Genomic DNA, 111,421 nt, shown 5'->3' with positions numbered 1-111,421 from the left:
GACGGCTTCGGGTTGAGGCTGCTCAGGCACCGACACTCCCCTCCGACAGGTCGCCGGCGAGAACGTGCGCGTGCACGTGGAAGACGGTCTGACCCGCGCCGGCGCCGGAGTTGAAGACGAGGCGGAAGTCACCGTCCGCGTGCTCCGCAGCCGCCTTGCCTGCCACCTCGACCATCTCGGCGAGCAGATCGGGCGCGTGCGCCGCCAGCGACACGACATCGCGGTACTCGGGGGTCTTCGGGATCACCAGGAGATGGACCGGAGCCTGGGGCGCGATGTCACGGATGACGAAGACGCGCTCGGTCTCGGCGAGGATCTCCGCGGGGATCTCGCCCTGCAGGATGCGGGTGAACACGGACGGCTCGCTCATTCCTCCAGTCTATGCGCGCGCGTTCACCACCGACCCAGGAGAGCCTCGATGGCGGCGAGGGCGGCGGGTCCTGCGGTGGAGGTGCGCAGGACCCCGTCGCCGAGCCGCACGGGGTGGGCGCCCGCTGCGGCGAACGACTCGAGTTCCGCAGCCTCGATCCCGCCTTCGGGTCCCACGACCAGCAGGATCTCGGGCGCGTCCCGCAGCTCCCGCATCCTGGTGCTGAGGGATTCGGACGCGCCCGGCTCCAGGACGAGCATCGGGGTGACCGCGGCGCGCTGCGCGACCTGCGCGCTGGTGCTCACCTCGCTCACCACCGGCACCCACGCGCGGTGGGCCTGCTTGGCGGCTTCGCGGACGATCTGCGTCCAGCGGGCGCGGCCCTTGACCGCCTTGGCGGCATCCCAGCGCGAGACGCTGCGGGCGGCCTGCCACGGCACGACCTCGGCGATGCCGAGCTCCGTCGCCGCCTGTACCGCCATCTCATCACGGTCGCCCTTGGCGAGAGCTTGCACGAGGACGAGCCGCGGCGCGGGTGGCGGGACGTCCTCGCGGTGACGGATCTCGACCGCCACTTCGCGCGGCGCGACGCTCGTGCACGTCCCCGTCGCCCAGACTCCTCGCCCGTCGCCGATCGTGACCGCCTCGCCGACGCGCACCCGCCGCACCGTCGCGGCATGGTGCGCCTCGGCTCCGGTCAGCACGACCGTGCGGCCGGGCTGGGCGTCGGAGGCGTCGTCGAGGAGAAAGTGCAGCGCCACCGGATCACCCGTTACGGAAGCGGTCGCGGAGCTTCGCGAACAGACCCTGCTGGAACTCGGACAGACGAGGTGCCGGCGCCTTGGTCTTCTTGGCGAACTCCTCGATGAGAGCCCGCTCCTTGTGGTCGAGGCGGGTCGGGGTGACCACGTGCACGCCGATCCTGAGGTCGCCGCGCTGGTTGCCGCGCAGCGGCGTGATACCGCGACCCTTGATCGTCAGCACGTCGCCGGCCTGGACCCCGGCGCGCAGCTCCAGGTCGACGGGGCCGTCCAGCGCCTCGATCCGCGTGGTGGTTCCGAGGATCGCATCGGGCATCGAGACGTCGAGGGTGGCGAGCAGGTCGTCGCCGTCGCGGCTGAACACCTCGTCCGCGGCCACTGTGATCTCTAGGTACAGGTCGCCGTGGGGACCGCCCGCGGGGCCCACCTCGCCGGAGCCGGGAAGCTGCAGCCGCAGGCCCGTCTCGACGCCCGCGGGGATGTCGACCGAGACCGTCCGCCGCGCGCGCACGCGCCCCTGGCCCTGGCAGGTCGCGCAGGGGTACGGGATCGTCGTGCCGTAGCCCTGGCACGTGGCGCACGGCTGGTTCGTGACGACGTTGCCGAGAAGGCTGCGGACCGTGCGCTGCACGTGTCCGCTGCCGTGACAGATGTCGCAGGTGACGGGCGACGTGCCCGGCTGGCAGCACCCGCCCTCGCACGTCTCGCACAGCACGGCGGTATCCACCTCGATGTCGCGATGAGCCCCGAAGATCACTTCCCGCAGCTCGAGCGTCACGCGCACGAGGGCGTCCTGGCCTCGCTCGGTGCGCGAGCGCGGACGCACGCGTCCAGCCCCGCTTCCCCCGCCGAAGAACGTGTCGAAGATGTCGCTGAACCCGCCGAAGCCCTGGGCACCACCGAATCCACCGCTGTCGCCGCCCATGTCGTACCGACGACGCTGCTCACTGTCGCTCAGCACGTCGTAGGCGTGCGTGACGAGCTTGAACCGCTCCGCCGCATCCTCGCCGGGGTTCACATCGGGATGCAGCTGACGCGCGAGCTTGCGGTACGCCTTCTTGATGTCGTCCTGCGATGCGTCGCGAGGCACCCCGAGTACTTCGTAGTGGTCTGCCACTTCAGCCTTCCCGTCCGCGTGACGCGGAATCGTCTCGCGCGCTCAGCGCGCGCGTTCGTCTTCTTCCAGCAGACGGCTCAGGTAGTGAGCCACGGCGCGGACGGCCGCGAGGTTGCTGGAGTAGTCCATCCGAGTGGGGCCGAGCACACCCACGCGCGCCTGCCCTCCGGTCGTGTCGTAATCGCTGGCCACCACGGACGCCTCGACGAGACCGAACGCCTCGTTCTCGCGCCCGATGGATGCGGCGAGCCCCTGCTCGTCGGCCACCATCTCGCCCATGAGACGCAGCAGGGTGACCTGCTCCTCGATCGCTTCCAACAGCGGGTAGATGCTGCCGCGGAAGTCGCCCTCCGCACGAGCGAGGTTGGCCGTTCCCGCCATCACGAGCCGATCCTGGCGGAACTCGTCGAGCTCCTCGCCGACCGTGCGAAGCAGCGCCCCGAGGGCGCGGTCGGCCCGGCTGTCGGTCAGCGTCTCTGCCAGTGCCTGCGCGACCCGTTGCGTGCCCTCGCGTACCGGTCGCCCGGTGACCAGCACCGACACCTGCGCGCGGAGCGTCGCCACATCCGTCTCCTCGAGCGGCTCGGGCGCTGCCATCAGACGCTGCGACACCCGACCGGTGTCGGTGACGAGCACGACGACCAGACGCGAACCGCCGAGGTGGACGAGTTCGACGTGCGTGATGCTCGCGCGCTCGAACGACGGGTACTGCACGAGCGCGACCTGGCCGGTGAGCTGGGTCAGCGCGCGCACCGTCCGTCCGAGCATGTCGTCCAAGTCCGCCGGAGCACCGAGGAACGCCGTGATCGCCGAGCGCTGGGCGCTGGTGAGCGGGCGCAGCTCGGCGAGGTGGTTCACGAAGACGCGGTAGCCCTTGTCGGTCGGCACTCGGCCGGACGAGGTGTGCGGTGCGGTGATCAGCTCCTCGTCCTCGAGCAGCGCCATGTCGTTGCGGATCGTCGCCGCGGACACGCCGAACGAATGACGTTCGACGATCGACTTGCTCCCGACGGGTTCACGCGTCTCGACGTAGTCCTGGACGATCGCTCGAAGCACGTCGAGTCCCCGATCGCTGACCATGCGCACTCCCTCCTGGCACTCGAGGTCTGGGAGTGCCAATTCTAGCGCGCTCGAGCCGCGAGTCTCCGGAAGGCACCCGTAGACTCGCGAGAGGAGGTCGTATGCCGCATCCCGTCGTCCGCACCGAGGCCGGAGCCGTCTCCGGGATCCGCTCCGAGGAGATCGAGCGCTACCTCGGCATCCCCTACGCCGAACCGCCGGTCGGGGCGCGGCGATTCGCCCTCCCCGAGCCCGCCGCAGCGTGGGAGGGTGTGCGCGAGGCCACCGCGTTCGGCCCCACGTCGCCTCAGTCGCCCTACCCGGGCGAGATCGGCAAGCTCCTCCCCTCGACGATCATCCCCGGGGAAGACATCCTGACCGTCAATGTGTGGCGCCCGGAGGATGCCGACGGCGCCGCGGTCATGCTCTGGTTCCACGGCGGAGCGCTGGAGCGAGGCACGGCGGCGATCAGCACGTACGACGGCACCCCGTTCGCCCGCGACGGCGTCGTCTTCGTCTCCGCGAACTACCGGCTGGGGTCCGAGGGGTTCTCCGTCCTGCCCGATGCTCCGCGCAACATCGGGCTCGCCGACGCCGCCGAGGCGCTGCGGTGGACGCATCGCAACATCGCCCGCTTCGGCGGCGACCCCTCTCGGATCACGATCTTCGGCGAGTCCGCCGGCGGAGCCGCGGTCGCTGCTCTCCTGGCGCGCGAAGACCTGCGCCCGCTCGTCGCCGGCGCGATCATCGAGTCGGGACCTCTGGACGCCGCCACGCCCAAGCGCGCCGCCCGGCCCGCGCGCGACATCGCTCGCCGACTCGGAGTCCCCGCCACCGCAGAGAGCTTCCGCGCCGTCTCGCCCCAGCGGCTCGTCGCGACCAGGGATGAACTGACCGCGAACTCGACCCTCATCAAGGCAGCCCCCGGCTTCAACGCGAGCGTCGATCCGACGACGTTGCCGGAGAACCCCCGCCGCGCACTCGTCGACGCCGACATCCCTCTCATCATCGGAACGAACACCGACGAGTACCGGCTGTGGGACACGCCCGCCGCGTTCGCGAAGCTCTCACGGGGCACCTATGCGCTTCTCGCGCTCGCCAAGCGTCTCCCGCGCGGCGTGTGGCGCGCGTATCGGGCGACGTTCCCCGACGCGTCGCCCGGCGAGATCATCGGACAGGTCCTGACCGATCTGGCCGTGCGACAACCGGCCATCGAGGTCGCGCGTGCGCGCCGCGCGCCCACGTTCGTGTACGAATTCGCCTGGGCGAGCCCGGTCCGCGACCTCCGCGCCGCGCATGCCCTCGAGCTCGGCTTCGTCTTCGACGCGCTCGGCGATGAGGGAGCCATCACGATGGCCGGGACGGGCGCTCCGCAGGAGTTGGCCACGCGCATGCACGCCGACTGGATCCGCTTCGCCGAGACCGGCGATCCCGGCTGGCCCACGTTCCGCGACGGCTCGCTCGTGCGCCGCTACGACACCGTGACAGAGGACGCCGCCCTGCCGCGTGCGGCAGTGCTCGTGGCGCTCGACCGCTGACTCAGTCGGTCAGCGCGCGCACGACCGCGTCGGCCAGCAGCCGGCCGCGTCGCGTGAGCACGATGCGACCCCGCAGCGCGGTCGCGCCCTCGACGAGCCCGTCGGCGATGAGCCCGGCCACAGCGCCGCGTCGGTCGGTCGGGACCACCTCGATCGGCAACCCCTCACGGATGCGGGACTCCAGCAGGATGCGCTCGAGCGTGCGAGCCTCCTGGTCGGGGACCTCCCTCGCCGCCGCCGGGGACGACCCCCGCGAGAGCCGCTGCGCGTAGGCGGCCGGGTGCTTCACGTTCCACCATCGGACGCCGGCGACGTGGCTGTGCGCGCCCGGGCCGAACCCCCACCAGTCGGTTCCGCGCCAGTAGGCGAGGTTGTGACGCGAGCGGTGGTCTGCGCCGCGCGCCCAGTTCGACACCTCGTACCAGTCGTAGCCCGCATCCGCCATCGCGTCGTCGACGAGCTCGTACATCTCCGCCTGCAGGTCGTCATCCGGCGCGGGCACTTCACCGGAGCGGATGCGGCGGGCGAGCTTCGTGCCGTCCTCGATGATGAGCGCGTAGGCGGAGAGATGATCCGGCTCCAGCGCCAGAGCCGCATCCACCGACGCACGCCAATCCGACAGAGACTCCCCCGGTGCGCCGTAGATCAGATCGACGCTCACATCGAGGCCCGCCGCGCGTGCTCCCGCGACGGCGGCGGCCACGTTGGCGGGATCATGCGTGCGGTCGAGTGCGGCGAGCACGTGCGGGACGCTCGATTGCATGCCGATCGAGACGCGCGTCACGCCCGCCTGGGCCAGTTCCGCGAGTGACGCGTGCGTGACAGAGTCGGGGTTGGCCTCGACCGTGATCTCGGCGCCCTCGGCGATGCCGAAGCCTTCGCGCACGGCCTGCAGCATCCCGCCCAGCGCCCTCGACGACAACAGCGTCGGGGTGCCGCCGCCGAAGAAGACGGTCTGCGCCGGTCGTGGCACGTCCGCCAGCACCCGGGTCGCCAGGGCGATCTCGCGGCCGAGATCGTCGGGGTAGTCGTCGCGTCGGTGGCCGCGCAGCTCATCGGCCGTGTACGTGTTGAAGTCGCAGTAGCCGCAGCGCACGCGGCAATAGGGCACGTGGACGTAGACGCCGAAATCGGTGCCGACATCCACCACCGTGCCCTCGGGAAGAACTCCGTCGGCGGGTGCGATGTCGCCGTCGGGAAGAACGGATGGGGCCATCAGGCGGGGGTCGTGTACATGGGCGAGATCGCGCGCAGGTACCGGCTGAAGAGCTCACGGCGGCGGCGGCGCACGAGCGCGGGGAGCAGACGGTAGAGCGGTGCCACCGGGCGGTCGAACGCACGAACGGTGAACCAGACCTCGTCGTCGCCGCGCCACTCGATCATGAACGACTCCTCGCCGCTCACCACCGAGTCGCGCACCGTGCCCAATGCGAAGCCGATACGACGCTTCTCCTCGACCACGAAGATCACGCGCAGCTCGGCATCGACGCGGTAGCCGCCGACGCGTCCGCGCACGTGCACCGACGAGCCGGCGGCCACGTACGGCGTTCCGTCGGCGTCGAAGCGCTGGTCGGCGTCCAGGCGGCTGGGCGCGATCGGCTGACCTTCGTCGTCGAAGGACACCCCCGAGTAGCTCGGGTCGGATGCGGGACGCACCTCGGCGATCGAGATGCCGCCGTCGCGCAGGGCTCGCCACGACAGCAGCGCGTCGCCCGCCGAGCGGAATCGCTCCTCACCGCTGCCGAGCTTCCACGACTCCTGCGCCGGAATGCTCTTCTCCGGCGGGTACTGGAGGAGGTCGGGAGCCTGCGTCGCCCCGACGGCGGCGTAGTCGACGGTCTCGTCCCGGAAGGTCCCACGGCGCATGGTCTCCAGCGTACCGAGCCGGCCTGGATGCACGATCCGAATGTGAATCCCCTACTTCTTCGTCTCGACGTCACCCGACAGCGCGGCGATGAACGCCTCCTGGGGCACCTCGACGCGTCCGACCATCTTCATGCGCTTCTTGCCCTCCTTCTGCTTCTCGAGGAGCTTGCGCTTGCGCGTGATGTCACCGCCGTAGCACTTGGCGAGCACGTCCTTGCGGATCGCGCGGATGTTCTCACGCGCGATGATCCGCGCACCGATGGCCGCCTGGATCGGAACCTCGAACTGCTGACGAGGGATGAGCTTGCGCAGCCGCTCGGTCATCATCGTGCCGTACGCGTATGCCTTCTCGCGGTGCACGATCGAGCTGAACGCGTCGACCTTCTCGCCCTGCAGCAGGATGTCGACCTTCACGAGGTCGGCGGTCTGCGAACCGGCGGGTTCGTAGTCCAGGCTCGCGTAGCCCTGCGTACGGCTCTTGAGGTGATCGAAGAAGTCGAAGACGATCTCGCCGAGCGGCATGTTGTAGCGCAGCTCCACGCGGTCTTCGCTGAGGTAGTCCATTCCCAGCAGCGTTCCGCGCCGCGACTGGCACAGCTCCATGACGGTACCGACGTAGTCCTTGGGCAGCAGGATGCCGACCTTGACGACGGGCTCGGAGACCTCGGCCACGCGGCCGTCCGGGTACTCGCTCGGGTTGGTGACCGTGACCGTCTCGCCCGTGTCCGTCATGACCTCGTACGTCACCGACGGCGCGGTCGTGATCAGGTCGAGGCCGAACTCGCGGGAGAGGCGCTCGGTGATGATCTCGAGGTGCAGGAGCCCCAGGAATCCGCAACGGAAACCGAAGCCGAGGGCGACGGAGGTCTCCGGCTCGTACTGCAACGACGCGTCGGACAGCTTGAGTTTGTCGAGCGCCTCGCGCAGCTCCGCGTAGTCGCTCCCATCGATCGGATAGATGCCGGAGAAGACCATCGGCTTCGGGTCGGTGTAGCCGGGCAGAGCGTCGGTGGCGGGCTTGCGATGGTTCGTGATCGTGTCGCCGACCTTCGACTGCCGGACGTCCTTCACACCCGTGATCAGGTATCCGACCTCGCCGACACCCAGGCCCTTGGTGGGAACGGGTTCGGGGCTGGAGACGCCGATCTCGAGCAGTTCGTGGGTGGCCTTCGTCGACATCATCTGGATCCGCTCGCGCGGCTCGAGCTTGCCGTCGACCATCCGGACGTACGTCACGACGCCGCGGTAGGCGTCGTAGACCGAGTCGAAGATCATCGCGCGTGCCGGGGCGGCGGGATCCCCCACGGGTGCGGGAATGCGCTCGACGATCCGATCCAGCAGCGCCTCGACACCCATGCCCGTCTTGCCGCTGACGCGCAGCACGTCCTCCGGGTCGCCGCCGATGAGTCCCGCGAGTTCGGCGGCGTACTTCTCGGGATCCGCCGCGGGCAGGTCGATCTTGTTGAGCACGGGGATGATCGTGAGGTCGTTCTCGAGCGCGAGATACAGATTGGCGAGGGTCTGTGCCTCGATGCCCTGCGCTGCGTCCACCAGGAGGATGGCGCCCTCGCACGCGGCGAGCGATCGGCTCACCTCGTAGGTGAAGTCCACGTGCCCCGGGGTGTCGATCATGTTGAGCGCGTACGTGCCGTTCGCATCCGACCACGGCATGCGCACGGCCTGGCTCTTGATCGTGATGCCGCGCTCGCGCTCGATGTCCATCCGGTCGAGGTACTGCGCACGCATGTCGCGGTCGGCGACGACGCCGGTGATCTGCAGCATCCGGTCGGCCAGCGTCGACTTACCGTGGTCGATGTGGGCGATGATGCAGAAGTTGCGGATCAGCTCGGGCGGAGTCGCGGACGGCTGCAGGGGCTTGAGGGCGCGCGGTGACATGTTCCGTCGATTCTACGGGGAGCAGCCGGCCGCCCGAGCCTAGGCTGGAGCGATGACGGTGCAGGTGGTCCTGGTGCACGGGATCCGTACGTCGGCGTCCATGTGGCGCGCCCAGCGGGAGAGCCTTGAGGCCGCGGGTATCGGTGTGAACGCCGTCGACCTCCCCGGTCACGGAACGCGCATGGCCGAGCCGTTCACCCTTGACGAGGCTTTCGCGACGATCGACCGAGCGGTGCGCGCCTGCGCCGAGCGCGGGCCCGTCCTCATGGTCGGCCATTCGATGGGCGGACTGCTGTGCATCGAATACGCGGGGCAGGTCGATGCCCCGCCGATCGCCGGGTTCATCGCGGCATCCTGCACCGCGGTGCCGCGCGGGCTGGGACTGCGCACCTACCGCGCTCTGGCCCGCGGCTTCGACGCGCTCCCCGATCGGGGGATGCGGCTGACCCAGTACGTGCTCTCCCGAACGCTCCCCGAGCACACCCGCGCCGACTTCGGAGCGGGCGGTTATGCCCTCGACGCCCAGGACGGGGCGCTCGCGCAGCTCGCGCAGCTCGACGTGCTGACGGCTCTCGCCCGCATCCAGGTGCCGCTGTGGTTCGTCAACGGGCAGTACGACCAGCTGCGCGTCAGCGAGCGTCTCTTCCAGCGCATCGCGCCCCACGCGGAGCTCATCGTCATCCCCCGCACAAGCCATCTCGTCTCGGCCATGCGCCCGGAGGTCTTCGACGCCGTCATCGCGCTGGCGATCGCCACGATCGAGGCGGGCGCGAAGGACCCGGTCTGGTAGACTCCTTGTTTGGCTTGCGCGTGAAGGGTTTTCCCGCTCTTCACGACCGCCGCGAAGCGCCCCTCTACCGCTGACCGGCAACTTCCGAGCAGACTCCGAAACGAAAGTTCACGACACGTGGCAAACATCAAGTCGCAGATCAAGCGCAACAAGACCAACGAGAAGGCGCACGAGCGCAACAAGGCCGTCAAGAGCGAGCTGAAGACCGCGGTGCGTCGCACCCGCGAGGCCGTCGCCGGTGGCGACAAGGCCGCCGCCGAGAAGGCGCTCGTCACGGCTACCAAGAAGCTCGACAAGGCCGTCAGCAAGGGCGTCATCCACAAGAACCAGGCCGCGAACCGCAAGTCCGCGATCGCGAAGCAGGTCTCCGCTCTCTGAGCCGCGTCTTCATCGAAGGCCCGTCGCTGGTGCGGCGGGCCTTCGTCGTTGTCGAGGACGGGACTCAGACCGCGTAGGGCGCGCGTGTGGCGATGACGGTGACGAGGCGTTCGAGCGCGAACACCGCGTCGCGAGACGCGCCCTTGACCTCCGCGTCGGCGCGGGCGGTCGCCTGGATCGCGAGGCCCAGCGACTCCTGCGTCCAGCCCGACAGGTCGCGCCGCGCGCGGTCGACCTGCCAATCCTTCATGCCCAGTCGCGTCGCGAGCTGTCGAGAGGGTTCGCGGGTGCCGGCAACGCGTGCCATCGTGCGCAGCTTCATCGCGATCGCCGCGACCATCGGAACCGGGTCGGCACCGGAGTCGAGTGCCTGACGGAGTGCCAGGAGCGCCTCGCCGTAGCGGCCGGCGATCGCCGTGTCGGCGACGGTGAAGGCCGAGGTCTCGACACGCCCGCCGTAATAGCGCTCGACGATCTGTTCGGTGACGTCGCCCTCGACGTCGTTCACCAGTTGCTGGCAGGCCGCGGCGAGCTCGGTCAGGTCGTCGGAGAACGCCCCGACCAGCGCGCGCAGCGCGGCGGGTGCGATGCGCCGACCGGCCTCGCGGAACTCACTCGCCGCGAAGTCGTACCGATCGGAATCGCGTTTGATCGCCGGACAGGCCACCTCGACTCCCCCGCCGGATCCGGCACGGATCGCTTCGAGGAGCTTCTTGCCGCGCACGCTCGCACCGGTGTGACGCAGCACGACCGTCGCTCCATCCTGCGGGTTCTCAAGGTAGGCCAGGGCTTCCGCGAGGAAGGCATCGGAGCACTTCTCGACGCTGCGGATGCGCACAAGTCGCGGCTCCCCGAACAGCGAAGGCGCACTGACGGCCAGGAGAGTTCCGGCGGTGTAGTCCGACGCGTCGATGTCGGAGATCTCCAAGCTCGGATCCTCTGCGCGCAGGTAGTCACGGAGCCGCGCGGTCGCCCGCTCCGCGCAGACCTCCTCGGGTCCCGAGATCAACACGATCGGCGCCGGCTCCGGGGTCCGCCACGACTGCTGCGGGATCGCGCTGCGCGTCGGGGTGGGCTTTCGGGTCGCCATCCCCCCAGCCTACCGAGGGCGGCCGACGCCGCATCCGCCCGCTCGCGCCAGAGCGTCGTACGCCCGTCGCTCAACCCCACCAGGATGAGCCCGTCCCGATCCGTGCGCGCCACGGTCGCGCCCTGAGCCGTCAGGATGTCGAGGATCTCCGCTCGTGGGTGCCCGTAGTCGTTGTCAGCCCCCACGCCGATCAGTGCGAGCGCCGGGGCGGCCTGACGCTGCAGCCCCGCATCCTGATCGGCCGAACCGTGATGCGCGACCTTGAGGACCTCGTACGGCCCGCGCAGCTCTCCTCTCGCGCGCAGCGCCCGCTGCGCATCGGCGCCGAGATCCCCGAGCAGGAGCGTGCGCGGCACGTCGCCGCCCCCGACCTCCACGACGATGCTCGCGTCGTTGCCCGGTGTCACGGCATCCGCCGGCGGCCACACGACCCGCCATCGCGCAGCCCCCAGCGCGCCGCCCATCCCCGCCGTTGCGGCGACGACATCCTGCGCACCGGCGGAGAGGACGCGGGCGGTGTCACGCTCGTCGGCCGGACCGTGCAGCAGGAGACCGACGTCGGCGGGCATGCCGTCGAGCCCGCCGACGTGATCGGCGTCGAAGTGGGTCAGCACCAGCAGGTCGATCCGTCCGATCCCCAGCCTCTCGAGACAGGACGCGAGCGCCTCAGGCTCCGGGCCGGTGTCGACGAGCATGACCGCGCCCGCCGAACGGACGACGGCAGCGTCTCCCTGACCCACGTCGCACATCGCGATGCTCCAGTCCTGCGGCGTCGTCATCGGAACGACGACGGACTCGACCACGAGGATCCCCGCCATTGCCGCGGCAACGGCTGCAGTCATGAGGGCCGAGAGTGCGCGGCCGAGGCGAGCGACGCGTGTTCGTCCCGGCGGGAGCAGGAGGATTGTGCCGGCGGCCGTCACCACGACCAGGCCGACGAGCCCGGGCAAGCCCTCCGCCCACGGGAGGGTCCGTGCGGGCAGCGCGTCTACAGCACCCGCGATCCCGGCGATCCACGCCGCAGGCAGCCACGTGAGTGCGGTCAGCCCTGCTTGCAACACGGGCACGGGACCCGCGAGGCACGCGGCCAACCCGAGTACGGTGGCGACCGGCGCGGCGGGTGCGGCGAGGAGGTTCGCCGGCACCCCATAGACGGCGACACCGGGGCTGACGAGCACGATGAGAGGGCTGCACACGCGCTGCGCCGACAGCGGCACAGCCAGCGCGAGAGCGAGCGATGCGGGCAGGAACCTGCCCAGCCCTCGCGCGAGCGGCGGCGCCAGCACGAGGAGTGCACCCGTCGCCGCGACCGACAGCGCGAACCCCAGCGACAGAGCCAGCCACGGATCGGCGGCCAACAGCACGCACACAGCGAGGGCGAGCAGAGCGAGCCCACTCCCCCGCCGCCCGAGCAGCAACGCGAGCATCGCGACCGCGGACATCGTCGCCGCGCGGACGACGCTGGGCTCGGGCGTCACCAGCACGACGAACCCCGCGAGCGTCAAGAGTCCGGCGGCCACGCGGCCCGCCCGACCAAGACCGCACCGAGCCGCGAGGAGGAAGGCGAGCCCGACGACGATGGCACAGTTCGCCCCCGAGACGGCGGTCAGGTGGGTGAGGGATGCGGCACGCATCTGCTGCTCCAGCGCAGCGTCGACGCCGCCGGTGTCTCCGACCGCGAGGCCGGGAATGAGGCCCGCGGCGGGCGCAGGCAGTCCTTCCGTCGATGCCGCGAGACGTAGCCGCAGCCACGCGGATGCGGCCGCGATCCCGCTGGGCGCTCGAACCAGCACGACGCTCTCCGCGCGCACGACGAGCACGGCGCGTTCCCCGGGATCGGCAGCGAACGCCGCGCCCTCGATCCGCACGACGGCGCCGATCTCGGCCCCGTCGGGATGCTCGGACATCAGAATCGTCACCGGCACTCCGCCGGGGAGGGGCTCTCGTCCGGCAGACACCGAAACCGCCACCGAATCCGTTCGGAAGCCGAGTGAGGTCGTCTCGACCTTGCCCACGATCGCGAACTCGCCGTTCATCCGATGGCCGTCGCCGATCTCGATCGCCACCTGGCGGGGCGGCTCCTGTACCGCCACCGACACCGCCGGAATCGCCGCGAGGAGCAGGGCGAGCGTCGCCAGCGTCCACGTCCGAGTCGGGTTCTGCCGCGTGACGAGCGCAGCTATGGCTGCGGTCGCCACAGCGGCTCCGCCGCACAGCATCGCCAGACCGGACGCCATCGCCGGTTGAGTGATCGCCGCGACCGCGACGATCCAGCAGAGGGCCGCAGCGGGAACGAGCCGCCAGGCGCGCGCGTCCATCACACCCTCACGAGGTCGCGCAGGCTCGCGAGCATCTTCTCGCCGATGCCGGGCACGCCCAGCAGATCGTCCACACTCGTGAACCGGCCGTTCTGCTCCCGCCAGTCCACGATTCGCTGCGCGATGGCAGGTCCGACGCGTGGCAGCTCGTCGAGTTGGTCCACCCCGGCGGTGTTCAGATTGATCGGGCCGCCATCCAAGCCTTCGGCCCCGGTCGCGCCTGCCGGAGGTGCCTGCCCGACCTCGAGCACGACGAGCTGCTCCCCGTCGCTCAACGGCCGGGCAAGGTTCACCGCGGCGGTGTCCGCGTTCTCACCGAAACCGCCCGCCGCCGAGATCGCATCGGCGACCCGTGATCCTGCTGCCAGGACATAGAGCCCAGGCTCTGTCACCGCGCCGGAGACGTGAACGTAGACCTCGGCGACCTCGACTGCCGCCGTGGGCGTCGCCACCGGTGCCGGCGGCGGGACCGCCGCACTCCGGAACACCCCCACCACGACCGTCACGGCCAACACGAGCAATGCCAGCACGATGACGGCGCCGACCCCCAGACGCACACGTCCTGAGGCATCGGATGCGGGCTTCACACGCCCACGCTAGGAACCCGCACCCTTCGCCCGAACGAGGGAACCCCCGCGGTGTGCATGCACCGCGGGGGTTCGTCCGATGGGGAGAGCAGCTCGCTCAGCGCGTGCTGAAGCTCACGACCTTCGGCGGCCGCACGATCGCCCGCACGATCTCACGCTCACCGAGCGCGCGCTGGACGCGCACGTCCTCGCGCGCCAGGCGCTCGAGCTCCTCGCCGCCGATCTTGGCCGACACCTCCAGCGTCGCGCGCACCTTGCCGTCGATCTGGACGACGGCGGTGATGGTGTCCTCGACCAGCAGCGTTCCGTCGGGCTGACGCCAGGACGCGAGACCGACCGAGGGCTCATAGCCCAGCTGGGACCACATCTCCTCCGCCGTGTGCGGCGCGAACAGGTCGAGGATCATCGCCGTGGCCTCGGCGGCCTCGCGCACCGCGGGGTCCGCCGCGCCCGCGCCGGAGTCGATCGTCTTGCGCGTGGCGTTGACGAGCTCCATGAGGCGTGCGACGACGACGTTGAACTTCGTCTGCTCGATGAGGGAGGGCGCATCGGCCCACAGCCGGTGCGTGACGCGGCGCAGCGCCACATCACCCTCGGCCCAGACCGCATCCGTCGGGCTGGAGACCTCGCCCGCGATGCGCAGCGCACGCGCGAGGAACTTCGTCGCGCCGGTCGTCGAGACGTCCTTCCAGTCCTTGTCGTCTTCGACCGGGCCGGCGAAGGCGAGTCCGACGCGCAGCGCATCGGCACCGTGGGCGTCGAGCTCGTCCTGGAACAACACGAGGTTGCCCTTGCTCTTGGACATCTTCGCGCCGTCGAGGATGACCATGCCCTGGTTGATCAGACTGGAGAAGGGCTCGGTGAAGTCGACGTAGCCCATGTCGTAGAGCGCCTTGACGATGAACCGGGCGTACAGCAGGTGCAGGATCGCGTGCTCGACGCCGCCGATGTAGAAGTCCACCGGCGCCCACTTCGAGGCCTCACGACCCGAGAAGGCGGCGTCGGGGTCACCCGGCGACAGGAAGCGCAGGTAGTACCAGGAGCTGTCGACGAAGGTGTCCATCGTGTCGGGGTCGCGACGCATGGGCTCGCCGGTCTCCGGGTCGCTCGCCTGGACCCACTCGGTGGCACCGCCCAGCGGCGAGGTGCCCTGCGGCAGCAGATTGAGCCCCTCGGGGTCGGGAAGACGCACCGGCAGCTGGTCGTCGGGCACCGGAACGATGCGGCCGTCTTCGCCGTGCAGCATCGGGATGGGGGTGCCCCAGAACCGCTGGCGGGAGATCAGCCAGTCGCGCAGGCGATAGGTCTTGGCCGCGCGGCCCGTCCCTGCCGCCGTCAGCTCCTCGATCGCGCGTGCGATCGCGTTGCGCTTGCTGAGGCCGTTGAGGCTGCCCGAGTTGATGAGGCGGCCGTCTCCGCTGAGCGCGACACCGGTGCGTACCGGGTCGATGTCGTCGAGGGTGTCGGCGCCCTCGAACGGGTCGATCGGGTTGCCGTCGGCGTCGAGCTCGATGACCGGCACGGCGCCGGTGATCGGCGCCGTCGTGTCGACGACGATCTTCACGGGCAGATCGAACGCACGCGCGAAGTCGAGGTCGCGCTGATCGTGCGCGGGCACGGCCATGACCGCACCGTGACCGTAGTCGGCCAGGACGTAGTCGGCCGCCCAGATCGGCAGGCGCTCCCCGTTGATGGGGTTGATCGCGTAGCGGTCGAGGAACACGCCGGTCTTCGGCCGGTCTGCATTCTGACGCTCGACATCCGTTGTCTGCTGCACCTGCGACAGATAGGTCTGGAAGCGCTCGCGCGCCTCCGGGCCGGCGCCGGCGGCGAGCTCGGCTGCCAGGTCGGAGTCGGGCGCGACGACCATGAAGGTGGCACCGTGCAGCGTGTCGGGACGCGTGGAGAACACCGTGACCTTCTCGGCGCGCCCCTCGATCTCGAAGTCGATGTCGGCGCCGACGGAGCGGCCGATCCAGTTGCGCTGCATCTGGATGACCTTGTGCGGCCAGAAGCCCTCGAGCTGGTTCAAGTCATCGAGCAGCCGGTCGGCGTAGTCGGTGATGCGGAAGTACCACTGGGTCAGCTTCTTCTTGACGACCAGGGCGCCGCAGCGCTCGCAGTGCCCGTCGATGACCTGCTCGTTGGCCAGCACCGTCTGATCGTGCGTACACCAGTTGACCGGGCTCTCCTTGCGGTACGCCAGGCCCCGCTCGTAGAGCTTCTGGAACAGCCACTGGTTCCAGCGGTAGTACTCCGGGTCGCTGGTGTGCAGGACGCGACTCCAGTCGAAGGAGACGCCGTAGGCCTTGAGGCTCTCCTTCTGCTGGGCGATGTTGTCGTACGTCCAGGTGACCGGGTTCGCGCCGCGCTTGATGGCGGCGTTCTCGGCGGGAAGCCCGAAGGAGTCCCATCCGATCGGATGCAGCACGTTGTAGCCGCGGTGACGCCAGAATCGGGCGACGATGTCCGAGTAGAGGTAGTTCTCGGCGTGGCCCATGTGCAGGTCGCCAGAGGGGTACGGGAACATCGCGAGCACGTACTTGCGCGGGCGGGTGTCGTTCTCACCGCCGGCGCGGAAGGGGTCGCTTTCCGCCCAGCGCTGCTGCCACTTGTCCTGGATGGCGTGGGCGTCGAAGCCGCCGTCGGCGGACGCGCCTGCGGTGTCGGTCGAGGTCGTAGACACAGAGGGACCAATCGTGGAGTGTCGGGAAGGTGCGCAAGGCGCAAATTTCAGGATACCCGACCCCTAACCACCCCAGTCGGCCGGGAGCCTCGCGCCCGCCGCCCGCAGGGGCGCCGTGGCCTTCAGCGCCACCTCCGCGACCTCGGCGTCGACGTTCGAGGACCAGGTGATCCCGCCTCCCGCACCTACGTACGCGCCGCCGGGGTGCACGACGAGCGTGCGGATCGTCATGGCCAGATCGAACGCGCCGTCATCACCCACCCAACCGGCGCATCCGGAGAAGGCGCCCCGGGGCGCACCCTCGATGTCGTGCAGCAGCGTCATCGCCGACAGCTTGGGCGCCCCGGTCATGCTGCCCGCGGGAAAGACCGCCGCGAGCATCTCCCCCAGGGTCACGCCCGGATGCGGCACGCCGCTGACCGAGCTCACGAGTTGGTGCACGCGCGGATACGTCTCGACCTCCAGCAGGCGGTCGACACTCACCGTGGCCGGATCGCACACCCTCGCCAGATCGTTGCGCATGAGGTCGACGATCATGACGTTCTCGGCGCGCTCCTTCGGGTCGGCCGCGAGGTCGGCGGCAAGGCGGGCGTCCGCCTCGGGGGTGGAGCCGCGCGGGCGCGTCCCCTTGATCGGATGCGTGCTCACGCGGCCGTCGCGACCGACCAGGAACCGCTCCGGGCTCGCCCCGGCCAGCGCGATCCCGCCGCTTCGCAGCAGGAGTCCGTGGTGCGAAGGCGTGTCGGCACGCAGCGCCGCGTAGGCGTCGAGCGCATCGACCTCGCCGGCAACGTCGAAGCGCGTCGTCAGGCACAGGAGGTAGGCGTCCCCGCGACCGATGGCCGCGATGGCCTTTCGGATGTCGTCGGCGTACCGGAGCGCGTCGACCCTCGCGATCGCCGCGCCCCGCTCGGGCACCACGACCGGAGCGACCGGAGGCCCCGACACGATGCGTTCCGCCCAGGCCTCGGCGTCCTCGCCGCTGACCCAGGTCGCGCCGGCGGCGTGATCGACGGTCACGAGCGTGCGTACCCTCATCCAGCTCTCGCGCGGCATCTCGTCGGATGCCACCGGCGCGCCCGCCGCATCCGCTCCGCTCTCGTACGACAGCCATCCCACCCAGCCGCTCCGGAACGGGCCGGCGGGATGCGGTGCGGCCGTGCGCGCGGGGACCTGCAACGCACGGACATCGTCGCCGTCGACGGGGATGCCGTATCCGATCCAGCTGTAGCCGGTGTCGGCACCGGGCCCTGCATCCAGCCAGAACGTATGGTCGTGCTCGGCGAAGAGTGCATGGACGGCGGCGGGATCGTTCGCGCCGTGCACGCGGATGGGAGCAGCGGGCACGCTCCCAGGCTAGCGACACTGCGAGCCTCTAGGCTCGACGCCGTGAACGATCTGCTCACCGCGATCCTCGATGCCGTGCGCGAGGTCGATCCGGTACTGCGCGTCGTTCTCGCCGGCGTCGCGATCATGCTGGAGACCAGCGTCCTGGTCGGACTGATCGTTCCGGGTGACACGATCGTGATCGTCGCGGGAACCGCCGTCGCCACACCCGTGCAGGGCGTCGTCCTGGGCGCAGCCGTCGTCATCGGTTCACTGGCGGGCGAGACACTCGGCTACATCCTCGGTCGTTATCTGGGGCCGTGGTTGCGCCGGTCGCGTCTCGGGCGCCGCATCGGCGAGGAGAACTGGGCCAGGTCGGAACGCTATCTCGAGCGTCGCGGCGGGCCCGCCATCTTCCTGTCGCGCTTCCTGCCCGTGCTGCACTCGCTCGTGCCGTTGACGGTCGGCATGGCGCGCTTCCCCTATCGGCGGTTCCTCGCCTGGACGGCGCCGGCGTGCATCATCTGGGCGAGCCTCTACATCGGTGTCGCGGCCGCCGCTGCGGGTACGTACCGCGAACTGTCGGAGCGCATCCATTACGCGGGCTACATCTTCGTGGCCATCATCGTGGTTTTCGTCGTTCTCGTGTTCGCGGGCAAGAAGATCATCGAGCGGGTCGAGCGTCGGCACATGACCGATCCCGAGTCCACCCCGGAGCCCCGGGCGACGGACGTGGAAGACTGAGGGCGTGGCCGAATCCCGTCGTCCGACCCGTTCCGACAAGATCCTCTGGATCGCCCGACTCGAGCGCCGATTTCACGCGTGGCGTGAACGGGGCGCCCGTCGTCGTGGGCGCACGCCGTCGGTGGCGGCCTTTCCCGGCTACGGTTCGCAGCGCTGGGTGCGGGTGCTCGCGCGCGTGGTGATCCCCCCGGTCGGACGGGACAAGGGCGAGTACGCGGGCATCCGCGGGTGGCGCAGCTTCGCCGCGATCCCGGTCGCGTACGGCCAGGTGCGGGTCATGGTGGGCGGCGAGCCGCACGACGTCGTCGCCGACCGCGGCGGTGTGGTGGACGTGGTGCTGCCGGTGAGTCTGGAGCCCGGGTGGCAGACGCTCACGGCGCAGGTCGAGGGCGGTCAGACCACCACGCTGCGGGTGTTCATCGTCTCCGACGGTGCCAGGTTCGGTGTCGTGAGCGACATCGACGACACCGTCATGGTGACCGCCATCCCGCGTCCGATGCTCGCCGCCTGGAACTCCTTCGTCCTCAACGAGCACGCCAGACAGCCCGTGCCCGGGATGTCCGTGCTGCTCGAGCGCGTGACGCGCGAGAATCCCGGCGCTCCCCTCGTCTACCTCTCGACGGGCTCGTGGAACGTCGCCCCGACGCTGACCCGGTTCCTTCGCCGGCATCTCTTCCCCTCCGGCGCCATGCTGCTGACCGACTGGGGCCCGACGCATGACCGGTGGTTCCGGAGCGGCCCCGCCCACAAATCGACCAACCTCAATCGACTGGCGCAGGAGTTCCCCGACATCCGCTGGCTGCTCATCGGAGATGACGGACAGGCCGACGACGCCATCTACACGGAGTTCGCGGGGATGCATCCCGCCAACGTCGCTGCGGTCGCGATCCGCCGACTGACGTCGGCCGAGGCGGTCCTCGCCGGCGGCCGGACGGCCGTCAATGATCACTCGGCCGCAGGCGTGCCGTGGGTCAGCGGCGAGGACGGAGCCGAACTGCTCGACCGCCTCGAAGAGGCCGGTGTCGTGCGCCCCGGCGTAGGCTGACCGGCATGTGTGGTCGATTCGTCGTCGCCAACGTCGCGTCGGAGCTCGTCGGAGTGCTTCGCGTCGACACGATCAACCCCTCGCTTCCCGGGCCGTCCTACAACGTCGCGCCGATGAGCACGGCGGCGATCGTGCTGGACTCCGCCAAGACCGAGCCGCCCACGCGGCGGCTCGAGCCCGCGAGATGGGGGCTGGTGCCGGCGTGGGCGAAAGACCCGAAGATCGGTGCCCGCGCCTTCAACGCCCGCGCGGAAGAGCTCGAAGACAAGCCCATGTTCCGCGGCGCGCTCATCAAGCGCCGCGCGGTCGTCCCGACGACCGGCTACTACGAGTGGAAGCAGCTCGCCGACGGCAAGGAGCCGCACTTCATCCATCCGGCCGACGATTCGCCGCTGTTCCTCGCGGGGCTGTACGAGTGGTGGAAGGACCCGAGCAAGGCCGATGACGACCCCGATCGCTGGCTGCTGAGCTTCACCATCCTCACGCGTGACGCAATCGGAGCGCTCGGTTCGATCCACGATCGGATGCCCCTGTTCCTCGACGCCGACTTCGCCGATGCGTGGCTCGACACCGACACCGAGAACGTCGGCGACATCCTGGATGCCGCGATCGACGCGGCTCCCGACCTCGCCGAGACCCTCGAGACGCGGGTGGTCTCCTCCGCCGTCGGCAACGTGCGCAACGACTCCCCCGCGCTGATCGACCCCGCGTGAGCACCGCGTCACCCCTGCTCGCACCGCAGACCGTTCTCGGCCCCGACGACTGGCGTGCCCGCGAGAGTGCTCACGCCGCGCGGGCCGATGCGCTCACGGCCGGACGTCGCGCCCGGGCCGCTCGGGGCGAGACCCATCCCGTCGAGGATTTCCTCTTCACCTACTACGGCTATAAGCCGGCGCTGCTGCGCCGGTGGCATCCGGGCGCGACCTACGCCCTGGCGGACGCGGCACAGGAGGCTCGCGCCGAGTGGCGCTGGTACATCCGCGACGAGAACGACTCCCTCACGGTCGATGTTCGCGCCTTCGCCGCTGAGAAGCGCCTGCTGCTGACCGGCGTCGCCGCGATCCTCGAGGGCGCCCGCGGACGGAGCGCGCAGTACGGATGCTTCGGCATGCACGAGTGGGCGATGCTCTACCGCGCCCCCGCGGCACGCCACGCCGTGCCGCTGCGACTGGGATCGGCGGGTACCGATGACGTCGTCGAGTCCCACGAGTTGCGCTGCACCCACTTCGACGCCTTCCGCTTCTTCACCGCGGATGCGGCACCTCGCAACCGTGCACCGCTCGAACGCGCCACCCAGGCCGCGAACGAACAGCCGGGCTGCCTGCACGCGGGCATGGATCTCTACAAATGGGCGGTCAAGCTCGGTCCGCTGGTGCCGGGCGAGACACTGTTGGACGCCTTCGAGCTCGCGCGCGATATCCGGGCGCTCGACATGCGCGCCTCGCCGTACGACCTGCGCGGCTGGGGCTACGAGCCCGTGGCCGTGGAGACGACGGAAGGCAAGGCCGTCTACGTCGCCGAACAACGGGCGTTCACGCGGAGAGCGCAGCCGCTGCGCGAGCAGCTGCTGGCGCGCGTGCGCTGCGCCCTCGCGGCCGGTTGAGGCCTGTCAGCGCCGACGCTGCTTCGGATCGGTCAGCGCCGGCACGTCCGTGAGGTAGTCGGCGGGGAGGGTCTCGGTTCCCGGCGCCGCAATCGCATCGATGGCGTCGAGCACGTCGTCGGAGAGGACGTGCTCGGTGGCCGCGATCAGATCCGCCAGCTGTTGCGGTGTCCGAGGGCCGACGATGACGGCGGTGACCGCCGGATGCGCACGGACGAAGGCCGTTGCGAGGTGCGGCAACGTGAGGCCGGCCTGCGAGGCCACGTCCTGCAGTTGCTCGACGATCCGCCACCGCCGAGCGTTCTCCGGCTCATTCCGGTCGAACATGGCCGGGCTGAGTCGGGCGCGACTGTTCTCAGAGAGGGCGCGACCGCTGAGCCAGCCGTTCGCGAGCGGGCTGAAGGTGACGACGCCCATGTCGTACCGGCGAGCCGTGGGAAGCACCGCGGCCTCGACCCGTCTGTTCAGGATCGAGTAGCGGGCCTGCTCCGTGACGAAGCGGGAATGGCCTCGCTGCTGGGCGACCCACTGCCCCTCGACGATCTTCTCGGCCGGGAACATGGAGTGCCCGAATGCTCGAATGAGTCCCTCGCGACGCAGATCGGAGAGCGCCCCGAGCGTCTCGTCGAGATCTGTGTTCCAGTCGTAGCGATGCAGCTGATACAGGTCGATGTAGTCCGTGCCGAGTCTTCGGAGACTCGCTTGGACCGCCCTTCGGATCCATCGCGGGGACGCACCTCGACGGTTCGGGTCTTCGACATCGGGCAGGCCGAACTTCGTCGCCAGGACGACCTCATCACGGCGGTCCGCGATCGCGGCGCCGACGAGGCGTTCGGACTCCCCGTCGCCGTAGCGATCCGCCGTGTCGATGAGGGTGACCCCGGCGTCGATGGCGGTATGGATCATCCGCGTCACTTCGCCGCGGTCCGTGTTGCCGAAACCGCCGAAGTTCATCGTCCCGAGGGCGGTTTCGGACACCGAGATCCCCGTCGCCCCCAAGTACCTGCGTTGCATGTCGTCGTCCTCTGACTCTGTATCGCGTCGAGCTCCTCGCGCGTACGGACATCATCGATCCGCTGATCGGGGCGTACAAAAGGCACCTTGAAGTGCCTGCGGACTCAGCCGGCGGCGACGTCGCGGGGAAGCAGCACACGGAGCGAGAACCACTCGGTGCCGCCGTCGACCGACACCGACCCGCCGTAGGTCTCCGCCGCCACCTCGATATTGCGCAACCCGTATCCGTGCCCGTCGCCGAGTTTGCGGGTGATGATGCGACCGTCGCGCCGACGCAGATGCCCGTCGAAGGTGTTCTCCACCCGGAGCATCACGAAGTCGTCGTGCGCGAAGAGCGAGAACTTCACCATCCGCTGCGACTCCGGAAGCCGCGCCGTCGCCTCGAACGCGTTGTCGAGCGCATTGCCCGCGATCGCCGTGATGTCCAGGGGCCGCAGGCCAGCCAGCAACCGCCCGTCGGCGACGGTCGCGACGTGGATGCTCTGCTCGCGGGCGTACATGAGCTTGGCCGTCAGGACGGCGTCGAGCACGTCGTTGCCGGTGCGCACCTGCGTCGCGTAGTCGCGGATCGACGTCTCGAGGTCGTCGAGGATGCGCAGGCGGGACTGCGGGTCCTGCTCGGCGCGGATCGCGTCCAGGTGGTGCTTCATGTCGTGGTACTTGCGATTGACCTCGTCGATCGTGCGCCGGGACATCTCGTACTGCTGGTGCTGGCTGGTCAGCAGCCTCGCCATGGCGTCGGCTTCACGGCGAGCCTGGAAGCCGCGGCGCACCTCGTGCTGCACGTAAAGGGCGATGTATCCGCAGAGATCGACGAGCGTCCTGATGTACAGGATCTCGTGCCCGATGCGGCCGCTGAACGGTGTGGCGGTCGTCACGAAGCTGAGGTTGGAGATGATGAACGTGGCGGTCGCGATCGAGAACGCCGCGACGAGATCGGCGTAGCCCACCTCGAAGGCCTCTCCTCGCACCAGATGGCGCCGCTCGGCGAGCCAGGCGAGCCCCAGCATCCCGCCGTAGATCACGACCGTCATCGCCGTCTTCACCCCGGCCGGTACCTCGAGGTAGAAGCGGTCGAGCTGCCAGTTGATGGATGCGGTGAGCTCCGCGAGCACGAACGCGCGTGCCGTGAGGTAGCCCGCCGTCACCGGGGAGACGCGCAGCGTCGCGTACAGCATCGCGAACATCACCAGGACGGCGGCCAGCATCCCCGGGATCCACAACGCGAGCGAGAGGCGCCCGGCCGCCTCCTGAACGGCGAGCAACGCGAGCAACCCCGCAGCCGATGCGGCGGCCGAGACCCACCAGCTCGACCGTCGCGCGACGATCAGCACGAAGACGAAGCAGGCACCCCATTCCGCGATGGCGGTGAAGCTGCGGGGGATGTCGGCGACGTACAGCTCGTTCATGCCGTGATCCCGCGTGTGCCGATGTACGCGGCCAGGGCGGCGAGGAAGTCCTTCTTACGGGGCCGGCTGATCTGCAGCCGCACGCCGCCGCGGATACGGCAGTCGTTGCCCTCCACGCCGGTCACATGGCGGAGGTTCACGAGGTAGCCGCTGTTGCAACGGAAGAAGTCCTCGCCCTCCAGCTCCCCCTCCATCGCCTTCAAGGACGTCGCCACCGTGTAGTCGCTGTCGAGCGTGTGGATCAGGACGTTGTGCTTGGCGCTTTCGAGGTAGAGGACGTCGGCGATGTCGAGGCGATGCCGATCGCCGTCGGCCGCGGTGAAGAGCATGTGGCGGCGTTCGCGTCGGCGCAGACGCACGAGACAGCGTCCGAGCTCCTGTGCGAACACCGGGTAGGAGACGGGCTTGAGCAGGTAGCTCAGCGCATCGACCTCGTAACCGCTCACCGCGTACTGCGGCGACGCGGTCACGAAGACGATGAGCACTTCGCTGTCGACCTCTCGGATGCGTCGCGCGGCTGTCATACCGTCCACCCGCGCCATCTGGATGTCCAGCAGCAGGATGTCCCAATCGGGGCGGTAGTCCTCGATGATGTCGCGTCCGTCGCGGAACGCCCCGATGTGGAAGCGTTCGCCGTGCTCACGCTGGAACCGGTCCAGGTGCGACAGCAGGCGGTCGATGCTGGCCGGATCGTCTTCGACGACGCCGATGCGGATCATGCTCTGTCTCCTTCCTGGTCTGTTCTCAACTGAAGCCGACGTAGCGACGGGCGAGGTGATAGGCGGCCCGGGTGACGCGCCGCCCCGCGTAGCCCGGCAGGTTGCTTCCTGCGCCGACAAGGCTCCGCCTGAGACGCCCGTGGACGCGGGGGCTGTCGCGCTTGACCTCCCGCCAGAAGGCCCGGCGCACCGCCAGGTGCTGGGCGGTGCCGCCCAGCGCGAGCGTCGCGCTCACGGTGGCGCAGAGCGCACGGATGTAGTGCAGCTGCGCGTCGTAGAGCCGCGAGGGAACACGGCCGGCGCGCACCTCCTCGATGCTCGGCAGAGTCTCCAGCGCGAGCCGGTTCACGCGCAGCTGCTGATCGACGCGGGCCAGCATGACCTCCGGCGCGACCGACTGGCCCTCCCGACCGATGTAGTAGTGGTAGAGCGGAACGGGCAGGTAGTACATTCGGCGCACGCACGCGAGCGGGCGCAGGACGTACAGACTGTCGACGTAGAACGTGTGGCGCGGCAGATCCAGACCCACCTCGCGCAGCAGCGCCGTGCGGTAGATGACCGCGTGCATCATGAGGTACTGCCGGCGCCCGAAGCGCTGCGTCTGCTCCCACCCGAAGACACGATCGGCCGGGAAGACCGTGTCGAAACGCGTCGCGCGTGCCGGCTTGCCCACACGGTCGTGCACGAAGTCCGTGAACACCGCGTCGACTCCCCCGGCCTCCTCCAGCCGTTCGAGGGTCTCGAGCACCCGCGCAAGGGCCGGAGACGACAGCCAATCGTCGGCGTCGAGCACCTTGAGGTAGCTGCCGCGAGCGTGCGCGATACCGGCGTCGATCGCGGCTCCGTGGCCACCATTCGTCTGGTGCACGACGCGGATGCGGTCGGGGTAGGTATGCGCATACGACTCTGCGAGCATGCCGGTCGCGTCGGTCGAGCCGTCATCGACGACGACGACCTCGACACGGGCGTCGGCGGCGCAGAGGGCGGCGAGGGCTCGGCCGAGGAACTCTGCACAGTTGTAGGCGGGCACGGCCACCGTCAGCAGGGGCGATGACACCTGAGCACCCTCCGTCCGGCGCCGCGCGCAGAGACAGGAAGCCTCGCGTACGGCGATGATGACGAGCCGGCCGCGGGTTCGGCCGGTCTCCCCATCGATCGTAGACGGGACGTCGTTCACGTGAGGAAGCCGGGGCTCGTCTCAGCTGAACCCGACGACGCGACGAGCCCAGTCGTAGGCCAGGCTCGTCGCGCGGCGACCCGCCTGACCCGGGAGGTTGCTCACCGCCCCGAGGAGGCTGCGACGCATGCGCGTATACAGCCAGGGGTTCTCCGCACGCACTTCTCGCCAGAACCGGTCGCGCTCGACGAGGTGACCCGCGGTCCCGGCACGGGCCAACGTCGCGCTGGTGACAGCACACACCCCCTCCACATGGTGCAGCAGCGCACGGTACAGCTGCGCCGGTACCTCACCGCGGGTGCCCGCATGCGGAGAGGGAAGCGCGGCGAGAGCCAGTCGGTTCACCCTCAGCTGCTGCTCCACCCGTCGCACCATGACCTCCGGCGCCACGGACTGGCCAGGGCGGCCCACGTGATAGCGGTAGAGCGGGATGGGCAGGTACCGCATCCGACGCACCAGCGCCAACGGGGTCATCACGTAGAGGTTGTCGACGTAGAAGGTGTGCTCGGGCAGGAGCAGTCCGCTCGCGCGCACGAGCTCCGTGCGATACACGATCGCGTGCATCATGAGCACCTGACGGCGCCCGAATCGTTCCGTGTCGGCCCACTCGAACACGCCGTCCGAGGGGAACACCGAGTCGAAACGCGCCGGACGCGCCGACTTTCCGACGCGCTCGTGCACGAAGTCCGTGAACACCGCGTCGACGTCCACGGCCTGCAGCGCAACGAGCTCACGCACCAGACGGGCGAGCGAGGCGATGTCGAGCCAATCGTCCGCATCCAGGATCTTCACGAACGTGCCGCGGGCGGCGGCGAGTCCCGCGTTGATGGCGCCACCGTGCCCGCGGTTGCGCTGGTGGATCACCCGCCGGGAAGCGGGGCGCCGCGCGGCCCAGTCGTCCGCGAGCGCCCCGGTGGCATCCGTCGAGCCATCATCGACGACGATCACCTCGACACCGGCGACCGCGTCTAGTTCCGATAGCGCACGTCCGAGGTACTCGTCGGCGTTGAACGCCGGCACGACGATCGACAGAGCCGGTGCGCCGGGCGTGCGGTTCGTCATCGCTCGACCTTGTCGCCCGGCTCCGCCACCACCTCGACCTCGGTCGGCACTTGACGGAAGATCACCTTGAAGATCGGGTAGAACACCCAGAAGGAGATCGCCGCGTTGATGATCATCGTCAGGACATCGGCCACGACGGATCCGCTCGAGCCCCATCCCAGCGTCACCATGAAGAAGTCGTAGATCGGCGCCTTGTAGAAGCCTTGAGCGGCGGCGGCGATGAAGGTGATCGCCACGTAGGCGACCGTGTACCAGCCGGCTGCGACCCACACCGAGGTGTTCGACTTGAACGTGATGTTGCGCTGCAGGAAGAAGTTGATGACCTGGGCGATGAGCAGCGTGATCTGCACGGCCAGGAAGTACGCCAGCCCGCCGCCGCCGGCGGGAAGCGCCCCGGCGGCGTAGTCGAACATGTAGTACTGGCTGCCGTCGACGTTCGAGCCGACGGGCAGCACCTGGAACCCGACGTCCGTGAGTCCCGTGAAGCTCGCGAAGCCCCAGCGGAAGATCGGCATGAGCGCCAGCTGCAGCACGGTGACGCCGTTGGACAGCAGCAGAAACATGATGAACTTCGACAGTTCCGGACGTGAGGTCTGGAAGCGACCCCACCACTTCGAGATGGCGGTGATCATCGTGTGCTCCTGTTCCCTGCAGCGGCGTCGAACGCCTTCTTCGTCGCCTTCTCATCGCGTCGGCCGCCGACGTAGGCGGCGATCACGCGTCCGAGGCCCCGCAGCGTCTGCCCGTTCACGAGCGTCAGCACGGCACCGGTGAGCCGGCGGGTGGCGAGCCCGCCGCTCATCTTCGAGATGACCCGGAACGGCCCGTTCAGCAGGAACAGCACGTTCAGGTCGGGAGTGCCCGCCGCATCCGCCTTGCGGCGCCTTGCGTCGAGGATGCGGAAGCCGAGCCGCCCGAGCGGACTGCGCGCCTCGGCGAGCCGATCCATCGGGTCGTTCTCACCGAGCGGCCCTGCGGGCCAGCGCGGATCGGGCACCTTGCGGCCGAGGAGTGTCGCGAACTCGGCATCGGTCGGCGAAGCGCCCGTCCGCGCGGTCGGCGCCGGTGCGACGCCGTCGCGTTCTACGGTCGTCGACAGCTCGAGCGCTTCCACGTGTGCGCCGACGAAGATCTCGTAGGCGCCCCGCTCGACGACCCAGGCATTCGCGGCGGCGTCGAAGACCCGGAAGGTGCGCTCACCGAACGGCAGCGAGACGCGGCGCGATTCGCCCGCGTCGAGGCGCACCTTCGCGTACCCCTTCAACTCGCGACGCGGACGTGCCAGCGCACTCTCACCGGCTCGTCCGACGTACATCTGGACCACGTCGCTCCCGGCCCGAGAGCCGGTGTTCGTGACCGTGACGTGAGCGCCGTCGGCATCCACGTCGAGATCCGAGTAGGCGAATCGCGTGTAGCTCAGGCCGTAGCCGAACGGGAAGGCGACGGGGACACCGGCCGTGTCGTAGTGCCGATAGCCGACGAACGGCCCCTCGCGGTACTCGGCGGTGCGGGCGGCGCTCGGGAAGGTCTCCGCAGTGGGAGTGTCGGCGAGAGTGCGCGGCATCGTCTCGGCCAGTCGTCCGCCCGGGTCGACCGTGCCGGTGAGCACATCCACGATGGCCTCGGCGCCGGCCTGGCCGCCGAGGTAGGCGTGCAGCAGCGCAGCCGCATCCGTGGCCCACGGCGTCGACACCACGCCTCCGGCGCTGATCAGCACGATGGTGCGGGGGTTCACGCGGTGCACATCACGGAGCAGCCGCACCTGCTCTTCAGGCAGGTCGAGGGTCGCGCGGTCCATGCCCTCCGACTCGGCGATCTCGGGAAGCCCGAGACTCAGCACCACGACGTCGGCGCGTTCCGCGAGCGTCAGAGCCTCGGCGCGCAGCACCTCGTCCGCACGGCCGTCGCGGCGGAATCCCTCCGCGACGCCCACGACGTCGAGGGTGGAGTTCGGCAGCACGTCGGCGAGGGTCGGAAGGGTCGTGGGGTTCACGAGCGAGGATCCGGCGCCCTGGTAGCGGGGCGCGGTGGCGAAGGCGCCGATCAGTGCGACCCGGGTCCCCGCCGCGAGCGGCAGCAGGTCGCCCTCGTTGCGCAGCAGCACGGCCGACTCGGCAGCGGCGCGGCGGGCGAGCGCGTGATGCGCGGGAAGGTCGACGATCGCGGCGGCGCGCTCGGTCACGCGGCGCACCAGATCGATGAGCTCGGTGACGCGGGCGTCCAGATCTGCGATGGCGAGCCGGCCGGACTCGACGGCGGCGACGATCTCGCGGGCCGAGTCGAAGCCGGGCGAGGGCATCTCGAGCGCGGCACCGGCGGCCACGGCGGCGACGGCGTCGTTGGACCCGCCCCAGTCGGAGATCACTGCGCCGTCGAAGCCCCACTCGTCGCGCAGGATCTCGGTCAGCAGGTGGGCGTTCTCGTGGGCGTAGACGCCGTTGACGAGGTTGTACGAGGACATGATCGCCCAGGGTGCGGCCTCGCGGACGACGATCTCGAAAGCGGTGAGGTAGATCTCGCGCAGCGTGCGCTCGTCGACGACCGAGTCGCTGACCATGCGACGCAGCTCCTGGCTGTTGACCGCGAAGTGCTTAGGAGTCGCTGCGACGCCTTCGGACTGGATGCCGCGGACGTAGGCGGCGGCCAGTCTGCCTGCGAGCTCCGGGTCCTCAGAGAAGTACTCGAAACTGCGGCCGCCGAGGGGGCTGCGCTTGATATTGAGGCCGGGTCCGAGCAGGACGCCCACGCCTTGCGAGGATGCCTCGCGGCCGAGCGCCGCACCGATCTGCTCGGCCAGCTCGTCGTCCCAGCTGCCGGCGATCGTGGCGGCGGTCGGGAAGCAGGTGGCGGGTTCTGAGCCGTTGATGCCGAGGTGGTCGGCCGATCCCACCTGCTTGCGCACACCGTGAGGACCGTCTGCCAGCCACACGGGCGGGAGCGCGATGCGTTCGATCGCTCGCGTCTGCCACGTGTTGGCGCCGCTGAGCAGGGCCGCTTTCTCGAGCAGCGAGAGACTCGCTACGAGCGAGGGGGTGTCTTTCACAATGGGTCTTTCTTGGTCGTTCGCATCGCGCGTCGAGCGCGGGAGGACAATCGCCGTTCGGGGCCGGGCGCGGCGGCCCGGCCCCGAACGTGCCGTGTCAGGACGAAGCGAGCTCGTCGTCGACCGTCACCGGGCGATTGCGGTGACGGCGGACGCGGACGATGATCCACACCACTCCCGCGGCCACCAGCAGTGCCAGCACGACGGTGCCGACCGTGATCCAGATCTCCCACGCTGCGGGCTGGTACGTCAGCGTCGCTCCCGGAGCCATCCCGTTCACCGCGTTGGAGTTCGCAACGGTGTACAGCAGGTTGTGGGCGGCGTAGCGGATGTTGGACTGTGCGAAGGCGCTCTCGGTGTCTTCGACCGTCTTCATCCCCGCGAAGGTCAGCATGTGGTCGGTGCCGCGAGCGGCCCACGCCTCATCGACATACATGTAGGGATAGAGGTTGAAGTCGGTGATCACGAAGCCCGTGAAGCCCCACTCGCCGCGCAGCACGTCGTGCATGAGCGCCGCGGAGCCACCGGCCCACGTGCCGCCGATGCGGTTGAACGAGCTCATCATGGCGGTGGCACCGATCTCGGCGGTCTGCTTCGTGCCGTCGGCGTCGTAGTACGACAGCTCGCCGCTGGCGTTCTTGACGATCATCTCGAAAGGCTTCAGATAGATCTCACGGATCGTCTGCTCGGTCGCCCACGTCGCGATGCCGTTGCCGTTGACGCGGTTCGTCTCCTGGTCGTTCATCGCGAAGTGCTTCGTGAACGAGTAGACGCCCTTCGTGAGCGCGCCGTCCACAGCAGCCGTGGCCAGAGCCCCGGACAGCACCGGGTCCTCGGAGTAGTACTCGAAGTTGCGGCCGGCGAACGGAGAGCGATGCAGGTTCGCGGCAGGTGCGTACCAGCCGTTGGCCCCCATCGTGAGCGCTTCGTTGCCGATCGCGAGACCCATCGCGTTGGCGAGTTCGACGTTCCACGTCTGTCCGAGCAGGTACTCGGACGGGAAGGCCGTTCCGGTCCACAGATCGGGGTTGATGAACGAGCTGAACCCGGCAGGACCGTCGAGGTCGTTGGTTCGGATCTTGCCGATGTCCGGGATACCGGCCGTGTTGTACGCACCCGAGGTGAGCATGTCGACGACCTCGTCCAGCGTGAGCTGGTCAAGCAGGGCGTCCCACTTCGGGTCGTCGTACGCGAGTCCGCGCATGTCGACGAGTGAGACGTTGCCGTCTGCACCCCAGACGGGCGTCTCGGAGTCCGTGTCTGCCGCAGCGGCCGCGGCGGCATCGTACGGAGCGAAGTCGGCGATCGTCGCCTCACTCGCCTCGAAGTCGGCTCCTTCAGGCGCCTTCGGGAACGTCCCGGCGAAGTCCGCACGGGACAGCGCAGTCACCTTGCCCTCGGAGAAGGCCGCGGTGACATCCTCGAAGTGGTTGGTCGCCGCCGTCTCGTCGCTCGCGCGCCCCTCGGTGTAGGTGACCTTCTCGTCGACCGTGTACGTGATCGGAGCAGTGCCCGCGGCGATCGTGTGCGAGTCGTTCTGGACCTTGATCTCGTAGACGCCGGCGTCGAGCACGTATGCCCCGTCGCCGGTGCTGTCGTAGGACGCCATCTCCTCGACGGGAATGGTGAGGGTCACCGTCTCCGACGCGCCGGGCTCGAGCAGGCTCGTCTTCGCGAACGCTCCGAGCACGACGGAGGACTTCTCGACCCCGCCCGGCGTGTAGGGCGCCGTGTAGTAGAGCTGCACGACATCCTTGCCTGCGACCGCGCCGGTGTTCGTGACGCTCACGTCGACGGAGATGTCGCCGTCCACATCGCCGAGGCGCTGTCCGGTGATCGCCTTGTCGAAGCTCGTGTAGCTGAGCCCGTAGCCGAACGGATAGACGACGGCCTGGTCGTATTCGATGAAGCCTTCGACAGCCGCGGTCTCGTAATAGCGGTAGCCGACGTAGATGCCCTCTTCGTAGTCGACGAAGTAGGCGTCGTCGACGTTCGTGTAGGCGAAGTCGCCGAAGTTGACGAAGGTCGGATCAGCGGTGAAGTCGCGCGAGAACACGTCGACCGTGCGCCCCGAGGGGTTGATGTCGCCGCTCAGGATCGGTCCCAGCGCGTTGAATCCGTTGACGCCGGGAGAGCCTGCCAGGATGATGCCGTCGATCCCCTCGTCGTCCTGGAGAGAACCGAGCTCCATGGACGTCGATGCGTTCACGACCACGATGACGTTCTCGAACTGGCTCTTGGCGAGTTCGAGCAGGTCCTTCTCATCGGCGTTGAGCTCGAGCTGGTGCTGACCGGGCTCTGCGCGCTCGTCCCACTTCTCCATGTTGGTGGCGAGATCTCCGCCTTCGCCGCCGGCACGGCCGATGACGACGATCGCGGCGTCCGGGAACTCCGCGAAGCTGTCGCGCGAGGCCTGCGAGTAGTCGGCGACCGGCATCTCACCGATGTTGTAGTTCGACTCCTCGGGCTTGTCCATGACGATGTTCGTCCGGCCGCCCTCCGCCGCCGGGTTCGCCTCGGCGAACGCCGCGAGCTGGTCGTAGACCGTCCCGTTGACGGTGAAGCCGCCGTTCTCGATGCCGGCCTTGATGTTCACAGCGGTGCGGGTGTCCGCCGTTCCGGAACCGGAGCCGCCGTAGACGGGGTCGGCCGCGCCGCGGCCCAGCAGCGTGACGGCGCCGGCCGCCAACGGCAGGGTCCCGTTGTTCTTGACGAGGGTCATGCCCTCGCCCGCGATCTCCTCCACGAGTTCGGACGACGCGCTCTTGGCCTCTTCGTTCGTCGCGTAGTCGGCCGTGTAGTACTCGGTGTCGAGCTTGTCGCCGTCCGCCGTGTTGCTGATCGCGTAGGTTCCCGCGCCCATGTACGACTCGATGGCTCCTCGATACATCCCGATCGCGATGTTCGCGCCGATGGCGATGATTGCCACCACGGCGACGATCGGGATCCAGATCGCGAGGAACCTCTTGTTCGACATCGGCTTCCGAGCCGTCGTTGAACTCACTGTGTTCTCCTCTGTGTGCAGACCTCCGTCATCGGAGGACGGCCCGGGCGTCAGCGCACCGGTGCCGAGTCCTATTTCACGCGCTCGGCACGGCCCGCATCGGGCTCACGCACAACCTGTCGCTTTCGGCGCACGAACTGTGCGTTCCCGGGCCGGGGGCCGTCGATCAGCGCCGGGAAACGAAGGAAGGCCCCCGCTTCGCGGAGGCCTTCGTTTCGTGAGGGTGGACCTGAGGGGACTCGAACCCCTGACCCCCTGCATGCCATGCAGGTGCGCTACCAGCTGCGCCACAGGCCCTCTGTCACCCGTCCGGGCAACTCATTCAGCTTACAACACGGATGAGTGGTGAGCGAAATCAGCCCGGTCACTCCGGGCGCGTCGGCACCGGCAGGTCGATGGGAACGATCGGGCAGTCCTTCCACAGGCGCTCGAGTCCATAGAAGACGCGCTCCTGCTCGTGGAAGACGTGCACGACGAGGTCGCCGAAATCCAGCAGGATCCAGCGCGACTCCTCGCGGCCCTCACGGCGCAGACGCTTGACGCCGTGCTCGAGCAGCTGCTCCTCGATCTCGTCGGCGATCGCGGCCACGTTGCGCTCGTTGCGCCCCGTCACGAGCAGGAAGATGTCGACGAGCGGCAACGGCTCGGAGACGTCGAGAGCCACGAGGTCCTCGCCGCCCTTCGCGTCGGCTGCGCGCGCGGCGATCTGCAGCACCTCGACGGATGCGTCGGTGAGGGTCATGAGAAGAGTCCTGTCGAAACGGCGAACACCAGCACACCGACCAGCGCGAGCGCAAGCGCACCGGCGGTGATGGCGAGCACGAGCATGAGTCGACTGCCCTTTTCGGGCGCCGGCGGACGGATGATCTCGTCCGCGCTCTTGATGGTGCTGATCGCGGCGCTGGCCGCGATGGGGGTGGGAGAGGATGCGGGCGGCAGCTCACCGTCCACGAGAACCGCGTCGGCTTCCTTGCCGTCGGTGGTGCCGGGCGCGTGGCCACGCGAGCCGAGGCCCTCGGGGAGCGCGAACGTGCCGGTGATGAGCACCTCGCCGGTCGCCGCGATGGGAGACGTGAACGCGTCCGCCGACGGCGTCTGCGAGAGGATCAGAGCGTTCGGCGTGGCGATGCTGCCTGTCGAGCTCTCCCGCGTCAGCAGGTGGTCGAAGGACGGCGGGAGCGCGACCTCCGGGACTCCGCTCTCGAGCAGTGCGGAGCCGAGTTGCGGAGACACCACGGGGGCGGGCTGGTCGGCCAGAGCCGCCTCGGCCGCGGCCAGCGGCGTCTCATCCGCCGGTCGCTCATCGGCGTCGGGGGTGAACAGCGCCGTCATCCCGCCGGTGTCCGGAGCCGATGAGTCCTCGTCGGAGGGCTTCACCGTCGACGCCTGCGCATCGGCGGCGCTGTCCGGCGTGATCACCGGCACCGACGCGGTGCGGATGCGTTCCTGCTCGCGCGCCTGGCGCCGGGTCAGCGGAGAGACACCCAGGTCGACGCTGGCATCCGCTCGCGGCGCGGGCGGGACGACGGCGGGCGCGGCGGCGCGCGGAAGCGGGGCGACCGGCTCGGGCTTCGGCTCGGGCGCGCTGGCGGGAGCGTCCTGCGGGGTCTGGATCGGGGTCGATCCGGTGTTGCGCAGGTCGCGCATCTGGCGCCGGGTCAGCGGCGGAGTGCTGGGCTGGTCAGGGTTGCTCATGCCTTACTCCGGTAGAGGTGGTGCTTCGCAATGTACTGGACGACTCCATCCGGAACGAGGTACCACACCGGTTGACCGTTGTGCACGCGGTTCCGACAGTCCGTCGAAGAGATGGCCAGGGCAGGGATCTCGAGCAGACTCACGTTCTTGCTCGGTAGTCCGGCCGCCGATAGCGGGTGCCCGGGCCGGGAGACCGCCACGAAATGGGCGAGGTCCCACAGTTCATCATGGTCCCTCCAGCTGAGAATCTGCGCCACGGCATCGGCTCCCGTGATGAAGAAGAGCTCGGCATCCGGACGCTGGGCTTGGAGATCGCGGAGGGTGTCGATCGTATACGTCGGCCCGGAGCGGTCGATGTCCACCCTGCTCACGCTGAAGTCGGGGTTCGAGGCGGTGGCGATCACCGTCATCAGGTAGCGATGCTCGCTCTCGGTGACCTGAGACTTCTGCCACGGCTCGCCTGTGGGCACGAAGATGACCTCGTCGAGGTCGAAGGATGCGGCGACTTCGCTCGCCGCGACGAGGTGTCCGTGATGAACCGGGTCGAAGGTGCCGCCCATCACCCCGATGCGCGGCGCTCGACCTGCGCTCATCTGCCCGAGAGTCAGTGGCCGTGTCCGCGCGGCTCGAGATCGGCCGCGTGCTTCTTGGCGTACGCCTCCGCCTTGTGCGCGTGACGGTTGGCGACGTTGCGGTACGAGAGGGTCACGAGCGCGAGGGCGGTGAAGACGATGAGCGCGATGATCCCGTATCCGACGGTCTCCGCGGCGACGTTACCGTGGTGCTCGGCCTCCTCGGCGACAAGGGTGAGGAAGGGGGCGAGGCTCATCGGTTCTCCGATCGATCGGTGGGGCGCACGGGCACTCCCAGCTTAGTCTGTCAGCCGCGTACCTGCCCGGAGCCACGGACGACCCACTTGGAGCTCGTGAGCTCACGCAGGCCCATGGGACCTCGGGCATGCAGCTTCTGGGTGGAGATGCCCACCTCGGCGCCGAAACCGAACTCGCCGCCGTCGGTGAAGCGTGTGGAGGCGTTCGCCATGACGACCGCGGAATCGACCTCGGCCAGGAAGCGCTCGGCGCTGCCCTCGTCGTCGGTGATGATCGACTCGGTGTGGTGCGTCGAGTAGCGCCGGATGTGATCGAGCGCCCCATCCAGATCGTCGACGACGCGCATCGCGATGTCGAGGCTCAGGTACTCCGTCTCCCAGTCCTGCTCGTCGGCGGGGACGATGCCGGACGCGAGCTGCGCCACCGTCTCGTCGCCGTGCACCGTCACACCCGCCTCCTGCAGGGCGGCCACCACGGGACCGACCACACGCGGCGCGGCCGCGCGATGCACGAGGACCGTCTCGGCCGCGTTGCAGACGCTGGGACGCTGCGCCTTCGCGTTCACCACGATCGCTTCGGCACGTTCGAGCGGTGCGCTCTCGTCGAGGTAGACGTGTACGACGCCCGCGCCGGTCTCGATCACCGGAACGGTGGATTCGGTCACCACGGTCTCGATCAGCTGCGCGCTGCCCCGGGGAACGAGCACGTCGACGATTCCGCGGGCGTGCATGAGTTCGCCGGCGCCCGACCGACCGAAGGCGTCGAGCGTCTGAATGGCCTCGGGGTCGACGCCCTCCTCCGCCAGCGCGGCGCGCATGGCGCCAACGAGAGCCGCATTGCTGAGCTCAGCGGCGGTCCCGCCGCGCAGCACGACGGCGTTGCCGGAGCGCAGGGCGAGCGCCGCGATGTCGACCGTCACGTTGGGGCGCGCCTCGTAGATCGAGCCGACCACGCCGAAGGGCACGGAGATCTTCTGGAGGTGCAACCCGTTCTCGAGGGTCTTCTCCTCGAGCAGTCGCCCGACCGGGTCCGGCAGCAGGGCGACTTCCCGCACGGCCTCAGCAAGAGCGTGCACGCGCGCGGCGTCGAGAGCCAAGCGGTCCAGCAGCGCGGCGGAGAGGCCCTGCTCGCGCCCGCGATCCAGGTCCTTGCCGTTGGCGGCGACGATCTCGTCCGTCGCATTCTCCAGCGCGTTGGCGATGCGATCGAGCAGCCTGCTCTTCTGAGGGTCCGAGAGCCGTGCGATCTCGCGCGAGGCGGTCTTGGCGAGCAGCATCCGCTCGCCTGCGGTGACGGTCGTCAGACTCATCCGCTCAGTTTAGCGACGCGTCAGGACCGGTCCGGTCAACGGATGCTCGACGGGATGCGGGTTGGGTGCGAACCAGGTGCCGACCTCACCGCCGCCGAGGGCGGAGTCGACCAGGTCGATGCTCGTCACCAGCACGGCGACACCGGCTGCCGCGGCGAGCCGTGCCGCCGAGACCTTCGTCGCCGCTCCCCCGGTGCCGACGCTGTTGACGACGACGGAGCCGAACTCGTAACCCGAAAGATCGTCTCCGTAGGGCACCTCGGCGATCGGTCGCGCCCCGGGCTCGTCCGGCGGCCGTGTGTAGAGGCAGGCGATGTCGCTGAGCAGCACGAGTGCGTCGGCGCTGATCAGCTGGGCGACGAGCGCCGCAAGCCGGTCGTTGTCGCCGAAGCGGATCTCGTGCGTGGCGACCGTGTCGTTCTCATTGACGATCGGCAGGATGCGCAGCCCGAGGAGACGCTCCATGGCCCGGCGGGCGTTCGAGCGGTGGGTCGGGTTCTCGAGATCGCCCGCGGTCAGCAGCACCTGTCCCGCGACCACCGCGAACGGGCGTAGCGCCTCCTGGTAGCGGTAGACGAGGATGTTCTGACCCACCGCTGCGGCCGCCTGCTGCGTCGCGAGGTCGGAGGGCCGAGCATCGAGCGCCAGGAAGGGCATACCGGTCGCGATCGCTCCCGACGACACCAGGACGACCTCGGTACCACGGCCGTGAGCGGCGGCGAGAGCCTCCACGAGGGGCTGGATGTTCGCCGCGTTGTCACCGCTGATCGAGGACGAGCCCACCTTGACGACGAGGCGCCTGGCCGCGGGCAGGTCGGCGCGTGAGCTCACGCTCACTCCTCGCCCTCGCGAATGCGCTCCGCCTCCAGCTCGGCGCGTGCGGCGGCCTTGGCGTCCATCCGCTCGTGATAGCGCTCGCGTCGCTGGTTGGTCGTTCGACGGCCGTCGAGGTTGAAGCGCGGGTCGGTGCCACGCGGCGCCGTCATGAGCTCCGCGGCGGAGGACAGCGACGGGTGCCAGTCGAACACGACGCTGTCGCCCTCGCCGATGACGACGGTCGCGCCCGGCGTCGCTCCGGCGCGGAACAGTTCGTCCTCGACGCCGAGCTTGTCGAGGCGGTCGGCGAGGAAGCCGACGGCCTCTTCGTTCTGGAAGTCGGTCTGCTGCACCCACCGCACCGGCTTCTCGCCGAGCACGCGGTAGACCGGACCGTACGTGCCGCCCTCCACTCGCACCGAGAACTCCTTCTCGGCACCCTTGGGTCGGATGATGATGCGTTCGGGCGCGGGCTCCGCGGCGACCTCGGCACGGTGCTTCTCGACGATCTCGCCGAGCGCGAAGGTGAGCTCTCGCAGACCCGCGCGGCTGACCGTCGAGATCTCGAACACGCGATAGCCGCGCGCCTCGAGATCGGGACGCACGAGGTCCGCGAGATCGCGCGCCTCGGGCACGTCGACCTTGTTCAGCGCGACGACCTGCGGGCGTTCCAGGAGCGGAACCTGCCCCTCCGGCACCTCGTAGGCGGCGAGCTCGGCGAGGATCACGTCGAGATCGGACAACGGATCGCGGCCGGGCTCGAGTGTGGCGCAGTCCAGCACGTGGACCAGCGCGGTGCACCGTTCGACGTGGCGCAGGAACTCCAGCCCGAGTCCGCGCCCGTCGCTGGCGCCCTCGATGAGCCCGGGCACATCGGCGACCGTGAAGCGCACGTCGCCGGCCTGTACGACACCGAGGTTCGGGTGCAGCGTGGTGAACGGGTAGTCGGCGATCTTGGGGCGCGCCGCCGAGACCGCGGCGATGAGGCTCGACTTGCCCGCGGAGGGGTAGCCCACCAGCGCGACGTCGGCGACCGTCTTCAGCTCGAGGCGGACATCGCCTTCCCAACCGGGGGTGCCCAGCAGCGCGAACCCGGGGGCCTTGCGCTTGGTCGTGGCAAGAGCCGCGTTGCCGAGTCCGCCACGTCCGCCGGGTGCGACGACGAAGCGGATGCCGGGCTCCACCATGTCGGCGAGCACCGTGCCGTCCTCGTCCTTCACGACCGTGCCGACCGGCACCGGCAGCTCGACGGGCTCACCCATCGCGCCGGAGCGGTTGTCGCCCATCCCGAAGCCGCCGTTCTCAGCGGTGCGGTGCGGCGAGTGGTGGTACGACAGGAGCGTGGTCACCTGGGGGTCGGCGACGAGGATGATGTCTCCCCCGTTGCCCCCGTTGCCGCCGTCGGGGCCTGCGAGCGGCTTGAACTTCTCACGGCGCACCGACACGCAGCCGTTGCCGCCTTTGCCCGCGCGCAGGTGAAGCGTCACTCGATCGACGAACGTGACCATGTGTGCGCCCTCCTGGATATGAAGCGAGGGGCGGGCCGAAGCCCGCCCCTCGCCGACGTCTGCGTGTGACGGCGGATTACTCCGCGGCGCCCACGATGTTGACGACCTTGCGGCCGCCCTTGGTGCCGAACTGCACGGCACCGGCCGACAGCGCGAACAGCGTGTCGTCGCCACCGCGGCCGACATTGGCGCCCGGGTGGAAGTGCGTGCCGCGCTGACGGACGATGATCTCGCCCGCGTTGACGACCTGGCCGCCGAAGCGCTTCACGCCGAGGCGCTGTGCGTTCGAGTCACGACCGTTACGAGTCGAGCTCGCGCCCTTTTTGTGTGCCATTTCTTCGCCTCTTCCTGGACTTACTTAATGCCGGTGACCTTGACGCGCGTGAGGTCCTGACGGTGCCCCTGGCGCTTCTTGTAACCGGTCTTGTTCTTGAACTTCTGGATCACGATCTTCGGGCCGCGCTCCTCACCGAGGACCTCGGCGGTGACCGTCACCTTGGCGAGCTTCGCCGCGTCGGTCGTGACCGCGTCGCCGTCGACGAGCAGGACGGCCGGCAGCTCGAGGGTCTCGCCGATCTTCGCCTGCTGGCGGTCGAGAACGACGATCGTGCCGACCTCGACCTTTTCCTGCCGGCCGCCGGCGCGCACAACTGCGTAAACCACTTCACACCTGTTTCGTCTTGGGAGCGCTCGGCTCCGATTGTCTGGAGGGACTCCGCCAGGGGCGGAGAAGTCCGGTGATGCATCGACTCGCACATCGTCAAGCCGGGTGCCCAGCGATAGGGCGACGCACCAAAGGAAGAGTTTACCCGATCGAGGGCCGAGGTGGCAAAAGGAGCCGGAGCGCGTGTCGCGCGCGCCCGGACGCCCTCGGCAGCGCCCTACGATCGTCGGATGGCGATCCTCATCGACGACCCGCGCTGGCCCGCCCACGGCCGTCTGTGGTCGCACCTCATCAGCGACAGCGACCTCGATGAACTCCACGCCTTCGCCGCCGCCAACGGAATCCCCCGGCGTGGCTTCGATCTCGATCATTACGACGTCCCCGATGAGGCGCACGAGCGCCTCGTGTCCGCCGGCGCGCACGCGGTCGACGGTCACACGCTCGTTCGAGCCTTGATCGGCTCAGGGCTGCGCGTCACCGCCCGCGAACGCCGCGGACGGTGACGCCGGGGTCACTCGCCGTCGGGAACGTGGACGACCGGAGTGCCGGTGAGCGCGGCGGTCGTCACGCGGCGACGCCCGCGCCCCTGTCCCGGAGCCTTCGGCTCGGGTAGCGCGTCCAGGACGGAGTCCAGCAGCAGCTCCTTCTCCGACTTGGGCTTGGCGTCGTGGCGCGGCTTCTTGCGCTTTGCGCGAGGACGCTCCTCCACCTGCTCGACGACCTCGACCGATGCGACCGAGACCTCGACGTCGGAGACCATCGCCTCCTCGGAACCCGGGTGGATCGTGGATGCGGCGATCTGAGCCAGAGCCGACTTCACCCCTGCGGTGATGACGTGCGCCTGACCCGCCGGGGCCGGCGGCGGCGTGTTCTGCCGCGAGCGACGGCCGTTGCCGTTGGTGTTGCCGCCGTTGCTGTTGCCGTTGCCGTTGCCGGCACCTCCGCGGTGCTTCACGACCGGGTCGTGGTGCACGATGACCCCACGCCCGGCGCAGACCTCGCAGGCCTCGCTGAAGGTCTCGAGCAGGCCGAGACCCAGCTTCTTGCGGGTCATCTGCACGAGACCGAGCGAGGTGACCTCGGCGACCTGGTGCTTCGTGCGGTCGCGGCTCAGGCATTCGATGAGCCGGCGCAGCACGAGGTCGCGGTTGGACTCGAGCACCATGTCGATGAAGTCGACGACGATGATGCCGCCGATGTCGCGCAGGCGCAGCTGCCGGACGATCTCCTCCGCGGCCTCGAGGTTGTTCTTGGTGACCGTCTCCTCGAGGTTTCCGCCGGATCCGACGAACTTCCCGGTGTTGACGTCGACAACCGTCATCGCCTCGGTGCGGTCGATGACGAGCGAACCGCCGGAGGGCAGCCAGACCTTCCGGTCGAGGGCCTTCTCGATCTGCTCGGTGACGCGGAAGTCGTCGAACGGGTCTCCCCCGCCCTCGTAACGCTCGACGCGCTCCAGCAGGTCGGGCGCCACGGCCTCGAGGTACCCCTCGATCGTGTGCTGCGCCTCCTCGCCCTGGATGAGCATCTTCGTGAAGTCCTCGTTGAACACGTCGCGCACGATCTTCACGAGCAGGTCCGGCTCGGAGTGCAGCAGGGCGGGCGCCTGGACGGACTCGTTCTGGCGGCTGATGTGCTCCCACTGCGCGGTGAGACGCTGCACGTCGCGCGTCAGCTGCTCCTCGGTCGCCCCCTCGGCCGCAGTGCGCACGATGACACCGGCGGACTCGGGGAGCACCTCCTTGAGGATGCGCTTGAGGCGTGCGCGCTCGGTGTCGGGGAGCTTGCGGGAGATGCCGTTCATCGCACCGCCGGGGACGTACACGAGGTACCGACCGGGCAGTGAGATCTGACTCGTCAGGCGCGCGCCCTTGTGCCCCACGGGGTCCTTGGTGACCTGCACCAGCACCTTGTCACCGCTCTTGAGCGCGAGCTCGATGCGTCGCGGCTGGTTGCCGGTCTCCACCGCATCCCAGTCGACCTCACCCGAATAGAGCACGGCGTTGCGGCCGCGGCCGATGTCGACGAAGGCCGCCTCCATGCTGGGCAGCACGTTCTGCACGCGACCGAGATAGACGTTGCCGATGAGAGAAGCGTCCTGATTGCGCGCCACGTAATGCTCGACGAGCACGTTGTCCTCGAGCACGGCGATCTGGATGCGGCCGTTCTTCGAGCGGACGACCATCACCCGGTCGACGGCCTCACGGCGCGCGAGGAACTCCGCCTCCGTCACGACAGGGCGGCGCCGTCCGGCGTCACGACCGTCGCGACGGCGCTGCTTCTTGGCCTCGAGTCGGGTCGAGCCCTTGATGCGCTGCGGCTCGGTGATGACCTCGACGGCCCGCTGACGCGGCGGGCGAGCGGGCTGTCCGCTGTCAGAGTCGTCGCGCTCCGAGCCGCGTCGCCGACCACGGCGGCGGCTCGACGACGACGGCGTGTCCTCATCCTCCGGCTCCGGGAGGGCCGGCAGGGGCACGACCTCGGGGGCGTAGAAGTGCAGCTGGGTGGACACGGCCGAGACGAAGACCTCGGGCAGCAGTCCCAGTGAGACCGCTGTGACGGGACCCGGCTTCTCCTCAGACGCCTCCGACGTCTCCTCGAGAACGGCGGCCGGCTCCTCGGTGGAGACAGCCTCCTCGGCGGATGCGGACGCCTCGGCAGCCGGTTCCTCCGCGGAATCGGCGACAGACTGAGCGTCCTCGGGCGCCAGGGGGCTTTCTTCGACCGACAGCGACTCATCTACGGGAGAGTCGGGCGTCTGGGAGGGCTCTGCGAGCGCGGGCTCCGCCGCGGCGTCACCCGCCATTGCACCCTCGGTCGCCTCTTCACCCTCGACGGAAGCAGCGGCTTCGCCGAGCAGGGACTCCTCGACCGCGGCAGCGGCCTCGTCCCCGGGGAACGTCAGCTGCGCTTCGCCCTGCTCGTTGCGATCATCGGACTGGTTTGCGTCATCGGCCTTCACCGGCGTACTCCTCACCGGGGCGACACCGCGCGTCGCCCGGCAAAATCTCGTGCGGCGCCGCACCAGCGGTGCCGTCGGCTCATTCGGTCTGCAGCCGGCACACGGCACGGGCTGCGCGGGCGGTCATTGCCCGAAGTCTGCGTCGATGCCCCGCGCAGCGCGGCCGCACAGGGCATCGACAGCCATTATCGCACTTCCGGCGCCGATCCGCGTCAGGCGCGAGGTCCGGCCCGTCGCGACCCTCAGCGCGCGCATGAGAAGGCGGTGTCATAATCCGAACATGTCCGACTCCCCGGCTCCCGCACGCCCGATCGCTCTGGCCGTCTGGCTCATGGTCGCCGGAGTCGTCGGCTGGATCGCGGCGTTCTCGCTCACGATCGAGCGCTTCCACCTTCTCGCCGACCCGAACGCCACCGCATCCTGCGATTTCAGCGTGCTCGTCCAGTGCACCGCCAACCTGCAGTCGTGGCAGGGCAGCGTGTTCGGATTCCCGAACCCGATCCTGGGCCTCACCGGCTGGGCCGCACCCGTCGTCGTCGGTGCGGCGCTCCTCGCGGGCGCTCGCTTCAATCGCTGGTTCTGGTTGACCTTCTGGGCGGGCATGGCCTTCGCCTTCGCCTTCGTGTGCTGGCTCATCGGGCAGAGCATCTTCGCGCTCGGCACCCTCTGCCCCTGGTGCATGGTCACGTGGTCGGTGACGATCCCCTCGTTCTTCGCCGTCACTCTGCACGTGCTGCGCAACGGTGCCGTGCCGGTCAGCGACCGGATCCGGCAGATCGCGGGCTCCCTCGCCGCCTGGGTACCGCTCATGGCGGTCGTCGCGTACGCGGTCATCGCGGTGCTGGCCGAGACGCGCCTCCACGTGCTCGCCACGCTTGTCTGATCGGGGCGCTGTCCACAAGGGTTCCCGACGAACTTCTCCCGCTCGCTATCGTGATGGCGAGTCAGGGGAGGGAACTCGATGTCACTGGAAGCAGACAGCCTGGCCGCGCTCGAAGCGGCACGGATGCGCGTCATCACACAGACCGAACGGGCGCGCACCGCGGCCCACGACGCGGCCCGTATGGCCGACGACGTCCGCGACGCGCGGGCCAGCATCAATTCGGTCGGCCGCGAGGTCACCGTCACAGCCCGCGCCGGCGGTGCGATCGAACAGATCGACATCGCGGCCGAAGCATTCGATCTGGATGCCAGAACGCTGTCGCGTCTCGTGACCGACACCGTTCGTGAGGCGCAGCGCGCCGCGGCGGAGGTCGCATTGAACCGCATGGCCGAGTCGCTCGGCGCCGACTCCCCCGTCGTCGCACAGACACGCGAGCAGGTGCAGGCCCAGTTCGGCGCCGGCACGGAACTGCGGTGACACGATGCTGGATCGACTGACCGTCACCCCTGTGCGCCTCGCAGACGCGGCCACCAACATCCGGACCGCGGCCCAGGCGATCGACGACATCCTCGAACGGCTCGATGAGGAGGCGAAGACGCTTCGCGCCGAATGGTCAGGCGAGGCGCAGATCGCATTCGACGCGTCGCGCCTGCGTTTCTCGGACGCGCTCGAAAGCCGAACCGAGGCGGTGCGCAAGATCTGCGCCGCACTCTCGGCCCTCGCAGACGGCTATTCGCAGATCGACCTCGAGAGCGCGCGGGCTCTGGGAGCGGCATCGTGAGCGGGGCGGCGAACCAGCGCATCGTCCTCGACGGCGAGATCCTCAAGTCGCAGGTGACCACCCTTCGCGAGGCATCGAGCACGTTCTCCACGGTGTCCGGCGCGGTCGACGCGCCGTTGTCCGGCGACGCATTCGGCCTGCTGAGTCAGGGCATCCTCGTGCCCGCCGTGCAAGCGCTCGCCGGCCGTTCCCGCGAGTTGCTGAACAGCGCTCGCGAACTCACCGACAAGATGGCCGACGGCGCTGAGACGGCACTCAAGGCCTTCTCGGCGCTCGAAGAGGACGCCGTCGACGCATTCAACAAGGGAGACGAGTCGTGAGCGGCGCCGCAGCGATCGCCGGAGAGATCCGCAGCGGCAGCTGGGCGGGCGGAGTTCCCGCATCCGGCCCCGGAGGCGACGCGTGCGCGCAGATCCCCGGCTTCGCGGGGCTCCTGCTGCAGTACGTCCAGCCGCTGAGGAGCTGTTCGACCAGCTCTTGGGTAATTCCGCCGAGGTGGCCGGCTTCGCCGCGACGTGGGAGGACTCCGCAAACGAGCTCGCGCAGCTCGCGCCGCAGTTCACGAGCGCGCGGAACGCGCTGGCCGAGTTGGACGGCCGGACCGTGCGTGCGCTCCGTGAGCGATACGAGGATCTCTCCGTCATCGCGACCGACGCGGCGGAATGGACCTCCGCCACTGCGGGCGCGCTGCGGCTCGCCGCCCGCATCGTCGATGCGACGCGCTCGTTCGTGTGCGACCTGCTGGTGCGCCTCTCGCGTTTCGCCGACGAGCTGTTCTCGTTCACGCTCAACCCGTTCGAGGCTGCCGACCGGATCAAGAACTTCGCAGAGTCGGCGTACGAACTGGTCCAGGCGGGATCCCGCCTGGTCAACGACCTGCTCGAGGCCCTCTTCGCGCTCGCGTCGCTCATCCAGCGTCTGATGCCGCTCGTCGCGGAAGCACTCGCCGAACTGCAGGAGATCATCGCGCAGATGCTGCCGGCCATCGGCGGCACGATCGGCTCCGTACTGGGCACGGCATTCGGCCCCCTCGGTCCGCTCACCGGAAACCTGGTCGGCTCCATCCTGGGCGGCGCCGGCGAGAACTTCCTGCAGAAGGACGCCGACGTGGAGGAGCTCGATCCGGCGAACATGACGGAGGAGCAGCGCAAGGCGTGGGAGGAGGCCCAGGGGGTCAGGAGTCTGGACTCCCTCTCCGACCTCGTGTCGGTCAATGGCACCACCGACCGCATGGGCGGCGAGGACGCGTCCGTCATCGACATCAAGCGCGTGGTCGGCCCGGACGGCAAGGAGCACTGGGTCGTCTCACTGCCCTCCACGCAGGACTGGCAGCTGATGGGAGACACGGGCGCGCTCAACGATCGCGACTCGAATGTCGCCCTGATGATGGACAATCCGGCGTTCAAGACCGTCTACGAGCGGGCGGTGCTGGAAGCGATGAAGGACGCGGGCATCTCCCCCGGAGACGACGTCGTGCTCACCGGATTCAGCCAGGGCGGGATCATGGCGGCCAACCTCGCCTCGGACCCGACCTTCCCGTACAACACGGTCGGCGTCGTGACCAACGGTTCTCCGATCGACACGTTCAACATTCCGCCGAACATCCCCGTCTATGCGTTCCAGCACGCCAACGACGCGGTGCCGATGCTCGACGGCAACGTCTCCGGCGCGACGGGGACGAATGTCAACCGCGTGATCCTGCCCCCGATGAGCAACCCGGTCGAGGCGCACAACAACGACAACTACACCAACTCCGTGGCCGCATGGGAGGCGCAGTACCGGGAGATCTACGGCACCACGCCTCCGGGACTCGACCTGCTCACGGGAGAGGTGGTCGAGCACAGCATGTTCACCGCTTCCGAGGGCCGATGATCCTGTTCACCATCGTCGACCGGTCGGACGGCACTGAGAGGGGGGCGCCATGCGCTCGAGGTTTCTGCGCCGCGTGACGGCGGCCATGGCCGCGGTCGTCGCTGTTCCGGCAGCTCTGTCGGGATGCTTCGCGGCACCGCCGCCCGATTCGTCGTACGAGGAGAAGATTCCGGCGGCACTGGAGTCCGCCGACCTCGGTCTCTCCGACGTGTGGGCGAGTCGGAGCACCGATGGCTTCGCGGTCGTGCTCAATGTCGGCGGGACGTCCTCGCGCGACGATGTGTCACCGGACGACCTCAGGGAGATGCTCCAGATCATCCGAGCCAACAACACGCTCGGCGGAGACAAGCTCGACTTCTCCTTGCGCAACGCGGACGACAGTGCCTTCGTGGACCTGGACGGCCCCGCGCAGTCCCTCGGAGCACCGGCGCGTGTGAGCGCGAGCGACGGACCCCTGGGAATCGTGCTGGACTGGGACAAGGTGAACAGCATCATCGGCTGAGTCCTTCCACGACGAAGCCCGCCACTCGCTCGAGGGGCGGGCTTCGTCGTGGAAGGGCGGGTCAGCCGAACCAGATGCCGAGCTCACGCGCGGCGGACTCGGGGCTGTCGCTGCCGTGCACCAGGTTCTGCTGCACCTTGAGCCCCCAGTCGCGACCGAAATCGCCGCGGATCGTACCGGGAGCCGCAGTGGTGGGGTCGGTGGTGCCGGCGAGGGAACGGAACCCCTCGATGACACGGTCTCCGGCGAGGCGGATCGCCACCGACGGGCCCGACATCATGAACTCGACGAGGGGCTCGTAGAAGGGCTTGCCTTCGTGTTCGGCGTAGTGCTGCTCGAGGCGCCCACGGTCGGGCTCGACCAGACGTAGGTCGACGAGCGCGTAGCCCTTCGCCTCGATACGGGCGAGGATGGCGCCGGTGAGCCCGCGGGCCACACCGTCCGGCTTGACGAGGACGAGGGTTTCTTCGATGGCCATGGTGGGTCAGTCTCCGTTCGCAGTCGCGGATGCGGCGGCCAGACGCGCGTTGCGGCGGTCCAGCGATGCTCCCTTGATCGTCGCATATGCCCACATGCCACCGAAAATGAACGCGACGAGCAGAATGGCGGGCTCGAGGATCGCCGAGGCGGCCAGGAGCACCTGCAGCGCCCATCCCAGCGCGATCCCCCATCGCCAGCGCACGACGCCGCTCGCGGCGATCATCACGACGGCGAAGACGGACCCCACCACGATCGCCCACCACGGTTCGACACCGTCGGGAGTGGACTTCAGGCCGTAGATCACGAGCCACGCGAGAAAGACGACGATCGTCTCGAAACCGAGCACGACCTGCGCGAGCGATTCCTGCGCGCCGCGCTGACGCCGCACCCGCGGCGGACGCTTCCCGCTCACGCCGACCACCCGTCCTTCCATGCCTCGGCCTCTGCGAGGGCGAGCGCCTCTCCCGCCAGCACGACGGATCCGGCGATGACCACGGCGCGTCGATCGGATGCGGCGGCCCACTCCCGAGCCGCCTCGGCCGCGTCTGCGAGGTCGGTGTGGACGGTCACGCGCAGGCCCTGCGCCTCGACGAGGTCCGCGATCGTGTCGGCGTCGTTGGCCCTCTCCGAATCGGGAGCGGTGGCGAACACGTGGGCGGCCACGGGTGCGAGCGCCGCGACGATCCCCTGCGCGTCCTTGTCACCGAGCACTCCGAGCACGATGCCCCACTCGTCGAAGTCGAACGCTCCGCGCAGTGCCTCCACGAGAGCCGTGGCTCCGTGCGGATTGTGCGCCGCATCGACGACGACCGTCGGATGCGCACCCACCAGCTGGAGGCGCCCCGGCGAGGTCGCCTGGCCGAGGCCGTCCGTGACGACATCGGGAGCGAGCGCCTGCGAGCCCGCGCCGATGAGCGACTCGACGGCCGCGATCGCCAGGGCGGCGTTGCGACCCTGGTGCTCTCCGTAGAGCGGCAGATACAGCTCCGCGTATTCACCGGCCAGCCCCTGCACGTCCAGGAGCTGTCCCCCGACGGCGAGTCGATAGGACCGCAGCGCGAAGTCGGTGCCCTCGACCGCGATCGTGGCTCCCCGAGCGGCTGCCGCCGCGCGCAGCACGCGATCGACCTCCGGCTCCTGCGCGGCGGAGACGACCGCGGCGTCCTGCTTGATGATGCCCGCCTTCACCCGGGCGATCTTCTCGATCGTGTCGCCGAGACGGTCGGCGTGATCCATGCCGACCGGGGCGATGACTGCGACGTCGCCGTCGGCGGTGTTCGTCGAGTCCCACTCGCCGCCCATGCCGACCTCGATGACGGCGACATCGACGGGAGCATCGGAGAATGCCACGAACGCCAGCACCGTGAGCACCTCGAAGAAGGTGAGCCGGGCGCCGCCCTCGGCGATCAGCTCCGCATCCACCAGCTCGACGAACGGGAGGATCTCCTCCCACGCCTCGACGACCGCGGCATCCGCGATCGGTTCGCCGTCGACCATGATGCGTTCGGTGAAACGCTCCAGATGCGGGCTCGTGAACAGGCCGGTGCGCAGCCCCATGGTGCGCAACAGGCTCTCGATCAGCCGGCTCGTGGACGTCTTCCCGTTCGTGCCCGTCACGTGAACGACGCGATAGGTGCGCTGCGGGTCGTCCAGCAGCTCGAGCACGCGCCGGGTGCGCTCGATACGCGGCTGCACCCACTGCTCGCCCTGCCGCTCGAGCAGCGCCGCGTACACCGCGTCCGCTCGGTTGCGCTCGTTCTCGGTTCCGCTCATCGTGCGACCTCCACTCGTGCGACGCCCACGGTGAACGCCCCCGCGTTCGCGTACGCTCCCGCGGCGAACTCCCCCGTGTACTCGACATCGTGGCCGTCGACGGCTCGTCGCACGCGCTCAGTTCCGTCGGTGCTCGTCACCAGCGCCTGGAGAGCCAGGGTCTCCCCCGCGACATCCGCCGCATCGAACGCCGACGCGACCGCGTCCGCGTCCGCGGCATCCGCGAACGTCAGAACGAGCCGGATGCGGTCGCTGACCTCGAAGCCCGCGGCCTTGCGGGTGTCCTGCACGGCGCGGATCACGTCGCGTGCCAGACCTTCGGCCTCGAGGGCGGGCGTCGTCGCGGTCGCCAGCAGCACGAAGCCGCCTCCGCCCAGGACTGCCAGCGCCTCGCCGTCCGGGCGCCCGCTGGTCTCGAAGACGAGGTCGTACTCCGCGGGCTCGAGGGCGATGCCGCCCGCCGTCACGACGCCGTCACGCTCGGACCAGTCGCCCTCCTTCGCGGCACGGATGACCTGCTGCACGAGCTTTCCGAGCCGTGGACCAGCGGCGCGCGCGTTGACCGTGAGGCGGTGCGTGATGCCGTACTCCGCCGCGGTGTGCTCGCCGAGATCGACCAGTTCGATCGCCTTCACGTTGAGCTCGTCGCGCAGGATATCGTCGAACTGCCCGAGAGCGCCCGCGTGGGGAACCACCACGGTCAGCAACGGCAGCGGCAGCCGCACGCGCTTGCCCTCGCGCTTGCGCAGCGCGTTGGCGACCGAAGAGACCTCGCGCACCGCATCCATCGCCTCGCGGATGTCGGCGGCGTCGGCGAAAGCGGATGCGTCGGGCCAGTCGGTCAGGTGCACGCTGCGACCGCCCGTCAGCCCCTGCCAGACGCGTTCGGCGACCAGCGGGATGAGCGGTGCCGCCACTCGGGTGAGCGTCTCCAGCACCGTGTAGAGCGTGTCGAAGGCCTCCTTTGAGCGGGCATCGTCTCCGACACCGACCCAGAAACGGTCGCGCGAGCGACGGATGTACCAGTTCGTCAGCACCTCGGCGAAGTCGCGCAGGCGTGCGGCCGCCGTCGTCGAGTCGAGCACCTCGAGATCGGCGGCCACGTCGCGCACGAGATCGCCCGTGAGGGCGAGGATGTAGCGGTCGAGGACATCGGTCGAGTCGGTTCGCCACGTTGCCTCATACCCGGACCCGTCGGGTCCGCCGGCGGCATTGGCGTAGGTGGAGAAGAAATACCACGTGTTCCACAGCGGCAGCAGGAACTCGCGGACGCCCGCGCGGATGCCCTCTTCGGTGACCACGAGGTTGCCGCCGCGCAGGACGGAGCTCGACATGAGGAACCATCGCATGGCGTCGGAGCCGTCGCGGTCGAAGACCTCGCTGACGTCCGGATAGTTGCGCAGCGACTTCGACATCTTCTGTCCGTCGCTTCCGAGAACGATGCCGTGGCAGGAGACACCGGTGAACGCCGGCCGGTCGAAGAGCGCGCCCGAGAGCACGTGCATGACGTAGAACCAGCCGCGCGTCTGCCCGATGTACTCGACGATGAAGTCGGCGGGTGCGTGGGTATCGAACCATTCGCGGTTCTCGAACGGGTAGTGCACCTGGGCGTAGGGCATCGAGCCCGAGTCGAACCACACATCGAAGACATCCTCGATGCGCCGCATGGTGGAGGCGCCCGTGGGGTCGTCCGGGTTGGGCCTGGTCAGCTCGTCGATGTAGGGACGATGCAGGTCGACGTTGCCCTCGGGGTCGCGTGGCAGGCGGCCGAAGTCGCGCTCGATCTCCTCGAACGAGCCGTACACGTCGATGCGCGGGTAGGCGGGGTCATCGCTCTTCCACACCGGGATGGGCGAACCCCAGTAGCGGTTGCGGCTGATCGACCAGTCGCGCGCTCCTTCGACCCACTTGCCGAACTGTCCGTGCTTGACGTTCTCGGGAGCCCAGGTGATCTGCTCGTTGAGCTCGACCAGGCGTTCCTTGATGTCGGTGACGCGCACGAACCAGCTCGACACGGCCTTGTAGATCAGGGGGTTCCGGCATCGCCAGCAGTGCGGGTAGGAGTGCTCGTAGCTGGCCTCGCGCAGCAGACGCCCCTCCTGACGCAGGAGTCGGATGAGGGGACGGTTGGCATCGAGCCACAGCTCACCGGCGACGTCGGCGACCTGCGGCAGGAATCGCCCTCCGTCGTCGAGGCTCACGATCGTCGGCAGGCCCGCCGCATCCGCGAGGCGCTTGTCGTCCTCGCCGTAGGCCGGTGCCTGGTGGACGATGCCGGTGCCGTCGGTGGTCGTGACGTAGTCGTCGACGAGGATGCGCCAGGCGTCCTCGGTGCCCCACGTCTCGGCGTCCGCGTAGTAGTCGAACAGGCGGTCGTACGACACGCCCGCCAGCTCCGCGCCGACGATCCGGCGCTCCACGGCGTCGCGCGCCGCATCCGCCGAGTCGTAGCCGAGATCCTTCGCGTGGGCACCCACGAGGTCCGCGGCGAGCAGATAGCGGTGCGCGCTGGTCTCGAGAGCGTCGTCGGGCGTTCCGTCGGGTGCCCGGTGGACATCGGCGGCGCCCGCGGGACCGGCGGGCAGCACGGCGTACTCGATGGCGGGTCCGACCGCGAGCGCGAGGTTGGTGGGAAGCGTCCACGGCGTCGTCGTCCACGCGAGTGCCCGCACCCCGGTGAGTCCCAGAGCCTCGGCCTTCGCGCCGATGAGCGGGAACGTGACGGTGACGGAGGGGTCCTGGCGCATCTTGTAGACGTCGTCGTCCATGCGCAGCTCGTGGCTCGACAGCGGCGTCTCATCGCGCCAGCAGTAGGGCAGCACACGGTAGCCCTCATAGGCGAGCCCCTTGTCCCACAGGCTCTTGAACGCCCAGAGGACGGACTCCATGTACCCGGTGTCGAGCGTCTTGTACCCGCGCTCGAAGTCCACCCATCGCGCCTGGCGGGTGACGTAGTCCTCCCACTCGTGCGTGTAGGCCAGGACGGACTCACGGGCCTTCGCGTTGAAGGTCGCGACTCCCATGCGCTCGATCTCGTCCTTCTCGGTGATGCCGAGCTGCTTCATCGCCTCGAGCTCGGCGGGGAGTCCGTGGGTGTCCCAGCCGAAGACGCGGTCGACCTTCTTGCCTCGCATGGTCTGGAAGCGCGGGAAGAGGTCCTTGGCGTACCCGGTGAGCAGGTGACCGTAGTGCGGGAGACCGTTGGCGAAGGGAGGCCCGTCGTAGAAGACCCACTCGTCGGCGCCCTCACGCTGAGCGATGGATGCGCGGAAGGTGTCGTCCGCGGACCAGAAGTCGAGCACCTCACGCTCGATCTCGGGAAAGCGCGGGCTCGGCGTGACGTCGGCAGCGGGCCCGAAGGCCGAGGAACGGGGGTAAGTCATCGTCATCTCGCAGGGGTCGAAGAACTCTTCCTGCCGGGACGACCGAGGCCGCGGTACCACCCTGCTTGCCGGAGAAAACCACCTCCGACCACTTTCACTGCGGCGATGACGGGCCTGCCCCGCTCGGTTCTACTGGGCGCGAACGCTGTTCTTCCGAGTGCTCCCCGGTGATGGCCGGATCTGTGCGTGTACCTGCGATTCTAGCGCGCTGAGAGGTGGATCCAGGTCGACGAAGATGGATGCATGCAGATCGCCACCGATCGCCTGACGCTGCGCCGGATGACGGACGAGGACCTTCCCGCACTGCGGGCGATCCTGGGCGATGAGATCACGATGACCGCTTATGAGGGCGCCTTCGACGAGGAAGAGATCCGTGCGTGGCTCGCCGGGCAGTTGCGGCGCTACGCCGAGGACGGTTTCGGCCTCTGGGCCGTCGTACACGCGGGCGACATGATCGGCCAGGCCGGCATCACCCTGCAGCGGATCGAAGCCGACGAGGTGCACGAGGTGGGCTACCTCCTCCGCCGCGACCAGTGGCATCGGGGCTTCGCCGTGGAGGCCGCATCCGCCTGCCGCGACTGGGCCTTCGACGAGCTCGGCGTCGATGCTGTCTGGGCGAAGGTGCGCAGCACGAACATCGCGTCCATGAACGTCGCCATCCGACTCGGGATGCGGGTGCGCCGCGCCTTCACGACGCACTACCGCGGCGCAGACATGCCGCACCTCGGCTTCGCGATCGATCGCGCCGAATGGACCGCGGCGCGCTAGGCGGAAGGTGAGGGCGAGCTGCGCAGAGAGCGCACCATGCTCGTCAGTGCGGCGAAAGCGGCGGACTGCTCGGTGCCACTGAGCCCTGAAAGCATCCGCGCCTCGACGGACCGCACCGCGGCGCTGGCCTCATCGAGGCGCCGCCGCCCCAACGGGGTCAGCCGCGTGGGAAGAGCCTTGCCGACGGCGGCATCGGCGGGGCGGACGACCTCGCCGTCGCGCTCGAGGGCCTGCAGCAACACGTTCATCGACTGACGCGTCACGAACGTGCCGCGCGCCAGCTCCGAGTTCGTCGAGCCGGGCCGCTGCGCGAGCAGTTCCAGGCAGGAGTAGTGCGTGATCGTCATGCCGAGCGGCCGGAGCACATCCTCCATCGCGACGCGCAGCGCGCTCGCCGCCTGCTTGACGAGGTAGCCCAGGGAGGTGTCCAGGTCGATCTGCGCACCGGCTTGACTCATGTCAGTATTCTGACATAGATTCTGTGTCAGTTATCTGACATAGAGCAAGGAGCTCCCATGCCCGTCACCGGCCCCGACTTCATCTCCCTCCAGGTGCGCGATCTCGACGCATCGCAGGCCTTCTACGAGACCCACCTCGGACTCGTGCGCTCCCCTGCCGGCCCACCGCACGCTGTGGTGTTCACGACCACACCGATCGCGTTCGCGCTGCGAGACCTCCTTCCCGACACGGACCTCGCCGGCGTCGATCAGCCAGGCATCGGCACAGCCCTCTGGATGCACGCCACCGACGTCCAGCACATCCACGACGGTCTGGTCGCCGCGGGACACACCATCGTCTCCGCGCCCACCGAAGGCCCGTTCGGACTCACCTTCACCTTCGCCGACCCGGACGGATACCGGATTACCCTCCACGATCGCGCCTGATCCACGACTCAGTGCTCCCAGCCGCGACGTGCCGCATCCCTCCTCGGATGCGGCACGTCGGCGTCCCGGTAGACTTGCCACACCCCACACTCAGGCACGCACACACGGTGCCGTACATATCGAGGAGACACCCATGGCCATTCCCGACAAGCCCGCACTCGAGGGCCTCGAAGCCAAGTGGGACCAGGCCTGGTCCGCCGAGGGCACCTATCTCTTCGATCGCGAGGCCGCGAAGACCTCCGGCCGCGGCGGCGTCTTCTCCGTCGACACGCCCCCGCCGACCGCATCCGGCTCGCTGCACATCGGCCACGTGTTCAGCTACACGCACACCGACGTGAAGGTGCGCTTCGAGCGGATGCGTGGCAAGACGGTCTTCTACCCCATGGGCTGGGACGACAACGGGCTGCCGACCGAGCGCCGCGTGCAGAACTACTACGGCGTGCGCTGCGACACCTCGCTGGCCTACGACCCCGACTTCACTCCCCCGTTCCGCGGCGACGCGAAGAGCCTGAAGCCGGCCGACCAGGTGCCGATCAGCCGCCGCAACTTCATCGACCTCTGCGAAGAGCTGACGCTCGAGGACGAGAAGGCGTTCGAGGCCGTCTTCCGCCAGCTCGGACTGTCGGTCGACTGGACCCAGACGTACCGCACGATCTCGAACGACACGATCCGCACGAGCCAGCTGGCGTTCCTGCGCAACCTGGAGCGCGGCGAGGCGTACCAGGCGCTCGCGCCGACACTGTGGGACATCGACTTCCGCTCCGCCATCGCTCAGGCCGAGCTGGAGGACCGCGAACAGCAGGCGTCCTACCATCGCCTCGCGTTCCACAAGACCGACGGCTCGGGCGACATCCACATCGAAACGACCCGCCCTGAACTGCTCGCGGCGTGCGTCGCCCTCGTCGCCAACCCGAACGACGAGCGATACCAGGCGTACTTCGGTCACACCGTGCGCACGCCCGTGTTCGGCGTGGAGGTGCCGGTGCTCGCGCACCCCCTCGCGCAGCAGGACAAGGGCTCGGGCATCGCGATGGTCTGCACCTTCGGCGACGTCACCGACATCATCTGGTGGCGTGAGCTGGATCTGCCGAACCGCACCATCCTCGGCAAGGACGGCCGCATCCTCCCCGACGCGCCTGCCGCACTCGAGACGGATGCGGCGAAGGCTGCGTACGCGGAGCTAGCGGGGCTCACCGTCTTCAGCGCGAAGAAGAAGATGGTCGAGCTGCTGGAAGCCTCCGGCGAACTCCTCGAGGTGTCCAAGCCCTTCAACCACCCGGTGAAGTTCTACGAGAAGGGTGATCGCGCCCTCGAGATCGTCTCGACGCGCCAGTGGTACCTGCGCAACGGCGCCCGCGACGAAGCCTTCCGTGAGAAGCTGCTCGCCCTCGGAGCAGGGATGCAGTGGCACCCCGACTTCATGCGCGTGCGCTACGAGAACTGGACCAACGGGCTCACCGGCGACTGGCTCATCAGCCGCCAGCGCTTCTTCGGTGTTCCGATCCCGGTCTGGTACCCCCTGGACGAGAACGGCGAGCGGGTCGAGGGCGGCGTCATCACCGCCGACGTCGCATCCCTCCCTGTCGACCCGACCACCGACACCGCCCCCGGCTACGACGAGTCGCGGCGCGGGGTCCCCGGGGGTTTCGAGGGCGAGAAGGACATCTTCGACACGTGGGCGACATCGTCTCTCACGCCGCAACTGGCCGGGGGCTGGCAGCGCGACGAGGAGCTGTGGAACCTCGTCGCACCGTTCGATGTGCGCCCGCAGGGCCAGGACATCATCCGCACCTGGCTGTTCTCCACGATGGTGCGCTCCGCCCTCGAGGACGACCGCGCACCGTGGACGGATGCGGCCATCAGTGGCTTCATCGTCGACCCCGACCGCAAGAAGATGTCGAAGTCCAAGGGCAATGTGGTCACGCCTGCCGACATCCTCGACCAGCACGGCACCGACGCGGTGCGCTACTGGGCGGCATCGAGTCGGCTCGGCGCCGACGCCGCGTTCGACCCGCAGAACCCCACTCAGGTCAAGATCGGCCGACGTCTGGCGATCAAGGTGCTCAACGCGGCGAAGTTCGTGCTGTCCTTCCCTGTGCCCGAAGGCGCCCAGGTCACCCATGCGCTGGATGCGGCGATGCTCGCCACGCTCGACCGCGTCGTGCGCGACGCGACGGCGGCCTTCGAGGCCTACGACCACGCGCGGGCGCTGGAGATCACCGAGTCGTTCTTCTGGACCTTCTGCGACGACTACCTCGAGCTCGTGAAGGAGCGCGCGTACGATCAGGGCGACGTGGGACAGGCGTCGGCCGCGCTGGCGCTGCGCACGGCGCTGTCGACGCTGCTGCGCCTGCTCGCCCCGGTGCTCGCCTTCGCGACGGAGGAGGCGTGGTCGTGGTTCGAGGACGGCTCCGTCCACACCGCCCCGTGGCCCGAACCGCTGAATCCGAACGACAGCGAAGCCGATGCCGGCGACCCCGCGGTCCTCACTGCGGCGAGTTCCGCGCTCATCGCGATCCGGCGGGCCAAGACCGAGGCGAAGGCCTCGCAGAAGACGCCGATCGCACGCCTGACCCTCGGAGCACCGGCGGCGATCGCCGCCTCCCTCGCGACTGCCGAGGGCGACCTCAAGGCCGTGGGCCGCATCGCCGATCTCGCTATCGTCGAGGCCGAGGCCGTCCAGGTCGTCGACATCGAGTTCGCCCCACAGGAGGTCTGACATGCAGCTCGGCACGCGTTGGAGCGCCCGGACGGAGCCGCCCGCCTCGGTTCCCGCCTCGCTCCGTGAGCAGATCGCCGCCGTCGAGTCGGCCATCACCGAGTCGCAGTGGACGTCGCAGCCGACGCCGCGATGGACGCTGACGTGGCTTGAGGGACGGCCCGTCGCGGAGCTCGACACGGGCGTCATCGTGTCGCTGGATGCCGACGGGAACGCGGTCGTCCGCCACGACGTCGACGACGAGTTCGCCTGAGTTCGCCTGTCGGCTCTCATCCGGAGCGCCGATAGTCTGAGCGGATGGCGTCCGTCAATCCGCTGCTCTCCCCGTCCGTCCTCCCGTACGCGCTTCCCGACTACGCCGCGATCGAGCCCGAGCACTACCTGCCCGCGTTCGACGAAGCGTTTCGTGAGCACCGTGCGGAGGTCGAGCGGATCGCGTCCCAGACGGCACCCCCGACGTTCGAGAACACGCTCGTCGCCCTCGAGCGCGCGGGCGAGAAGCTCGACCGGGTGAGCCGGACGTTCTTCACCGTCTCTTCGGCGGACGCCACTCCCGCCATCCAGGCGATCGAGGAGGAGCTCGCGCCCCTCCTCTCCGCTCACGGCGACGCCATCAGACTCGACGAGCGGCTCTACGCCCGGGTGAGCGTGCTCCACGACGTGCGCGACACGCTGGATCTGGATGCGGAGTCGCTACGACTGCTCACGCGCACCTACCGCGAACTGACCCTGGCAGGCGCCGGGCTCTCCCCCGACCACAAGCGGCGCCTCGTCGAGATCAACACGCGACTGTCGACACTGACCACGACGTTCGAGAAGCACCTGCTCGCCGACACGAATGACCTCGCCGTGCAGGTGAGCGACGAGCGGGAGCTGGAGGGGCTCGCCGCAGGCGAACGCTCCGCAGCAGCGAGAGCCGCCGAACAGCGCGGAGGGGACGGCTGGTTGATCACGCTGCCGCTGTTCACGGGGCACCCGTGGCTGGCGTCGCTCGCCGACCGCTCCGTGCGCGAGCGCATCATGACTGCGTCCCGTGCCCGGGGCGGGCGAGGCGGCGACAACGACAACAGAGCAACGGTGCGTGAGATCGTTCGCCTCCGGGCGGAGCGCGCGGCGCTTCTCGGCTTTCCCACGCACGCGGCCGCCGTCACGGCCGATCAGACCGCCGGCTCCCCCGAGGCCGTCGCTGAGTTGCTGCGACGCCTGGCGGTGCCGGCATCCCGCAATGCCGCCGCCGAGAAAGCGGAACGCGCCGAGGTCTCCGGCATCGCCGACCTCGCAGCGCACGATTGGGCCTTCGCGACCGAGCAGGTGCGCGCGACGCAGCTGGATATCGACACGGCCGGACTGCGCCCCTGGTTCGAGGCCGAACGCGTGCTGCGCGACGGCGTCTTCGCCGCCGCCACCGCGCTCTACGGCATCACCTTCACCGAGCGACACGACCTCGTGGCGTACCACCCCGGCGCGCGGGTCTTCGAGGTGTTCGAAGAGGACGGGACGGGTCTCGGGCTCTACATCCTCGATCTCTACACGCGCGACACGAAGCGCGGCGGCGCGTGGATGAACTCCATCGTGACCCCGTCCGAGCTGCGCCGGTCAGCGCCCGTCGTGGTGAACAACCTCAACGTGTCCGACCCGGGCCAGGGCCAGCCGACGCTGCTGACGCTGGACGAGGTGACCACTCTCTTCCACGAGTTCGGCCATGCGCTTCACGGCCTCTTCGCCCGCACGCGGTACCCCCACTTCGCGGGGACGGCAGTCTTCCGCGACTTCGTCGAGTTCCCGAGCCAGGTCAATGAGATGTGGATGCTCGCGCCCGGCGTCGTCGAGAACTATGCCCGCCACATCGAGACCGATGAGCCCCTGGCCGCAGAGGTGATCGAGCGGCTCTCCGCATCCGGGACGTTCGACCAGGGGTTCGCGACGAGCGAGTACCTCGCGGCTGCCTGGCTCGACCTGGCCTGGCACTCGCTGAGCGTCGAGGACGCGTCGGCAGAGATCGACGTCGCGGACTTCGAACGCCAGGCTCTGGAGGACATCGGCCTCACGGAGCCCGCCGTGCCCCCGCGCTACTCCACGACCTACTTCGCCCACGTCTTCTCCGGCGGCTACAGTGCCGGCTACTACTCATACATCTGGAGCGAGGTGCTCGACGCGGACACGGTGGAGTGGTTCGGGAACAACGGCGGCCTCGATCGGACTGCGGGCGAGCGGTTCCGCCGTCGACTGCTGGGCGTGGGCGGCGCCAAGGATCCACTCGAGGCGTATCGCGACTTCCGCGGACGCGACGCCGCGATCGAGCCGCTGCTGCGACGCCGCGGTCTGACCGGCTGAATCCTCAGCGCCAGCCGAGCAGGTCTCGCACAACCTTCTGGGATGCGGGCGAACCGTCGTTCTTGATGCCGCGCATCCGCTCGAATGACACCAGCTGCCCAGCCTCGGCGAAACGATGCTCGAGCGTGTGAAGCGCCTCGCGGACGAGCGGGCGGGAATCGGTACGATCCGATCCGCCTTTGATCGAGTCGTGAGGATAGATCACGAGTTCGGTACCCGCGTCAATCGGACGGGTGCAAGCCACGACAAGTGATGGCGTCACCCCTCGCCAGAACGGCTTGAAGAACTCCAACCCGGTGTCCTCCACAGCCCAAGCCAGAAGTCCCCGCTTCCACGACTTCTTGATATCGCCGATGCGGAGATCCTGCGCCAACCATTCAGACCCGGCCTCGGAGAGGATCCTCTGGAACGTGTCGTCGCCCTTGTCGAAGCCCGTCGCGTGGAGATGCTCCACCGCGACATTCAGCGCCGAGCGCGGATCGATCGTGAGGATGAATCGTCCGCCGCCGAATGAGAAGCCAGTCCAACGCGCCGGCGCGACGCGCATGTTCGCTCCGCGCCCGGTGCGGGTGATGTCCGGCCGAGAGGGCATCGCACGACCCTCGTCGTTCAGCATGTCACAGACTCCACGCGCGTCCGACGGCATCGTCGGCCTCGCGGTAGGCGGCCGATGCGCGCTCCGCCGCATCCGCAGCGGCATGCGCGACGCGCGCCAACGTCTGCATCTGCTCCAACCACCCATCCTGCGAGTGGCGATAGGCCTCCGCCGCGTCGCCCGTCCAGGCACCCAGCAGCACGCGCTGCGCACCCTGAAGAGTCGTGAGCTGAGCCTCGATGCCGGCAGCGCCAGCGTCCACGGAAGCGGCCAGCGCCTCCACCTGGTCCGGCTTGACGGAAAGATCAGACATCTTCCTCCTCCTCTCGGCGACGCGCCGCATCCAGTACGTCTTGGATCCGTGCGAACGCCTGCTCGAATCGCGCCTGCGAGTCGCGAAGCGTCTGCGCGAACAGCTCATCCGGAGTCGGAGGCGTCTCCTCGCCTTCGTCTTCGGCTTTCTCCTCTTCCCACGACGCTCGCAGCTCCTCCAGATTTCGGGTGGCCACCCGCCGAAGCCTCTCCGCCTCCGGAGAAGCGTCCTCACCGGAGAAGACCGCCTGAAGGCTCGTCTGCCCCAGATCGATGCGGCCTTGAACGACGCTCCAATCGGAGCCAAGATCACCGGAACGGGCCTGCTCAGCCCTCTGCTTGTCCCACTCCGCATTCGCCAGCGCGTTGGTCGCGTCCATCCGAGTCATCTGCTCGTCGGCCTCACGCAGAAGTTCGATGAACTGCTGCGCCATGTCGCGGAAGTCGCCGTGCAGCTCCGGCGCGTCGTCCCGCGCTGCCGCGGCCTGAATGAATCGCTCGTCGTCCATCAGACCCTCGCCATCACACCGCGCGCCAGACCCTCATAGAGGTTCGACATCCGCACGGCGTTGTCCACGACGTTGCCGATGTTGGTCACCATCCCGGAGACAAGGTCGTAGATCCGGTTGATCCACTTGTAAGCCCAACGGACGTCCTCGAGGATCTGGTAGACCGTCACACCGGCCTCGGCGGCGGCGACGATCCAGCCCGCAACCGGGACGGAACCGGCGGCCACGATCTTCAGCAGCTTGAGGGCCAGATCGTTCAACTTGCCGAGGATCTTGCCGACAGCCTCCTTGCAAAGCATGATCAGCACCTTGATCGCGGTCGCGATCGTTCCCGCCGGCCCCGCGGCGCCAGCGTGTGCCTGCGAGATGAGAGCTGCGGCGGCTCCGAACGCCTCGGAGCCCTTCCCCGTCCAGCTGGCCATCGGCGGCAGCAGAGCCATCGCGTTCTGACCGATCGCGCTCATCGCGTCGCCGGCATGCGTCCACGCAAACTGAGCCTCGCGCATCCGTTCCCAGTCGCCGGAGAAGGGCTTCGTGATCTCTTCGATGAGGGAGAAGCCCATGAGCTGTTCGAAGACCCAGTCGACGCCGCCGAAGATCGGGCCGGCCTTCCAACGGATGCTCTCGATGTCCGGGTCCTCGCCCTGCGGGACAGGAAGGTAGGAGCGCACATCGACGGCTTCGGTCACGGTACGCGAAGAGGAGAGACCATCCTGCACCCGGCCGGTGAGATCGCCGGCGGTCTCGGACGTCCACTCCGCCGCGGAGTAGCCGTCCCAGAAGGCTTGGTTGAAGACATTTCCATCAGCCTCGCCGTAGCGGGACGGCGCCGACGACTGCGCCGATCCGAGCGATGGCGTGGGCGTGGGCGCGTAGGGTGGCATGGATGCGCCGAGCGCGCTCGCCACTTGCGCGGCAGCCTCATATGCTGTCTTCTCGGCGTCACGGTACGTCGACACCGTCTCTGCCATCCGATCGGTGCCGGTTCCGAAGATCTGCGCTGACAGATCCGTGACCTTGATACCCGCGTCCACGATGCCGTCGCTGATGGGCTTGAAGAGTTGCAGGATCAGTCCGAGCTCCCCCGCGTTCAGCCGGGCGTATGTCTCGAGATGCTGGCCGATTGCTTCCGCATGGCTGCGTTGGCGCTCCAGCACTTGGCCCGCCAGTTCCAGCTGGCCGAAGTCGACGTCCATGCTCCCCCCTTCGTCGGTGTGTAAGCAGAAGCCTACAAACATCGGCAAATCGGAAACTGCAGCTTGCGTTCGGGTGTGGACAGAGGCAGGACGCTGACCCTCAGGCGGTCTTGCGCTTCTGGCGCAGCACCAAAGTGGGTGCCGCGCCGTCCTCGACCGCCGCGCGGGTGACGACGACCTTCGCGACGTCCTCGCTGGAGGGGATTTCGAACATGATCGGACCGAGCACATCTTCGAGGATCGCGCGGAGGCCGCGGGCGCCGGTCTTGCGAGAGACGGCCAGCTCGGCGATCGCCTCGAGGGCGTCACGTTCGAAGTCCAGCTCCACATCGTCGAGCTCGAACATGCGCTGGTACTGCTTCACGAGGGCATTCTTCGGCTCGGTCAGGATCTCCATGAGAGCCTCGCGGTCGAGCGGTGAGACTGCCGCGACGACGGGAAGTCGGCCGATGAACTCGGGAATCAGGCCGAACTTGTGCAGGTCTTCGGGCAGCACCTCACTGAAGAGGTCGGGTCCGTCGTCCTTGCGCTGCAGCGGCGCGCCGAAGCCGACACCGTGCTTGCCGACACGGGCCGAGATGATCTCCTCGAGCCCCGCGAAGGCACCGGCCACGATGAACAGCACATTCGTCGTGTCAATCTGGATGAACTCCTGATGCGGGTGCTTGCGCCCGCCCTGCGGCGGAACCGAGGCGACCGTGCCCTCGAGGATCTTCAGCAGCGCCTGCTGCACACCCTCGCCCGAGACATCACGGGTGATGGAGGGGTTCTCGGCCTTGCGGGCGATCTTGTCGACCTCGTCGATGTAGATGATCCCGGTCTCGGCACGTTTCGTGTCGAAGTCGGCGGCCTGCAGCAGCTTGAGAAGGATGTTCTCGACGTCTTCGCCCACGTAACCCGCTTCGGTCAGGGCTGTGGCATCGGCGACGGCGAAGGGCACGTTGAGACGCTTGGCGAGCGTCTGGGCGAGGTACGTCTTGCCGCATCCGGTCGGGCCGAGCATCAGGATGTTGCTCTTGGCGATCTCGACCTCATCGGCTCGCTGGTCGGCCGAGATGATCGTTCCCTGGGCGCGCACGCGCTTGTAGTGGTTGTAGACCGCGACGGACAGGGCGCGCTTGGCCTGCTCCTGCCCCACGACGTAATCCTCGAGGAACGAGAAGATCTCGCGCGGCTTCGGCAGATCGAACTCGGCCACCTCGTCGGAGGTCTGCTCGGCCATGCGCTCTTCGATGATCTCGTTGCACAGCTCGACGCACTCGTCGCAGATGTACACACCAGGGCCAGCGATGAGCTGCTGCACCTGCTTCTGGCTCTTGCCGCAGAAGGAGCACTTGAACAGGTCGGCGCTCTCACCGATTCGTGCCATGATGCCTCTCTTCCCCCGGATAGCTGCGCGGTACATCGAGCCTAACCGGAGTCGAGGACAACGGTCGTATTGCGCGTCAGGATGTGTGCAGACACGACGACGCCCCGATCCTCGTTCGGACCGGGGCGTCGCCTCTGACACGATGTCAGCTCGTGAGGGCCGCGGGCGTGCGCTTGCGCGTGGTCAGCACCTGGTCGACCAGGCCGTACTCGACGGCGGTCTCGGCGGAGAGGATCTTGTCGCGGTCGATGTCGCGGTTGACCTCCTCCTTGGTGCGGTGCGAGTGCTTCGCGAGGGTCTCCTCGAGCCAGGTGCGCATCCGGAGGATCTCCGCCGCCTGGATCTCGATGTCGGAGGCCTGGCCGTGGCCCGCCTCACCCATCGCGGGCTGGTGGATCAGGATGCGGGCGTTCGGCAGCGCCAGTCGCTTGCCGGGCGCGCCGGCGGCGAGCAGCACGGCCGCGGCCGAGGCGGCCTGACCGAGCACGACGGTCTGGATCTGCGGCGACACGTACTGCATCGTGTCGTAGATCGCCGTCATGGCCGTGAACGAGCCGCCGGGCGAGTTGATGTACATGATGATGTCGCGGTCGGGGTCCTGGGACTCGAGCACGAGCAGCTGGGCCATCACGTCATCCGCGGACGCGTCGTCGACCTGGACACCCAGGAAGATGACGCGGTCCTCGAACAGCTTGTTGTACGGATCCTGGCGCTTGTAGCCGTAGGCCGTGCGCTCTTCGAACTGGGGCAGCACGTAGCGGCTCGACGGCATCTGCAGTCCCTGCGGCGTGTGGGCCGCGGCGCCGAAAGTGGGGATGTTCATTCGGGTTCTCTCTTCTCGCCGTCGCTCGTCAGTTCGCCGTGCCGCCGCCGCCGACGACGTCGGTCGCGGACTCGCGGATGTGGTCGACGAAACCGTACTCGAGCGCTTCGTCGGCCGTGAACCAGCGGTCACGGTCGCCGTCCTCGTTGATCTGCTCGACGGACTTGCCCGTCTGCGCCGCCGTGATCTCCGCTAGGCGGTTCTTCATCGACACGATGAGCTGAGCCTGGGTCTGGATGTCGCTGGCGGTACCGCCGAATCCGCCGTGCGGCTGGTGGAGCAGCACGCGAGCGTTCGGCGTGATGTAGCGCTTGCCCTTGGTGCCGGCGGTCAGCAGCAGCTGACCCATCGAGGCCGCCATGCCGATGCCGACGGTGACGATGTCGTTGGGCACGAACTGCATGGTGTCGTAGATGGCCATGCCGGCCGTGATCGACCCACCGGGCGAGTTGATGTAGAGGTAGATGTCCTTCTGCGAGTCCTCGGCGGCGAGCAGCAGGATCTTCGCGCAGATCTCGTTGGCGTTCTCATCCCGCACCTCGGATCCGAGCCAGATGATGCGGTCCTTCAGCAGCCTGTCGAAGACGCTTGTCGCGACAAGGGGGTCGGCCATGTTCACTCCTGTTCGGTGATCGTGAGAACGAATCTACCGGCGCGCTTCGGACCCCTCGCCCGTGTTCGCCGTCGGCATACGCTCCGGCGCATGAACGAGTTCAGCGGCGTATCCGCGCACGGATCGCTGGTAACGCGGAAGGTGCGGAGCCAGCGCTTCGAGCACGATCGCGAGACCCTCGCGTTCCCGATGCGACGACGCCAGCGCGAGCGCGTAGAAGGCTGCGGCCGCATCCCTCATACCGCCCGCTTCGACCCTGCGGTACTCGTTCTCCAGCATGACGAGGCTCTCGTCGAGCTTGCCGAGGTTGCGGATGGTGCTCGCGAGCTGGATGACGGCCCGCGTGCGCCGTTCGGGGTCGAGCCCCGCAGCCAGCGCGGCGCGGTACAGCGGTTCGGCCTCGCTCTCGCGACCTGCGGAGTCGTAGGCGCCGGCGCGCTCGAACAGGGCGACGGCGTCTCCGGCGTCGCACTCGCTCGCCAGACGCTCGATCTCGTCGATGCGGGCCTCGTCGCTGAGCGACTCGTCGTCCCACACGGCGTCGACGCGTGTCTGCCAGTCGGTCATGATTCCTCTCCTCCGGGACGACGAAGGGCGGATGCTTCCGCATCCGCCCTTCGTACTGACGCGTCTTACTCGGCGTCGGCCTTCTTGGCCGGGGCCTTCTTCGCGGCGGGCTTCTTGGCGGCTGCCTTCTTCGCGGGCTTGGCCTCTTCCGCGGCAACCTCGTCCTCGGCGTCCGCGGCGGCGTCGGCGATCTCCTCTGCCTCCTCGACGACGTCGGCCTCAGCGGCCGGCTCGTCCTCGACGGCGATGAAGCCGGTGAGGTCGACGGGCTTGCCGTCGGTGTCGACGACGTTCACACGGCCGAGCGCGATCGCAAGGGCCTTGTTGCGGGCGACCTCGCCGATCAGGGCCGGCAGCTGGTTGCCCTGCTGCAGCGCGTTCACGAAGTCCTGCGGAGCCATGCCGTACTGCGCGGCCGACTGGATCAGGTACTGGGTCAGCTCGTCCTGCGAGACCTGCACGTTCGCCTCTTCGGCGATCTTGTCGAGCAGCACCTGCGTGCGGAACTGTTTCTCGCTCGCCTCGGTGACCTCGGCACGGTGCTCGTCGTCCTCGAGGCGACCCTCGCCCTCGAGGTGGGCGTGGACCTCGTCCTCGACGAGCTTCGGCGGCACGGGGATGTCGACCTTCTCGAGCAGGACCTCGACGAGCTTGTCGCGCGCGGCGGCGCCCTGCGTGAAGTTCGACTGCTGTGCGACACGCTCGGAGAGGCTCGCGCGCAGCTCGTCGATCGTGTCGAACTCGCTCGCCATCTGGGCGAAGTCGTCGTCGGCGTCGGGCAGCTCGCGCTCCTTGACGGCCTTGACGCTGACCGAGACCTCGGCCTCTTCGCCTGCGTGGTCGCCGCCGACCAGCTTCGAGCGGAAGGTGGTGTCCTCACCGGCGGTGAGAGACTCGATGGCCTCGTCGATGCCCTCGAGCAGCTCGCCCGAGCCGACCTCGTAGGAGACGCCCTCGGCGCGATCGATCTCGTTGCCGTCGATCGTGGCGACGAGGTCGAGCTCGACGAAGTCGCCCTTCGCGGCGGGACGCTCGACCGTGACGAGCGTGCCGAAGCGCGCGCGGAGGTTGTCGAGCTCGGCGTCGATGGCCGCTTCATCCGTGGCCACGGCGTCAACGGTGATCTCGAGGCCCTCGTAGGCGGGCAGCTCGAAGTCGGGGCGCACGTCGACCTCGACGGTGACCTTCAGGTCGCCGGAGAAGTCGCTGACCTCGGGGAGGGCGACGATGTCGGCCTCGGGACGGCCCACGACGCGCAGACCCTGCTCGGCGACCGCTTCGCGGTAGAACCCGTCGAGGCCCTCGTTGACGGCGTGCTCGAGCACGGCACCGCGCCCGATGCGCTGATCGATGATCGGTGCCGGGACCTTGCCCTTGCGGAAGCCGGGGATCTGGACGTCCTGAGCGATGTGCTCGTACGCGTGAGCGATCGAGGGCTTGAGCTCCTCGGGCGAGACCGAGATCTCGAGCTTCACCCGGGTCGGGGTGAGCTTCTCGACGGTGCTAGTGACCATGCCTGTTGTTCTCCTCTGTTCCGCGCCAACGCACGGTGGCTGAAGGTCTGGGGTCTTGGGGGCCGTGTCGGGGCGACAGGATTTGAACCTGCGGCCTCCCGCTCCCAAAGCGGGCGCTCTACCAAGCTGAGCTACGCCCCGGGCGGGCGGGCACGCGAACGTGCACCGGATTCGGCCCCGAGAAGTCTAGCCGACGCTGCCCGCGCGTCGAATCGACGTTGAGAACTCAGCTATGCTTGCTGAGGTTGCGGCCGATGCCGCTCCGGGGATGTAGCTCAATGGTAGAGCCTCAGTCTTCCAAACTGATTACGCGGGTTCGATTCCCGTCATCCCCTCCGATAAGCGCGAAGGCCCGGCTCGTCCGGGCCTTCACGCTTATGTCGTGTGGTGACGGGAATCGAAAGCAGGCGAAGCCTGCGTCTGGGCCCACGCCGCCAGAGGCTCCGCGCGCGGCGCAGCCGCGTGTGGAGAGGCGGTGGGGACAATCGGGCCCACGCCGCAGAGGCTCCGCGCGTCGCGCAGCGGCGTGTGGAGAGGCGGTGGGAACCGTCATCCCCTCCACATAGAAGTCTTGGTTAGGCCTTGTTTCTCGAAGGCTTCAGTCCTCTCCTCGCCGGAGCCTATCGGGCCGTGGCCAATCCGTGGGCAATCATCCACGGGGATGCCACCCTTTCTCAGCACTCGCTCTCCGGCGTACCACGGTCATGGAGAAGAGCCGGGACATGCCCAAACGGGCGCACGGACAAGGGTCAGTCATCGCTCGCGGAGACGGCTTTCGTCTCCGCTGGAGCACCCCCGACGGACAGCGCGGATCGAAGGTGGCCCGAGGAGTTAATAAAGAAGCAGGCGGAGTTGATGCTCCGCAGCATCCTCAGCGACCTCGAGAAGGGCGAGTACCACGACGAGCGAAAGGGCAACGTCCGCTTCGACGAGCTCTCCAAGCAGTGGCTGGAGTGGAAGGAGCCCCAGGTTACCGTCGGCACGTACCGCAACTACCCCAGCCTCCTCAAGACCACACTCCTGCCGACGTTCGGGTCCAAGAAGCTGAATCAGATCACGAAGCGCACCGTGGATATCTGGTGGGCGAAGCACAGCTCCAACCCGGTGAACAGACGGAACGCGTACTACCTGTTGCGGGGCATCCTGAAGCAGGCGGTGAAGTGGGATCTCCTCGCCGTCGTCCCGATCGACATCGAGAAGGCAGGCGCCGACGCGTCCACTATCCGGCCGGACTGGACCATGGCCGACTTCGACGCCGTGCTGGCCCACGTGGAGCCCTTCTACAGGCCAGCTCTGGAAGTGATGTTCGCGGGTCACTACCGGCTTGGTGAGCTGGTCGCGCTCAATGGTTCGGACGTGCGCCACGGAATGGTGTCCTCGACGCGGCAGCGCACGGCACAGGGCCTCACCACCAACACGAAGACGAAGCAACACAAAACGATCAAGTTGATGGAGCGCGGCCGGGTTGCTCTGGCCTCGACGCCAAAGGTAATCGGGGACGCTCCCCTGTACCCGGGTGAGCGATCTCACCAGATGCCGCGCGCCAGCCTTCAGCGGGCCTGGAACGCCGCGTGCGAGGCCGCACGTTACTCCAACTTCCATATCCACGACATCCGGCACATCAGCCTCTCGCTAGTGGCTGAGATCGGCGAGGACCGGAAGGTGATCCAGCAGCGCGCGGGGGCACGCGTCGGTGACCTCGACGGATCGCTATATTCACACGTCCAAGAAGCAGCATGCGGCTGCGGTGGATCGCCTCGACGCTTACGCCGCCCTACTCGGGCGCGCCTGAGCGCTTCCAAACCACTGTCAGTGCTCCGACAGCGGGTCACGGCGCCGACCGTACGTCGATCGCCGTGGGCCTGCGCTGCGGTTCTCCGGAGCCCGTGCCGCGGCTAATCGTGGTCGTAAACCTCGCCGAACTGGCGCTCGATCGCAAGGATATGGAACGTCGCGTTGCTCCGGACTCCGACCATTGGGAGCATGCCGCAGTAACGGAATACGTGGACCTTGGCCGTGTCTTCGAATGCGCTAGGCATGTTGAACTTCAACTTCTCGACAGGGAGAAGCTCGAACCCCTGTTTGTGCCGTCCCGACAGCTTCAGTTGTGACCACGAGAGGGCAGCCAGCTCCTGGAGGCGCTCGGCGAACGCGGACCGCTGATCCTTTGTGAGGTCGGGGTTCTTGACGTCGTGTGGTGTCCGAATGTGCTCCAGGCAGAAGATCGGCCGCAGCTTGTCAGAGGACGCGGGTTCATCTACCGGGAGCTCTTTCGCAGCGAACTGCGGCCTGCCCTTGGGTTTGCCCGCCATCAGACGGGAACGGCGCCGCTGTACAGGCCTCGGAAGTACGCGAACATGCTCTCCGTCGTTATCTCAGTTCCCCGCTCGTCTGGCGCGAACGCGTTGCGCCACGGCGCCTCACTGTGAGTCATCTCACGGAGCTTCCAAGCGGAGCGAGAGCCGAAGGTGATCCAGATCGAGGCGAGAAACTCGTTGAGTTGCTGCGGGACAGCGTCAAAGTCGAAATCGGTGTCAGCCGGGATCGGCGAGGATCCGAAGCTCTTGTACTGGTGGTAGACGTCCGGAACTACGGGGCCGTGCTCCCACGCCTCCACGCGGTTCGTAAACAGCGGCGTTCCGTCCGTCTGCGCGAGGAAATGGCCCTGCGCGTAATACAGGAGCTTCTGGAGCTTCAGGTTCGACAGGACGCCCTCGTCATCAAGACCCGAGTACGCGACGAACCATCGCGCGACCTGTCGCGCGTCCATGCTGTCTTGCGTCATGCTTCCACCCCCTTCCGCGGCACGCTATCAGCTCCGGTTAGCTGGAACGCAGCATTAAGTATGGCGATTCCCTCCGACATCGGCCCCTCTGCGCACGCCGACGCGGCGCGGGCCGCCCGCCCCGGGTGAGGCCTTCGAGGTCGCGGCGGCGTTCCCGGCAGCGGTCAGCGATACATACGCTCCGGTCCTCAGCCGCTATACATGGACTGCGCGGGAGTGCTCCGCGGAGAGGATCGTTCATGACCGACGAGCTGACGGCTTTCTGGAGCGCGATCGCTCAGCTCATCCCCGTTCTTGCGATTCCGCTGGTCATCGAGGCCCGAACGCTAGCCCGACGGATCAGCTCCAACGCTGATGAGTTCAAGCGGCGATCGCTGCGGGTCCGGTGGGGACTCACGTACATCGTGCTCGGCGGGGCGATGGCATCAGTCGAGTTCACGGCTCTCGCCTGCCTTGCCTTCAGGGAGAGCCTGGAGTGGCAGGTGTACTACGCCCTGGTCGTGATGCTTCTCGCGTTCTACGTTGTCTTCTCGATCCCCGTGACAGCAATCGGCGAAGCTATGACGCGCGATGCCACATGGATCATGGCGATCCGCGCACCGTGGGGGAAAGTCAAACGAGGTCGCCGAAAAGCCCGCCGCCTGCTCGCCAAAGTGATCCGATCTCGCCAGACCGCAGAACGCCAGATGGACCAGTTCCGCCCCATGCTGGACACGATCTCCGGCCGCCCCGACGCCGATCAGGTACTGCGGGGGATACACGCCCAGAACGTCGCGAAGGCTCAGATGCGCACGAGCGAGGGGCGTCAGGCTCGTCGACTAATCGCCGACACCCAGCTTGTGTTCGGGCCTGACACCCCGCCGAGCGTGCAGGCGCTAAGGGAGTTCATCGAGGGAGCCATTACGGTCTACGACCAACACGAAAAGGAAGCCCGAGAGTTCATCGCGCGGTACGACGACATGATCCTCCGAGGCGCCCCAAAGGAGGCGGTCGAGGCGCTTAGGCTCCAGACATCAGCGCTTGGACAAGCCTTCCCCAGCTAGCGAGTCTCAGTCCTTCACCTTGAGGGCTCTGCGTGCGGCGTCACGAAATGCGACCTCGGCCTCGCCTAGCGCCTCATCGTCTTCAGCCTCGTATGCGGCCTGCATGTCCATGTAGGCGTTCGACACCTCAGCGGGTCCCAGAATGGCGATTGGCGCCAGACCCTCAGCCACGGTTGTGTACAGCTCGTCGGCTTGATCCAGGAGCGCCCGCACACGTGGGTCGTTCTCGTCCTTGCCCTCACGCTCGACTATCTTCATCACTTTCGAGCGGTTGAGATCGAATCCTTTGGTGATGGCGAAGGCCTTCGTGATCGCGTCGAATCGCCGCTCGCGCAACCAACGCGAGTGCTCGCGTCGCGACTGAATCCAGGCACCCAGGAGGCCCACGAGAGCGGTCACGATCACGCCGCCGAAGATCGATAGAAGAGCCAGCGCCGTCGGGTCGATGACGACTGCCTGCGCGGCGCCCGACGTGGGACTCGGGGACGCGAAGGGAGTGACGTCAGCGAGGCTCACGACGCCGATCCTATGGGCATGCTCGGAAGAGAGTTCGTGCGGCGAAGCACATTCGCATGAACTAGGTCCCGGCGAGAGCGTCGTTCTCGGGAGCGCGAGGAAGCGTTTTAGGTCGGGTTCTCGTCGTCATCGAGCCGGACCATGTCGAGGTCGCCGCCCCCGGGGAGGCGAACACCGACGACCTCGTAATCGCCGCGCTCGATCGCTGTCACGAGGGCGTCTTCCCAAGCACGTAGACCGGCCGAACTGTTCTCAACGGTGAGGATGCTCGGCGCGTTCACGCGGATCTGCCGGATCGGCTTGAAGTCGCTCATGGTCACACCTCGGGGTCAGAGTGTCGCGATCGACCGCTCTGCGGCGCAGAATCGGCGACCAGCCCAGAGTTTCAAGCTCTGGTTGAGGGTTCAGGCGGAGCTGAGTTCCGTTTCGATCTGCGAGAGGCGACGGTCGATGCCATCGCGCTCGGCGGTCAGGGTAGCGATGTTCGAGGAGATCGCCTGAGTGCGCAGGTGATCGCCATAGGTACTGGCGATCCCGCGCCAGTACTCCTGAGTCGACAACTCAGACTCGATCGTCTGACGCCTGGCGTTCAGCTCGTCTCGCTGGTTCTCCAGACCGTGGCGCTTCACGTCACGTTCGTGCTGCGCTTCGCGCCGCTCTTCAGGCGTGGCCCCGAGGAGCACATACACGGCACCCACGACAGCGAACACAATCCCAGCGATGAAAACGAGCCACGCAAACACGGGGGCTTCGAGCGCCGCAGGTACGGAGGCGAGGGCCGCGACAGCGAGGCCCGTTCCCACGAGCCAAAGTCCGATCGTCCGCCGCACGGGTGTCAGGTTATCGGCTCGTTCGCGCTAACCCTGGAGCGGACCGGACCATATGATCACGCCATGAACATGGGCGATGTAGTCGGGCTCATCGGAGGCGTGGCGGCGATCGCGGGCGCCGGGGTAGCGATCTGGCAGGCAATCGACGCTCGACGAGCCCGCGATGAGGCGAGGAAGTCCAGCGCCGACGCCGCTGCGCTCGCCGCAGACTCGAACGCCGCGTGGCAACGCATCGCCGCCGCCCAGGAGGTGGTGGCCCAGGCGCACCGACCGAAGGCCTGGGGAGTGCCGAAGCACGGTACGGGTGATCTGTGGACTATTCGGCACACCTCCGAACGTTCGATCTATGTCGAGCGGATCGACGTTAAGCCGGAGGGCGCGGCTCAGTCGCTCCTGGAGATTGACGGCGAGCTGCCGCGACTTCTCCGAGCTGGGGAGCTACTGGAGTTCATGGCGCGCGCGAGGTATTCGCTGTCGATTCGAACCATCACCATCGTGTGCAGGTTCAAGGGGGACGACAAGACGCATGACTCATCCCGCACTCTGAGCTGAGTCACCCACACGAGCGTGGCCAATCGCCTCTCCAGGATCTCTCTAGAGGGCGATCGGTCAGTCTTCCAAACTGATTACGCGGGTTCGATTCCCGTCATCCCCTCCGATGCAGAGAGCGGTCCGGTTTATTCGGGCCGCTCTCTGCATCTATCGGCTGAGCGAATCGAACCCTTGGGTGGGCCCACGCCGCCAGAGGCTCCACGCGCGGCGCAGCCGCGCGTGGAGGAGGCGGTGGGGACGATTCCCGTCATCCCCTCCAACGAAGAACGCGGTTCGGCTTGCCCGGACCGCGCTCTTCGTTTCTCGGTGCTGCGGGAATCGAAAGCAGGCGAAGCCTGCGTCTTCGATTGGGCCCACGCCGCCAGAGGCTCCGCGCGCGGCGCAGCCGCGGGTGGAGAGGCGGTGGGGACCGTCATCCCCACCACAGGACATACACGCTTCAGCCCAGCCCCGGCTCGCTCGCCGGCTGGAGGTGCGCCCGACTACATCCGGTGCCCGGCGCGACCAGCGTCGATCTGACGCTGGATGTCGGCGCGCGCGCGTGACAGCTCGGGATTTGCCTGGCTCGCGCCCCGGAGCCGACCGCGACGCAACATCATCAAGGTGGCGATCAGCGCAACCGCTAGCACGGCGAGTCCCGATCCGGACATGGCAGCGATCAATCCCGCGCTCATACTTTCCACCCTCGCAGAGTTGTTTCGTAGGCGCGACCCCCTCCCCGGCGATGTCTGAGGTCGGTGCCACACTGATGTCAGGTAGGAAACTCCCGGTGAGAAGCTCATTCACCGACTCTGTTTCCGAGGCGGAACAGGTCGCATGAGAGCGCACCTCGACGATATGCGGGCACATGCGAGACGATGGAATGATCGGCTTCAGCGACGCGGATGCGGCGGCGCTGGCCGAGGCCGTCGACACGGTGCGCAAGGCCGACGCCGACATCGCTGCGGCGCAGGCTCGCCGAATGAAGGCGCTCGCTGACGCCGAACATCTCGCGCGTCGATTGGCTTCCGGTTCGCGCGCGAACGTCCGCGTGCACGACATGGCCCAGCGCGCCGTCGCCTCCGAAATCAGCGCGGCGACCCGCCTCGCCGACAGAACCCTGCAGCGGCAGATGAGCGCGGCGGCCGAGCTCGTCGACGACTATCCGCTGACGCACGCGGCCCTCGCCGCGGGCCGCATCCAACTGAGCCACGCGCGCGTGATCGTCGACGCCGGAGCGAACCTCCCCCGCGACCGTCGAGCGGCATTCGAGCTGGGCGCGCTGACGATCTGCGAGACCGAGACGGTGGGTCGCGCGCGCTCGCGGGTGGAGATCCTCGCTGAGCGGCAGCATCCAACCACTCTCACCGAGCGCCACGTCACCGCGCGCGAGGATCGACGTGTGTTCACGACACCGCTCCCCCACGGAATGAGCGAGATCGTTTCGATCCAGCCTGCCGTCATCGCCGATGCGATCCACGACCGCCTCACCCGACAGGCCCAGACCCTGATCGATCTCCGCCGGCAGGCCGCTGACCGGGCCAACGCAGCGCGCCGCGCCGGAGACGAGCCGGATGGCGGCGACCTCCTGCTCGCGAGCGACACCCGCACGACAGATCAGATCCGCGCCGACCTTCTCGCAGACATGCTCCTCACGACGCAGCCGGGCGCCGACCCGACACGCGACGACGACGGCCCAGGCGCCCTCGGCGCGATCCGCGCACACGTACAGGTCGTCGTCCCGGTCGGCGCGCCCACGGGCCGCGACGCCCAAGTGGGCGAGCTCGTCGGCCACGGCCCGATCGACGCCGAAACCGCCCGCGCACTCGCCGGCGGCTCGTGCACCGGTTGGGACCGCATCCTCACCCACGCTGCATCCGGTCAGGTCGTGGCCGTCGACAGGCGGAGCGTGCCGCCCGCGCTGCGGCGCACCGTCCACGCCCGCGATCGGCACTGCCGATTCCCCGGATGCCGCGTTCCCGCCATCCGATGCGAGATCGACCACGTGCGCGACTGGGCACGCGGTGGACCGACGCACCTCGACAACCTGCAGTGTCTGTGCCAACGACATCACTCGATGAAGCAGTTCACGGCATGGCGCGTCCGACAGTTGCCCGGCGGTGTCATCGAGTGGACCTCGCCGCTGGGCGCCACCTACATCGACGACCCGCCGCCGCCCGTGCAGTTCATGGAGTCGCCCGAAGACCCAGGCGACGACGGAGCCGAGCAGGCGCCCTTCTAGCCCGGCGCGCGCCGCCGTCAGACCCGCACGCGATCGCAGTCCGCGAGCCGATAGCGTCGGCCGTCAGTGACTGCTGAGAACACGCCGCAGCGTCCACATACGCGCGCCACCCCTCCATGTCGCCGAGACACGACAACCCCGGAACACCTGACCGTCGGGCGCGCGAAGAAGCACCCGTTCCTCCACGCAGCCGCCGGATGCGGGCAACGGAGCGCCCGCCGCACTGCGGAGGAACGCGGCAAGCCACCCCCGTGGCCCAAACTCTTCTCCGCACACCTGGACATAGCGATGCTCGCGCCACTCGACCGGAACGAAGCCGGGCAGATCACTCACGGGGGCCTCGCTCGCGCCCACCCCCGAACTCGGCCCCGCTCCGTCCTGGCTCACTGCGGCGTCGTGGCGTACGAGCTGATCGAGGCGTCGATCATCCACCGCGCGTCCTCGGAACGCGACGCGTCGCCGTGGAAGCCCGAATCCGGGATGAGCAGGTAGCGGTTGGGGTCGGAGAAATCGTTCCACGTCGTGTCCACGGCCAGCCACGCACCGTCGATGTTGACCTTGTTCCATGCGTGCCCTCCGCCGGAGAAGACGTCTCCGACGACCGTGACGGAGTCCACATCCGCCGCGTGCATGAGCAGGTGATAGGCGTCGGCGTAGCTCGCGCACACGCCGGTCTGCTTCAGCAGCACACCGGCCGCCGTCCGGGCGTCCTCGTACCCGTCCGGGATGACCTCGGCCCCTGTCGCGTTCTTCGCGTCCAGCGCCGCGTGGTCGTAATCGGCGTGCGCGGTCAGCCAATCGTTGAGGGCGACCGCCTTGTCCCGAGCAGACATCCCCGGCGTCGTCGCCTCCGCGACGGCCGCGTCGACCGCCGCCTTGATCTGGGCCTGCTGCGCCTCGATCGCCGAGCGATCCTCGTCGTACGTGATGTACAGCGTCTTGTTGTCGTAGACGCCCGCGCCCTTCACGCCGAGCGCGTACGGATTCTGCGTCAGTGCTTCGTCGAGCGCGTCGTCCCCTGAGGAGCCCCCGGCGCGGAGGTGAGCGCGGAGATGTCCACAGCCTTCGACCCCGCGATCAAGTGCGCCGCGATGAACCGCGTCAGTTCCGTGCTGCCGAACACCGGATATGCGACGTCGGGGTAGGTGTTCACGGTCTCGATGTCGGGATCGACCGGGGCCGCCCCGAGTTGGAACGACGTCGCGCCCGTCGGCGGCGCAGCCGCCAATGCCGCAGCATTGAATGCATCGGCCTCTGCCGCCAGATCCGCCACCGCGGACTGGGGCACATAGGTCCACGTCCCGAGCTGCGTGCCGCGGGCGAACATCGGCACCATGAACCACTCGCGATAGGGACGAGCCTTCGAGGCATCCACATACGTGATGGCGGCGCGCGTCGCACCGTCCAGCGAGGTGAAGGGGATCGTCTTCGGAAGCGCCGCGATGCTCGGCACCGAGGTTCCGATCTCGCTGCGCAGCGTGGCGGTCGCGATCTGGTACGGGAGCGCCCCGACGCCCTGGCCGATTGTGTCGAAGCTCTGGTACGGCGAGAACCGCTTGCCGTCGGTGGCGATCACACCGAAGTCCCACTCCGAGGTGCCGTAGTTCGGCCCTGGCAGGTAGCCGGCGCCTTCTTCGTCCGCGCTCGAGCCCTCATACGCCTTCAATGCATCGTTCTGCCGCTCCGGCCACGGCTCGTTGTCCAGGCTGCTCTGAGTCACGACCGACTCGCTGGTCCACGAGGTGTCGGACGTCGAGCCCAGAAGCGTGTAGCTCCGCGGACCCGTGATCTGAGCTTCCGAGGCGACGACGAGATACTCGGTCGCGCCGTCGACGGCCTGCCAGTTCAAGGAGAGGCTTCCATCGCCGGTGGGCGTGCCGAGACTCGCGACCGGCGTAGCCAGTTCGCGCTTGACGGTGAACATCGTCACGATCGGTTTCGCGAGGGGATTGCCCTCCTTGTCGGCCCGCTGCACGAGGTAGTACTGGTCGTGCAGGGACCACTCCGGGATCGCCGAATCGGCGATGTCGCGCTGGTCGTCTGCCGTGCGCGCATAGGTCGAGTCGTTGGGCACGACGCGGACACGCCGATCATCCGACGGGTACGATTTCGAGCTGGCAGGCTGCACCACCGTGGCGCCGGCCTCGTGCGTCAACGCGGCGTCGTAGTAGACCTGGAACGCCCAGTCGGGCGCCGCACGACCCTCGTCGTACCCCGACTGTTCGGTCTTCGGGCTGTTCGCCGCGTTGACGTCCTCGAGGACATAGTCCACGTCGAAGTGGAACTCGTGATCACGGTCGAGATCCAGCATGGGGTCGGTGTAGTCGTACTGCTCGGACACGTCGGTGTGCAGCGCGGCAGGCACGCCCTCGATCGGACGGAGGAACGTGAACATTCCGACCACGAGCGTCACCACCGCGACGAGCGCAACACCGCCGGTCACACCGAGCCCGATGATGAGCCCCTTACGGCGCTTGCGCGCCGGACGCACGCCCGACTCCGGCGCGGATGCGGGCGCGGCCTGCGCCGGAGCGGATGCGGCCTGCTCGGGCGCGGCGGGCGCGGGCTGCATCGGGGCATCGGGACTCACGTGGGAGGTCCACGCGGTGCCGTCCCAGTAACGTCGCCCACCGCCGCCCGCGGGATCGGGGTACCAACCGGCCGGTGTCGCTTCTGCCATGACGCCCTGATTCTCGAGATGCTGCGGGGACCTCGCACACGTTAACCGAGCAGAGAAAACTCCGCCGTAACCCTTGCGCTTGCCCGGGGGTTCCACGCTAAAGAAGGCATCAGGACGAACTGTCTCGAGCGCCCGGAGTCGTGGAGAGCGAGTCAGCTGGCTGCGGCGTGACGTGCGCTGTGCGCCAGATAGGCCGCGGCGTTGCGTACCAGCCCGGCGCGCTCGTCATCCGTCAGCGCACGCCGCACCTTGCCGGGCACGCCGGCGACCAGGGAGCCGTCGGGGATCTCCGCCCCCTCCAGCACCACTGCTCCCCCGGCGATGAGGCAGCCGGCGCCGATCCGCGCGCCGTTGAGCACGACGGCCCCCATGCCGATCAGACTTCCGTCGCCGATCGTGCAGCCGTGCACGACGGCGTTGTGCCCGATCGACACGTCCTCGCCGATCATCACCGGGTGCCCGCCGTCGACATGAACGCTCACCGAGTCCTGCACGTTGCTGCGGGCGCCGACCGTGATCCTGTCGCCGTCGGCGCGCAGCACCGCGTTGTACCAGACGCTCGCGTTCTCCCCCAGCCGCACGGCGCCGATGAGGCGGGCTCCGGCGGCGACGAACGCGGATGCGGGCACCTCCGGCGCTGTGTCGGCGAGGGCGATCACGGATGCGGATTCCGAGACGGTCATGCCCCGACCCTAACCGGCGGCCCGGTCCAGCGCGGCGCGGATCGCCTCCGTGTACTGCGGCATGAGCGAGTCGACGAAGGTCACCGTGAGGTGGTCCTGGTCGCGGTAGACGTCCGCACCACCCACCACGGGGAAGCACGTCGAATCGTCGCAGTACACGTCGGTGAAGTCGAGCAGTGTGACCCCGTGTGCGCCGTCCGCGGCCTCGCGCAGTGGATCCTTCGCGACGAGCACGTCGGAGCGCGCACCGTCGCAGGCGGCCGCGTCGCGAGTGCGCAGGCACTTGTTGGGGTCCGTCTCCCACACCGGATTGTCGACGACCGTGATGACAGGCACGCCCGCATCCGTCATCTTCGACCACGCCGAGCGGTAGCCCGCCACTGCGGCGTCGTAGGAGGAGTCGTGCCCGGCCGACGCGTACGGCGTCGTCGCGAGGGCGGAGGTGAAAACGACGTCCGGCTTCGCGTCCACGAGCGCCTGATCGACCGCGGTGCGCCACGCCGAGCACGCTGCGCCGAAGGCTCCCGGCGTCGACAGCGGGGTGTCGTTCCACGGACAGGCACCCTTGAAGAAGGTCACCAGACGCCATCCGTTCGCCTCCGCCATGCGCTCGAACGTCGACAGCAGCTGGAACGCGTGGCTGTCGCCGATGAGCGCCACCGTGGGCGCATCCGGCTCATCGGAGCCGAAGGTGCAGCTCACGGGCCGCGCGTCGTTCAACTGGACGAAGCACTGTTCGTCGGCGGGCTTGTCGACGCCGGCGAACCCCGGCGCCGGGAGGATGGTGCCGGATGCGGGCGTGCCCTGGCACTCCGGATCGAGCACGGACTGCGCGCCGAAGCAGGAGGGCGGATCGGTGCGCAGCTGTTCGAGCTGCGCCACGCCGTCGCGGTAGGCGGGCGCGTTCAGCGCCCAGGCACCGCCGGCAGTTCCCGCGACCAGCACCATCGCCGCGAGCGACGCCCAGAGCGTCACACGCGGACGTCGGGAGGTGAGCACCCGCCATGATCGCGCCGGGTCTTCCACGAGCTTCTTGGTCAGCCACGCGAGCACGAAGCAGATCGCCAGCAGCGCGACCCGGTGGTAGATGCTCAGGCCCCAGAACGGCACGGAGGGCGCGATGATGATCAGCGGCCAGTGCCAGAGATAGAGCGAGTACGAGATGTCGCCGGTGAACCGCATCGGCGCGATCGACAGGATGCGGGTCGGGTACCACCATCGGGCAGAGTTGGAAGCCGCGATCACCGCGGCCGCTCCGAGCGCCGGCAGCAGCGCCGCGTAGCCGGGGAAGGGCGTCGAGGAGTCGAACCGGAAGGCTGTGTAGACGAGTGCTGCGATACCGGCCCAGCCGAGCACGAAGCTCGCCGCCGCGTTGCGCACGCGCAGCGCGGGCACGAGCGCCACCATGGCACCGAGTCCGAACTCCCACATCCGACCGAAGGTCACGAAATACGCCGGCGCAGGATCGTTGAGGGTCAGGACGATGCAGAACACGAGGGATGCGGCGCTCACCGCGCCCAGCGCGATCAGGATCGCGCGACGGCGACGTCCCGCGAAGAAGCGGACCCCGATCCATGCCGCAAGGAGCATGATGAGCGGCCAGAGCACATAGAACTGCTCTTCGAGCGACAGCGACCAGTAGTGCTGCACCATCGCCGGCTCGCCGGAATTGCCGAGATAGTCGGCGGACGTCAGTGCGAGATACCAGTTCTCCACATAGAAGGTCGACGCGATGATCTCGCTGACCTCCCGTTGCAGCCCCGAGATGGGCATGAGGTACGGGGATGCGGCGACGATCGCGCAGAAGAGCAGGACGAGAAGCGACGCCGGCAGCAGGCGGCGCGCCCGCCGGGCCCAGAACTGCGCCAAGCGCACAGTTCCGGTGGCCGTCAGCTCGCGCATCAGGTGTCCCGTGATCAGGAAGCCCGAGATCACGAAGAAGACGTCGACACCGACGTAGCCGCCGGGGATCCGACCCGGCCAGAAGTGGTAGAGCACGACCAGAAGCACGGCGATCGCACGCAGGCCCTGCACGTGAGGGATGAAGCGCGAGGGTTCCGCGTGCTCGGGCGACGCACCAGTCGGCTGGCGTCGGCGCAGGCGCGCGGGCTCGTCCAGGTTCTGCGGTGTCCGGGCGGGTTCTGAGGCTGACACCCTCCGACGTTAGCCGCAGGTTCCCCAGATTCCCGTCTGCGGCGCGATCTCCGATCGTGTGAGCCCAGCCTCATCTTGCTTGCGGAATTTCTCCGGCTGGCTAGCGTTTGATTCAGCAGATGCGACTGCCCCAACGGAAGGCTTTGTCATGACGAAGAACCAGACCATCCCCGCCAGCGCTGCCGACCCGACCGTCGCCGCCGGAGCCGCGCAGTTCCTCACCCCCGTCACCCTCGGCCTGCAGGCCCTCGCCGTCACCGGCAAGCAGGCGCACTGGAACGTGCGCGGCGCGAACTTCATCGCGATCCACGAGCTCCTGGACTCCGTCGTGGAGCACGCGCAGGGCTGGGCCGACGAGACCGCCGAGCGTATCGTCGCCCTGGGTCTGCCGGTGGATGCGCGCTTGTCCACGATCGCTGCGAAGGTGGCGCCCTCGTCGGTGCCTGCCGGCTTCACGCAGTGGGACGACATGATCCGTCACGTCGTGGCCGACATCGACACGATCATCGTCGACGTCCAGACGGCGATCGACGGCCTGGACGAGATCGACCTCACGAGCCAGGACATCGTCATCGGTATCCGTGCCGGCCTGGAGAAGGACCGCTGGTTCCTCTCGGCCCACCTCGCCGAGTAAGCGGACCACACGACAAGACCCCCGCCCTCCGAGGAGGCGGGGGTCTTGTCGTGAAAGGGGTCAGTCGATCCGCGAGTGGTCGCCGAGCCGGTGCCACGAGCGGTTGTGGTAGACCAGCGCGTCGCCGTGCTCACCGGGCTGCACGTCCCGGTTGATGCCCGACTGCAGGGCGTGGGCTGCGATGACGGTCGAGCCGCCCGCGTTCATGCGCTCGATGATGGCGCAGCGCACCCAGGCCCGGACCCCGTTGTAGACGGGCTCCCCGGTGACCAGGCGGCTCCAGCTCTCGGGATCGGCGAAGCGGTCGATGCCGCTCGTCGATGCGAGCTTCGCGACACCGAGGTCGTCGCTGTCGAGCAGGTGGACCACGACGGTATCGGCCGCGAGGATCGCGGGGGTGGCCGACGACAGAGCGGAGACGGAGAAGATCAGCAGCGGCGGCTCCGCGCTCACCGACGAGACCGAGGTGGCGGTCAGCGCGACGGGACCCTCCGGTCCTTCAGCAGTGATGACCGCAACGCCGCCGGGGTGACCGCGGAACAGTGCCTTGAACTCGTCCGGCGACAGCGAGGCGCCGGCGAAACGGTCGCGTTCGGCGCCGTGCTCGCCGAGCGGGTTCGACAGGGGTGCGGGAGTGGTCATACTTCGACGCTACGACTTTCGTGTTTCGGGTAGGGCACGTGGCGACACACAGCGCAACGCATCATCCGGCGATCGCCACCTCGGGCGCCTCCAGCACGCCGTCCGCCATCAGCTGGCGCACGGCGGAGCGCCCGGCCCGGTTGGCACCGACCGTGGACTGCGAGGGCCCGTAGCCGATGAGGAACAGCCGCGACTCGTCCAGCGCGCGCGAGTCCTCGACCCGGATACCGCCCGCCGGTGTCCGCAGCCGAAGCGGCGCGAGGTGGTCGAGAGCGGGGCGGAAGCCCGTCGCCCAGAGGATCACGTCGGCAGGTTCCAGGGTGCCGTCGGGCATCCGTACGCCGTCGGGCTCGATCGCGCGGAACATCGGATGCCGCACGAGCACACCTCGCCGCTCGGCTTCGCGCGCCCACGGGGTCCAGTGCATCCCGGTGACAGAGATGACGCTGCCCGCGGGAAGACCCTGACGCACCCGCTCCTCGACGCCGGCGATCGCTGCGACACGCGCAGGGATGTCGAACTCGTCATCGCGCCATTCCGGCTCGCGCCGGGTGACCCAGAACGTGTCCGCGACACGTGAGATCTCCTCGAGCAGTTGCACCCCCGACACGCCGGCGCCGACGATCACCACGCGCTTGCCCGCGAACTGCTCCGCGGAGACGTAGTCGTGCACATGCAGCTGCGTGCCGCGGAAGCTCTCACGCCCCGGCACCGCCGGCCAATGGGGACGCGTCCAGGTACCCGTCGCATTGATCACGTATCTCGCCGAGAAGCTCCCCGCATCCGTGTCGACCCGCAACCGTTCGCCGTCACGCGAGACCGCCCGTACGCGAACGGGGCGGCGCACCCGGAGGTCGAAGCGTTCCTCGTATGCGGCGAAGTACGGCGGGAGCACATCGCGGCTGGACGACGCGGGATCGGCCGGCGGAACCGGGAAGCCGGGGAGCTCGTGGATACCGTTCACGGTCGCCATCCGCAGCGACTCCCACCGGTGCTGCCACGCCCCGCCCGGCGCGGATTCGGCGTCGAGCACCACGAAGCTCCGCGAATCGCGGGCCGGTGCATCGATGGGGCGGAACCCCCGACGGTGCAGGTGGTAGGCGGCGGAGAGTCCCGCCTGACCGGCTCCGATGACGACGACATCCACGGGCACGCCGACGGCGGGATCGGATGCGGTCATGCTCCCGTCAACGCCCGCGGCGCGCGGCGCATTCCACGCTCAGACAGACAGCGCCTCGGCGATCGGCGTGTCGCCCGCTCCGAAGCGGATCGTGCGTCGAACGGTCACGGGATCGGCGAGGGTCGCGGCGATCACCGCGGCGACATCGGCACGGGAGACCTCTCCCCGCCCCGTCGGCTCGGTGGTGATGTGCCCCGTCGCCTCATCCGAGGTCAGGGTCCCGGGCCCGAGCACGGTCCACTCGAGAGAACTGCGTCGCAGGTGCTCGTCGGCCGCCAGCTTCGCGTCGGCGTAGGGGAAGAACGAGTCGGAGGGATCGATGCCGTGATCCGGCGAGGAGCCGATCCACGAGACCATCACGAAACGCGAGGCGGAGGCCGCCTCCGCCGCATCCATGGCGCGAATGGCGGCGTCACGATCGACGGCGTAGGTGCGGGCCGCGTCGCCTCCGCCGGCGCCCGCCGACCACACCACGGCGTCGAAACCCTCGAAGGCATCGGACAGCGTCTTCGTATCCGCGGCGGCGACGTCCAGAACCAGCGCGCTCGCCCCCGCCGCGCGCACGTCGTCGACGTGGTCGGGGTTGCGCACGACGGAGGTGACCTCGTCACCCCGCGCCACGAGCAGGGGGGCCAGCAGGAGAGCGATCTTGCCGTGTCCACCGATGATGAGGATGCGAGACATGTTCCGTCCTTTCGCGTCGTGGGGTGTCCCAGCCTACGTAGCGGGCTCCGGGAGCGGGCCGGGCGGATCGAGGACACCGTCGAGATACCACCATCGGGCGCTCTGCTTCACGAACCGACTGCGTTCGTGAAGCACACCCGATGAAGAACCCTCGCGCCACGCCGCACGAAACTCCACGGTGCCCTTGCGGTCGTCCAGTGAGCCGCCCGTCGCGTCGAGGATCGTCAGGCCGAGCCAGCGCATGTCACGCTCGAGGGTCAACTCCGACGGTCGCGTGCCCGGATGCCAGGTGTCGATGAGATAGTCCGCGTCCAGACGGACGAACGCGGTGTAGCGCGAACGCATGAGCGCCTCGGCGGTCGTCGGGGGCGTGCCCGCCAGTGCGGGACCGCAACACTCCCCGAAAGAGCGGCCACTCCCGCAGGGACACCGATGTATCTCCATCCGATGATCCTCACCCGCTCGCCGATCCGACGCAATATTCGCCGTCGCGTCGATGTTGGACTCTTCAGCAGCCGAAGAAATGAGCACCATGAACAGCGCACCCGCCCCACTATCCGGGGAACTCCTGCCCGATGACACGATGATGGATGCGGTGACCCTCCGCGTCGGCGATCTCGAGAAGATGACCGGCTTCTACGGGTCCGCGATCGCGCTGGAGCCCATCGAGGAACGCGCTCGCGGGCGCGAGGTCCATCGCGTCCTCGGACGCGGCGGAGTCCCCATGGTGCGCCTCGTGCACACACCCGACCTGCCCCTCGCCGCGCCCGGCTCGGCCGGGCTCTTCCACACCGCGTTCCTCTTCGACGACGCCGCGACCCTGGCCGCCACTGTCTACCGGACCGCCCAGGACGGCCGCGCCCGGTTCACCGGATCGAGCGATCATCTCGTCAGCGAGGCGTTCTACTTCACGGACCCCGAGGGCAACGGCATCGAGTTGTACACCGACCGGTCACGCGATCTCTGGCGTCACGTCGACGGCGAAGTGCAGATGGACACGTTGTTCCTGGATCCGAACGAGTACCTGCGCACGCACCTCACGCAAGACGGTCTCGATCGCGTGTCGGCCGAGCCAGGCCGGGTCGGACACGTCCATCTCCAGGTGGGCGACATCGCCCCCGCCCGTCGGTTCTACGTTGACGCGCTCGGCTTCACGCCCTCGTTCACCGCAATTCCGACCGCGCTGTTCGCGTCGGCCGGCGGGTACCACCATCATGTCGCGATGAACACCTGGAACAGCGCGGGCGCTGGTCCCCGGGCGGCGAGTCTCGGCCTGGGCGAGCTGGCACTGGCCGTGCCCGAGCGTGCCGCGCTGGACGCACTGACCGACCGGCTGCGCCGCGTGAACGTCGCGTTCGACGACGACGGTCGCGCGGTGACGGCGTACGACCCCTGGGGCACACGGGTCACGGTGACCATCGACGCCACGAGCACGGACGAGCTGCTGACACGGTGATGCGGCGCCGCGCCACGTACCCTGAACGGGTGGCCTCCGACACCGAAACCCTCCGCTTCGTCACTCCGCGCGGCCGCCTGCTCGTGATCGCGGCGCTGTGCGCCGTGATCACCGCGATGGGTGTGGTCATCGTCATCCTCAACATCGACAACACACCGAGTCTGCTGCTCGGCGTCGCCGTCGTCGGCATCTTCGGGCTGGGCGGCGGATTCTCGCTGGTCGGCCAGTTCCGAAACGCGACCGTGCTGCGAGCAGATGCCGAGGGCATCCGGGTCGCACGTATGGGTGCGGCACCGTGGGGCGACGTCGATCGGATCGCCACCACCGCCAAGGGAGAGCTCGGCATCCGGATGCGCCGCACCGAGGCCCTCCTCGCCGGCGCACACAACAGCCACACACGCGAGAGCCTGCGGGCGCAGCGGGAGCGCAGCGGCGGATACGACCTGACCTTCACCGCGCACGACCTCGGGTGCCCGCCCTCGGATGCCGCACGGTCGCTGCGCGCGCTCCAGCCCTGATGGCCCGCCTCTCGCTCCCGGTCACGGTGCGCGCGACCCAGCGCGCACCGCTGCTGCTGGTCGTCAAATCCGCCGTCGCGACCGTGGGGGCATGGCTCCTCTCGCAATGGCTGATCCCGGGTCCACCACCGGTCTTCGCGGCGATCGCCGCGGTCCTGGTGGTCCAACCGAGCCTGAACCAGTCGTTCACGCGCGCGATCGAACGCTCCGTCGGCGTCATCGCCGGCGTGCTGCTCGCCTCCGCGCTCGGGCTCGCGTTCGGCAACAGCACCTGGGTCGTGCTCCTCGCCGCGGGTGCGGGGCTGCTCGTCGCCTGGGCGCTGCGTCTGTCCCCCACCGCCTCCACGCAGATCGCGATCAGCGCCATCCTCGTGCTCTCGCTGGGGCCGGCCACCCCCGACTACGCGCTCGATCGGATCCTGGAGACCTTGCTGGGTGCGGCCATCGGCTTCGTCGTCAACATCGCCATCGTCCCTCCCGTGGCGATCGCCCCGGCCCGCGAGGCGACCGATCGGCTGTCGACGGAACTGGCCGCGTCCCTGGACCGACTCGCCGACGCACTCGAGACGCAGCGTTCTCCGGGCGAACTGGAGGCGCTGATGGTCGAGGCGCGGCTCCTGCGCCCGATGCGGGATGCGGCGGAGCGCGCGATCGGCGGCGGAGCGGAATCTCTCGCGCTCAATCCCCGCAGCCGGCGGCATCGCACGGAGCTCGCCGAACTCAGAGACCGCCTGGATCTCTACACGCCGATCGTGACGCAGGTCACCGGCATGACACGTGCCGTGTACGACCATTACGCGCCCGAGATCGTCACCGACCCCCAGGTCCGAGCCCTCGCGGAGCAGATGCGCCGCGCGGCGCACGACCTGGAGCGCACCCGCGGTTCGCAGGCGGCACCGATCGACGAGCCGCCCGCGCTCACCACGCCGCTGCAGATCGCTCGTCCGCCGTCCGCCCACTGGGTGCTCATCGGCTCTCTGCTGGAGGATCTGCACCGCATCCACCACAGCCTCGTGGAACGCGAGGACGCCTAGGAGCGCTCAGCGGCGCCCCTCGGCGCACGGCACGCACAGCGTCGCGGTCGGGCGCACGAGCAGTCGGCCCACCGGGATGTCACGTCCACACGACTCGCATACCCCGAAGGTGCCGTCGCCCAGTCTGCGCAGCGCATTGTCGACCTCTTCGATCTCGGCGGCTGCCGCACGACGCAGCCCCTCCAGCCGGGACCACTCGTCACTGAGCGTGGCGCCCTCGGGGTCGTGCTCGTCGTCGGCACCCGCAGGATCGTTGCGGGCGTCCTGCACGCTACGGATGGCCTCACCCCGCGCCGTCAGGCGCGCCGACGCGTCGCGGCGCAACGACGTCAGCAGCTCCGCGAACACGGCGGGGTCGATCTGGTCGTTCACACGCCCATCGTGCCCGGAATCACCGTGAATCCGAGAGGCTGGACGTCGACCGCATGATCGTTCACAGGCTCATCGTGCCGTGACGACCACCGTGAACTCGAGCGGCTGGATCCCGCCGTCCCTGTTCATCATCGTGACGCTCGTGGTCCCGGCCGACAGCGCGCGCACGCCCGGATTGAAGGTGGCACTCCCGTCGTTCTTGCCCGCGACGAACTCGGCGACGACCCCGTCGGCGACGGTGCCGGTGTAGCTGTCTACCGCGAGGTCGCCGGTGTCGATGTTCAGCGTCTGACCCACGACCAGATCGACGCTGGCTCCCTGGAGATCGCCCGCCGACACGGTCACGGGCGCGACGATGTCGCCACCGATCGGCGTCGCGTCCCCCGTCGGCGACGACGAGGACGCGGGCGAGCAGCCCGCCATGAGAAGGGACACGGTGACGACGGCGGCACCGAACGTGAGCCTGCTGAGCTTCATGTGGTCAGTATCGCCGCGCAGCGTCCCGCCGTCGGTCACGATCGCGCAACGGTCAGTCGACGGCGCCTCGAGCGTTGTACACGACGGAGTCGCTCGCCCCGTACGCCCGGTAGACCTCGACGGCCTCGTCGTGACGGATGCCGATCGTCACGCGGATGCCGCGGCGCTCGAACTGGGCGGCCCAGTCGTCCACGACGGGTCCTTCGTCGAAACCCGTGAGCTCCTCGAGGAGCGGGCCCTCGCCGGCGACGACGAGCGAACGCACGCCGCTCCACATCGTGGCCCCGTAGCACATGACGCACGGACGCCAGTTGACGACGAGTTCGAGCTCGGCACCGTCCGCGCCCAGGTCCCAGCGCCCGAGTGCGGTCTGCGCGAGGCTCAACGTCGTCACCTCCGCGTGCATGGAGGTGAGACCCGAGGCGAGCACGACGTTCACGCCCGCCGAGACGAGGCGCCCGGTGACCGAGTCGACCACGATCGCCGCGAACGGCCCGCCGCTTCCCTCGCGCCAGTTGCGGTCGGCGAGGGCGTTGACGAGATCCATCCGCTCCTCCGCGGTCGGAAGCACCTCGGGGAGCGAATCGAGCTCGTCGAGGAGCCAGGAGGGCAGGGATGCGGAGATCGAGGAAGCGAGAGGCATGAGGACATCCTGTCCGGGGCACATGTCGGCCCTGTTACACGGCGTCGCGCTCAGCGATCGCGTGCCAGCCAGCACCGGAGCCGATCCAGCGGCCACGTCGTGACGATCCGCTCCGCCGGCACACCTGCGCGCTCGGCCCGCGCAGCACCGTGGTCGAGGAGCGACAGCTGTCCCGGCGCGTGGGCGTCGCTGTCGATCGCGAACAGGCAACCCGCATCCAGCGCGATCGCGATCAGCTCGTCCGGCGGATCCTGCCGTTCGGGTCGGGAGTTGATCTCCACCGCGACGCCGCGCTCGGCGCAGGCCGCGAACACGCGCTCCGCATCGAAATCGGATGGCGGGCGCGTCCCGCGCGAGCCCTCGACGAGGCGTCCGGTGCAGTGACCGAGGACGTCCGTGTGCTCATCGCGCACGGCTCGCAGCATCCGTGCGGTCATCTCGGCACCCGCCATCCGGAGCTTCGAATGGACGCTTGCCACGACCACGTCCAGCCGCGCGAGCATCTCCGAGGTCTGATCGAGTGACCCGTCTTCGAGGATGTCGACCTCGATGCCGCTGAGCACCGTGAACCCGTCCCCGGAGTACTGCGGGAGTTCCTCGAGCTGCTGAGCGAGCCGTTCAGCCGTGAGGCCGTTGGCCACGCGCAGCCGCGGCGAGTGATCCGTGAGGGCGACGTACTCGCGGCCCATTGCACGCGCCGCGTCCGCCATCGCCGCGATGGGCGCCTGTCCGTCGGACCAGTTCGAGTGCGCGTGAAGATCGCCGCGAAGTCGAGCGAAGAGCGTGCTCGACTCCTCCGGCGCAACGCGGTCCCTCAGCTCCGCCAGGTAGTCGGGGACGACCCCCGACGCGGCCTGCAGGATCACCTCGAGCGAGCTCTTCCCGATCCCTTTCGTGCGCCGCAGGGTCTCAGGGTCCGACCGCGCCGCCTGCGGCAGCTCGGCCACTGCCTCTGCTGCCGCACGAAAAGCCTGGGACCGATAGCGCGACGCGCGCTCGCGTTCGAGCAGCGTCGCGATCTCGCGGAGCGCGTCGATGGGATCCATCGCCCCAGTGTGCCCGCGTCCGCCTCACGTGTCAGGGGCACTCACGAAAGCCGACGCGCGTGGCAGGATGAGCCCGTGTCCCGCCTCATGCTCCTCGACACCGCATCGCTGTACTTCCGCGCCTTCTACGGCGTCCCCGATTCGGTGAAGGCTCCGAACGGACAGCCGATCAACGCCGCCCGCGGGCTGCTCGACATCGTCGCCAAACTCGTCAGCACCTACGAGCCGACCCACCTCGTCGCGTGTTGGGACGACGACTGGCGCCCCGACTGGCGCGTGCAGCTCATCCCGAGCTACAAGACCCACCGCGTGGTCGCCGAGGTGGAGAGCGGCCCCGATGTCGAGGAGGTCCCCGACCCGCTGGAGGCGCAGATCCCGCTGATCCGCACGTCACTCGACCTGCTCGGCATCCCGGTCGTCGGGGCCGCTGCGCACGAGGCGGACGACGTCATCGGCACTCTGGCGACGGATGCGGGGATGCCCGTCGACATCGTCACCGGCGACCGCGACCTGTTCCAGCTCGTCGACGACGCCGCGGAGGTTCGTGTGGTCTACACGGCCCGCGGCATGAGCAATCTCGAGATCGTGACGGATGAGGTCGTGCGCACGAAGTACGGCGTCGCACCCCACCAGTACGCCGACTTTGCTGTGCTCCGCGGCGACGCATCCGATGGTCTTCCGGGAGTCGCGGGCATCGGCGAGAAGACCGCGGCCACGCTGCTCACCGCGCACGGAGACCTCGCGGGCGTCATCGCCGCGGCGACGGCCGGCGAGGGAATGAGCGCGGGGGTACGTGCGAAAGTCGCCGCCGGCGCCGACTACCTGGCCGTCGCCCCCACGGTCGTCCGCGTGGTGCGAGACCTCGAGCTGCCGGCATTCGACGCGACCCTTCGTGAGGTCTCCCCCGACGCTGCGGCGTTCGCCGATCACTGGGGTCTGGGAACCGCGTTCGCGCGGGCCACGAACGCCATCGCCGCGAGGATCGCGACCGCGTAACCGACCGCGACGGCCAGCATGAGAACCAGCGGCCCCTGCCATCCGCCGGTCGCCTCGTGCAGGGCACCCGCGATCGGGGCACCGAAGGCCCCGATGCCGTAGCCACCGCCCTGGACGAGGGCGGAGATGGTCGTGGCCTCCGCATCCGTGCGGGCCACGGTGACCACGGCGGAGAAGATCGCGACGAACCCGCCCGCGTGCGCAAGAGCGCCGAAGGACAGCCACACCCACCATGAGCTCGGGAGCGCACAGCATGCCCACGGTCAGCGTCAGCCAGCAGACGCTGATGGTCAGCGGCACGACGATGCGCGGGGTGTAGCGGGCGAGAACCGGCACGAGGAAGGACCCCGCGATGGCCACGCCCTGGAAGATGGAAGCGAGCGCGCCCGCACCGGATCGGTCGAGCCCCAGTTCGTCGGCTCCGATCGAGGGCAGCCACGTCGAGAGCGCGTAGTAGATGGTGACTTGGAGCGAGAAGGCGCCCAGCAGCAGCCAGACCACCGGCCGCCGGAAGACGCCGCCTTTCGCGGACACGACGGGCAGCGGCCCCGTCAGCGCTGCGACGTCGTCGACGGAACGCGCGCCGGCGGATGCGGCGGAGGGCGCGCCGGAGAAGCGTTCTCCCCACAGCGCACCTCGCCGACGCTCTCGCGCGAGATGCACGCTCCACACGGCGACCCCGGCGAAGGTCAACACGGACCAGCCCACCAGAGCGAGGTTCCAGCCGACGACCTCGGCGATCGGAGCGGTCAGCAGCGACGTCACCAGCGAACCCGCGTTGAGTGTCGCCGTGTAGGAGGCGGTGACGAACGCGACGCGGTCCGGCGGCACGTCGCGACGGATGACCACCGGGATCACGACGTTTCCGATCGTGATCGCCGCACCGATGACGATCATCCCCGTCAGCAGCGCGGGATAGCCGGGAAGGGCGCGGATCGCGGTGCCGAGGAGGACGCCGGTCAAGGTCACCAGCAGGGCCAGCTCGGCGCCCGCGCGACGGATCACGAGAGCCGCGATCGGCGTGAGCAGCGCGAACATGAGCACCGGCGCGGTGGTCAGCAGTCCCGCGGATGCCGCCCCGATCCCCAGATCGTCCTCGATCTGGCGGATCACCGGCGTTGGAGCGACGATCGGGCCACGCAGGCTCAGCGCGGCGACGAGCAGCCCGATGACGACGAGGAACGGAAATGCCCGCCCCGCACCCCCAGCATGGGGCGGGGCGGGCGGGCTCATCCGTCCAGTCTATGAATGCGGGTCGGATCGGGCGTCACGCCGACCCGCGACCGGATCAGGCGCCGGAGACGTTCGAGCGACGAACGACGACCGGAACCGCGGCGAGCCGGTAGATGGCCGAGCCGAACAGGATCGACAGCACGCCGATTCCCATTGCGAACGCGGCGACGCCGAAGGAGACGACCGAGGTGAACAGCGAGGCCCGCAGGAACGAGGCGTTCATCATCGTGGCGCGCACCGGGTCGTCCTGGTCGAGTTCGGCGTACGTCGCTCCGCCCGATGCCTTGAGCGCGTGGTGCTGGATGATGTCGGCCTGCACGTATGCGGTGAAGGGGCCGTCGACGACCTGCCCCTGGAAGGCCATCGCGTCGTCGGGGACGACGATGTTCTCCGCGCGCAGCTGGGACGACACCGTCGCCCAGACGATGATGCCCACGACGATGAGGGCGACGCCGCCCAGGATTCCCAGGACTGCGGCGATCTTGACGAAGCCGACCTTCTTGGCGGGTGCCTCGATGGTGTCGGCGGTGGCGGGGGTGGACATCTCTGCTCCTCGGTGGGTTCGAACGGTGGTGATTCGAACCTACGGGTCCGCTGTGAGCGGCCGAAAGGGAGGGCGCCGTGAATATCGACCCGGGCGCTCAGTCGGCAGCGAGCTCCTGCGTCGTCGCCGCCCAGGTGGCGAGCGTGCGCTCGGCCGCACCGCTGTCGATCGCCGCCGCCGCCTCGTCCTTCGCCTCCGCGAGGCGCTCGAGGATCGGGCGCTGCACCTCGGCCGCATCCTGCGACAGCCGGTACGAGACCAGACCGGCCGCCGTGTTGAGCAGCACGATGTCGCGCACCGGACCGGCCTCGCCGGCGAGCACTCGTCTCACGACATCGGCGTTGTGCGCGGGCGAGCCGCCGATGAGCTCGGAGATGTCGGCGAGCGGGATGCCGAGATCCCGCGGATCCAGGTCGTGCTCGTGCACGTCTCCGCGTGAGATCTCCCAGATCCGGCTGTGGCCGGTCGTGGTCAGCTCGTCCAGCCCGTCGTCGCCGCGGAAGACGAGGGCCGTCGCACCGCGGGTGCGGAAGACTCCCGTGATCAGCGGCACGCGGTCGAGGTGCGCGACGCCCACGGCGTTGGCCTCCGCGCGCGCCGGGTTGCACAGCGGCCCCAGGAAGTTGAAGACCGTCGGAACGCCGAGTTCGGCCCGCGTCGGACCGGCATGGCGGAATCCCGGATGGAACGCCGCCGCGAACGCGAAGGTGATGCCGGCGCGCTCGAGCGTCGTCGCGACCGCATCCGGACTGAGGGTCAGATCGATACCGAGCTCGCGCAGCACGTCGGAGGAGCCCGACGAGGAGCTCGCCGCCTTGTTGCCGTGCTTGACGACCGGCACCCCGGTGGATGCGGCGACGATCGCCGCCGTCGAGGAGATGTTCACGGTGCCGAACCGGTCGCCGCCCGTGCCCACGATGTCGAGCACTTCTGCGGGCACGGGCAGCGGAAGAGCCGCCGCGAGGATGGCGTCGCGGAAACCCACGATCTCATCGACGGTCTCGCCCTTCGCGCGCAGCGCGATGAGGAAACCGGCCAACTGCGAGGGCGTCGCCTCGCCCGCCATGATCTGCTGCATCGCCCACGTCGCGTCCGACACGCTGAGGTCGGCACCCCCGAGCAATTCCGTCAGGATGTCGGACCAGGTGCGCACGGGGAACATGGTTCCCGATCCTACCGAGCGCGTCCGCCCGACGGCGGCTATGACCCGGCCGCTCGGATCACCGGATGCCGAGCGTCTTCACGGCCGGCTCGCCGCATTCTCTTAGGTCGCCCTAAGCTGCGACAAGGCCCGTTCGGGGGCGCGAGGTGCAAGAGTCGGCCGTGAATATCGGTCATAATGGTGAGCGTGACGACGCCAGCGACATATAACCAGGCCCTCCGTTCGGTCAAACGGCCAGATCCGGTCGCCGTGGGGACAATCGTCTGGCTCGGCAGCGAGGTGATGTTCTTCGCGGGCCTGTTCGCGATCTACTTCACGCTGCGCAGCACCTCCCCCGACCTGTGGGCGCAGGAGACGGAGCTCTTGAACGTTCCGTTCGCGGCCGTCAACACCCTGGTGCTGGTCCTGTCCAGCTTCGCGTGCCAGTTCGGCGTCTTCGCCGCAGAGCGCTTCCAGCCCTACCGCACGGGGTCGTTCTGGAACCTGCGCCGCTGGGGCATGGTCGAGTGGTTCTTCCTCACCTTCTTCATGGGCGCGGTCTTCGTCTCCGGTCAGGTGTGGGAGTACGCGCAGCTCGTCACCGAGGGCATGCCGATCACGGCCAACGCCTACGCATCTGCGTTCTACCTGACGACCGGCTTCCACGCGCTGCACGTCACCGGCGGCCTCGTCGCGTTCCTGCTCGTCATCGGCCGCGCCTACGCGGTCAAGAACTTCGGGCGCAAGGAGATGACCACCTCGATCGTCGTGTCCTACTACTGGCACTTCGTCGACGTGGTCTGGATCGCCCTGTTCCTCGTCATCTACTTCCTGAAATAAGAAGCCGGAGCCCAGCACCATGGCACGTGAGAAGAAGCGGCGCACCTCCGGTCGTCGAAGCCCCCTGGCCGCCGCCGCCCTGATCGGCATCGGCCTCCTGATGACCGGCGGCATCTACGCCGGCGCATCCGCCGCGATGGCGGCGACCACCGAGACGCAGACCGCCGCGTCCCAGCTGACCGTCGAAGACGGCAAGAAGCTGTTCCAGGCGAACTGCGCCACCTGCCACGGCATGGACCTGCAGGGCACGCAGAACGGTCCCTCGCTGTACGGCGTCGGCGAGCTGTCCGTGCACTTCCAGGTCTCGACCGGCCGCATGCCGCTGCAGGCTCAGGCACCGCAGGCGCCGCAGAAGCCCGTCCAGTTCACCGACGAGCAGACCGAGGCGATCGCGAAGTTCGTCCAGTCGATCGCGCCCGGCCCGACCTACCCGTCGGCGGAGGTCCTCGACGGCGAAGGCGACGTCTCGGCCGGAGCGGAGCTCTTCCGCATCAACTGCGCCATGTGCCACAACGTCGCCGGTGCCGGTGGTGCACTGACAGAGGGCAAGTACGCCCCCGACCTGCACACGACCAGCGCGCTGAACATGTACGCGGCCATGGTGACCGGCCCGCAGAACATGCCGGTGTTCAACGACATGAACCTCACCCCCGAGGACAAGCGCGACATCATCTCGGCCCTGCTGTACATGCAGAACACCGAGTCCCCCGGTGGCTTCTCGCTCGGCTCTCTCGGCCCCGTCTCGGAGGGCCTGTTCATCTGGATCTTCGGCATCGGCACGCTGATCGCCATCACGGTGTGGATCACCGCGAAGTCCAACTGATCTTTTTGACGAACTGACGGAACGTACGAGGAGCACCATGGCACACGAGGACGACGCGCTCGAGCACGAGAGGGCTTCCTGGAAGCCCTCCAGCGGGCTCGCCGTGACGGTGTCCGACCCGGTGAACAACCCCGGTCTGCCGCCCCACCGCGAGCGCGTGACCGACAAGGACCCCGCCGCGATGAAGCGCGCCGTCCGCACCGTGTACACGCTGTTCTACCTGTCGGTGGCGGCATCCGTGTGGGCCGTCGTCGCCTACATGGTCTTCCCCATCGAGAGCGGCTCCATCGCCGCCATCCGCGACAACAACCTCTTCATCGGACTCGGCATCGCCTTCGCGCTGCTGGCCATCGGCGTGGGCGCGATCCACTGGTCGAAGGCGATCATGTCCGACAAGGAGTTCATCGAGCCGCGTCACGCGACCCGGGGTCGTGACACCACCCGCGAGGCGGTTGTCGAGGCCCTGACCGTCGCCAACGAGGAGTCCGGATTCGGGCGCCGCGCGATGATCCGCAACTCGCTGTTCGCCGCTCTCGTCGCCTCCGTCGTGCCCGGCGTCGTCCTCTTCCGTGGCCTCGCTCCGGAGTCGAGCCCCGACAACCCCTACGCGGGTGACCCGGTGCACCTGCTCAGCAACACGATGTGGAAGAAGGGCATGCGCCTCGCGCACGACCCCAGCGGTCGCCCGATCAAGGCATCGGATGTGACCCTCGGCTCCGCGTTCCACGTCATCCCCGAAGAACTCGCCTCCCTCAGCCACCACGATGGCTACCTCGAGGAGAAGGCGAAGGCCATCGTCCTGCTCATGCGCATGCCGCAGGACGTGCTCATCGAGGCCGAGGACCGCAAGGACTGGTCGTACGACGGCATCGTCGCGTACTCCAAGGTCTGCACCCATGTCGGATGCCCCGTGGCCCTCTACGAGCAGCAGACGCACCACCTCCTCTGCCCCTGCCACCAGTCGCAGTTCGACGTCTCCGACGGCGCGAAGGTCATCTTCGGCCCGGCCGCGCGTCCGCTGCCGCAGTTGCCCATCGCGGTCGACGACGAGGGCTACCTCGTCGCCCGCAGTGACTTCACCGAGCCCGTCGGTCCGAGCTTCTGGGAGCGCCATTGAGCACCGCAACCCACCCCACGGAGAACGTCACGACGGAACCCGCGATGCCTGCGAGCTCCTCGGAGCGCAGCAAGCCCCTCGGCGGCCGATTCGTCGGCGCCGCTGCGAACTATCTGGATGAGCGCACGAGCCTCTCGGGTCTCGTCAAGGAGCTCGGTCGCAAGATCTTCCCCGACCACTGGTCGTTCATGCTCGGCGAGATCGCCCTGTGGAGCTTCGTCGTCGTCCTGCTGTCCGGCACCTTCCTGACGTTCTTCTTCCAGGCGTCGATGGTCGAGACGCACTACTACGGTGCGTACGAGCCCATGCGCGGCATCGCGATGTCCGCCGCTCTCGAATCCGCATTGCACATCTCCTTCGATGTGCGCGGCGGCCTGCTCGTGCGCCAGATCCACCACTGGGCGGCGCTCGTGTTCGTCGCCGGCATCGGCGTGCACATGCTGCGCGTCTTCTTCACCGGCGCGTTCCGCAAGCCCCGCGAGCTGAACTGGGTCATCGGCTTCATCCTGTTCATCCTCGCGATGGCGGAGGGCTTCACCGGCTACTCCCTCCCCGACGACCTGCTCTCGGGTAACGGTCTGCGCATCATCGACGGCATGGTCAAGGGCATCCCGGTCGTCGGGACGTGGATCTCCTTCCTCCTCTTCGGCGGCGAGTTCCCCGGAACCGACATCGTCGGCCGTCTCTACACGTTGCACATCCTGCTGCTGCCGGCGATCCTGATCGCGCTGCTGGCACTGCACCTGGTGCTCATGATCATCAACAAGCACACCCAGTTCGCCGGCCCCGCCCGCACGAACAGCAACGTGGTGGGCTACCCGATGGTGCCCGTGTACGCGTCCAAGATGGGTGGCTTCTTCTTCCTGACCTTCGGTGTGATCGTTCTGATCGCCTCGCTGTTCACGATCAACCCGATCTGGAACTACGGCCCGTACGACCCCTCGCCCGTGTCGGCCGGTACGCAGCCGGACTGGTACATCGGGTTCGCCGACGGCGCGCTGCGCCTCGTCCCGCCGCACCTGGAGTTCGTCTTCCTCGACCGCACCTGGTCGTGGAACATCCTCCTGCCGCTGCTCATCCTGGGCCTGTTCATCGTCCTCGTGCTGATCTACCCCTTCATCGAGGCGTGGATCACGGGTGACAAGCGCGAGCACCACATCGCGCAGCGTCCGCGCAACGCGCCGACCCGCACGGCCATCGGCGCCGCGGGCGTCACGTTCTACGCGGTTCTCTGGGCCGCGGCTTCGTCGGACATCATCGCGACGCACTTCCATCTGACGATGGAAGGCGTGATCCACACCCTGCAGGCTCTGCTCATCGTCGGCCCGATCATCGCCTACTTCGTCACGAAGCGCCTGTGCATCGCGCTGCAGAAGAAGGATCGCGAGATCGCGCTGCACGGCTACGAGTCCGGCCGCATCGTGCGCCTGCCCGGCGGTGAGTACATCGAGGTGCACCAGCCCGTCGACGAGTACGAGCGCTGGAAGCTGGTGGACTTCGAGGTCAACGAGCCGCTGGTCGTGCGCCCCAACGCGCAGGGCCGCATCCCGTGGCACGAGAACATGCGTGCATCGCTGTCCCGCTGGTTCTTCGAGGACCGTCTGACCCCGGTCACGCGGGCCGAGGTGGATGCGGCCCTGGCGCATCAGCACCACGAGCTCGACCACATCGACGCCGAGGAGACGGCAGAGCTCGAGGGCGCCGCCGAGCGCGCCGCCGCCGAGGGTCGCCCGACCGTCGCCCTGCACGACAAGGCAGAGGTCGAGATCCCCGCGCCGAAGTTCCTCGAGGGCGCAGAGAAGCCCGAAACAGACGACGACAAGAAGTAGTCGCGTTCTGATGGAGAGAGGGCCCCGATCCGCGGATCGGGGCCCTCTCTCCATCTGCGCTCATCGATGTTGGTGTCTGTAACATTCCCGTGACAGCGCCTCGCTAGCGTGACGATGTGCGAGTCATCATCATCGGAGCAGGCATCGGCGGAACGAGCGCGGCGATCGCGCTCGCCCGGCTCGGCCATGACGTTCACGTCTACGACCAGATCCGCGAGAACCGCCCCGTGGGTGCGGCGCTCTCGCTCTGGCCCAACGGCGTCAAGGTCCTGAACTGGCTCGGCCTCGGCGACGAGGTGGCCGCTCTCGGCGGGCGCATGGACTACATGGCCTACGTCGACGGGCTCGCCGGAGACGAGATGTGCCGCTTCAGTCTCGACCCCGTCACCCAGCAGACGGGCCAGCGCGCGTACCCGGTCGCCCGCGCCGACCTCCAGGCATTGCTCATGGACACGGTCGGTGGCGACCGCATCCACCTCGGGATGCGGATGACGGGTATCTCCGAGGCGGACGACGAGGTCACCGTCGCGTTCGAGGACGGCAGCACCGCACAGGCCGATCTGGTCATCGGAGCAGATGGGGCGCGCTCACTCACCCGCGAGTATGTGTTGCGTGCGTCCACGGAACGTCGATACTCGGGATACACGAACTTCAACGGCCTCGTTCCGGTCGATGCCCGCATTTCCCCCACCGACCAGTGGACGACGTACGTGGGCGAGGGCAAGCGCGTGTCGGTGATGCCCGTCGCGGGCGATCGCTTCTACTTCTTCTTCGACGTCCCGCAGCCCTCGGGGCTCCCCTACGACCGTAGCGAGGGCGTCGCGCCGCTGCGTGAGGCGTTCGCCGGATGGACGGAGGGAGTGCAGATCCTGCTCGATGCGATCGATCCGGCGACGTCGCTCAATCGCGTCGAGATCTGGGACATCGATCCCTTCCACACGTGGACGCGCGGTCGCGTCGTCCTGCTCGGGGACTCCGCGCACAACACCGCTCCCGACATCGGCCAGGGCGCCTGCTCGGCCCTCGAGGACAGCTTCGTGCTCGGCCTCGTCTTCGCGACCACGACCCTCGGAGTCCCGGACGCCCTGCGGCGGTACGAGGCTGCGCGCACGGCTCGGGCCGGCGACCTCGTGCTCAGGGCGCGTAAGCGGGCCGCCGAGACCCACGGCTTCGACCCGGAGACCACGGCCGCATGGTATGCGGGGCTGCGCCAGGAGACCGGGGAGAACGTCATCCGCGGAATCGTGGGCAACATCGTCGACAGCCCCGTCACGATCGGTGGTCTCCTGACCTGACAGGCAGGATCCCGCCGGTCCACGGCCGTTCTGACTACTGCCCGCCGGCCTCAGGATGCCTAGAGTCGCAGCATGCAGGATGCACGCAGCTACTTCTCTTCCAAGCTCGCCCACGAGACCGACGCCTCCGACGTCTTCGCCGCGCAGCGTGCCGGTGAGGAGCTCGTCCTCATCGATGTGCGCAGCGCAGCCGCGTGGGATCAGGGCCACATTCCCGGCGCCATCCACCTTCCGTACCGCGAAATCGCGGAGCGCGCCGCCGAACTCGTTCCGCACGGCTCCGCTGTCGTCGTGTACTGCTGGAGCCCCGGATGCAACGCGGGCGCGAAGGGTGCTCTCGCCTTCACCGAGGCAGGCTACGCGGTCAAGGAGATGATCGGCGGGTACGAGTACTGGGTGCGCGAGGGATATCCCGCTGAGGACGCCTCGGGGCCTCTCCCGCGCCACCGCGACCCGCTCGTGTCGATCGTCGCACCCTGAGGCGCCGGCGTTCAGGCGGAGACGTCCAGGTTCTCCTGGAAGAGCTCACCCGCCGAGCCGCTGAACGTGGCGGGCTCCGCCGCGGCGTCGCCATCGAGGACGTCGCAGACCACGGCGGTGACGTTGTCGCGTGAGCCGCTGTCGAGAGCGAGCGCCACGAGGGCCGCAGCGGCATCCGCAACGCCACGGTGGCGGAGCAGTGTCAACCCGATCTCCTCGTCGTCCAGGTAGTCGCTGACCCCGTCGCTGCACAGCAGCCAACGATCACCGATCACCGAGTCGCGCTCCGCGATGGAAACGACGTCCTCCTCACCGCCGCCGAGCGAGGCCGTGATGATGTTGCGTCGGGGGTGCGAGGCCGCGGCTTCGGGCGTCAGAAGACCGCTGTCGACGAGTGCCTGCACGTACGAATCGTCGCGGGTCTCGCGGCGCAGCTGCGCGTGTCGGAGAAGGTATGCGCGGGAGTCGCCGGTGTGAGCCAGCAGCAGGCGGTCCTCGGGTGCGACGAAGACCCCGGTGAAGGTCGTCGCCATCCCCTGCAGCGACGGATCACGCTGCACGTGGGCACGCAGATCCCAGTTCGCTTCACGGATCTGTACGAGCAGCTGCTCCGCATCCGTCGCCGCGAGGGGCGAAGGCACGAGCCGGTGCACGAAGGCTGCGGAAGCGAGATCTCCCGAGGGCCCTCCCCCGACACCGTCGGCGACAGCAGCCCCCCAGGACGCGGTGAAGGCCGCATCCTGGTTGGACGTGCGATATCGGCCGATGTCGGAGACGGCGGCCGCGTTGAGCCTGATCGGCACGGATCAGTGCGCGAAGTACCCGCGGTAGTACTCGTACACCCAGCCGACGATGGCCACGGCGAAGATGCCGAGACCGATCGGGAGCATCCAGGTGCCGACCGCGAGACCGATCGCCGCCACGGCGGCGGAGGCTGCGAGAACGAGCGGCCACCACGACCAGGGGCTGAACTCGCCGAGCTCAGGATCGCCGTCGTCGATGTCGGCCGTCAGCGTGTCCTCGGGGAGCTCACCCTGCTGGGCCTTGTAGACGCGGTGCGTGTAGAACCCGATCATGAGCGCCATGAAGGCACCGAACAGCAGAGCGACCGAGCCGACCCACTCGATGGCGTTGTGCCAAGCGAGATCGGGGTGGGCGAGGATGTTCCAGCCGGTGTAGACGACGTCGATGAAGACGAAGAACCCGACCAGGATCCACCACAGGTTGATGTTGGTGCGCACTTACTTGACCTCTCCGTCGGCCGCATCGACGACCGGGGCGTCAGGGGCATCCTTCGCGGGTCCCACACCCACCGGCACGGCTGCCTCGGGATGGTTCAGATCGAAGGCGGGACGCTCGGAGCGGATGCGCGGGATGGACGTGAAGTTGTGGCGCGGGGGCGGGCAGCTCGTGGCCCACTCCAGCGATCCGCCGTAGCCCCAGGGGTCGTTGACGGTGACCTTGGGCGCCGTGCGCGCGGTGATCCAGACGTTCAGCAGGAACGGGATGACCGATGCTGCCAAGATCATGGAGCCGATGGTCGACACCTGGTTCTGCCACGTCCAGCCGTCCGCCGACGAGTAGTCCGCGTAACGGCGGACCATGCCGTCGACACCCAGCCAGTGCTGGATGAGGAAGGTCATGTGGAAGCCGATGAACAGGATCCAGAAGTGGATGTAGCCCAGACGCTCGTTGAGCATCTTGCCGGTCCACTTCGGCCACCAGAAGTAGAAGCCGGCGAACATCGCGAACACGACGGTGCCGAAGACGACGTAGTGGAAGTGCGCGACGACGAAGTACGAGTCGCTCAGTGCGAAATCGAGCGGCGGCGAAGCGAGGATGACGCCGGTCAGACCACCGAAGACGAACGACACCAGGAAGCCGAGGGAGAAGACCATCGGCGTCTCGAACGTCACCGACCCTCGCCACATCGTTCCGATCCAGTTGAAGATCTTCACGCCGGTCGGAACCGCGATGAGCATCGTCATGAAGGCGAAGAACGGCAGCAGCACTGCGCCCGTCACGTACATGTGGTGTGCCCAGACCGCGACCGACAGCACGGCGATGGCGATGGTCGCGTAGATCAGCGTCTTGTATCCGAAGATCGGCTTGCGACTGAAGACCGGGAAGATCTCCGACACGATGCCGAAGAACGGCAGCGCGATGATGTAGACCTCCGGGTGACCGAAGAACCAGAACAGGTGCTGCCACAGCAGCACGCCGCCGTTGTGGGGGTCGTAGATGTGGGCGCCGAGCACGCGGTCCGCGGCAGCAGCGAAGATCGCTGCGGCCAGAACCGGGAACGCGAGCAGGATCAGGATGCTCGTGACCAGCGTGTTCCACGAGAAGATCGGCATGCGCCACATGGTCATACCGGGGGCGCGCATGGTGACGATCGTCGTGATGAAGTTCACCGCGCCGAGGATCGTTCCGAAGCCCGAGATACCGAGGCCCAGCATCCAGAGGTTTCCGCCGGCGCCCGGGGTGAAGGATGCGCTCGCCAGCGGCTGATACGCGAACCAGCCGAAGGATGCGGCGCCCGCCGGCGTGAGGAATCCGGCGACGGCGATCGTGGAACCGAAGAGGAACAGCCAGAAGGCGAACGCGTTCAGTCGCGGGAACGCCACGTCCGGAGCACCGATCTGCAGCGGCAGGATCGCGTTCGCGAAGCCCGCGAACAGCGGCGTCGCGAACATGAGCAGCATGATCGTGCCGTGCATCGTGAACAGCTGGTTGTACTGCTCTTTGGTCGGGATGATCTGCATCCCGGGCTCGAACAGTTCGGCGCGGATGATCAGCGCCATCACGCCGCCCAGCAGGAAGAACAGGAACGACGCGATCAGGTACATGTACCCGATGGTCTTGTGGTCAGTGGAGGTGATCCACTTGACGATGATGTTGCCCTTCTGCTCGATCCGCGAGGAGCTCAGCAGAGCGGCCTGGCGCGGCGGCAGGGTCGTGGGGCGGGAAGGCGCTTCCTGAAGCGGGACTGTCGTCGCCATGATCACTCGTCTCCCTTGGCGGTTGCGCCGGTGCCCGGCAGGTTGCCCAGTCGGTCGTAGGCGTCCTGGATGTCGCCGGTCTGACCCTTGTCGCGGAGGCTCTCGAGGTACTGCTCGTACTCGGCGTCGCTGACGACCTTGACGTTGAAGAGCATCATCGAGTGGTACTCGCCGCACAGCTCCGCGCACTTGCCGGCGTACGTGCCCTCACGGGTCGGCGTGAACGACCAGTAATTGTCACGGCCGATGTACATGTCCTTCTTGTAGAGGAAGTCGATAATCCAGAAGGAATGGATGACATCGCGGGACTCGAGCTTGATCTTGACGCTCTTGTCGACGGGCAGGTACAGCGTCGGCAGCTGCGACTGGTCGACGTTGCCCGCGGCGTCGGTCTGGGCCTGGATGCCCATGGACCAGACGGCGTCGTCGCCGGAGGCCTCCTCGCCGTTGTACTGGAAGTCCCATGCCCACTGCTTGCCGATCGCGACGATCGACACGTCGGGGTTCTCGGTCTGGGTCTCGAGAGTCGCCTGGTCGCGCGCGGTGAAGGCGAAGAAGCCGACCACGAGGATCAGCGGCACGATCGTGTAGAAGATCTCGATCGGCATGTTGTAACGCAGCTGGACCGGCAGGCCGGACTGGCCGCGGCGACGACGGTAGGCGATCATCGCCCAGAGCATCAGACCCCACGTGATCACGCCGACGGCGAGCAGGACGATCCAGGAGTTGACCCACAGCCCGGCGACCATGTCGGTGTGGTTCGTCGCGGCCTGGCCGTCTTCGGTGAACCCGGGAAGGAAGCCGTGCAACTGGGTCGGGCTGCATCCGGCGAGGATGGCAGCCGTCGCGATCCCCAGCGGAAGAACGGCTAGTCGGATTCGACGTTTCGAAGGCACGGTGCACCTTTCCAGGTCACGAATAAAGCTTCCTTCAGTCTAGAGCAAGCTCACACCTGATTCAGGCCACGCGTTCAGCCCCAAACGACGAATCGGCGCGTCCGGATCGCGTGAAAGCGAGCCTGGACGCGCCGACTCTCGGCGTGTCGCGGGGTCAGTGGAAGCTGTCGCCGCAGGCGCAGGATCCGGCTGCGTTGGGGTTGTCGATGGTGAACCCCTGCTCCGAGATCGTGTCCTTGAAGTCGATCTTCGCGCCGTCCAGGTAGGGGACGCTCATGTCGTCCACGACGACCTCGACACCGTCGAAGTCGACCGTCTGGTCGCCCTCGAGCAGGCGCTCGTCGAAGTACAGCTGATAGATCAGCCCGCTGCATCCCCCGGGCTGCACGGCGACGCGCAGACGCAGATCGTCGCGGCCCTCCTGCTCGAGCAGGTTCTTCACCTTTGCGGCGGCGTCGTCGGTGAGGGCCACGCCGTGTGCGCGGGCCGTCGCTTCATTCGACAGGGCGGTGTCGGTCATGACTCTCCTCGTGTACTGCTCGGTACGGTCTGATGACGTCGGATGCGGGGCGGAGCGCCCGCAGCGGGACGGATCACGCCGATTCTACGCCGCCGAGTCGCGGTGAGGGCGGTTCAGCGCCGTTCGTTCAACGACTCCAGCAACGCCGCCTCGGCCAGCACCGCGTGACGGAAGGTGTCGAGGTGCAGGGACTCGTTCGGGCTGTGCGCCCGGGAATGCGGATCCTCCACGCCCGTCACCAGGATCTGCGCTCCGGGGAACTGCTCCACGAGATCCGCAATGAACGGGATGGACCCGCCCACACCGACGTCGACAGGGTCGACCCCGTAACCGGTGGCCAGGCTCGCCCGAGCCACCTCGACGGCCCAGCCCTCGGTGTCGACGAGGAAGCCGTCGCCGAGATCGATGTCGGAGAAGGTCAGCTCGGCGCCGAACGGGGCGCGCCGGCGCAGGTGGTCCTCGATCGCGGCATACGCCTCGCGCGCCGACTGTCCGGGAGCGACGCGCGCGCTCACCACGACCGAGATCTCCGGCGCCAACGTGTTGGATGCGGCGGCGACGCTCGTCGCGTCGATGCCCGTCACCGTCACCGACGGCTTGTTCCAGATGCGCGACAGGATCGTGCCCCGACCGATCGGGGTGACGCCGGACGGAAGACCCGCCTCGGAACGCAGCGTCTGCTCGGTGTAGTCCGGGGTCGGAGCGTCGCGCTCGGCGAGACCTTCGACGGCCACGGCGCCGTCGTCGTCCCACAGCGTCGCGAGCAGCTTGATGGCGGCCATCGTGGCGTCGGGCACGGCGCCGCCGAACATCCCCGAGTGCGAGGCGTGCTCGAGCGTGCGCACGGTGAGCGTGAAGCGGGCGTTGCCGCGGAGCGAGACCGTCAGCGCGGGAGTGACCGCATCCCAGTTGCCCGAGTCGGCGACGACGATCACGTCGGAGCGCAACTGATCGCGATGGTCGGAGAGGAACTGCGCGAAGGAGCGCGAGCCGTACTCCTCCTCCCCCTCGATGAACAGGGCGATGCCGAGTGTCAGGTCGTCGCCGTACACCTCGTGGATCGCACGCAGCGCGGCGATGTGCGCCATGACACCGGCCTTGTCGTCCGCCGCGCCGCGACCGTACAGACGCCCGTCGCGCACCGTGGGCTCGAAGGGCGGCGTCTCCCAGAGAGCGTCGTCTCCGGGCGGCTGCACGTCGTGATGCGCATACAGGAGCACGGTCGGCGCGCCCTCGCGCGCAGCGCGCGTGGCGAGGATGGCGGGCTGACCGACCTCGTCCGTGCCCGGCACGGCCGAGCGGGCGATCTCCACGGAATCGAAGATGCCGATCCCCTCGGCGAGAGCGGCGATCGCCTCGGCGCTGCGCACGAGCGCCTCCTGGTCGAAAGCGGGCCACGCGATCGAGGGGATGCGCACGAGCGCACCCAGATCGGCGAGGGCGACGGGGATGCCGGCGGCGGCCGCTTCGTGAACGGCCCCGTTCCTGGGATTCTCGGAGGTCATGCGGGTAATCTTAAGGCGCACCCCTCCCCCGTTCTTTTGAGGACCATCGTGGCCAAGACCTCTGCCGACTCCGCCGCGCACGACGCGCCGAGCACCCCGACGACGGGCAAGGGGCGCGCGACGCCCACCCGCGCCGAGCGAGAGGCCGCGCGAAAGCGCCCCCTCGTCGCCGACACCAAGGAGGCCAAGGCCCGCGCGCGCGCCGAGCTGCGAGAGCGGCAGGAGAAGGCGCGTATCGGCATGGCCAACGGCGACGACCGCTACCTGCAGGCCCGCGACAAGGGTCCGCAGCGCCGATTCGTCCGCGACTGGGTGGACTCCACGTGGCACGTGGCTGAACTCGTGATGCCGATCATGGTTGCGGTCCTCCTGCTCATGTTCGTCGGCATCCCGGCGATCCAGGTCTATGCGTACCTGGTCCTGTGGGCCTTCATCATCGTGGCCGTCCTCGACATGGTGATCACCGCGATCCGCGTCAAGCGCGCCGCGCGCGCGAAGTTCGGCGAGGATCGCATCGAGAAGGGACTGGGCTTCTACGGCGCCATGCGCACGGTCCAGATGCGCTTCATGCGCCTCCCCAAGCCTCAGGTGAAGCGCGGACAGCGTCCCGCCTGATCGAATCGACACAGCGGCCGGCCCCTCGGGACCGGCCGCTTTCGCGTGTCAGCGCACGCGGGAGGGCGCAGCGGCGAGGCCCCTGTTGATCTGCCTCGCCCAGAACGGTCCCCGGTACAGGAATCCGGTGTAGCCCTGCGTGAGCGTCGCGCCCGCATCCAACCGATCCTGAACATCCTGCGCCGTCTCGATGCCGCCGGCCGCGATGACGCAGAAGTCCGACGGGACCTCCTCGCGGACGATCCGCAGCGCCTGGATCGCACGCTCGCGCAGCGGAGCACCCGACAGCCCTCCGGCTCCCGCAGCCTCGACGATCTGGGGAGCGGTGCGCAGCCCCTCGCGGGAGATCGTGGTGTTGGTGGCGATGACCCCGTCGAGCCCCAGCTCCACCGCGAGACGTGCCACGGCGCGGATGCCGTCGTCGGAGAGGTCGGGAGCGAACTTGACCAGGAGGGGCGTCGCACCGGATGCAGCGCGCACCGCTTCGAGCAACGGCCGGAGCGTATCGATCTCCTGCAGTCCCCGGAGCCCCGGCGTGTTGGGCGAGGACACGTTGACGACCAGGTAGTCCGCCAGGGGCGCGAGCAGGCGCGCGCTGCGGACGTAGTCGTCCACGGCGTCGGCCACATCGACGATGCGACTCTTGCCGATGTTGACGCCCAGGACGGGCCGGCTGCGCCGTCGGCGCAGCCGCCGCAGACGCGCAGCCGCCGCATCCGCACCGGCGTTGTTGAAGCCCATGCGATTGATGACGGCGCGGTCGGGGATCAAACGGAACAGACGCGGGCGGGGGTTCCCCTCTTGCGGCACGGCCGTCACGGTGCCCACCTCGACGTGGCCGAAGCCGAGCGCGTACAGACCGGCGGCGGCGACCGCGTTCTTGTCGAATCCCGCGGCGACGCCGAAGGGCGAGTCGAACTGCAGCCCGAGGGCGCGAACCCTCATCTGCGGCGCGGGGCGCGTCAGCGCGCGAGCGAGCGGCGTGAGCGGGCGGACCCCCAGCGCCCGGATGATGAGCATGGCGGCGTGGTGCGCCGTCTCGGGATCCATGCGGGACAGGACGCGGCGAAAGAGCAGGTCATACATCGACAGCCAGGCTATCGCTGCCGCGCGCGGCCTCGTGCACCGTCAGTCGGTCGTAGCCTCCGACGCGGCGGCTGCGCGCAGCTCGTGATCGGCGCGCAGCTGCGCGATCGACGACTCGAAGTCCTCCAGCGACTCGAACGCCTGATAGACGCTCGCGAACCGCAGGTAGGCGACCTCGTCGAGTTCGCGCAACGGATCGAGGATCGCCAGCCCGATCTCGTTCGTGTCGATCTGCGAGCTACCGGTGCGTCGCAGGATCTCCTCCACGCGCTGCGCGAGCAGCGCCAGATCGCCGTCGGTGACCGGACGCCCCTGGCATGCCTTGCGCACGCCGGAGACGACCTTGTCGCGGCTGAAGGGTTCGATGACGCCGGATCGCTTGATGACGTTCAGGCTCGCCGTCTCGACGGTCGAGAAACGTCCGCCGCACTCGGGGCATTGACGACGGCGGCGGATGCTGAGTCCGTCATCGGTGGTGCGGGAGTCGATGACGCGGGAATCGGGATGGCGGCAGAACGGGCAATGCATGACCAGGCCAGATTAGTCCTCGAAACGGGCCTCGACGGCCTCGCCGTGTGCCGGGAGGGCTTCGGCGCGGGCGAGCGTGACGATCGCGTCCCGCACGTCGGCGAGGGCGGCACGGTCGTACTCGATGACCTGCTGCGGGCGCAGGAACGTCGATGCCGACAGTCCCGACGCGTACCGCGCCTGACCGCCGGTGGGCAGCACGTGGTTGCTGCCGGCCAGATAGTCGCCGAGACTGACGGGCGCGTGATCGCCGACGAAGACGGCCCCCGCGTTGACGAAATCGTCGACACGGGGCTCGGACAGATGGATCTCGAGGTGCTCGGGCGCGTAGGCGTTGCTGAACGCGATCGCCTGGTCGACGTCGTCGACGAGCACGATCGCCGACTGCGGACCGGACAGCGCCGCGGCGACCCGCTCTGCGTGGCGGGTACGCGGCTGGCGGATGGTGAGCTCGGCGCTGACCCGATCGGCGAGTTCGACGGACGGGGTGACCAGCACTGCGGAGGCCTGCTCGTCGTGCTCGGCCTGGCTGATGAGATCCGCCGCAACGAGCGCGGGCCGAGCGGAGTCGTCGGCGACGATGAGGATCTCTGTCGCGCCGGCCTCCGCATCCGTCCCGACGAGTCCCGCCACGGCGCGCTTGGCCGCAGCGACGAAATTGTTGCCGGGCCCCGTGACCACGTCGACCGGGTCGAGGTCGAGGGAGGGCACGCCGTAGGCGAGGGCACCGATCGCACCGGCCCCGCCCATCGCGTAGACCTCGTCGACCCCCAGCAGCCTGGCCGCCGCGAGGATCACGGGGTGGATGCGACCGCCGAACTCGCGCTGCGGCGGTGACGCGAGCGCCACAACCGACACGCCTGCGACTTGTGCGGGCACGACGTTCATGACGACGCTGGAGGGGTACACCGCCTTGCCGCCGGGCACGTACACGCCGACGCGTCGAACCGGCTGCCAGCGCTGAACGACCCGCGCGCCGGGGGCGAGCTCGGTCGTGGTGGGCGGCGGCACCTGAGCCGCAGAGGCTGCCCGTACGCGGACGATCGCCTCGTCGAGCGCCGCGCGCACCTCGGGCGCGAGCGTTGCGAGAGCCTCGTCGAGGTGCGACGCCGGTACGCGCAGCGAGTAGTCCGTGACGCCGTCGAAACGCTCCGCCTGCTCGCGCAGCGCCTGCTCGCCGCGCGCGGCGACATCATGGACGATCTGCGCCGCTGCCGTCAGAGCCGCTTCGCGCGCCATCTCCGCGCGCGGGACGGCGGCCAGGAGCTCGCTCGCGGAGAGCGTGCGACCGCGCAGGTCGATCGTCTGAAGCATCCCTTCAGGCTACCGTCTCGAGCATCCGGTTCCGTGCGTTTCTCAGCCGCGCGTAACCCCGGACACGTCGTGCAGGTAGCCGATGCGACCGTCCTCGTGGCGCACCACGAAGACCTCTCCGCGATCCTCGATGACCAGGGCCCACGCCGTGGAGTCCACCCGGAAGATCGGCACGCCCATCTCGTCGAGCACCTCGCGCTCCTCGGGCACGAGCGCCCAGAACGCCTGGGACACCGCGATCTGCTCGGTGGCGGGTTCTGCCGCCGGGGTGAAGCCCTGATCGTAGGCGGCGGTCTGCGCGTGGGGATCGGCGTACACGTCGCCGGTGGTGGCGAACAGCACGGCGGCCTCATCGTGAGCGGGCTCGGCTGTCTGCGCGGACTGCGTCCACCCTGCCTCGGAGTGTGCCACCGGGTACGTCGCGGCGGGCGCAGCGGTGTGGGCGACGGGCGCCGGCGCCGGGCGCTGCGCGACGGGGCGGGCACCCCGCGCGACGCGGTGGGCGACGGTCTCCGCGCGGTACTCGAAGTCGTCCTTGAGGCCCGGGATGAAGGGGGCCATCGCCGTGAAGACGACGCCGGCGGCCATGAACACGAGCTCGACCCAGTGCACCCAGCTGCCGAGGCCAGGAAGCGCGAAGGACTCCCAGACCATCTGCACCCACACCACCGCTGAGACGGCGAAAGCGACGGAGGCGAACTGGTCGATGCCGAGCGAGCCCACCCGCCGGATGCCCTGGGGCGAGAGCCGGCGCAGCACGATCAGGAACACCGCCACCGTGGGCACGCCGATCGTCAGCACCCACGCGATGCCCATCGTCCACACCGAGACGGGTGCGTAGTAGCTGAGGGAGAAGAAGGAGACGATGAACGCGAGGGCCCAGATCCCAAGGAGCACGACCTCGCGGATCGAGAACGGCCACACGCCATACTGCGGAGGCGCCGCCTGCTCGTCGTCGTCGTCTTCGAACGCGTCGAACTGGTCGTCCTCCACGGCGTCGACGAAGTCGTCGTCACCGGTCACGACGGGGTTCTCATCGGTCATGTCGCATCCTCTCGGCGCGGGCAGGGGAAAGAGCGAGTCGATCCTAACGGCGGCGGCTATGAGCGGTCATAGCTTCCACAGGGCGGTCATCCCAGGCAGCTCGGACCGAGCAGACCCTTGAGGTCGCCGAACAGGTCCGCGCTGATCGTGACCGGATGCGGCACCTCGAACACCTTCGCGGTGCCCGCCCGGTGCAGTTTTAGAGTCACCTCGGTCTCGCCCGGGTGGCGGTGCAGGACGGCGGCCAACTCCTCCACGACGGACTGGGTCGCCTTCTGCTCCGGAACCACGAGGACGAGAGCGGACGTGGCATCCACGGCTCCCAGATCCGGGCTGAAGCAGCTCTGGGCGTGCAGGTTCAGACCGTCGTCGCGGCGCGACACGCGTCCGCGCACGACCAGGATCGAATCCGCCTGCAGCACCGACTGGAACTCCGTGTAAGTGCGACCCATGAACATCACGGTGACCTCGCCGTTGAAGTCCTCGACGGTGATCATGCCGTACGGATTTCCGCTCTGCTTCGCCACACGGTGCTGCACGCTGGTGACCAGGCCCGCCACCGTGACCTGATCGCCGTCCTGCACGCTCTCCGAGGACAGCAGGTCATGGATCGAGGTCGAGGCGTGCTTGGCGAGCGGGATCTCGAGACCGGCGAGCGGATGGTCGGACACGTAGAGCCCCAGCATCTCCCGCTCGAAGGCCAGCTTGTCCTTCTTCGTCCACTCCGGACGGTCCGGGACCTTCGAGACCTGCTGCGGCTCGTCGTCGCCCCACAGGCTGTCGAAGTCGAACCCGACCTCACCGTTGGCCTCGCGGCGCTTGTCGAGGACCGCCTGCTCCGTCGCATCCTCGTGGATCTCCAGCAGCGCGCGCCGCGTGTGGCCCATGGAGTCGAACGCACCCGCCTTGATGAGCGACTCGACGGTGCGCTTGTTCGCGACGTGCATCGGAACCTTCGCGAGGAAGTCGTGGAAGGAGGCGAACCCTTCCTTCTCACGGGAGGTGACGATCCCGTCCACGACGTTCGAGCCGACGTTGCGCACCGCTCCGAGGCCGAAGCGGATGTCGTCGCCGACGGCCGCGAAGAAGTTGATCGACTCCCCCACATCCGGCGGCAGCACCCTGATCCCCATGCGACGGCACTCGTTCAGGTAGATCGCCATCTTGTCTTTGGAGTCGCCGACGCTGGTCAGCAGCGCTGCCATGTACTCGGCGGGGTAGTGCGCCTTCAGGTAGGCGGTCCAGTACGACACCAGCCCGTATGCCGCCGAGTGCGCCTTGTTGAAGGCGTAGTCGGAGAAGGGCAGCAGGATGTCCCACAGCGCCTTGATCGCGCCGTCGCCGAACCCGCGCTCCTTCATCCCGCCCGAGAAGCCCTCGTACTGCTTGTCGAGCTCGGACTTCTTCTTCTTTCCCATCGCGCGGCGCAGGATGTCTGCTTGACCGAGCGAGAACCCAGCCACCTTCTGCGCGATCGCCATGACCTGCTCCTGATAGATGATCAGGCCGTAGGTCGTGTCGAGGATGTCTCGCAGGGGTTCCTCGAGCTCGGGATGGATCGGGGTGATCGGCTGCAGCCCGTTCTTGCGGAGGGCATAGTTCGTGTGGGAGTTCGCCCCCATGGGACCCGGGCGGTACAGCGCGATGACGGCCGAGATGTCTTCGAAGTTATCGGGCTTCATGAGCCGCAGGAGCGAGCGCATGGGGCCGCCGTCGAGCTGGAACACCCCGAGCGTGTCGCCGCGGGTCAGCAGGTCGTAAGCGGGTCGATCGTCCAGTTCGAGATGCTCGAGGTCGAGCTCCTCGCCGCGGTTGCTGCGGATGTTGTCGAGCGCGTCGGAGATGATCGTGAGGTTTCGCAACCCCAGGAAGTCCATCTTGATCAGCCCGAGCGTCTCGCACGACGGGTAGTCGAACTGCGTGACGATCTGGCCGTCCTGCTCACGACGCATGATCGGGATGATGTCCAGCAGCGGCTCCGACGACATGATGACGCCGGCCGCGTGCACGCCCCACTGGCGCTTCAGGCCCTCCAGGCCCAGCGCGCGGTCGAAGACGGTCTTGGCCTCAGGGTCGCTCTCGATGAGCGCACGGAACTCGCTGGCCTCCTTGTACCGCGGGTGTTCCTTGTTGAACATGCCGCCGAGCTCCATGTCCTTGCCCATGACCGCCGGCGGCATGGCTTTGGTGAGCTTCTCCC

At 68.5% G+C, this 111,421-nt stretch carries 111 protein-coding genes, 3 tRNA genes and 1 pseudogene (1 of these 115 only partly in view); 36 read left to right on the top strand and 79 right to left on the bottom strand.

Translation table 11 applies throughout. From position 1 onward, the window contains the following. Positions 1–22: 22 nt before the first annotated feature. From AC1VNH_RS01430 to hrcA, 4 genes are read right to left on the bottom strand one after another with little or no spacing between them, the layout of a single operon-like run. Entirely contained in the window at positions 23–370 is a 348-nt protein-coding gene (locus AC1VNH_RS01430) for an HIT domain-containing protein (RefSeq protein ID WP_344230858.1), read from the bottom strand. A gap of 23 nt (positions 371–393) precedes the next feature. Next, positions 394–1,131: a 16S rRNA (uracil(1498)-N(3))-methyltransferase gene (locus AC1VNH_RS01425; protein WP_483109568.1), complete on the bottom strand. Its 738-nt coding sequence runs from the start codon at positions 1,129–1,131 to the stop codon at positions 394–396. Positions 1,132–1,135: 4 nt separating this feature from the next. Continuing rightward, complete coding sequence (gene dnaJ / locus AC1VNH_RS01420) at positions 1,136–2,248, bottom strand: molecular chaperone DnaJ (protein WP_243227997.1); 1,113 nt, start codon at positions 2,246–2,248, stop codon at positions 1,136–1,138. Between the two features lie 42 nt (positions 2,249–2,290). Further along, positions 2,291–3,328, bottom strand: coding sequence for a heat-inducible transcriptional repressor HrcA (gene hrcA / locus AC1VNH_RS01415; protein ID WP_483109567.1), 1,038 nt, complete (start codon positions 3,326–3,328; stop codon positions 2,291–2,293). Positions 3,329–3,429: 101 nt separating this feature from the next. Here hrcA and AC1VNH_RS01410 point away from each other — a divergent pair, with 101 nt between their 5' ends. Continuing rightward, a complete protein-coding gene (locus AC1VNH_RS01410) occupies positions 3,430–4,845 on the top strand; it encodes a carboxylesterase/lipase family protein (RefSeq protein ID WP_483109566.1) in 1,416 nt (471 codons plus the stop codon). Between the two features lies 1 nt (position 4,846). Here AC1VNH_RS01410 and hemW read toward each other — a convergent pair whose 3' ends face one another. The 3 genes from hemW to lepA are packed head-to-tail and all read right to left on the bottom strand — an operon-like array spanning position 4,847 to position 8,607. Then, entirely contained in the window at positions 4,847–6,061 is a 1,215-nt protein-coding gene (gene hemW, locus AC1VNH_RS01405) for a radical SAM family heme chaperone HemW (RefSeq protein WP_483109565.1), read from the bottom strand. Then, entirely contained in the window at positions 6,061–6,711 is a 651-nt protein-coding gene (locus AC1VNH_RS01400; protein ID WP_483109564.1) for a DUF1990 family protein, read from the bottom strand. Before AC1VNH_RS01400 ends, hemW begins: the two co-directional genes overlap by 1 nt. A 51-nt stretch (positions 6,712–6,762) precedes the next feature. Further along, positions 6,763–8,607, bottom strand: a complete 1,845-nt coding sequence (gene lepA, locus AC1VNH_RS01395) for a translation elongation factor 4 (protein WP_344230867.1) — start codon at positions 8,605–8,607, stop codon at positions 6,763–6,765. A gap of 52 nt (positions 8,608–8,659) precedes the next feature. On the opposite strand from lepA, the gene AC1VNH_RS01390 reads away from it, so the two are divergent. Together AC1VNH_RS01390 and rpsT are read left to right on the top strand one after the other, a co-directional pair. Further along, positions 8,660–9,397, top strand: coding sequence for an alpha/beta fold hydrolase (locus tag AC1VNH_RS01390; protein WP_483109563.1), 738 nt, complete (start codon positions 8,660–8,662; stop codon positions 9,395–9,397). 117 nt (positions 9,398–9,514) lie between these two features. Further along, positions 9,515–9,775, top strand: a complete 261-nt coding sequence (gene rpsT / locus AC1VNH_RS01385) for a 30S ribosomal protein S20 (RefSeq protein WP_137416832.1) — start codon at positions 9,515–9,517, stop codon at positions 9,773–9,775. Positions 9,776–9,839: 64 nt separating this feature from the next. On the opposite strand, the gene holA is transcribed toward rpsT, so the two are convergent. The 5 genes from holA to AC1VNH_RS01360 form a co-directional block, all read right to left on the bottom strand. After that, positions 9,840–10,865 carry a DNA polymerase III subunit delta gene (holA, locus tag AC1VNH_RS01380; protein WP_483109562.1) on the bottom strand — a complete coding sequence of 342 codons (1,026 nt, stop codon included), beginning with the start codon at positions 10,863–10,865 and terminating at the stop codon, positions 9,840–9,842. Then, a complete protein-coding gene (locus AC1VNH_RS01375; RefSeq protein WP_483109561.1) occupies positions 10,781–13,183 on the bottom strand; it encodes a ComEC/Rec2 family competence protein in 2,403 nt (800 codons plus the stop codon). Before AC1VNH_RS01375 ends, holA begins: the two co-directional genes overlap by 85 nt. Further along, on the bottom strand, positions 13,183–13,770 hold the full coding sequence (locus AC1VNH_RS01370; RefSeq protein WP_483109560.1) for a helix-hairpin-helix domain-containing protein: 588 nt from the start codon (positions 13,768–13,770) through the stop codon (positions 13,183–13,185). The genes AC1VNH_RS01375 and AC1VNH_RS01370 overlap by 1 nt, the downstream gene beginning before the upstream one ends. A 97-nt stretch (positions 13,771–13,867) precedes the next feature. Further along, entirely contained in the window at positions 13,868–16,456 is a 2,589-nt protein-coding gene (gene leuS, locus AC1VNH_RS01365; RefSeq protein WP_483109559.1) for a leucine--tRNA ligase, read from the bottom strand. A 63-nt stretch (positions 16,457–16,519) separates the two neighbouring features. Next, on the bottom strand, positions 16,520–17,803 hold the full coding sequence (locus AC1VNH_RS01360) for an anthranilate synthase component I family protein (protein WP_483109558.1): 1,284 nt from the start codon (positions 17,801–17,803) through the stop codon (positions 16,520–16,522). A gap of 42 nt (positions 17,804–17,845) precedes the next feature. Here AC1VNH_RS01360 and AC1VNH_RS01355 point away from each other — a divergent pair, with 42 nt between their 5' ends. The 4 genes from AC1VNH_RS01355 to AC1VNH_RS01340 are packed head-to-tail and all read left to right on the top strand — an operon-like array spanning position 17,846 to position 21,174. Beyond that, a complete protein-coding gene (locus tag AC1VNH_RS01355; RefSeq protein WP_483109557.1) occupies positions 17,846–18,526 on the top strand; it encodes a DedA family protein in 681 nt (226 codons plus the stop codon). Between the two features lie 4 nt (positions 18,527–18,530). Then, positions 18,531–19,571, top strand: coding sequence for an App1 family protein (locus AC1VNH_RS01350; RefSeq protein ID WP_483109556.1), 1,041 nt, complete (start codon positions 18,531–18,533; stop codon positions 19,569–19,571). A 5-nt stretch (positions 19,572–19,576) separates the two neighbouring features. After that, complete coding sequence (locus tag AC1VNH_RS01345; RefSeq protein ID WP_344230881.1) at positions 19,577–20,284, top strand: SOS response-associated peptidase; 708 nt, start codon at positions 19,577–19,579, stop codon at positions 20,282–20,284. Next, positions 20,281–21,174: a 3-methyladenine DNA glycosylase gene (locus tag AC1VNH_RS01340; RefSeq protein ID WP_483109555.1), complete on the top strand. Its 894-nt coding sequence runs from the start codon at positions 20,281–20,283 to the stop codon at positions 21,172–21,174. Before AC1VNH_RS01345 ends, AC1VNH_RS01340 begins: the two co-directional genes overlap by 4 nt. A gap of 6 nt (positions 21,175–21,180) precedes the next feature. Here the strand turns inward: AC1VNH_RS01340 and AC1VNH_RS01335 are convergent, their stop codons facing one another. The 18 genes from AC1VNH_RS01335 to rplU form a co-directional block, all read right to left on the bottom strand. Next, complete coding sequence (locus AC1VNH_RS01335) at positions 21,181–22,188, bottom strand: aldo/keto reductase (protein ID WP_483109554.1); 1,008 nt, start codon at positions 22,186–22,188, stop codon at positions 21,181–21,183. Between the two features lie 104 nt (positions 22,189–22,292). After that, a complete protein-coding gene (locus AC1VNH_RS01330; RefSeq protein WP_483109553.1) occupies positions 22,293–23,597 on the bottom strand; it encodes an ATP-binding protein in 1,305 nt (434 codons plus the stop codon). Beyond that, positions 23,594–24,316 carry a LytR/AlgR family response regulator transcription factor gene (locus AC1VNH_RS01325; RefSeq protein WP_483109552.1) on the bottom strand — a complete coding sequence of 241 codons (723 nt, stop codon included), beginning with the start codon at positions 24,314–24,316 and terminating at the stop codon, positions 23,594–23,596. Before AC1VNH_RS01325 ends, AC1VNH_RS01330 begins: the two co-directional genes overlap by 4 nt. Before the next feature lie 25 nt (positions 24,317–24,341). Continuing rightward, positions 24,342–25,373 carry a glycosyltransferase family 2 protein gene (locus AC1VNH_RS01320; protein WP_483109551.1) on the bottom strand — a complete coding sequence of 344 codons (1,032 nt, stop codon included), beginning with the start codon at positions 25,371–25,373 and terminating at the stop codon, positions 24,342–24,344. A gap of 141 nt (positions 25,374–25,514) precedes the next feature. After that, complete coding sequence (locus tag AC1VNH_RS01315) at positions 25,515–26,555, bottom strand: glycosyltransferase family 2 protein (protein ID WP_483109550.1); 1,041 nt, start codon at positions 26,553–26,555, stop codon at positions 25,515–25,517. Beyond that, entirely contained in the window at positions 26,552–27,187 is a 636-nt protein-coding gene (locus AC1VNH_RS01310; protein ID WP_243228018.1) for a hypothetical protein, read from the bottom strand. The genes AC1VNH_RS01315 and AC1VNH_RS01310 overlap by 4 nt, the downstream gene beginning before the upstream one ends. Further along, positions 27,184–29,598, bottom strand: coding sequence for a glycoside hydrolase family 3 C-terminal domain-containing protein (locus AC1VNH_RS01305; protein ID WP_483109549.1), 2,415 nt, complete (start codon positions 29,596–29,598; stop codon positions 27,184–27,186). Before AC1VNH_RS01305 ends, AC1VNH_RS01310 begins: the two co-directional genes overlap by 4 nt. 97 nt (positions 29,599–29,695) lie before the next feature. After that, positions 29,696–32,575, bottom strand: coding sequence for a glycoside hydrolase family 3 protein (locus AC1VNH_RS01300; protein WP_483109548.1), 2,880 nt, complete (start codon positions 32,573–32,575; stop codon positions 29,696–29,698). 251 nt (positions 32,576–32,826) lie between these two features. Next, a tRNA-Ala gene (locus AC1VNH_RS01295) sits at positions 32,827–32,899 on the bottom strand. A 67-nt stretch (positions 32,900–32,966) separates the two neighbouring features. Beyond that, positions 32,967–33,344: a ribosome silencing factor gene (gene rsfS, locus AC1VNH_RS01290; protein WP_344227874.1), complete on the bottom strand. Its 378-nt coding sequence runs from the start codon at positions 33,342–33,344 to the stop codon at positions 32,967–32,969. Further along, positions 33,341–34,297 (bottom strand): hypothetical protein, encoded by a 957-nt coding sequence (locus AC1VNH_RS01285; protein WP_483109547.1) that lies wholly within the window; start codon positions 34,295–34,297, stop codon positions 33,341–33,343. Before AC1VNH_RS01285 ends, rsfS begins: the two co-directional genes overlap by 4 nt. Continuing rightward, positions 34,294–34,890 (bottom strand): nicotinate-nucleotide adenylyltransferase, encoded by a 597-nt coding sequence (gene nadD / locus AC1VNH_RS01280; protein WP_234073027.1) that lies wholly within the window; start codon positions 34,888–34,890, stop codon positions 34,294–34,296. The genes AC1VNH_RS01285 and nadD overlap by 4 nt, the downstream gene beginning before the upstream one ends. An 11-nt stretch (positions 34,891–34,901) precedes the next feature. Further along, positions 34,902–35,126: a hypothetical protein gene (locus AC1VNH_RS01275; RefSeq protein WP_243228023.1), complete on the bottom strand. Its 225-nt coding sequence runs from the start codon at positions 35,124–35,126 to the stop codon at positions 34,902–34,904. A 50-nt stretch (positions 35,127–35,176) separates the two neighbouring features. Beyond that, the gene (locus AC1VNH_RS01270) at positions 35,177–36,436 is read right to left on the bottom strand and encodes a glutamate-5-semialdehyde dehydrogenase (RefSeq protein WP_483109546.1); all 1,260 of its coding nucleotides are present in this window, start codon (positions 36,434–36,436) and stop codon (positions 35,177–35,179) included. 9 nt (positions 36,437–36,445) lie between these two features. Continuing rightward, a complete protein-coding gene (gene proB, locus AC1VNH_RS01265; protein ID WP_483109545.1) occupies positions 36,446–37,273 on the bottom strand; it encodes a glutamate 5-kinase in 828 nt (275 codons plus the stop codon). Continuing rightward, entirely contained in the window at positions 37,270–38,760 is a 1,491-nt protein-coding gene (obgE, locus tag AC1VNH_RS01260; protein WP_483109544.1) for a GTPase ObgE, read from the bottom strand. The genes proB and obgE overlap by 4 nt, the downstream gene beginning before the upstream one ends. Before the next feature lie 76 nt (positions 38,761–38,836). Further along, entirely contained in the window at positions 38,837–39,094 is a 258-nt protein-coding gene (gene rpmA / locus AC1VNH_RS01255; protein ID WP_137416800.1) for a 50S ribosomal protein L27, read from the bottom strand. Positions 39,095–39,114: 20 nt separating this feature from the next. Then, positions 39,115–39,423, bottom strand: a complete 309-nt coding sequence (gene rplU / locus AC1VNH_RS01250; protein ID WP_137416799.1) for a 50S ribosomal protein L21 — start codon at positions 39,421–39,423, stop codon at positions 39,115–39,117. 231 nt (positions 39,424–39,654) lie between these two features. On the opposite strand from rplU, the gene AC1VNH_RS01245 reads away from it, so the two are divergent. Next, a complete protein-coding gene (locus AC1VNH_RS01245; RefSeq protein WP_483109543.1) occupies positions 39,655–39,927 on the top strand; it encodes a DUF4031 domain-containing protein in 273 nt (90 codons plus the stop codon). An 8-nt stretch (positions 39,928–39,935) separates the two neighbouring features. On the opposite strand, the gene AC1VNH_RS01240 is transcribed toward AC1VNH_RS01245, so the two are convergent. Then, a complete protein-coding gene (locus AC1VNH_RS01240; RefSeq protein ID WP_483112670.1) occupies positions 39,936–42,230 on the bottom strand; it encodes an Rne/Rng family ribonuclease in 2,295 nt (764 codons plus the stop codon). 436 nt (positions 42,231–42,666) lie between these two features. Between AC1VNH_RS01240 and AC1VNH_RS01235 the strand changes: the two genes are divergently transcribed. The 6 genes from AC1VNH_RS01235 (at position 42,667) to AC1VNH_RS01210 (ending at position 46,424) form a co-directional block, all read left to right on the top strand. Then, positions 42,667–43,269: a vitamin K epoxide reductase family protein gene (locus AC1VNH_RS01235; protein WP_483109542.1), complete on the top strand. Its 603-nt coding sequence runs from the start codon at positions 42,667–42,669 to the stop codon at positions 43,267–43,269. Positions 43,270–43,347: 78 nt separating this feature from the next. Beyond that, positions 43,348–43,746 carry a YbaB/EbfC family nucleoid-associated protein gene (locus tag AC1VNH_RS01230; RefSeq protein ID WP_483109541.1) on the top strand — a complete coding sequence of 133 codons (399 nt, stop codon included), beginning with the start codon at positions 43,348–43,350 and terminating at the stop codon, positions 43,744–43,746. 4 nt (positions 43,747–43,750) lie between these two features. Beyond that, complete coding sequence (locus tag AC1VNH_RS01225) at positions 43,751–44,050, top strand: WXG100 family type VII secretion target (protein ID WP_483109540.1); 300 nt, start codon at positions 43,751–43,753, stop codon at positions 44,048–44,050. Continuing rightward, the gene (locus tag AC1VNH_RS01220) at positions 44,047–44,370 is read left to right on the top strand and encodes a hypothetical protein (RefSeq protein ID WP_307318567.1); all 324 of its coding nucleotides are present in this window, start codon (positions 44,047–44,049) and stop codon (positions 44,368–44,370) included. The genes AC1VNH_RS01225 and AC1VNH_RS01220 overlap by 4 nt, the downstream gene beginning before the upstream one ends. 157 nt (positions 44,371–44,527) lie before the next feature. Continuing rightward, on the top strand, positions 44,528–45,922 hold the full coding sequence (locus AC1VNH_RS01215) for an alpha/beta hydrolase family protein (protein ID WP_483109539.1): 1,395 nt from the start codon (positions 44,528–44,530) through the stop codon (positions 45,920–45,922). Between the two features lie 49 nt (positions 45,923–45,971). Continuing rightward, complete coding sequence (locus AC1VNH_RS01210; RefSeq protein ID WP_483109538.1) at positions 45,972–46,424, top strand: hypothetical protein; 453 nt, start codon at positions 45,972–45,974, stop codon at positions 46,422–46,424. A 61-nt stretch (positions 46,425–46,485) separates the two neighbouring features. Here the strand turns inward: AC1VNH_RS01210 and ndk are convergent, their stop codons facing one another. From ndk to ileS, 4 genes are read right to left on the bottom strand one after another with little or no spacing between them, the layout of a single operon-like run. Continuing rightward, positions 46,486–46,902 carry a nucleoside-diphosphate kinase gene (gene ndk / locus AC1VNH_RS01205; RefSeq protein WP_243228034.1) on the bottom strand — a complete coding sequence of 139 codons (417 nt, stop codon included), beginning with the start codon at positions 46,900–46,902 and terminating at the stop codon, positions 46,486–46,488. Positions 46,903–46,908: 6 nt separating this feature from the next. Then, entirely contained in the window at positions 46,909–47,316 is a 408-nt protein-coding gene (locus tag AC1VNH_RS01200) for a DUF4233 domain-containing protein (RefSeq protein ID WP_137416790.1), read from the bottom strand. Then, positions 47,313–48,677 carry a bifunctional folylpolyglutamate synthase/dihydrofolate synthase gene (locus AC1VNH_RS01195; protein ID WP_483109537.1) on the bottom strand — a complete coding sequence of 455 codons (1,365 nt, stop codon included), beginning with the start codon at positions 48,675–48,677 and terminating at the stop codon, positions 47,313–47,315. The genes AC1VNH_RS01200 and AC1VNH_RS01195 overlap by 4 nt, the downstream gene beginning before the upstream one ends. Continuing rightward, the gene (ileS, locus tag AC1VNH_RS01190; RefSeq protein ID WP_483109536.1) at positions 48,674–52,060 is read right to left on the bottom strand and encodes an isoleucine--tRNA ligase; all 3,387 of its coding nucleotides are present in this window, start codon (positions 52,058–52,060) and stop codon (positions 48,674–48,676) included. Before ileS ends, AC1VNH_RS01195 begins: the two co-directional genes overlap by 4 nt. A gap of 243 nt (positions 52,061–52,303) precedes the next feature. Between ileS and AC1VNH_RS01185 the strand changes: the two genes are divergently transcribed. Next, positions 52,304–52,828: a GNAT family N-acetyltransferase gene (locus AC1VNH_RS01185; protein WP_483109535.1), complete on the top strand. Its 525-nt coding sequence runs from the start codon at positions 52,304–52,306 to the stop codon at positions 52,826–52,828. On the opposite strand, the gene AC1VNH_RS01180 is transcribed toward AC1VNH_RS01185, so the two are convergent. After that, the gene (locus AC1VNH_RS01180; RefSeq protein WP_483109534.1) at positions 52,825–53,286 is read right to left on the bottom strand and encodes a MarR family winged helix-turn-helix transcriptional regulator; all 462 of its coding nucleotides are present in this window, start codon (positions 53,284–53,286) and stop codon (positions 52,825–52,827) included. The genes AC1VNH_RS01185 and AC1VNH_RS01180 overlap by 4 nt on opposite strands. 57 nt (positions 53,287–53,343) lie before the next feature. Between AC1VNH_RS01180 and AC1VNH_RS01175 the strand changes: the two genes are divergently transcribed. The 4 genes from AC1VNH_RS01175 (at position 53,344) to AC1VNH_RS01160 (ending at position 58,765) form a co-directional block, all read left to right on the top strand. Continuing rightward, positions 53,344–53,712 carry a VOC family protein gene (locus AC1VNH_RS01175; RefSeq protein ID WP_483109533.1) on the top strand — a complete coding sequence of 123 codons (369 nt, stop codon included), beginning with the start codon at positions 53,344–53,346 and terminating at the stop codon, positions 53,710–53,712. Positions 53,713–53,845: 133 nt separating this feature from the next. Beyond that, entirely contained in the window at positions 53,846–56,431 is a 2,586-nt protein-coding gene (gene valS, locus AC1VNH_RS01170) for a valine--tRNA ligase (protein ID WP_483109532.1), read from the top strand. 1 nt (position 56,432) lies between these two features. Next, complete coding sequence (locus AC1VNH_RS01165; RefSeq protein ID WP_483109531.1) at positions 56,433–56,684, top strand: hypothetical protein; 252 nt, start codon at positions 56,433–56,435, stop codon at positions 56,682–56,684. A 44-nt stretch (positions 56,685–56,728) separates the two neighbouring features. Next, a complete protein-coding gene (locus AC1VNH_RS01160) occupies positions 56,729–58,765 on the top strand; it encodes a M3 family metallopeptidase (protein ID WP_483109530.1) in 2,037 nt (678 codons plus the stop codon). A gap of 4 nt (positions 58,766–58,769) precedes the next feature. Here the strand turns inward: AC1VNH_RS01160 and AC1VNH_RS01155 are convergent, their stop codons facing one another. The 10 genes from AC1VNH_RS01155 to AC1VNH_RS01110 all read right to left on the bottom strand — a co-directional run bounded on the left by AC1VNH_RS01155 (position 58,770) and on the right by AC1VNH_RS01110 (position 66,404). Further along, entirely contained in the window at positions 58,770–59,381 is a 612-nt protein-coding gene (locus tag AC1VNH_RS01155) for a hypothetical protein (protein ID WP_483109529.1), read from the bottom strand. Position 59,382: 1 nt separating this feature from the next. Continuing rightward, positions 59,383–59,673: a WXG100 family type VII secretion target gene (locus AC1VNH_RS01150; protein ID WP_483109528.1), complete on the bottom strand. Its 291-nt coding sequence runs from the start codon at positions 59,671–59,673 to the stop codon at positions 59,383–59,385. After that, the gene (locus AC1VNH_RS01145) at positions 59,666–60,181 is read right to left on the bottom strand and encodes a hypothetical protein (protein WP_483109527.1); all 516 of its coding nucleotides are present in this window, start codon (positions 60,179–60,181) and stop codon (positions 59,666–59,668) included. Before AC1VNH_RS01145 ends, AC1VNH_RS01150 begins: the two co-directional genes overlap by 8 nt. Next, positions 60,181–61,377 (bottom strand): hypothetical protein, encoded by a 1,197-nt coding sequence (locus tag AC1VNH_RS01140; RefSeq protein WP_483109526.1) that lies wholly within the window; start codon positions 61,375–61,377, stop codon positions 60,181–60,183. Before AC1VNH_RS01140 ends, AC1VNH_RS01145 begins: the two co-directional genes overlap by 1 nt. A gap of 100 nt (positions 61,378–61,477) precedes the next feature. Further along, positions 61,478–62,746 carry an ATP-dependent Clp protease ATP-binding subunit ClpX gene (gene clpX / locus AC1VNH_RS01135; RefSeq protein WP_483109525.1) on the bottom strand — a complete coding sequence of 423 codons (1,269 nt, stop codon included), beginning with the start codon at positions 62,744–62,746 and terminating at the stop codon, positions 61,478–61,480. A gap of 145 nt (positions 62,747–62,891) precedes the next feature. Next, positions 62,892–63,569, bottom strand: coding sequence for an ATP-dependent Clp protease proteolytic subunit (locus AC1VNH_RS01130; protein ID WP_137416780.1), 678 nt, complete (start codon positions 63,567–63,569; stop codon positions 62,892–62,894). Between the two features lie 28 nt (positions 63,570–63,597). After that, a complete protein-coding gene (locus AC1VNH_RS01125) occupies positions 63,598–64,182 on the bottom strand; it encodes an ATP-dependent Clp protease proteolytic subunit (protein WP_137416779.1) in 585 nt (194 codons plus the stop codon). 33 nt (positions 64,183–64,215) lie between these two features. Continuing rightward, positions 64,216–64,749 carry a tetratricopeptide repeat protein gene (locus tag AC1VNH_RS01120; RefSeq protein WP_483109524.1) on the bottom strand — a complete coding sequence of 178 codons (534 nt, stop codon included), beginning with the start codon at positions 64,747–64,749 and terminating at the stop codon, positions 64,216–64,218. Between the two features lie 65 nt (positions 64,750–64,814). Then, positions 64,815–66,263 carry a trigger factor gene (tig, locus tag AC1VNH_RS01115; protein WP_483109523.1) on the bottom strand — a complete coding sequence of 483 codons (1,449 nt, stop codon included), beginning with the start codon at positions 66,261–66,263 and terminating at the stop codon, positions 64,815–64,817. A gap of 67 nt (positions 66,264–66,330) precedes the next feature. After that, a tRNA-Pro gene (locus tag AC1VNH_RS01110) sits at positions 66,331–66,404 on the bottom strand. A gap of 123 nt (positions 66,405–66,527) precedes the next feature. Here AC1VNH_RS01110 and AC1VNH_RS01105 point away from each other — a divergent pair. Both AC1VNH_RS01105 and AC1VNH_RS01100 read left to right on the top strand, forming a co-directional pair. Beyond that, positions 66,528–66,598 (top strand) — tRNA-Gly (locus AC1VNH_RS01105). 520 nt (positions 66,599–67,118) lie between these two features. After that, on the top strand, positions 67,119–68,162 hold the full coding sequence (locus tag AC1VNH_RS01100; protein ID WP_483109522.1) for a site-specific integrase: 1,044 nt from the start codon (positions 67,119–67,121) through the stop codon (positions 68,160–68,162). On the opposite strand, the gene AC1VNH_RS01095 is transcribed toward AC1VNH_RS01100, so the two are convergent. Both AC1VNH_RS01095 and AC1VNH_RS01090 read right to left on the bottom strand, forming a co-directional pair. Next, on the bottom strand, positions 68,159–68,575 hold the full coding sequence (locus AC1VNH_RS01095) for a hypothetical protein (protein ID WP_483109521.1): 417 nt from the start codon (positions 68,573–68,575) through the stop codon (positions 68,159–68,161). The genes AC1VNH_RS01100 and AC1VNH_RS01095 overlap by 4 nt on opposite strands. Beyond that, on the bottom strand, positions 68,575–69,048 hold the full coding sequence (locus AC1VNH_RS01090; RefSeq protein WP_483109520.1) for a Panacea domain-containing protein: 474 nt from the start codon (positions 69,046–69,048) through the stop codon (positions 68,575–68,577). Before AC1VNH_RS01090 ends, AC1VNH_RS01095 begins: the two co-directional genes overlap by 1 nt. 239 nt (positions 69,049–69,287) lie before the next feature. Between AC1VNH_RS01090 and AC1VNH_RS01085 the strand changes: the two genes are divergently transcribed. Further along, positions 69,288–70,091: a hypothetical protein gene (locus AC1VNH_RS01085; protein WP_483109519.1), complete on the top strand. Its 804-nt coding sequence runs from the start codon at positions 69,288–69,290 to the stop codon at positions 70,089–70,091. A 6-nt stretch (positions 70,092–70,097) separates the two neighbouring features. Here AC1VNH_RS01085 and AC1VNH_RS01080 read toward each other — a convergent pair whose 3' ends face one another. From AC1VNH_RS01080 to AC1VNH_RS01070, 3 genes are all read right to left on the bottom strand, one after another. After that, positions 70,098–70,607, bottom strand: a complete 510-nt coding sequence (locus AC1VNH_RS01080; RefSeq protein WP_483109518.1) for a hypothetical protein — start codon at positions 70,605–70,607, stop codon at positions 70,098–70,100. Between the two features lie 107 nt (positions 70,608–70,714). Further along, positions 70,715–70,921: a hypothetical protein gene (locus tag AC1VNH_RS01075; protein WP_483109517.1), complete on the bottom strand. Its 207-nt coding sequence runs from the start codon at positions 70,919–70,921 to the stop codon at positions 70,715–70,717. A 90-nt stretch (positions 70,922–71,011) separates the two neighbouring features. Beyond that, on the bottom strand, positions 71,012–71,437 hold the full coding sequence (locus AC1VNH_RS01070) for a hypothetical protein (RefSeq protein ID WP_483109516.1): 426 nt from the start codon (positions 71,435–71,437) through the stop codon (positions 71,012–71,014). Between the two features lie 63 nt (positions 71,438–71,500). On the opposite strand from AC1VNH_RS01070, the gene AC1VNH_RS01065 reads away from it, so the two are divergent. Then, on the top strand, positions 71,501–71,989 hold the full coding sequence (locus AC1VNH_RS01065) for a hypothetical protein (protein ID WP_483109515.1): 489 nt from the start codon (positions 71,501–71,503) through the stop codon (positions 71,987–71,989). 482 nt (positions 71,990–72,471) lie between these two features. On the opposite strand, the gene AC1VNH_RS01060 is transcribed toward AC1VNH_RS01065, so the two are convergent. Then, on the bottom strand, positions 72,472–72,663 hold the full coding sequence (locus AC1VNH_RS01060) for a hypothetical protein (RefSeq protein ID WP_483109514.1): 192 nt from the start codon (positions 72,661–72,663) through the stop codon (positions 72,472–72,474). 173 nt (positions 72,664–72,836) lie between these two features. On the opposite strand from AC1VNH_RS01060, the gene AC1VNH_RS01055 reads away from it, so the two are divergent. Beyond that, positions 72,837–74,210 carry an HNH endonuclease signature motif containing protein gene (locus AC1VNH_RS01055; protein WP_483109513.1) on the top strand — a complete coding sequence of 458 codons (1,374 nt, stop codon included), beginning with the start codon at positions 72,837–72,839 and terminating at the stop codon, positions 74,208–74,210. Between the two features lie 383 nt (positions 74,211–74,593). Here the strand turns inward: AC1VNH_RS01055 and AC1VNH_RS01050 are convergent, their stop codons facing one another. The 4 genes from AC1VNH_RS01050 to AC1VNH_RS01035 form a co-directional block, all read right to left on the bottom strand. Further along, a complete protein-coding gene (locus AC1VNH_RS01050; protein ID WP_483109512.1) occupies positions 74,594–75,178 on the bottom strand; it encodes a transglutaminase domain-containing protein in 585 nt (194 codons plus the stop codon). Positions 75,179–75,201: 23 nt separating this feature from the next. Next, positions 75,202–76,890, bottom strand: coding sequence for a DUF2510 domain-containing protein (locus AC1VNH_RS01045; RefSeq protein ID WP_483109511.1), 1,689 nt, complete (start codon positions 76,888–76,890; stop codon positions 75,202–75,204). A gap of 152 nt (positions 76,891–77,042) precedes the next feature. Next, on the bottom strand, positions 77,043–77,573 hold the full coding sequence (locus AC1VNH_RS01040) for a gamma carbonic anhydrase family protein (protein WP_483109510.1): 531 nt from the start codon (positions 77,571–77,573) through the stop codon (positions 77,043–77,045). Between the two features lie 9 nt (positions 77,574–77,582). Further along, positions 77,583–79,727, bottom strand: coding sequence for an acyltransferase family protein (locus AC1VNH_RS01035; RefSeq protein WP_483109509.1), 2,145 nt, complete (start codon positions 79,725–79,727; stop codon positions 77,583–77,585). A gap of 148 nt (positions 79,728–79,875) precedes the next feature. On the opposite strand from AC1VNH_RS01035, the gene AC1VNH_RS01030 reads away from it, so the two are divergent. Beyond that, positions 79,876–80,361: a Dps family protein gene (locus AC1VNH_RS01030; RefSeq protein ID WP_137416773.1), complete on the top strand. Its 486-nt coding sequence runs from the start codon at positions 79,876–79,878 to the stop codon at positions 80,359–80,361. 60 nt (positions 80,362–80,421) lie between these two features. Here the strand turns inward: AC1VNH_RS01030 and AC1VNH_RS01025 are convergent, their stop codons facing one another. The 4 genes from AC1VNH_RS01025 to AC1VNH_RS01010 all read right to left on the bottom strand — a co-directional run bounded on the left by AC1VNH_RS01025 (position 80,422) and on the right by AC1VNH_RS01010 (position 83,311). Further along, entirely contained in the window at positions 80,422–81,003 is a 582-nt protein-coding gene (locus tag AC1VNH_RS01025; RefSeq protein ID WP_483109508.1) for a flavin reductase family protein, read from the bottom strand. Between the two features lie 61 nt (positions 81,004–81,064). Further along, positions 81,065–82,183 (bottom strand): NAD(P)-binding domain-containing protein, encoded by a 1,119-nt coding sequence (locus AC1VNH_RS01020; RefSeq protein ID WP_483109507.1) that lies wholly within the window; start codon positions 82,181–82,183, stop codon positions 81,065–81,067. A 39-nt stretch (positions 82,184–82,222) separates the two neighbouring features. Further along, positions 82,223–82,867, bottom strand: coding sequence for an NAD(P)H-binding protein (locus AC1VNH_RS01015; RefSeq protein WP_483109506.1), 645 nt, complete (start codon positions 82,865–82,867; stop codon positions 82,223–82,225). Positions 82,868–82,900: 33 nt separating this feature from the next. After that, complete coding sequence (locus AC1VNH_RS01010; protein WP_483109505.1) at positions 82,901–83,311, bottom strand: YchJ family protein; 411 nt, start codon at positions 83,309–83,311, stop codon at positions 82,901–82,903. A gap of 79 nt (positions 83,312–83,390) precedes the next feature. On the opposite strand from AC1VNH_RS01010, the gene AC1VNH_RS01005 reads away from it, so the two are divergent. Genes AC1VNH_RS01005 through AC1VNH_RS00995 form a run of 3 tightly spaced genes read left to right on the top strand, consistent with a single transcriptional unit; the run spans position 83,391 to position 85,875 of the window. Further along, positions 83,391–84,323, top strand: a complete 933-nt coding sequence (locus tag AC1VNH_RS01005) for a VOC family protein (RefSeq protein ID WP_483109504.1) — start codon at positions 83,391–83,393, stop codon at positions 84,321–84,323. A 29-nt stretch (positions 84,324–84,352) separates the two neighbouring features. Beyond that, positions 84,353–84,841, top strand: a complete 489-nt coding sequence (locus AC1VNH_RS01000; protein ID WP_483109503.1) for a hypothetical protein — start codon at positions 84,353–84,355, stop codon at positions 84,839–84,841. After that, on the top strand, positions 84,841–85,875 hold the full coding sequence (locus AC1VNH_RS00995; protein ID WP_483109502.1) for an FUSC family protein: 1,035 nt from the start codon (positions 84,841–84,843) through the stop codon (positions 85,873–85,875). Before AC1VNH_RS01000 ends, AC1VNH_RS00995 begins: the two co-directional genes overlap by 1 nt. Positions 85,876–85,881: 6 nt before the next feature. Here AC1VNH_RS00995 and AC1VNH_RS00990 read toward each other — a convergent pair whose 3' ends face one another. The 4 genes from AC1VNH_RS00990 to AC1VNH_RS00975 all read right to left on the bottom strand — a co-directional run bounded on the left by AC1VNH_RS00990 (position 85,882) and on the right by AC1VNH_RS00975 (position 88,413). Then, complete coding sequence (locus tag AC1VNH_RS00990) at positions 85,882–86,247, bottom strand: TraR/DksA family transcriptional regulator (RefSeq protein WP_483109501.1); 366 nt, start codon at positions 86,245–86,247, stop codon at positions 85,882–85,884. A gap of 69 nt (positions 86,248–86,316) precedes the next feature. Next, the gene (locus AC1VNH_RS00985) at positions 86,317–86,724 is read right to left on the bottom strand and encodes a hypothetical protein (RefSeq protein ID WP_483109500.1); all 408 of its coding nucleotides are present in this window, start codon (positions 86,722–86,724) and stop codon (positions 86,317–86,319) included. A 52-nt stretch (positions 86,725–86,776) separates the two neighbouring features. Then, positions 86,777–87,367: a nucleoside deaminase gene (locus tag AC1VNH_RS00980; protein ID WP_483109499.1), complete on the bottom strand. Its 591-nt coding sequence runs from the start codon at positions 87,365–87,367 to the stop codon at positions 86,777–86,779. Between the two features lie 50 nt (positions 87,368–87,417). Continuing rightward, on the bottom strand, positions 87,418–88,413 hold the full coding sequence (locus AC1VNH_RS00975; RefSeq protein WP_483109498.1) for a PHP domain-containing protein: 996 nt from the start codon (positions 88,411–88,413) through the stop codon (positions 87,418–87,420). An 87-nt stretch (positions 88,414–88,500) separates the two neighbouring features. Between AC1VNH_RS00975 and AC1VNH_RS00970 the strand changes: the two genes are divergently transcribed. Continuing rightward, on the top strand, positions 88,501–89,409 hold the full coding sequence (locus AC1VNH_RS00970; protein ID WP_483112669.1) for a 5'-3' exonuclease: 909 nt from the start codon (positions 88,501–88,503) through the stop codon (positions 89,407–89,409). Here AC1VNH_RS00970 and AC1VNH_RS00965 read toward each other — a convergent pair. The 4 genes and pseudogenes from AC1VNH_RS00965 to trpD form a co-directional block, all read right to left on the bottom strand. After that, the gene (locus AC1VNH_RS00965; RefSeq protein ID WP_483109497.1) at positions 89,340–89,636 is read right to left on the bottom strand and encodes a hypothetical protein; all 297 of its coding nucleotides are present in this window, start codon (positions 89,634–89,636) and stop codon (positions 89,340–89,342) included. The genes AC1VNH_RS00970 and AC1VNH_RS00965 overlap by 70 nt on opposite strands. A 28-nt stretch (positions 89,637–89,664) precedes the next feature. Next, positions 89,665–90,642: pseudogene (locus AC1VNH_RS00960) on the bottom strand (MFS transporter); the annotation flags it as partial. 55 nt (positions 90,643–90,697) lie between these two features. Next, positions 90,698–91,186, bottom strand: a complete 489-nt coding sequence (locus tag AC1VNH_RS00955) for an aromatic ring-opening dioxygenase LigA (protein ID WP_483109496.1) — start codon at positions 91,184–91,186, stop codon at positions 90,698–90,700. 97 nt (positions 91,187–91,283) lie between these two features. Beyond that, positions 91,284–92,348 (bottom strand): anthranilate phosphoribosyltransferase, encoded by a 1,065-nt coding sequence (gene trpD / locus AC1VNH_RS00950; protein ID WP_483109495.1) that lies wholly within the window; start codon positions 92,346–92,348, stop codon positions 91,284–91,286. A 177-nt stretch (positions 92,349–92,525) separates the two neighbouring features. Between trpD and ctaE the strand changes: the two genes are divergently transcribed. From ctaE to AC1VNH_RS00920, 6 genes are all read left to right on the top strand, one after another. Further along, on the top strand, positions 92,526–93,167 hold the full coding sequence (ctaE, locus tag AC1VNH_RS00945; protein WP_274287942.1) for an aa3-type cytochrome oxidase subunit III: 642 nt from the start codon (positions 92,526–92,528) through the stop codon (positions 93,165–93,167). 19 nt (positions 93,168–93,186) lie between these two features. Then, positions 93,187–93,990 (top strand): cytochrome bc1 complex diheme cytochrome c subunit, encoded by an 804-nt coding sequence (qcrC, locus tag AC1VNH_RS00940; protein ID WP_483109494.1) that lies wholly within the window; start codon positions 93,187–93,189, stop codon positions 93,988–93,990. Positions 93,991–94,027: 37 nt separating this feature from the next. Next, on the top strand, positions 94,028–95,107 hold the full coding sequence (gene qcrA / locus AC1VNH_RS00935; protein ID WP_483109493.1) for a cytochrome bc1 complex Rieske iron-sulfur subunit: 1,080 nt from the start codon (positions 94,028–94,030) through the stop codon (positions 95,105–95,107). Positions 95,108–95,151: 44 nt separating this feature from the next. After that, complete coding sequence (qcrB, locus tag AC1VNH_RS00930; protein ID WP_483109492.1) at positions 95,152–96,936, top strand: cytochrome bc1 complex cytochrome b subunit; 1,785 nt, start codon at positions 95,152–95,154, stop codon at positions 96,934–96,936. Between the two features lie 116 nt (positions 96,937–97,052). Next, positions 97,053–98,231, top strand: coding sequence for an FAD-dependent urate hydroxylase HpxO (hpxO, locus tag AC1VNH_RS00925; protein WP_483109491.1), 1,179 nt, complete (start codon positions 97,053–97,055; stop codon positions 98,229–98,231). A gap of 72 nt (positions 98,232–98,303) precedes the next feature. Continuing rightward, on the top strand, positions 98,304–98,711 hold the full coding sequence (locus tag AC1VNH_RS00920) for a rhodanese-like domain-containing protein (protein ID WP_483109490.1): 408 nt from the start codon (positions 98,304–98,306) through the stop codon (positions 98,709–98,711). An 11-nt stretch (positions 98,712–98,722) separates the two neighbouring features. Here AC1VNH_RS00920 and AC1VNH_RS00915 read toward each other — a convergent pair whose 3' ends face one another. The 6 genes from AC1VNH_RS00915 to AC1VNH_RS00890 all read right to left on the bottom strand — a co-directional run bounded on the left by AC1VNH_RS00915 (position 98,723) and on the right by AC1VNH_RS00890 (position 104,634). Beyond that, the gene (locus AC1VNH_RS00915) at positions 98,723–99,514 is read right to left on the bottom strand and encodes a PP2C family protein-serine/threonine phosphatase (protein WP_483109489.1); all 792 of its coding nucleotides are present in this window, start codon (positions 99,512–99,514) and stop codon (positions 98,723–98,725) included. Between the two features lie 3 nt (positions 99,515–99,517). Beyond that, positions 99,518–99,952, bottom strand: a complete 435-nt coding sequence (gene ctaF, locus AC1VNH_RS00910; protein ID WP_137416753.1) for an aa3-type cytochrome oxidase subunit IV — start codon at positions 99,950–99,952, stop codon at positions 99,518–99,520. Continuing rightward, positions 99,953–101,713: an aa3-type cytochrome oxidase subunit I gene (gene ctaD / locus AC1VNH_RS00905; protein WP_137416752.1), complete on the bottom strand. Its 1,761-nt coding sequence runs from the start codon at positions 101,711–101,713 to the stop codon at positions 99,953–99,955. 2 nt (positions 101,714–101,715) lie between these two features. Further along, positions 101,716–102,609: an aa3-type cytochrome oxidase subunit II gene (gene ctaC / locus AC1VNH_RS00900; RefSeq protein ID WP_483109488.1), complete on the bottom strand. Its 894-nt coding sequence runs from the start codon at positions 102,607–102,609 to the stop codon at positions 101,716–101,718. 154 nt (positions 102,610–102,763) lie between these two features. Continuing rightward, positions 102,764–103,129 (bottom strand): iron-sulfur cluster insertion protein ErpA, encoded by a 366-nt coding sequence (gene erpA, locus AC1VNH_RS00895; protein ID WP_243228071.1) that lies wholly within the window; start codon positions 103,127–103,129, stop codon positions 102,764–102,766. Between the two features lie 113 nt (positions 103,130–103,242). Next, entirely contained in the window at positions 103,243–104,634 is a 1,392-nt protein-coding gene (locus AC1VNH_RS00890) for a M20/M25/M40 family metallo-hydrolase (protein WP_483109487.1), read from the bottom strand. Between the two features lie 48 nt (positions 104,635–104,682). On the opposite strand from AC1VNH_RS00890, the gene AC1VNH_RS00885 reads away from it, so the two are divergent. Further along, positions 104,683–105,249, top strand: coding sequence for a DUF3043 domain-containing protein (locus AC1VNH_RS00885; RefSeq protein ID WP_344227777.1), 567 nt, complete (start codon positions 104,683–104,685; stop codon positions 105,247–105,249). A gap of 48 nt (positions 105,250–105,297) precedes the next feature. Here the strand turns inward: AC1VNH_RS00885 and AC1VNH_RS00880 are convergent, their stop codons facing one another. The 5 genes from AC1VNH_RS00880 to dnaE form a co-directional block, all read right to left on the bottom strand. Beyond that, positions 105,298–106,335 (bottom strand): quinone-dependent dihydroorotate dehydrogenase, encoded by a 1,038-nt coding sequence (locus AC1VNH_RS00880; protein ID WP_483109486.1) that lies wholly within the window; start codon positions 106,333–106,335, stop codon positions 105,298–105,300. A gap of 42 nt (positions 106,336–106,377) precedes the next feature. Continuing rightward, positions 106,378–106,863: a transcriptional regulator NrdR gene (nrdR, locus tag AC1VNH_RS00875; protein ID WP_243228075.1), complete on the bottom strand. Its 486-nt coding sequence runs from the start codon at positions 106,861–106,863 to the stop codon at positions 106,378–106,380. A gap of 12 nt (positions 106,864–106,875) precedes the next feature. Continuing rightward, complete coding sequence (gene hisD, locus AC1VNH_RS00870) at positions 106,876–108,177, bottom strand: histidinol dehydrogenase (protein ID WP_483109485.1); 1,302 nt, start codon at positions 108,175–108,177, stop codon at positions 106,876–106,878. A gap of 42 nt (positions 108,178–108,219) precedes the next feature. Further along, a complete protein-coding gene (locus AC1VNH_RS00865) occupies positions 108,220–109,221 on the bottom strand; it encodes a hypothetical protein (RefSeq protein WP_483109484.1) in 1,002 nt (333 codons plus the stop codon). Between the two features lie 86 nt (positions 109,222–109,307). Next, positions 109,308–111,421, bottom strand: partial view of a DNA polymerase III subunit alpha gene (dnaE, locus tag AC1VNH_RS00860; protein ID WP_483112668.1) — the 3' portion only. 1,357 nt of this gene lie beyond the right edge of the window; 2,114 of the gene's 3,471 nt are visible here — the last part of the coding sequence; the start codon falls outside the window, past its right edge; it ends in the stop codon at positions 109,308–109,310.

This window comes from Microbacterium sp. KU4F (genome assembly GCF_056868075.1).
The sequence above is the reverse complement of the archived record's forward strand: the minus strand, read 5'-3'. Positions and strand labels throughout refer to the sequence as shown.

What these genes read in the sequence shown, in the direction of transcription:
- ctaE (WP_274287942.1), top strand. Translation starts at nt 92,526, where the DNA reads ATGGTGAGCGTGACGACGCCAGCGACATATAACCAGGCCCTCCGTTCG.
- tig (WP_483109523.1), bottom strand. Translation starts at nt 66,263, where the DNA reads ATGGTCACTAGCACCGTCGAGAAGCTCACCCCGACCCGGGTGAAGCTC.
- AC1VNH_RS01300 (WP_483109548.1), bottom strand. Translation starts at nt 32,575, where the DNA reads ATGTCGAACAAGAGGTTCCTCGCGATCTGGATCCCGATCGTCGCCGTG.
- AC1VNH_RS01040 (WP_483109510.1), bottom strand. Translation starts at nt 77,573, where the DNA reads ATGACCGTCTCGGAATCCGCATCCGTGATCGCCCTCGCCGACACAGCG.
- AC1VNH_RS01270 (WP_483109546.1), bottom strand. Translation starts at nt 36,436, where the DNA reads ATGAGTCTGACGACCGTCACCGCAGGCGAGCGGATGCTGCTCGCCAAG.
- AC1VNH_RS01090 (WP_483109520.1), bottom strand. Translation starts at nt 69,048, where the DNA reads ATGACGCAAGACAGCATGGACGCGCGACAGGTCGCGCGATGGTTCGTC.
- AC1VNH_RS01400 (WP_483109564.1), bottom strand. Translation starts at nt 6,711, where the DNA reads ATGCGCCGTGGGACCTTCCGGGACGAGACCGTCGACTACGCCGCCGTC.
- AC1VNH_RS01010 (WP_483109505.1), bottom strand. Translation starts at nt 83,311, where the DNA reads ATGGAGATACATCGGTGTCCCTGCGGGAGTGGCCGCTCTTTCGGGGAG.
- AC1VNH_RS01180 (WP_483109534.1), bottom strand. Translation starts at nt 53,286, where the DNA reads ATGAGTCAAGCCGGTGCGCAGATCGACCTGGACACCTCCCTGGGCTAC.
- AC1VNH_RS01030 (WP_137416773.1), top strand. Translation starts at nt 79,876, where the DNA reads ATGACGAAGAACCAGACCATCCCCGCCAGCGCTGCCGACCCGACCGTC.
- hemW (WP_483109565.1), bottom strand. Translation starts at nt 6,061, where the DNA reads ATGGCCCCATCCGTTCTTCCCGACGGCGACATCGCACCCGCCGACGGA.
- obgE (WP_483109544.1), bottom strand. Translation starts at nt 38,760, where the DNA reads ATGGTCACGTTCGTCGATCGAGTGACGCTTCACCTGCGCGCGGGCAAA.
- AC1VNH_RS01230 (WP_483109541.1), top strand. Translation starts at nt 43,348, where the DNA reads ATGTCACTGGAAGCAGACAGCCTGGCCGCGCTCGAAGCGGCACGGATG.
- erpA (WP_243228071.1), bottom strand. Translation starts at nt 103,129, where the DNA reads ATGACCGACACCGCCCTGTCGAATGAAGCGACGGCCCGCGCACACGGC.
- AC1VNH_RS01245 (WP_483109543.1), top strand. Translation starts at nt 39,655, where the DNA reads ATGGCGATCCTCATCGACGACCCGCGCTGGCCCGCCCACGGCCGTCTG.
- AC1VNH_RS01185 (WP_483109535.1), top strand. Translation starts at nt 52,304, where the DNA reads ATGCAGATCGCCACCGATCGCCTGACGCTGCGCCGGATGACGGACGAG.
- AC1VNH_RS01150 (WP_483109528.1), bottom strand. Translation starts at nt 59,673, where the DNA reads ATGTCTGATCTTTCCGTCAAGCCGGACCAGGTGGAGGCGCTGGCCGCT.
- AC1VNH_RS00865 (WP_483109484.1), bottom strand. Translation starts at nt 109,221, where the DNA reads ATGACCGATGAGAACCCCGTCGTGACCGGTGACGACGACTTCGTCGAC.
- AC1VNH_RS01160 (WP_483109530.1), top strand. Translation starts at nt 56,729, where the DNA reads ATGGCGTCCGTCAATCCGCTGCTCTCCCCGTCCGTCCTCCCGTACGCG.
- AC1VNH_RS01325 (WP_483109552.1), bottom strand. Translation starts at nt 24,316, where the DNA reads ATGATCCGCATCGGCGTCGTCGAAGACGATCCGGCCAGCATCGACCGC.
- hrcA (WP_483109567.1), bottom strand. Translation starts at nt 3,328, where the DNA reads ATGGTCAGCGATCGGGGACTCGACGTGCTTCGAGCGATCGTCCAGGAC.
- AC1VNH_RS01165 (WP_483109531.1), top strand. Translation starts at nt 56,433, where the DNA reads ATGCAGCTCGGCACGCGTTGGAGCGCCCGGACGGAGCCGCCCGCCTCG.
- AC1VNH_RS01275 (WP_243228023.1), bottom strand. Translation starts at nt 35,126, where the DNA reads ATGAGCCTCGCCCCCTTCCTCACCCTTGTCGCCGAGGAGGCCGAGCAC.
- AC1VNH_RS01055 (WP_483109513.1), top strand. Translation starts at nt 72,837, where the DNA reads ATGCGAGACGATGGAATGATCGGCTTCAGCGACGCGGATGCGGCGGCG.
- AC1VNH_RS01045 (WP_483109511.1), bottom strand. Translation starts at nt 76,890, where the DNA reads ATGGCAGAAGCGACACCGGCCGGTTGGTACCCCGATCCCGCGGGCGGC.
- AC1VNH_RS01145 (WP_483109527.1), bottom strand. Translation starts at nt 60,181, where the DNA reads ATGGACGACGAGCGATTCATTCAGGCCGCGGCAGCGCGGGACGACGCG.
- AC1VNH_RS00970 (WP_483112669.1), top strand. Translation starts at nt 88,501, where the DNA reads ATGCTCCTCGACACCGCATCGCTGTACTTCCGCGCCTTCTACGGCGTC.
- AC1VNH_RS01310 (WP_243228018.1), bottom strand. Translation starts at nt 27,187, where the DNA reads ATGATCACCGCCATCTCGAAGTGGTGGGGTCGCTTCCAGACCTCACGT.
- AC1VNH_RS01335 (WP_483109554.1), bottom strand. Translation starts at nt 22,188, where the DNA reads ATGCAACGCAGGTACTTGGGGGCGACGGGGATCTCGGTGTCCGAAACC.
- AC1VNH_RS01065 (WP_483109515.1), top strand. Translation starts at nt 71,501, where the DNA reads ATGAACATGGGCGATGTAGTCGGGCTCATCGGAGGCGTGGCGGCGATC.
- AC1VNH_RS01345 (WP_344230881.1), top strand. Translation starts at nt 19,577, where the DNA reads ATGTGTGGTCGATTCGTCGTCGCCAACGTCGCGTCGGAGCTCGTCGGA.
- AC1VNH_RS01210 (WP_483109538.1), top strand. Translation starts at nt 45,972, where the DNA reads ATGCGCTCGAGGTTTCTGCGCCGCGTGACGGCGGCCATGGCCGCGGTC.
- AC1VNH_RS01130 (WP_137416780.1), bottom strand. Translation starts at nt 63,569, where the DNA reads ATGAACATCCCCACTTTCGGCGCCGCGGCCCACACGCCGCAGGGACTG.
- valS (WP_483109532.1), top strand. Translation starts at nt 53,846, where the DNA reads ATGGCCATTCCCGACAAGCCCGCACTCGAGGGCCTCGAAGCCAAGTGG.
- AC1VNH_RS00880 (WP_483109486.1), bottom strand. Translation starts at nt 106,335, where the DNA reads ATGTATGACCTGCTCTTTCGCCGCGTCCTGTCCCGCATGGATCCCGAG.
- ndk (WP_243228034.1), bottom strand. Translation starts at nt 46,902, where the DNA reads ATGGCCATCGAAGAAACCCTCGTCCTCGTCAAGCCGGACGGTGTGGCC.
- rsfS (WP_344227874.1), bottom strand. Translation starts at nt 33,344, where the DNA reads ATGACCCTCACCGACGCATCCGTCGAGGTGCTGCAGATCGCCGCGCGC.
- AC1VNH_RS00995 (WP_483109502.1), top strand. Translation starts at nt 84,841, where the DNA reads ATGGCCCGCCTCTCGCTCCCGGTCACGGTGCGCGCGACCCAGCGCGCA.
- trpD (WP_483109495.1), bottom strand. Translation starts at nt 92,348, where the DNA reads ATGTTCCCCGTGCGCACCTGGTCCGACATCCTGACGGAATTGCTCGGG.
- AC1VNH_RS01005 (WP_483109504.1), top strand. Translation starts at nt 83,391, where the DNA reads ATGAGCACCATGAACAGCGCACCCGCCCCACTATCCGGGGAACTCCTG.
- lepA (WP_344230867.1), bottom strand. Translation starts at nt 8,607, where the DNA reads ATGTCACCGCGCGCCCTCAAGCCCCTGCAGCCGTCCGCGACTCCGCCC.
- AC1VNH_RS01330 (WP_483109553.1), bottom strand. Translation starts at nt 23,597, where the DNA reads ATGAACGAGCTGTACGTCGCCGACATCCCCCGCAGCTTCACCGCCATC.
- AC1VNH_RS01390 (WP_483109563.1), top strand. Translation starts at nt 8,660, where the DNA reads ATGACGGTGCAGGTGGTCCTGGTGCACGGGATCCGTACGTCGGCGTCC.
- AC1VNH_RS01410 (WP_483109566.1), top strand. Translation starts at nt 3,430, where the DNA reads ATGCCGCATCCCGTCGTCCGCACCGAGGCCGGAGCCGTCTCCGGGATC.
- AC1VNH_RS01020 (WP_483109507.1), bottom strand. Translation starts at nt 82,183, where the DNA reads ATGACCGCATCCGATCCCGCCGTCGGCGTGCCCGTGGATGTCGTCGTC.
- AC1VNH_RS00890 (WP_483109487.1), bottom strand. Translation starts at nt 104,634, where the DNA reads ATGACCTCCGAGAATCCCAGGAACGGGGCCGTTCACGAAGCGGCCGCC.
- AC1VNH_RS01015 (WP_483109506.1), bottom strand. Translation starts at nt 82,867, where the DNA reads ATGTCTCGCATCCTCATCATCGGTGGACACGGCAAGATCGCTCTCCTG.
- AC1VNH_RS01195 (WP_483109537.1), bottom strand. Translation starts at nt 48,677, where the DNA reads ATGAGCGGAACCGAGAACGAGCGCAACCGAGCGGACGCGGTGTACGCG.
- AC1VNH_RS00955 (WP_483109496.1), bottom strand. Translation starts at nt 91,186, where the DNA reads ATGTCCACCCCCGCCACCGCCGACACCATCGAGGCACCCGCCAAGAAG.
- AC1VNH_RS01240 (WP_483112670.1), bottom strand. Translation starts at nt 42,230, where the DNA reads ATGGCGGGTGACGCCGCGGCGGAGCCCGCGCTCGCAGAGCCCTCCCAG.
- ctaD (WP_137416752.1), bottom strand. Translation starts at nt 101,713, where the DNA reads ATGGCGACGACAGTCCCGCTTCAGGAAGCGCCTTCCCGCCCCACGACC.
- AC1VNH_RS01120 (WP_483109524.1), bottom strand. Translation starts at nt 64,749, where the DNA reads ATGACCGACTGGCAGACACGCGTCGACGCCGTGTGGGACGACGAGTCG.
- ileS (WP_483109536.1), bottom strand. Translation starts at nt 52,060, where the DNA reads ATGACTTACCCCCGTTCCTCGGCCTTCGGGCCCGCTGCCGACGTCACG.
- AC1VNH_RS01060 (WP_483109514.1), bottom strand. Translation starts at nt 72,663, where the DNA reads ATGAGCGCGGGATTGATCGCTGCCATGTCCGGATCGGGACTCGCCGTG.
- AC1VNH_RS00975 (WP_483109498.1), bottom strand. Translation starts at nt 88,413, where the DNA reads ATGGATCCCATCGACGCGCTCCGCGAGATCGCGACGCTGCTCGAACGC.
- AC1VNH_RS01175 (WP_483109533.1), top strand. Translation starts at nt 53,344, where the DNA reads ATGCCCGTCACCGGCCCCGACTTCATCTCCCTCCAGGTGCGCGATCTC.
- AC1VNH_RS01375 (WP_483109561.1), bottom strand. Translation starts at nt 13,183, where the DNA reads ATGGACGCGCGCGCCTGGCGGCTCGTTCCCGCTGCGGCCCTCTGCTGG.
- qcrC (WP_483109494.1), top strand. Translation starts at nt 93,187, where the DNA reads ATGGCACGTGAGAAGAAGCGGCGCACCTCCGGTCGTCGAAGCCCCCTG.
- clpX (WP_483109525.1), bottom strand. Translation starts at nt 62,746, where the DNA reads ATGGCACGAATCGGTGAGAGCGCCGACCTGTTCAAGTGCTCCTTCTGC.
- AC1VNH_RS00985 (WP_483109500.1), bottom strand. Translation starts at nt 86,724, where the DNA reads ATGAAGCTCAGCAGGCTCACGTTCGGTGCCGCCGTCGTCACCGTGTCC.
- qcrA (WP_483109493.1), top strand. Translation starts at nt 94,028, where the DNA reads ATGGCACACGAGGACGACGCGCTCGAGCACGAGAGGGCTTCCTGGAAG.
- AC1VNH_RS01075 (WP_483109517.1), bottom strand. Translation starts at nt 70,921, where the DNA reads ATGAGCGACTTCAAGCCGATCCGGCAGATCCGCGTGAACGCGCCGAGC.
- AC1VNH_RS01155 (WP_483109529.1), bottom strand. Translation starts at nt 59,381, where the DNA reads ATGCTGAACGACGAGGGTCGTGCGATGCCCTCTCGGCCGGACATCACC.
- AC1VNH_RS01100 (WP_483109522.1), top strand. Translation starts at nt 67,119, where the DNA reads ATGCTCCGCAGCATCCTCAGCGACCTCGAGAAGGGCGAGTACCACGAC.
- nrdR (WP_243228075.1), bottom strand. Translation starts at nt 106,863, where the DNA reads ATGCATTGCCCGTTCTGCCGCCATCCCGATTCCCGCGTCATCGACTCC.
- AC1VNH_RS01285 (WP_483109547.1), bottom strand. Translation starts at nt 34,297, where the DNA reads ATGAGCAACCCTGACCAGCCCAGCACTCCGCCGCTGACCCGGCGCCAG.
- hisD (WP_483109485.1), bottom strand. Translation starts at nt 108,177, where the DNA reads ATGCTTCAGACGATCGACCTGCGCGGTCGCACGCTCTCCGCGAGCGAG.
- rpmA (WP_137416800.1), bottom strand. Translation starts at nt 39,094, where the DNA reads ATGGCACACAAAAAGGGCGCGAGCTCGACTCGTAACGGTCGTGACTCG.
- AC1VNH_RS01095 (WP_483109521.1), bottom strand. Translation starts at nt 68,575, where the DNA reads ATGGCGGGCAAACCCAAGGGCAGGCCGCAGTTCGCTGCGAAAGAGCTC.
- AC1VNH_RS00980 (WP_483109499.1), bottom strand. Translation starts at nt 87,367, where the DNA reads ATGCCTCTCGCTTCCTCGATCTCCGCATCCCTGCCCTCCTGGCTCCTC.
- AC1VNH_RS00920 (WP_483109490.1), top strand. Translation starts at nt 98,304, where the DNA reads ATGCAGGATGCACGCAGCTACTTCTCTTCCAAGCTCGCCCACGAGACC.
- AC1VNH_RS01125 (WP_137416779.1), bottom strand. Translation starts at nt 64,182, where the DNA reads ATGGCCGACCCCCTTGTCGCGACAAGCGTCTTCGACAGGCTGCTGAAG.
- AC1VNH_RS01140 (WP_483109526.1), bottom strand. Translation starts at nt 61,377, where the DNA reads ATGGACGTCGACTTCGGCCAGCTGGAACTGGCGGGCCAAGTGCTGGAG.
- AC1VNH_RS01025 (WP_483109508.1), bottom strand. Translation starts at nt 81,003, where the DNA reads ATGACCACTCCCGCACCCCTGTCGAACCCGCTCGGCGAGCACGGCGCC.
- qcrB (WP_483109492.1), top strand. Translation starts at nt 95,152, where the DNA reads ATGCCTGCGAGCTCCTCGGAGCGCAGCAAGCCCCTCGGCGGCCGATTC.
- AC1VNH_RS01430 (WP_344230858.1), bottom strand. Translation starts at nt 370, where the DNA reads ATGAGCGAGCCGTCCGTGTTCACCCGCATCCTGCAGGGCGAGATCCCC.
- AC1VNH_RS01235 (WP_483109542.1), top strand. Translation starts at nt 42,667, where the DNA reads ATGTCCGACTCCCCGGCTCCCGCACGCCCGATCGCTCTGGCCGTCTGG.
- nadD (WP_234073027.1), bottom strand. Translation starts at nt 34,890, where the DNA reads ATGAGCGCAGGTCGAGCGCCGCGCATCGGGGTGATGGGCGGCACCTTC.
- AC1VNH_RS01225 (WP_483109540.1), top strand. Translation starts at nt 43,751, where the DNA reads ATGCTGGATCGACTGACCGTCACCCCTGTGCGCCTCGCAGACGCGGCC.
- AC1VNH_RS01085 (WP_483109519.1), top strand. Translation starts at nt 69,288, where the DNA reads ATGACCGACGAGCTGACGGCTTTCTGGAGCGCGATCGCTCAGCTCATC.
- AC1VNH_RS01315 (WP_483109550.1), bottom strand. Translation starts at nt 26,555, where the DNA reads ATGACGAACCGCACGCCCGGCGCACCGGCTCTGTCGATCGTCGTGCCG.
- holA (WP_483109562.1), bottom strand. Translation starts at nt 10,865, where the DNA reads ATGGCGACCCGAAAGCCCACCCCGACGCGCAGCGCGATCCCGCAGCAG.